A 112,880-nucleotide genomic window follows, 5' to 3' on the forward strand; every position below is an offset into this window, starting at 1 on the left:
GTTCCTTGTGGGCGTCGGGATCGCCCTTGGGAGCCGGGGCCCTACCGATTGGCGCCGGTTCTGGCGCCGCTGGGGGTTGTTGGTCCTGGGAGCGCTGGCGATTACGGTTGCGACCCTCATCGCCTTCCCCGACACCTTCGTTTACTTCGGCGTGCTGCACGCCATTGCGCTCTTTACCCTCCTGGCGCTGCCGCTGCGCCGGGCGCCGTCCTGGGTGATCGGGCTCATCGCGGTTGTGGTGCTGGCGCTGCCCGCGTTTTTCTCCAACGAACTCTTCAACGCGAAGGCCTGGTCCTGGCTGGGGTTCTGGACGGTGGCGCCACCCACCAATGATCTCGTGCCGGTGTTTCCCTCCTTTGGCGTGGTGCTGCTGGGGCTTCTGGCCGGGCGCTGGTTGATTGGCTCGCGCTGGAGCGCGCGCCTTGCCGCCATCGCTCCCACCAACGCCCTGGCGCGGGTGCTGCAAACCATGGGTCGCTGGAGCCTGCTGATCTATCTCGTGCATCAGCCACTGCTGCTCGCCGTGCTGTTTCCGCTGGCCGGCTGGCTGCAGCCCCAGATCGCCATGCGGCAAACCGACTTCCTCAATGCCTGCCAGCGCACCTGCGTCGAGGGCGGCACGACGCCTGGCCTCTGCACCACCTATTGCCAGTGCGGGCTCGAGACAGTGGAAGCCAATGATCTGTGGGATCCGGTGTTTTCCGGCACCATTTCGCCAGAACAGCAAGCCCTGCTCGATGCCGGCAACCGGCGCTGCTCGGCCGTAATCTATCCCGAGCTCAATCAACCTAAGTGACAGTTCCGTCACAAAGCGCCGGGCGTGGCGCTTTTTTGCGCAAATTGCCTCTTGAATGGTACGGACGATGGGCGTTGAATAATTCCACGAGTTGATTTGTCGCACCCGGTGGCTGCCCTGCGCCCCACCGGAGCACCCTTTTTGAAGTCTGGATCTGCTGTGACCACCCCCTCGGCTGGCCGCGTCCGTGGGCGCGCTGACCCCCGCGCTCACCTGGCCTCTGTCCATGCCGGTAAAGGCACCGGCGTCTTGTGGCGCATCACCAAGCTCACGCTGCGCCATCCCTGGCAGGTCACCATTGCCATCGGCTCGACGGTGATCGCGGCGGGCCTGCAGCTGACCATTCCGCGTCTGCTGGGCCGCGCAGTGGACGAGGCGCAGGGCATTCTGGTGGCGGGCGATGCCGGCGAGCGGGCGCTCTGGACCACGGCGCTGCTCCTGCTGGCCGTGTCTGTGGCCCGCGGGCTCTTTACCCTGGCGCAGAACTATTTCAGTGAATCGGTGGGCCACACCATCGGCTACGAACTGCGCCTGGCCTTCTATGAAAAGGTGCAGCGCCTGAGCTTTTCCTTCCACGACCGCATCCATACCGGCGATCTCATCACCATCGGGCTGCTCGACCTCGATGGCGTACGCATGTTCTTCTCGACGGGGCTCGTGCGCATGGTGCTGCTGTCCGTGCTGATCGGGCTGGGTGCGTATCTGCTGATCTCGACCGATCCGCTGCTGGGCGTGCTGAGCCTGAGCTTTGTGCCCTTTGTCGCCTGGCGCTCCTCGGTCGCGCAACTGACCCTGCGCAAGACCTGGCTGATGCTGCAGGATAAGTTGTCCGCCGTCACCCGTGTGATGGAAGAGAATTTGGGCGGCATTCGCGTCGTGCGCGCCTTTTCGGGCCAGAACTTCGAGCTCGCCAAGTTCGACCGCGCTTCGGCCGAAGCCCTGGAGCTCGCCCATACCCGCGTCGGCATTCGCGTGCGCAACACCAGCGCCATGACCTTTTCGTTCTTTGCCGCCATGGGGCTGGTGCTCTGGTTCGGGGGCAACAAGGTCATCGACGGCACCATGACCGTGGGCACGCTCGCTTCGTTTTTGACCTTCATGACCATCCTGCAGATGCCGGTGCGCCAGCTCGGCATGATGGTCAACAGCTTTGCCCGCGCCGCCACCTGTGGCGGGCGCCTGTTCGACTTTCTCGACCAGCCGCTCGAGATCGATGACAAGCCCGAGGCCAACCCGCTGAAGATAGGCCAAGGCGTGCTGCGCTTTGAGGATGTGCACTTCACCTATCCCGGCGCACTGTATCCCACGCTTGACGGGGTAAGCTTTGAAGCCAAGCGCGGCCAGACCATCGGCATTGTCGGTGCCCCCGGGAGCGGCAAGTCGACGCTCGCCCATCTGATCTCGCGCTTTTACGAAGTGACGGGCGGGGCTGTGACCATCGACGGGCAGAACGTCAACGACGTGACCCTCGCCTCGCTCCGGCGCGCCGTGGCCGTGGTGCAGCAGGACTCGTTCCTGTTCACCACCACGATCGAAAACAACATCGCCTATGGCGATCCCTGGGCCAAGGAGCGCTCCATTGCCGGGGCCGCCGAAAGCGCCCAGTTGCACAACTACATCATGGGCCTGCCGGCCCAATATGGCACAGTGGTGGGCGAACGGGGTGTCTCGCTTTCGGGTGGGCAGCGCCAGCGCCTGTCGATTGCCCGCAGCCTCGTGCTCAAGCCGGCGGTGATGGTGTTCGACGATTCCACCGCCGCCATCGATGCGGGCACCGAGCACCGCATCCGCAGCGCCATCAAGCGCTATGCGCAGGATCGCGTCACCCTCATCATCTCCCACCGCCTGAGTTCGCTGATGCATGCCGACCAGATCCTGTTTCTTGATGGCGGCAAGATCGTCGAGCGCGGCAGCCATGAGCAGTTGCTGGCCCAGAACGGTCGCTATCGCGCGCTCTACGACCTGCAGGTCAAGCCGGTCGACGCCGAGGACTTTGCCGTGGGGAGTGCGGCCCAATGAGCGTTATCGAGCATGACGACGACGTTCCGGTCGATCGCGGCCAGCGCCCGCCCCGCGCCACGGTGGGTTCGCACCGGATCGAGGAAGAAATCTTTGGCAAGGCCTATGATCCCAAGACCATCCGCCGGATCTGGGCCTTTGTGCATCCCTATCGCCGGCGCATGCTGCTGGCGGTGGCGGCGGTTATCGTTTTCACGCTGACCCAGCTGGCCATTCCGCTGATCATCGGCTTTGCCATTGACCGCGGCATGACCGCAGGCGGCGATCACGCCAACCTGATCGGGGCCGTCGTGGCCTTTGGCGTGGTGGTGCTGCTCAATTTCGGCGCCAGCTATGTGCAGGAAACCGTGGTCGGCGAAGTGGCCGAAAACGTGCTGTTCGATATGCGCCGCGCCATGTTCAGCCAGCTCCAGCGCGTGTCGCTGTCCTTCATGGACAAGACCGAAGTGGGTCGCCTGATGAGCCGCCTGCAGGGTGACGTCAATTCCATGCAGGAGTTTTTGGAAACCTCCGTGATCTCGGTGGGCGACATCGTGCTGCTGGTCGGCATTGTCGTCGTGCTGCTGACGCTTGATTTCCGACTTGGCCTGCTAACGCTCGCGACCATGCCGGTGCTGTTCGTCGTGCGCATTTTCTGGCTGCCGCGGGCGCGGGCCGCCTTCATGGCCGCGCACGAAACCAATTCCTCCACCGCGGGCGCCCTGGCCGAAGGCATTCATGGCGTGCGCACGGTGCAGAACCTCGATCGCCAGCGGGTCAATTTCGACCTCTATGACGACAAGGCCTTTGGTAACCTCAAGACCCAGCTGACCGCATCGAAATATGCCCAGGTCATGGTGCCCATCGTTGATAGCCTCACCGGCATCGCCATGGCTGTTGTGATCGTGGTGGGAGGCTCCATGGTGCTCAATGGCGGGCTGCAGGTGGGCGTGATCGTCACGTTCCTGTTCTATATCCAGCGCTTTTTCGATCCCATCCGCTCGCTCACCATGCAGTATTCGGTGATGCAGCGCGCCATGAGCTCGGGCCAGCGCATCACCGAAGTGCTCGACGTACCCGTCGACATCGCCGACAAGCCCGGCGCCGTGGCGCTGACCGGGGACATGGATGGGTCGGTTGAGTTCCGCAACGTCACCTTTGGCTATCGCGCCGATCATCCCGTGCTCAAAAATGTCAGCTTCCGCGTCAATCCGGGCGAAACCGTCGCCCTGGTCGGCCCCACCGGCTCGGGCAAGACCAGCGCCATGGCCCTTGTGCACCGCTTTTATGAAGTGCAGGGCGGCGCGGTGTTGGTGGGCGGCCATGATGTGCGCGATGTAACGCAGGAATCGCTGGGCGAGCAGGTGGCCATGGTGCTCCAGGAGCCCTTCCTCTTTACCGGCAGCGTTCTGGACAATATCCGCTACAACAAGGCCGATGCCACGCGCGAACAGGTGGTTGCCGCGGCCAAGGCGGTGGGCGCCCATGAGTTCATCGAGCGGCTGCCCAATGGCTATGACGCCATGCTCGAGCAGCGCGGCTCCAATCTGTCCCTGGGGCAGCGCCAGCTGCTGAGCTTTGCCCGGGCGCTGGTGGCCGATGCCAGGATCCTCGTGCTCGATGAGGCCACCGCCAATATCGACTCCTATACCGAGCGGCAGATCCAGAAGGCGCTGCTGACCGTGCTCGAAGGGCGCACCGGACTCGTGATCGCGCACCGGCTCGCCACTATTCGTGGGGCCGACCGCATCATCGTGCTGCAGAATGGCGAGTTGATCGAGAACGGCAATCACGACCAGCTCATGGCCAAGAACGGGCTGTATGCCCGGCTCTACAACATGAACTACGCCTCCTTTGACGACATCCCCGAAGAGGTGATCGCCGCCGGCCCCAAGGCCGCCTCCACCTGACGCGCCAGCTATGCCAGGAAAGCACCGGGCCATGCCCGATCCGTGCTGGCGCGCGGCTGCCCTGCCGGGCATGAACCCCGCTGAAGTGGGGGAGCCCTGATGCTGAGCCTTGGAGCGGTGCTTGCCCTGTTGGGGGCGGTGTTTTTGACCTCGACCCTGTCGGGCGTCTTCGGCATGGCGGGTGGGCTGATCCTCCTCGGCATATTGCTGGCGCTGCTGCCGGTGGGCACCGCCATTGCGGTGCAGGGCGCCATCCAGATCATCGCCAACGGGTCGCGGGCCTGGCTGTCCCGCGCCTTTATCGATTGGCGCATCATGGGCTGGATCACGCTGGGGCTGCTGGTGTCGGCCACCATCCTCTTCATCGTGCGCTATACGCCCGACCTCGCAGCCGTTTGCATCGCCATTGGCCTCTTGCCGATCCTTGTCTGGATTCCCGCCGATTGGCTGCGGCTCGATGCCAGCAAGCCCCATCATGCCGTGCTTTGCGGCATGCTCGGAGGCGGGCTCAACCTTGCGGTCGGGGTGTCGGGGCCGACCGTCGATATCTTTTTCATCCGCACCGCCATGGACCGGCGGCGGATCGTCGCGACCAAGGCGGCGGTGCAGGTGCTCTCGCATGGGGCAAAAGTGGTGTTCTACTGGAACGCCACCATGGTGCTGAGTGCCGGAGAATGGCTGGGCGTGGCGCTCGCCGCGCCTTTCGCGGTGGCCGGCACCAGCGCCGGCTACTGGATCTTGCAGCGCGTGACCGACGCCAATTTCCGCAGCTGGACGCGCTGGATCGTCTCGGCCATTGGCATTTTCTATCTTGCGCGCGGCCTTTCCCTGGTGCTCTGAACCCCCTATCAGTGGGCTCAGCCAGGGAGATGGGATGGCACCGTTCGACAGCGTCACCGCACGCCTGATTTTGCTGCTGGCCGATACCGGCTCGATTGGGCGCGCCGCCGAGCGCGAGGGCATTGCCTCCTCCGCCGTCAGCCGCCGCGTGTCCGATCTCGAGAACCGGTTGGGCACGGCCCTCTTTGACCGCTCCGCCCATGGCGTGCGCTTGACCGCTGCCGGCAGCGCCTATGCCGAGGGCTGCCGCACCGTGCTGCGTGCCATCGCCGATCTGGATGCCACCATGGTGGATTTTTCCTCCGGCCAGCGCGGCAGCCTGCGCCTGGCCTGCACCGGCTCGGCGCTGACCGGGCGGCTGCCCGAACTGCTGGCCCGCTACAGCCAGAACCATACCGGCATCGGGCTCGACATCATGGAAATGGGCGCCGCCCGGGCGCTGCTGGCGCTCGATGAAGGCCGGGCGGATGTCGCCATTGTATCGGATAATTACGATTTCGCGCGCTTTGAAACCCGCCCCTTCGAGGATGACCGCGTCTGGGTGCTGGCGCCGCCCGAGCATCCGCTGGCAGCTCGGCTCGAGCCGCGCAGCGGCATTGCCTTTGCCGAGGTCGCCGAGCACGCCATTGTGGGCATCCACCATGCCGGCGCGCTCGATCGCCTGCTCGCTGAAGCCGCCCGGCGCGACGGGCGCAAACTGACCGAAAGCCTGCGGGTGGAGAGTTTCCCTGCGCTGGTGCGCATGGTGGAAGCGGGCTTTGGCATCGGCTTTTTGCGCTCGACGAGCCTGCATCTGCTGGCGGGTACGGACCTCGCCTGCGCCCCGCTCGCCGAGAGCTGGGCGCTGCGCCAATTGCTGGTGGCGCGCCGCCGCTCCACGCCCCTTTCAGCGCCGGTGAAGGGCTTTTTGTCGCTGGTCAGCGAAACCTATGCACCTACGCCCTAGTGGCGCGTTATGCTGGCGCCCGTTCATCCGCTCACCCAGGATCACTCCGATGTTCCGCCGTTTCCGTGCCGCCGCCATCGTCTCTGCCCTGCTGCTCGTTGCGCCTGCTCTTGCTCATAACGGGGTGGTGCATCATGGCCCTCTCAACATCTCGGTGCCCTTTACCCGCGCGACCCTGCCCAATGCTCCCGTCGCGGGCGGGTATCTGACCATCGAGAACACGGGCGATGCGTCCGACCGGTTGGTTTCCGCCACTTCCCCCGCCGCAGGCACGGTGCAACTGCACCAGATGAAGATGGAAGGGGACGTCATGAAGATGAGCCCCCTGGCCGACGGCATCACCATCGAAGCCGGCCAGACCGTGGCGCTCGAGCCGGGCGGGCTGCACATCATGTTTCTGGGCCTGACCCAGCCTTTCGTTGAAGGCGAGACTGTGCCGGTGACCCTGGTGTTCGAGCATGCCGGCCCGGTCGAAATTGAGATCCCCGTGCAGGCCGCCGATGCGACCGAAGCCCATGGCGCGGGTGAGCACGCTCATGACGCCCCCGAAGGCGAGCACAGCCACTAGGGACTAAAACCCCGGCGCCACTCGCCCTGTATAGGTGAGTGGCAGCCTCAACTATCTTTTGACTCGGCGCTTCCGCCCGGATAGGTAACCCGACAAGCAACGTCAGCTTAAACTGGCAGTGCTGAGCTGTTTGCCCAAACCCTGGATTGGAAGTCTCGTGAACACCATCACCCGCACCCCCTCCTTGCTCGCCGCGCTCGTCGCTGGCGCGCTGGCCTTTACCAGCCTGGGCACCCAGGCTCAGGAAGTCACCGTCACCCATCCCCAGGGTGAAACCACCATCACCGGCGTACCCGAAAAAGTGCTGGTGTCCGATTGGGCAGCCTTTGACAACCTGACCGCGCTCGGCGTTCCGGTCGCTGGCATTCCCTCGTCCAATGTGCCCGCTTACCTCGCTGACTCCGTTCCCGCCGACGCGATCAAGATCGGCTCGCTCCAGGAGCCCGATTTCGAAGGCATCGCTGCCGCCGACGCTGATCTCTATATCGTCGCCGCCCGCTCGCGCACCGCGTACCCGACCGCCGCCGAAATCCTGCCCACCATCGACCTGACCGTTGACAATGCCGATTTGGTCGAGGGCGTGGAAGCCAACATCACCAAGCTCGGCGAAATCTTCGGGCTCGAAGAGAAGGCCGCCGAACTCAACGCCAATCTCGAAGCCAAGATCGCCGAAGTCAAAGCTGCGGCCGAAGGCAAGGGCACCGCGCTCGTGCTCGTGACCAATGCCGGCAATGTCGGCGTTTACGGCCCCGGCTCGCGCGTCGCCTGGATCTACAATGAACTCGGCATGCCCTCGGCCATGGCCGATGTTGAAGACGGCGATCACGGTGGCGACAGCGTTTCCTTCGAGTTCATCCTCGAAACCAACCCCGATTGGCTCTTCGTGGTCGACCGTGATGCCGGCGTTGGCGAAAACACCGGGGCTGCTGCCGCCCTGCTCGACAACGAATTGGTGAACCAGACCACCGCCGCCAAGGAGGGTCATATTGTTTACCTCGACCCCCAAGCTGCTTATGTCACCATGCATGGCTATAACGGCCTGATGCTGATGCTCGATCAGGTGCTGGAAGGCCTCAACAGCTAACACCGGCCCCTAGCGATCAATCATTCAGCCCGGCGGATCATTCCGCCGGGTTCTACCATTTTAGAACGAGGTGCCATGCGGGCCTTGCCGCTGCTGATTATCGCTGGTGTGGCCACGCTTCTGCTGGCGATTGCGAGCCTGTTTATCGGGGTCAGCGATGTGACGCTGGCGGGAGTGTTTTCGGGTGGCCCCGAAGGGCGGCCGATGCAGGTGCTGCTGATCAGCCGCGTGCCGCGTACCCTGTCGCTGCTGCTCGCCGGCTCCTCCATGGCCATTGCCGGCCTTGTGATGCAGATCGTCGTGCGCAACCGCTTTGTCGAGCCGGGAACGGTGGGCACCACGGAGTCCGCGCTGCTCGGCTTTTTGCTGGTGACGCTCCTCGCGCCGGGCTGGCCCATCATGGCCAAGATGATGGTGGCGGCGCTGTTTGCCCTCGCCGGCACTTTCCTGTTCTTGCGGGTGATCCGCAGCGTGCCGCCCCGCGATGTGCTGCTCGTGCCCCTGATCGGCATCATGCTGTCGGGCATTATCGGGGCGGTGACGAGCTTTTTCGCTTATCGCTTTGGCCTGCTGCCCTCGCTCCTCGCCTGGGAGCTTGGCGACTTTTCCGGCGTGCTGCGCGGCCGCTATGAACTGCTCTGGATTGGGCTGGTTTGTGCCGTCGCCGCTTATTGGGCCGCCGACCGTTTCACCGTCGCCGGGATGGGCGAGGATTTCACCACCAATCTGGGGCTCAACTACAACCAGACCATGACCCTGGGGCTCATCATCGTCTCGATCTCGAGCGCGGTGGTGCTGGTCTCCGTCGGCATCATCCCGTTCCTCGGTCTCGTCGTGCCCAATGTCATCAGCCTCTTGGTTGGCGACAATATGCGGCGCACCGTGCCCTGGGTGGCGGTGTCGGGCGCGGCCTTCGTGGTGGCCTGCGATATCCTGGGTCGGGTGATCCGCTACCCCTATGAGATCCCGATCGGGGTGGTTGTCGGCGTCATCGGCAGTGCCATTTTCCTTTATCTGTTGCTCAGGACCCGTCGCAGTGCCGCCTGATCTCTCCACGGCTCACGCCCCGTTCCTGGGCATTTCGCGCCGCACCTGGACCCGGCCGGTGCTGGTGATCGTCGTGTTGTCGCTGCTGGCACTGGTTTCCATCGTCTGCTTCATGACGCTGGGGGCCAAGGGCAGCTGGAGCTTTGTTATCCCGTTCCGCGGCCGCAAGCTCCTTGGGCTGATCCTCGTCGGCTATTCGGTGGCGCTGTCCACCGTGCTGTTCCAGACCGCCACCAATAACCGGATCCTCACGCCCTCGATCATGGGCTTTGATAGCCTCTACGTGCTGCTGCAAACCTCGCTGGTGTTCTTTTTCGGCATTGGCAGCCTTATCAGCCTCAATCCCGACCTGCATTTCCTCCTCGAAATGGTGGTGATGATCGGCTTTGCCAGCGCGCTGTTTTCCTGGCTCTTCGTGTGGCAGGAGCGCAGCCTGCACCTGCTGGTGCTGGTGGGCATTGTCTTTGGCATCATGTTCCGCAGCGTGATTTCCTTCATGCAGCGCTTGATGGATCCCAATGCCTTCAACGTCCTGCAGGACAGCTTCTTCGCCAGCTTTTCGCGCGTCGATACCGACCATCTCCTCTTCGCTTATGCCGTGCTGGCGGTGGTCACCATTGCCGTGATCCGGATGATCCCGGTCTTTGATGTGCTGACCCTTGGGCGCGCCAATGCGATCAATCTTGGGGTCAATTACAAGCGCACCATCACCGCCATGCTGATCATGGTGTCGGTGCTGGTGGCGGTCTCGACGGCACTCGTGGGCCCGGTGACCTTTTTCGGCCTTCTGGTGGCGAGCCTTGCCCATTCGCTGGTCGGCAACAGCAAGCATAAATATGTGCTGCCGACGGCCGTCCTGCTGGCTGTGATCTGCCTTGTGGGTGGGCAAACCGTGCTCGAGCGCATATTTGAGTTCGATACGGCGCTCTCGATCATCATCGAGTTTCTCGGTGGTATCGTCTTTATTTTCCTGGTTTTGCGGAGGGCGGGGCGATGATCATCACCACCAACGTCACCAAACATTATGGTGCCAGCTGCGTGGTGGATGGCGTGACGCTGTCCATTCCCGCTGGCGGCATCACCTCCATTATCGGGCCCAATGGGGCGGGCAAGTCCACCCTGCTGTCCATGGTCAGCCGCCTCATGAGCATGGACAAGGGCACCGTGACCGTCGACGGGCTCGATGTCAGCAAGACCGGCAGCGAATTGCTGGCCCGGCGCCTGTCCATCCTGCGCCAGGACAACCACATGACCGCGCGCCTGACCGTGCGCGACCTCGTTTCCTTTGGCCGCTTCCCCTATTCGCGCGGCCGGCTGACGCGGGACGACGAAAAGCGCATCGACGATGCCATTGGCTATCTCAATCTGGGCGAGCTGTCGGACCGGTTCCTCGACGAGCTTTCGGGTGGGCAGCGCCAGCGCGCTTTTGTGGCGATGGTGCTGTGCCAGGATACCGATTATGTGCTGCTCGACGAGCCGCTCAACAATCTCGACATGAAGCATGCCATGGGCATGATGAAGCTCTTGCGCAAGGCGGCCAATGAGCTGGGCAAGACGGTCGTGCTGGTGCTGCACGACATCAATTTTGCGTCCTGGTACTCCGATTTCATCATCGCTATGAAGCATGGCAAGGTCGCGGCTCAGGGCCCGGCCGACGAAATGATCCGCCCCGAAGTGCTGTCGGGCATTTACGAAATGGACATCAAGGTCCATGAGATCGGCGGCCAGCGCATCAGCGTGTACTACGAATAACGCCTACTGAGACCGCCCGAGGAGCGCGCCAGCCATGAAGCCAACCATCAGCATCATCACCATCGGCGTCGATGATCTGCCGCGCGCCTTTGCCTTTTACCGCGCGCTGTTCGAGCTGGGCGACGACCAGATCGGGGCAGGGGACGACCATGTGGCGTTTTTCCTCGATGAGCGGCTGAGCTTTGTGCTGTTCCCGCGCACCCAGATTGCCGAGACCGCGGGGCTCGAAGCCCCCGTAGCGGGCTCGCCGGGCTTTGTGCTCAGCCACCGTGCCGCCGATGCCGCCGAAGTCGATGCCATTCTCGACCAGGTGCTGGTGGCGGGTGGCTCGATCATTACCCCGGGCACATCGTCCGAATGGGGCTACTCGGCTTACTTCGCCGACAGCGAAGGCAATGTCTGGGAACTGATGGCGACCCCAACCGCCAATTAAGCCGCGCCATTACGTTCGGCAAAGGCCTTGCGGCTCGCCTCGATAGCCGCGTGATGCTCTTCCGCCCACAGCCAGACGCCGCAAAACGCGCCCCCGAGACTCCGGCCCATCGGGGTGAGGCTGTATTCCACATGGGGTGGGATCACCGGATGCACGGTTCGTTGCACGAGGCCATCGGCTTCCATCTGCCGCAGGGTCTTGGTCAGCATCTTCTGGCTGATCTCGCCGACCTTGCGTCCCACATCGGTGAAGCGCAGCGTGCCGTGATCATTGAGGGCTTCAAGGATCAGCATGGTCCATTTGTCGGCGACCTTGCCGATGATGTCGCGCACCAGGCGATCGAGTTCGGGATCGAGCGGCTTGCCGCCAGCGCGCTCGCTCCACTGGTAGATCGAGGGGGCCGAAACTTCTCGCGGCATCGACACTCTCCGTTGGGTGCGTATGGATCTTTTGGGTGCCTACTTCCCGATGGAGAGTATGCGGCTTAACTCTGGGCGACACAAGCCAAGGAGAGTTTTCATGCGCATGAGCGGCAATACCATTCTCATTACCGGCGGCGGCTCCGGCATCGGCCGCGGCTTGGCCGAAGCCTTTCACCGCGCGGGCAATCAGGTGATCATCAGCGGGCGGCGCCAGGACGCGCTCGATGCGGTCACCGCCGCCAATCCCGGCATGGCGGCATTCACCGTGGACATGACCGACCCCGAAGCGATCCGCGCCTTTGCCCAGCGGGTGATCGCGGCGTTTCCCGCGCTCAACGCCGTGATCAACAATGCCGGGATCATGGTCGATGAAGATTTGGTCGCGGGGGACTATCTGGCGATCGCCGAGGCGACTGTGGCGACCAATCTGCTGGGCCCGATCCGTCTTACGGCTGCCTTGCTGCCGCATCTGCTGGCGCAACCCCAGGCCGCGGTGCTGACTGTGTCATCGGGCCTCGCCTTTGTGCCCAAGGCCTCGACGCCGACCTACAGCGCCACCAAGGCGGCAATCCACAGCTATTCCCAATCGCTGCGCTACCAGCTGCGCCACACGGGTGTGGAGGTGATCGAGCTCGCCCCGCCCTATGTGCAAACCACGCTGCAGGGCGAAAAGCAGGCCAATGATCCCAATGCCATGCCGCTGGCTGACTATATCAGCGAAACCATGCAGCTGCTGGCGACAGGACCCGAGAATGGCGAGGTGCTGGTGCAGCGGGTGCATCGCCAGCGCTTTGCCGAGCAGAGCGGCAATGCCGCTGCGGTGTTCGGCTTCATCAACCCGGCCTGAGGCCGGAGATCGGGTGGCGGCGGCTAGAACCCGCCGCCCGTCTTGAACCCGCCATGCTTGCGGGTGCCGCTCGAGCCGGTGCGCGGGCGCGAAAAACCGCCGCCGCCTGCGGGCGGGCGCCCACCGCCGCCATCGCGCCTGCTGCCACCGCCAAAGCTGCCTTCGGGCCATTGGAAGCCGCCCCCCCCTTGCGGCCAGGGATTGGCGCTGCGCCCATTATTGGGCAGGCCCTCGCCGCCACCCCAATCACTGGTGCCGGGGTTCCAGTTCTGCGAGCGCCGCCAATGCTCCCAATAGGAGGCGGCGGAAATCCCACCGCGCAGGAAATCGTTGAGCATGTCGCCCACGAGCCGGTCTTCGCCAAAGCTCGAGCGGGGATCGTCAAAGCGCTGCTTTTTGAACTCCCACTGGATGTCCTCGAGCTCGCGCCGGCGGGCGGCGAGGGTCTTGAGGCGCGCCTTTTGCTCGCGCACCTCGGCGTCTTCTTCCTTCATGCGCGCCCGGGCATCGTCGATCTGGGCGACGATGGTGTCGTCGCGCCCGGTGCGGGTCAGCCGCGCTTCGGCCAGCAGCGTCTGGATATCCTCGCGCCCCAGCTCGGTCGCGAGCGTATCGAGCGCTTCGGCAAAGGAGGGATCGCGCCCCTGCGCCATGGCTCCGAGCGCCTGGGCGGCGCCGTCGCGGCGATCTTCGGCGGCGACGATCTCGGCGTCGATCGCCTCGATGCGGGCCTGCATGGCCGCGAGCGCTTCGCGCAAGGGGCGACCGCCCGCTTCGTCGATGGCGACCTGTTCGAGCCGGTCGAGCTCGGCCTGCGCCGCTTCCGCATTGGCGATCTGGCGCTCGGCATGTTCGCGCAGGCGCATCGGCAATTCGTTGAGCATGGCAAAATTGGGCCGCGCCTTGTTGAAGCCGACGATCCCCGCGACCCAGCCATCAAGGAAGCGCACCAGATTGTTGGCGCGATAGCGCGAGGTGCCGTAGCCGGCTTCCCACAAATACATGAACAGCGGATCGCTGCGATAGGGGCTGCCCTTTTGCGCCTGGTCGGCTTCCGCCTGCTCGGTCTTGCGCATGGATTGGGCGGCAATCTCGGCGAGTTCCTCGGCCTCCTGCCGCTTGGCGATCCAGGCGGGGTCGGTGCTGATCTGCGCCTGGAGGCGCGCGCCCAGTGCCTTGAGCTCGCTTTGCCTTGTTTCGAGTTCCGCCAGCGCCTGGGCGCGCTGCTCGGTCAGCCCCGCCAACTCCGCATCCGCGGCGGCGAGCCCTTCCTCGGCCTGGCTCAGATGGCGCGCATGGTCCTTGAGCATTTCGCGCGCCTTGCTTTCGGCCAGCGAAATGCGCCCGTCGAGTTCGCCCTGCACGCCCGGATCGAGGCGTAATTGCGCCAGCTGCCGGAACAGCTCCGCTTCGCTTTCGCGCATCTTGCTCAGCCGCTCGGCGGAGCGGGCAAGCCGGCGCGAGATTTCGTCCTCTTCGCGCCGGATGTCGCGCATGGCCTCGTCGAGGCTGGCCAGGGCCTGGGGTCCGCGGATGCTCATTGCTTTACCACCGCGTCAGTGCCCCGCCGAGAACCGGCATCAGATATTCGACCTGCATGAACCCGTCCGATTTGCGGCCCACTTCATTGGCTTCGATGATGCCGTTGTCGCGCTTGTCGGCGGCAACGGCGTTGTAGACCGCCTCGGGCACGCGGATGGCCCAGACCGAAACGGTCTCGGTTTCCATGGTTTCCTCGTTGAGCACCGGCAGCGACAACACGTCCCCATCGGGTCCTACCGCTTCCACCACGATGTAGTAATTGGTCGCGGCCGTGTTGATCTCGGGGAAGGTCCAGAAACCCGATTGCTGATCGGGCCGGTTGATCACGCGCAGGGTGTATTGCTGGCGCAGCAGGTCGCGCAGGTCGGTCAGCCGCTTGACCGCGTCTTCAGCGCCCGCGCGATTGCCTTCGGCGGCAAAGGCCTTGCCGCGTGAGCGCAGCACTTCGGCCTCCACCACGGCCTGCTGCACCTTGGTTTCCTCGAAAATGGTCTGGTAGAGCATGTCCATCTGCGCGGGCAGGCCTTCGCTGAGCTCGATGCGCGCTTGCTCAGCCTGGCTCGACTGATAAGGCCGCCAGGCGCCGAAATAGCCGACGGCACACACAAGCAGCACCAGCAGCAGCGCGCCCACCGGCTTGCCCCAGCTTTTGCGCCCGACATAAAGCCGCGCCAAAGTGGTGCGCCAGCCCGGAGTGGGCGGGTCATAAACGAACCGGCTTTCAGCCAGCGCCGCCACGCCTTCCCGCAGGATATGGTCGGGCACTTCGATGCCCTGGTGGCGATACACCTCGCGCAGCTTGTCGATCAGCTGCTGCTCGCGGGTCACCCCTTCGAGTTCACGCACGGCAAGGTCCTGCCGGTGACGGAGCGTGTCGACCACGTCCATCGCCAGCATGACCTCGTCGAGCGGGGCAGGGGCAGGGGCCTTCGCCTGAACATCGCTCATGGTCGGGCCTGCATCCGCGCTCGTCCTACTCAGCGGCCAGATTCAAGCAGCAAGGCATTGCCTTCGGTCGCGAGGGTCGCGAGGCGCCGCTTGCCGTCTTCAACTGCATCGCGGATCTCGGCCGAATTCTTGGTCGAGGCCACGCGCATCTCGTTGATGATGGTGCGCGACTTTTCCTGAAAGTTGATGACGCTGTCGACGAGCTTCTTGACTGCATCGGCACGCACGGTCGGGCCATACCCGGCGCGCACCGCTTCCTCGCCCACCCGGTCGCCGATTTCCGAGAGGGTCTCGAGGCTCTTGCTCATCCCCTCCTTCATCGCATTGAGCGTGGCGGTGGATTCGTTGAGCCCAAACATGCCGGTGAACGAGGCCGACAGGGCCGTCAAAACGGTTTCATTGGTGGAAAAGAACGAGATCGACTGCTGATACACCCGCTCCTTGGCATTGGTGGTCTGCATCAGCCGGGCCATCACCACTTCGGAGGTGTTGTAGGAGATGGTCAAATTGTCCGAAAGGTCCTTGGCGATCTGGTAGCGCTTTTCCTCGTTCTGCATTTCGCGCAGGCGCTCGTCGCGCGCCATTTCAAGGCGGGCGCGATCGGCCGGCACAGTGCCGGCATAGCCGGCCAGTTCCTCGGCCGCAGCCTGCAAGATATTCTTCTTTTCTTCCAGCCGCTGCTCGGCCGTGGCCAGCACTTCGAGCGCCATCACCTCGGCTTGCTTCAGCGCCCCGCGGAAATCGCGATAGGCCTCGAGAATGGTGTGCTCGCGCTCGATCTGGTCCTTGGTGTCGGCGGTGACCGCGAGATAGGTGTCGCGAATTGAATTGAAGCGCGTGGCTATGTCGCCGCGGCTGACCTTCATCCACACATTGCTGACGCGTTCCACCAGGTTGATCTTGTTGTCGGCCAACTGGTCGACCATCGCCTTGGCGTCGTCGCGGATGGAGTCAAAGCCCTTGGTGATGTCCTCGTAGCGCTCGCCGATCTTGACGGCCGCGACCTGCTCGCGCACCACCTCGTTGAAGGCGCTGGCTTGGGACAGCGTGCGCCCGATCAGGATCACCCGGGTTTCATCCAGGTCGGTGATCTGTTGCAAGAGGCCCGTGATGGGCTGTTCGCCCTGCTGTTCTGGCCAGATCCCCAGATTTCGGATCGCGTTGACGGCCTTGTCCAGATACTGCAGCGGCTGCTCGGCAACGGCGGAAGGCACCGAATTGGCGGTGGGCGTAGCAGTGGTGACTTGGCTGGCCATGTTCGCTCCTGATTCTGCGCGGCATCGGCGAGATCGCCTGGTTGCGCTATAGATTGCTGCTGGCCTAACGCGTGACAATTGCATCTGCGCCACAGGCCGACTATTTAGGCCATATTGGTGCGAAAAAGCCGCACGTAAAGGGCAGGGGCAAAAACAGTGCAAAGCATTTGCAAACCACGGTATTTTCGCCACAGCGCTGCCATTTTTCCGCCCGTCGCGCTGGGCATGCGCTGATGCAGTTCGGTGGCCGTTATCTCATTGCTGCGCCCCGTCCCGTGGTTTGGCTCGCCCTGAATGACGCCGCGGTGCTGCAAGCCGCCATTCCCGGCTGCCATCGCATCGAATGGTCGGGCCCGACAGCGCTCGACCTCGAGATCAAGGTCAATCTGGGCGTGGTGCATCCCGTGTTCAAAGGCGGGCTCAACCTGTCCAATATCGTTCCGGCCGAGCGCTATACGCTGACGGGCCGCGGCAAGGGCGGTCTGTTAGGGCTCGCCGAAGGGGCGGCCGATATCGTGCTGACCGACCGGGGCGAACAGACTGAACTCGTGTTCACCGCCACCGGCGGCGCCTCGGGCCAGCTCATGCGCCTGGGACAGGCGATTATTGGCAACTCCGCGCAAAAGATCATCGATGGCTTTTTCGCCCGCTTCGGCGATGCGATGGGCGCCGCGGTGACTCCGCTGCCACCGCCAGAGCAGGCGGGTTAGCCGCCGGCCGCGCCTACCGGAGCGGCGGCATGGTCAATCTTTGTTCAGATCATTGAAGGCGCTGCTTTTTTGCTTGCGGACAAGGGGATTGCACGATTGTATCCCCCCAGAGCGCAGGGAGAATTCACCGTTGGGCGTGGCGCCAACGCTCCATTGCGAGACAGGGAGACGACCTCATGAAGTTTGCAAGCTCCATCAAGGCACTGGCCGGCGGGATCGCGCTGAGCGCACTGCTTTCGGGTGCCGCCTTTGCTGATCCCGCACTGATCTATGATCTGGGCGGCAAGTTCGACAAGTCCTTCAACGAGGCCGCCTATAACGGCGCCGAGAAGTGGAAGGCAGACACCGGCGGCAACTATCTCGAACTGGAACTGCAAAACGACGCCCAGCGCGAACAGGCCCTGCGCCGCTTCGCCAGCCAAGGCGCCAACCCAATCGTCGTGATGAGCTTCATGTGGGAATCGGTGCTGGCCCCGCTCGCCGCCGAATTTCCCGACACCAATTTCGTCGTGATCGACGCCGTGGTGGATGCTCCCAATGTCCAGTCGATCCTGTTTGACGAGCATACCGGCTCGTTCCTTGTCGGTGCGCTCGCGGCGATGAAGTCCGAAACCGGCACGATCGGCTTTGTGGGTGGTATGGATGTGCCCCTGATCCACAAATTCTATTGCGGCTATGCCCAGGGCGCCAAGGCGGTGAACCCCGACATCAAGCTGATCGAAAACTATACCGGCACCACCCCGGCCGCCTGGAATGACCCGGTGACCGCCGGTGAACTGGCGACCGCCGCTTCCGACGCCGGCGCCGACGTGATCTTTGCCGCTGCCGGTGGCTCGGGTCTCGGCGTGCTGCAGACCATGGCCGACCAGGGCAAGTATTCGATCGGCGTCGACAGCAACCAGAACTATCTGCACCCCGGCTCGGTGCTGACCTCGATGCTCAAGCGCGTCGACAATGCCGTCGTGGAAGCCTTCACCAATGGCGGCGATGACGCCACCTTCAAGCCGGGCCTCACCATTCTGGGTCTGGAGGGCGATTTCGTCGATTACGCCGTCGACGAGAACAACCAGAGCCTCATCACCCCCGAAGACCAGGCCAAGCTCGATGAGCTCAAGGGCAAGATCGCTTCAGGCGAGATCGAAGTGCATGATTACACCACCGACAACAACTGCCCGCTGTAAAGCCCTGCGCTAATGAGCGGTATTGATCCCACCAATCCACAGCGGCCGGACCCGGCCGCTGTTCCCGTCCCGGCAGCGGGCTGGGCCATCGAGCTTGAGGGGATCAACAAGCGCTTCGGCCCGGTCCATGCCAACAAGGACATCGACCTCAAGGTCGCGCGCGGCACAATCCACGGCATTGTGGGGGAAAACGGCGCCGGCAAGTCGACGCTGATGTCCATCCTCTATGGCTTTTACACCGCCGACAGCGGCACGATCCGCGTCAACGGGCAGGTGCAGGCCGTCACCGATAGCCGCCATGCGCTCCAGCTCGGCATCGGCATGGTGCACCAGCACTTCATGCTGGTGGAAAACTTCACCGTGCTCGAAAATGTGGTGCTGGGCGCCGAGGATTCCGGGTTTTTGCGCCCAAGCCTGGCGCGGGCGCGCAAGGAACTGGCGCGGCTCGAAGCCGAATATGACCTTGAGGTCGACCCGGACGCGGTGATCGAGGATATCTCGGTTGGCCAGCAGCAGCGGGTGGAAATCCTCAAGGCGCTGTATCGCGGCGCCGAAACGCTCATTCTCGATGAACCCACCGGCGTTTTGACGCCCAAGGAAGCCGACGACCTGTTCCGGGTGCTGCAAACCCTGCGCGACCAAGGCAAGACGGTCATCATCATCACCCACAAGCTGCGCGAGATCATGGCCATCACCGACAATGTTTCGGTGATGCGCGGCGGCGAAATGGTGGCGACGCTCCCCACCAGGAACACCAATCCCGAACAGCTCGCTGAGCTGATGGTCGGGCGCCGCGTCTTGCTGCGCATCGAAAAGGGCCCCGCTCATCCCGGCAAGACCCTGCTTGAGGTGCGCAACCTCGTCGTTGCCGACGATCTGGGCATTGTGCGGGTTAAGGATGTCAGCTTTTCCGTACGGGCCGGCGAGATCGTCGGCATTGCCGGGGTGTCGGGCAATGGGCAGACCGAACTGCTCGAGGCCGTCACCGGCATGCGCGACCAGCGCGCAGGCGAGGTGATCCTCAATGGCAAGCCGCTGTCCCTGCGCGGCGATGATGGCGCGGCGCGCGCCCGGGCCGCGGGCCTCGCCCATGTGCCCGAGGACCGGCAGCGCATGGGTCTCGTCACGAGCTTTGCCGAATGGGAAAACGCCATTCTCGGCTACCAGGACGATCCCGCCTATGGGCGCGGACCCTTGCTCGATATTGCCGCCGCCAAGCGCGACGCGGCCGAGCGCATCGCCACTTTCGACGTGCGCCCACCCGACATCAACCTCAAGACGGCGCTGTTTTCGGGCGGCAACCAGCAAAAGATCGTGCTGGCGCGCGAAATGGAGCGCAATCCCGATGTGCTGGTGGTGGGCCAGCCCACGCGCGGCGTCGATATCGGCGCCATTGAATTCATCCACAACCAGATCATCAGGATGCGCGATGCCGGCAAGGCGATCCTCGTCGTTTCCGTGGAGCTCGACGAAATCCGCTCGCTGTCGGACCGCATCCTCGTGATGTTTGACGGCCAGATCGTGGGGGAAGCCGATCCCGCCACCGCCACCGAAGGCGAACTTGGATTGATGATGGCCGGCGTCACCGACAGAAAGGCCGCCCAATGAGTGCGCTTCGGCCATTGCCGCGCTGGGCCGATATTGCCCTGCTGCCGGTGCTCAATCTCGTGCTGGCTTTCATCGTGTCGGGCATCGTGCTGCTGCTGATCGGGCAGAACCCGTTCGTGGCGCTCTGGGCCATTGTGACCGGCGCCTTCGGCAATGGCTACAATATCGGCTATACGCTTTATTACACCACCAACTTCATCTTCACGGGGCTGGCCGTGGCGCTGGCGGCCCATGGCGGGCTCTTCAATATCGGCGCCAATGGGCAGGCCTATGTCGCCGGGCTCGGCGTGATCCTGGCCGCCACCGCGCTCGATACCACCCATTGGCTCATCGTGGCGCCCGTGGCGCTCTTGGCAGCAGCGCTGTTTGGCGGGGCCTGGGCGTTTATTCCGGGCTATCTGCAGGCCAAGCGCGGCAGCCATGTGGTGATCACCACCATCATGTTCAATTTCATCGCCTCGGCGCTGATGATCTACATGCTCAACCGCGTCCTCAAGCCCGCCAATGTATCGGGCCCGGAATCCCGCATGATCGCCGAAGCCGGGCGCATGCCCAAGCTGGGGCAGTTCTTTGAGCCCTTCAACTATACGCCGGTCAATCTCTCCATTGGCATCGCGCTGCTGGCGCTCGTCGCCGTTTACGTGCTGATCTGGCATACTCGTTTTGGCTATGCCCTGCGCACCATGGGGCAGAACCCCACCGCCGCGCGCTATGCCGGCATTTCCAACAGCAAGATGATCATTATCACCATGACCCTGTCGGGCGCGCTGGCGGGCATGGTGGCGTTCAACGAAGTGCTGGGCGTGCAGAACCGGCTGGTGCTCGATTTCGTCGCCGATGCCGGCTTTGTCGGCATTGCCGTGGCGCTGATGGGGCGCAACCATCCGCTGGGCATTGCGCTGGCCGCGCTCCTGTTCGGGGCGCTCTACCAGGGCGGCAACGAGCTGCAATATGTGATTTCGGGGCTCGATCGCACCGTGGTGGTGATCATCCAGGCCCTCGTGATCCTCTTTACCGGTGCCATGGAAGGCCTGTTTCGGCCCGCCCTGCAACGCAGCTTTCTCCTCATCAGCCCGGAATCGCGCGCCGAAGCGGCCGCGCGCTCCACCGTTTCGAGCGAGAGCTGAGCCATGGATATCTCGGCCGTTCTGTCCATTCTCGATGCGACGCTGCGCCTCTCGACCCCGCTGCTGCTGGCGTGCCTTGCCGGCCTCTATTCCGAGCGGGCCGGCATTTTCGATATCGGCCTGGAAGGCAAGATGCTGGCGGCCGCCTTTGCCGCCGCCGCCGTCGCGGCCGTCAGCGGCTCGGTCTGGCTGGGCTTGCTCGCCGGCACGCTGGTTTCGGTGTCGACCGCCCTGTTGCAGGGCGTCGCCGCCATTACCCTCAAGGGCAACCAGCTGATCGCGGGCGTCGCCATCAACATGCTGGCGGCGGGGCTGACCACCTTTCTCGGGCAGCAATGGTTCCGCCAGGGCGGCCGCACCCCGGCCTTGCCGCCGAGCGGGCGCTTCGGCACGATCGAGCTGCCTTTCGCGCGTGAATTGTCCGGGGTGCCAATCATCGGCCCCATCTATGCCGACCTGATCTCGGGCCACTACATCCTGGTTTATGTCGCCTTCGCCATGGTGGCCGTCACCGCCTATGTGCTGTATCGCACCCGCTTTGGCCTGCGCCTGCGGGCGGTCGGCGAAAACCCCAAGGCGGTCGATACCGCCGGCATTTCGGTCAACAAGCTGCGCTTCCAGGCCGTGCTGATCACCGGGGTGCTCTGCGGGCTCGCTGGCGCTTATTTCTCCATCGCCCAGGGCTCGGGTTTCGGCAACAACATGACGGCCGGCAAGGGCTATATCGCGCTCGCCGCGCTGATCTTTGCCAAGTGGAAGCCGGTGCCCGCCATGTTCACCTGCCTCCTGTTCGGCTTCCTCGACGCGCTGCAGATCCGCCTGCAGAACTTCGAGCTGCCGATCATCGGCGTCGTGCCGGTGCAGGCCATCCAGGCGCTGCCCTATGTGCTGACCGTGGTGCTGCTCGCGGGCTTTATCGGCAAGGCCGTGGGCCCCAAGGCGGGCGGCGTGGCCTATACCAAGGAGCGCTAGCTTTCTTGCCCCCGAAAGGACCCTTGCCATGCTGAGCGATGCCACCGACGAGGCGCTGTTCCAGGCCGCAGAAGCCATCCGCGCCAAGGCCTATGCGCCCTATTCCCGCTTTACGGTGGGCGCGGCAATCCTCGCCGATGACGGGCAGATCTATAGCGGCTGCAACATCGAAAACGCAGCTTACCCCGTCGGCAATTGCGCCGAAGCTTCGGCCATTGCCGCGATGATCGCCGGGGGCGGCAAGCGCATTGCCCGCATCTATGTGACGGGCCCTGGGGCCGCGCCGGTCACCCCTTGCGGCGGCTGTCGCCAGCGCATCCGCGAATTTGCCGATCTCGATGTCACGGTGATCTCGCATGGCGTCGAGGGCGAGCCGCTGCTGACGACGCTCGAACAATTGCTGCCGCACAGTTTCGGGCCAGAATACCTGCCGAAGTGAGTTTTTTGGGAAGGCGGGGTCTGGTTGCCTGCGTCCCCTCCCCCTTGAGGGGTGGGAGGGCAGGAGCCGCCCGCCTTGTGTTCCGCTTCGCTCAGCCAAGAATGTGTGTCCCTTCCCTTAAGTAGGGCCAGGAAGGGGTTTAGGTCCCGCACCAAACCCGCCACATATAAAAAACCAAAAACGAGACCAAAACCATGACCAAAGCCGCCAAGACCATTCGCCAGATCGCGGGCAAGGAACCCATCAGCGCCGCCATTGTGCTGGGCTCGGGGCTGTCCTCGATTGGCGAGCAGTTGGCGGACGCCATCGCCATCCCTTATAGCGAGCTCAAGGGCTTTCCGGGTGGCGGCGTTTCGGGCCATGGGCGTGACCTCTTGATCGGCACGATGGGCGGCAAGCGCATCGCGGTGCTGACCGGGCGCGAGCATTATTATGAGCATGGCAATGCCGCCGCCATGCGCCCGGCGCTTGAAACCATGGCGGAGCTCGGCGCGCACACCCTGCTGCTGACCAATTCGGCCGGCTCGATCGATGAGCGCCTGCGCCCGGGCGATCTGATGATGATCTCCGATCACATCAATTATGCCGGCATGAACCCGCTGATCGGGGAGGCCACCGACCGGCGCTTCACCAATATGGTGGATTGCTATGCCCCCGAGCTGCGCGCCAAGGCCATGGACATTGCGGAGCGGCGGGGGCTGCATTTGGGCGAGGGCATTTATCTCTGGTATTCCGGCCCGAGCTTTGAAACTGTAGCCGAAATCCAGATGGCAATCCGCCTGGGCGCCCAGGCCGTCGGCATGTCCACGGCACCAGAAGTGATCCTCGCGCGTTTCCTTGGGATGAAGGTGTGGGCCTGCTCCTCGATCACCAATATGGGCGCGGGCCTGTCGAGCGAGAACATCAGCCATGAGCACACCAAGACCATGGCCGTTGCGGGCGCGGACAAGCTCAAGCAGCTGATCCCCGCGCTGGTGGAGGAACTATGAGCCTGAGGGTCGTCAACCAGCAACCAACCGCCCCGGTGCATCGCCGCAATCCCGGCTTCACCCTCGATCTCGATTGGGTGGAAAGAACGGTGATGAACCGGTCCGCCCTCGAGCGCCGGGCCGGCACGATCGGCGCCCGCCGCACGGTGAAAAAGGATTATCAGCTCGCCTGGCTGCTCAAGGCGATCACGCTGCTCGATTTGACGACGCTCAATGCCGATGACACGCCCGCGCGGGTGGAGCGGCTTTGCGCCAAGGCGCGCCAGCCGGTGCGCCCCGAAATTCTCAAGCGCCTGGGCGCGGAAAAGCTGCGCATCGTGCCCGGCGCAGTCTGCGTCTACCATAGCTTTGTCGCCACGGCCGTGCACGCGCTCGAAGGCAGCGGCATTCCCGTGGCGGCAGTATCCACCGCCTTTCCGCATGGTCTTGCGCCCCTTGAAACCAAGCTGCGCGAAATCGAGCTTTCCGTTGCCGATGGGGCGCGGGAAATCGACATCGTCATCGAGCGCGGCACCGTGCTCAGGGGCGACTGGCAGGGGCTCTACGATCAGATCCGCGCCTATCGGCAGGCTTGTGGCGACGCCCATATCAAGACCATTCTGGGCACCGGGGAATTGGCAACCCTCACCAATATTGCCAAGGCGTCGCTCGTCTGCATGCTGGCTGGCGCTGATTTCATCAAGACCTCGACCGGCAAGGAAAAAACCAACGCCAATCTCGTGACTTCGCTGGCCATGATCCGCATGATCCGCTGGTTTGCCGAGGAAACCGGCATCGAGATCGGCTACAAGCCGGCCGGCGGCATTTCCCAGGCCAAGGACGCGCTGGCCTATATGGCGTTGATGAAAGAAGAGCTGGGCACCCATTGGCTGCAGCCGCATCTGTTCCGCTTCGGCGCTTCGAGCCTGCTCACCGATATCGAGCGCCAGCTCGAGCATGGCGTAACCGGGCACTACGCCGCGGATTATCGCCAGCCGATGGTGTGAGATGTTCCCGTTCCTTCCAAAGTTGGTATCGCTGTGGCCGCTGGTAGCTGCAAGCGTTCAACAGCCCATACTGCTTCCGGATGACGGTGCTTTCCATCCGGCACCAAACGCGGTGGCCAGCTTCCTGGGAGAGCAGTTCGAGGCCGTGCCTGCTCCCACCATCGCGGACAAGGTAGCAGTCACGACCTGTCGCCTTGAACTCATGGAAGAACAAGCCGGCTTTCAGTTCAAAGGCGCCTATTTTTGCTGGGTGGACTTTGGGTGTAGCAAAGTGGAAATGGTACCCGTTTGGTTCGATCAACACCAAATGTGGTTCGGCCCGGACAGTGCAGGGCGCCTCGTCGCAATGTTCTGTGCCGAAAGCATTTCTGATCCGGAACGACGCAAGGCACTTTCGCAAGACGTACAACGCGGCGGCTAGCCAGAAGGGGACGCCAGTTATGAACAAGATCGCGCAAATCTTCGAAACCCTCGACTACGGCCCTGCTCCCGAAGCCGCCGATGCCGCGATCACCTGGCTCGATAGGCACAACAGACGCTTTGGTCACTTCATCGCTGGGCAGTGGACCGCGCCGGGGACGACCTTCCCCACCCATAATCCGGCGACGGGCGAACCCCTTGCGCTGATCACCCCCGGCACCGCTCAAGATGTGGACGCCGCCGTGGGCGCCGCCCGCGCCGCTTTCCCCCGCTGGAGCGCGCTTTCAGGCTTTGAGCGCGCCAAATATCTCTATGCGCTGGCGCGCGCGGTGCAAAAGCATGCGCGCTTGTTTGCCGTGCTCGAAACCCTCGACAATGGCAAGCCGATCCGGGAATCGCGCGACATCGATATTCCCCTGGTGGCGCGCCATTTCTACCATCATGCCGGCTGGGCCCAGCATGCCGCGCGCAGCTTTCCAGGCCAGGTGCCCTATGGCGTTTGCGGGCAGATCATCCCGTGGAATTTTCCGCTGCTGATGCTGGCCTGGAAGATCGCGCCGGCTCTCGCCGCCGGCAATACTGTGGTGCTCAAGCCGGCCGAATTCACCTCGCTGACGGCCCTCTTGTTTGCCGAAATCTGCGAGAGGGTCGGCCTGCCACCGGGCGTGGTCAACATCGTCACTGGCGCCGGCGACACGGGCCAGGCGATCGTCGCCCATCCCGGCATCGACAAGATCGCCTTTACCGGCTCGACCGAAGTGGGCAAGGCCATCCGCGCCGCCACTGCCGGTTCGGGCAAGGGCCTTTCGCTCGAGCTGGGGGGCAAGAGCCCCTACCTCGTCTTTGACGATGCCGATCTCGACAGCGCCGCCGAAGGGCTCGTGGACGCGATCTGGTTCAACCAGGGCCAGGTCTGCTGTGCCGGCTCGCGGCTGCTCGTGCAGGAATCCATCGCCGAGCGCTTCATCAAGAAGCTCAAGACGCGCATGGCCACGCTGCGCCTCGGCGATCCGCTCGATAAATCCATCGATGTGGGCGCCATGATCGACCCGGTGCAGGTGGAGCGCGTCCGCAAGCTGATGGCCAAGGGCATCGCCCAGGGGGCCGAAGTCTTCGAGGCCGAGGGCGAACTGCCCGCCAAGGGCGCGTACCTCAAGCCCGCCTTGGTCACCAATGTTTCGCCCGCCAATACGCTGGTGGCCGAAGAAATCTTCGGGCCGGTGCTGGTGGCGATGAGCTTCCGGACGCCCGAGGAGGCAGTGGCGCTGGCCAACAACACCCAATTTGGCCTCGCTGCCACGATCTGGAGCGAGAACATCAATCTGGCGCTCGATATTGCCCCAAAACTTAAGGCGGGCGTGGTGTGGATCAACGGCACCAACCAGTTCGATGCGGCCGTGGGCTTTGGCGGCGTGCGCGAATCCGGCTTTGGTCGCGAAGGCGGGCGCGAAGGCATGGCAAGCTATCTGCGCCCCGCCTGGGAACACGAATTGCCGCTCGCCGCTGCCCCGGATGCCGAGCCGCTCGAAGCACCGGCGCGGCCATCCGCCAATCCGCTCGACAGCCTCGACCAGACGGCCAAGCTTTATATCGGCGGCAAGCAGGCCCGCCCCGATAGCGGCTATTCGCTGCCCGTTCATGGCACCGATGACAGCCTGATTGGCGAAGTGGGCGAAGGCAATCGCAAGGATATCCGCAACGCCGTGGAAGCAGCGCGCAAGGCGCTGGGCTGGAGCAATACGACCGCTCATAATCGCGCGCAGATCCTTTATTTCCTCGCTGAAAACCTCGACTACCGCCGCGCCGAATTTGCCCGCCGCATCGCGGCGCAAACCGGCGGGGATGGTGAAGCCGAAGTGGCCGCCAGCATCGAGCGGCTCTTCGCCTTTGCCGGCTGGGCCGACAAATATGATGGCGCCATCCACAATCCGCCCACACGGGCCGTCGCTGCCGCCATGGTCGAGCCCATCGGCGTATTGGGCATTGTCGCGCCGGCCGAGCAACCGCTGCTGGGGGCGGTGAGCTTGCTCGCCCCGGCCATTGCGATGGGCAACACTGTGGTGCTGGTGCCATCCGCCCCTGCGCCGCTCAGCGTCACCGACCTCTACCAGGTACTCGAAACCTCGGACGTTCCGGCAGGGGTCGTCAACATCGTCACCGGCAATGGCGAGAGCCTGGGCAAAACGCTGGCCGAACACCACGGCGTCGACGCCCTCTGGTTCTGCGGCTCGGCGGAAGCCTCTGCCCTCCTCGAAAAGGTTTCGGCCGGCAATCTCAAGCAAACCTGGACCACAAGCGGCCGCCGCTTCGACTTCACCGACGCACAAAAATTCGCCGGCGACTACTTCCTCGCCAAAGCCACCCAGATCAAAAATGTCTGGATCCCATACGGGGCGTGAGCGGGGAGGGTTCGTAGATGAGCTTTCTCCCCCAGGAAATCATCCTCGGCAAGCGCGACGGCCGGGCTCTGCCGCCCGCTGACATTGCCCGTTTCATTGCCGGCCTTGGCGATGGTTCGGTCAGCCATGCCCAGGCGGCGGCGTTGGCCATGGCGGTGTATTTCCGCGGCATGGACATGCCCGAGCGGGTAGCACTGACCCTGGCCATGCGCGACAGCGGCACCGTGCTCGATTGGTCCGATCTCGATGGGCCGGTAGCCGACAAGCATTCCACCGGCGGAGTGGGGGACAATGTGTCCCTGATGCTGGCGCCCATCCTGGCGGCCATGGGCATGTTCGTGCCGATGATTTCGGGGCGCGGGCTCGGCCATGCCGGGGGCACGCTCGACAAGTTCGATGCCATTCCCGGCTATTCCACCAGCCCCGACAATGCGCTTTTCCGCCGGGTGGTGCGCGAGGTGGGCTGCGCCGTGATCGGGCAGACCGCCGATCTCGCCCCTGCCGACAAGACGCTGTACGCCATTCGCGATGTCACCGGCACGGTGGAGTCGGTCCCCCTCATCACCGCCTCCATCCTTTCGAAAAAGCTGGCGGCCGGTTTGGGGGCCCTGATCCTTGACGTCAAGACCGGCTCGGGCGCCTTCATGCCGACGCTCGAACAATCGCGCGAACTGGCGCAAAGCCTCGTCGATGTCGCCAATGGGGCAGGGCTGCGCACATCAGCGCTGATCACCGACATGAACCAGCCCCTCGCCAGCGCGGCCGGCAATGGGCTCGAAATGCGCAATGCTGTCGATTTCCTCACCGGCAAGCACCAGGATGCTCGCCTGCGTGAGGTGACGCTCGCCCTTGCCGCCGCCCTTGCGGAACTGAGCGGCGTGGTGCCCGACCAGGCAGCGGGGCTCGAACTGGCCGAGGGAGCCCTCACCAGCGGGCGCGCCACCGAACGCTTCAGCCGCATGGTGGCGGCGCTGGGCGGACCGACGGACTTCGTCGAGCAAATGGACCGCCATCTCGCTCCGGCACCGCTGGTGCGCGACGTGTTTGCGCCGGAAGAGGGTGTTGTGGCCAGCATCGATACCCGAGGCGTCGGCATGGCCGTGGTGGCATTAGGCGGCGGGCGTACATCGCCGGGGGAAACGATCGATCATCGCGTCGGCTTTGACCACCTGCTGCCGCTTGGCGCCAGGGTGGATAACCGCACCCCCATCGCCCGCCTGCATGCCCGCGACGCCGCCAGTGCTGATGAGGCCGAACGCCGCCTTGTTGCTGCCTACCGCCTGGGCGAAACTGCGCCCGATCAGCCGCTGATCGCCGCCGTGCTGCCGCCGCCCGCTACCCCAAGGACCTGACGCCCATGCCCCGCGCCATTCTCTGCATTCTCGACAGCGTCGGCATCGGCGGCGCGCCCGATGCGGCGGCCTATGACGACGAGGGCGCCAATACGCTGGGCCATATCGCCGAATATGCCGCCGCTGGCAAAGCCGACCGCCCGGCCCTTCGCAGCGGCCCGCTGCGCCTGCCCAATCTCGACGCCATGGGCCTCGGCGCCGCCGTCCGGCTCTCCACCGGCACTGTGCCGCCCGGGTTGTCCGCGACACCGCGCGGCGGTCGTTTCGGCGTGGGCCGGGAAGTCTCCAAGGGCAAGGACACGCCATCCGGGCATTGGGAAATCGCCGGGGTGCCCGTGCCCTTCGACTGGGGCTATTTTCCCGCGACCGAGCCCTGCTTTCCGCCCGAGCTGACGGCTGCCCTTATCGAGCAGGCAGGCCTGCCCGGTATTTTGGGTAACAAGCACGCCTCGGGCACCGAGATCATTGCCGAACTGGGCGAAGAGTCGATCCGTACCGGCATGCCCATCTGCTACACCTCGGTGGATTCGGTGTTCCAGATCGCCGCGCACGAAACCCATTTCGGCCTCGATCGGCTCTACCAACTGTGCCAGACCGCCTTTGCGCTGACCGCGCCGCTCCAGATCGGCCGGGTGATCGCCCGCCCCTTTGTCGGGGAGGATCGCGGCAGCTTCAAGCGCACCGGCAACCGGCGCGACTTCGCCATCGCCCCGCCCGAACCGACCCTGCTCGACCGCAATGCCGAGGCCGGCAACGCGGTTTACGCCATCGGCAAGATTTCCGACATCTATGCCGGCCATGGGGTCACCCACAAGCTTAAGGGGACCGGGCTGCCCCAATTGTTCAACCGCACGCTCGAGGCAATGGAAATGGCGCCCGAGGGCGCGCTGGTCATCACCAATTTCGTTGACTTCGACAGCGAATACGGGCACCGCCGCGATGTCGCGGGCTATGCCGCAGCGCTCGAATATTTCGATGCGCGCCTGCCCGAGCTGATCGCGGCCCTGCGCCACGATGACCTCCTCGTCCTCACCGCCGATCACGGCAATGACCCGACCTGGCCGGGCACCGACCACACGCGCGAGCAAATCCCCATTCTGGTGTTTTCCCCAGCGCTCTCGCCAGGCGAGATTGGCATCCGACCCAGCTTCGCCGATATTGGCGAAAGCCTTGCCCAGTGGCTTTCCCTGCCGCCGGGGCGACACGGCAGCAGCTTTCTTTCCCCCAATTTCAGGTGATCCCATGACCGATGTCCTGCCCAGCAACGTCACCGTGGTTGATCACCCGCTGATCCAGCACAAGCTCACGATCATGCGCGACAAGGAAACCTCGACGGCCAGTTTCCGGCGGCTGCTGCGGGAGATTTCGCTGCTGCTTTGCTATGAGGTCACGCGCGATCTCGAGCTTGAAATGGTCTCGATCGAAACCCCGATGCAAAGGATCGATGCGCCCACCATCAAGGGCAAGAAGCTGGTTTTCGCCTCGATCCTTCGCGCCGGCAATGGCCTGCTCGAAGGCATGCTCGACCTGGTCCCAGCTGCTCGCGTCGCCCATATCGGGCTTTATCGCAACCATGAAACGCTAGAGCCCGTCGAATACTATTTTAAGGCGCCCTCGAACCTGGCCGATCGCCTGGTGATCGTGGTTGATCCCATGCTGGCCACCGCCAATTCGGCGACGGCCGCCATCGACAAGCTCAAGGAGCGCGGCGCCAACAATATCCGCTTTTTGTGCCTGCTCGCGGCGCCCGAGGGCATCAAGCGGTTCACCGCGGCCCATCCCGATGTGCCGGTGTTCACCGCCTCAATCGACAGCCATCTCGACGACAAGGGCTATATCGTGCCCGGCCTTGGCGACGCCGGCGATCGCATGTACGGGACCAAATAAATGGCCAAGCTCGTTCACACCATGATCCGCGTTCTCGACGAGGAGCGCTCGGTAGAGTTTTACCGCCGTGCCTTTGGGCTCGACATCGCCGAGCGGATCGATTTTCCCGATTTCACCCTGGTTTACCTGCGCGGCGATGATGTTGCCTTCGAGCTGGAACTGACCATCAACAAAGGGCGCACCGAGCCGTATCAGCTGGGCGATGGCTATGGTCATCTCGCCGTCGTGGTGGACGATCTCGATGCCGAGCACCAGCGCTTCCAGGCGGAGAGCATTACGGTCGGCAAGCTCGTCGATTTCAAGAACGGCGACACGCTCGTGGCGCGTTTCTTTTTTGCCACCGACCCTGATGGCTACAAGATCGAGGTGATCGAGCGGGGCCGCCGCTTCGGCTAGCCCCGCTTCGGGTCTGCCGCTCAGCGCTCGCGCAGCGGCAGGCCAAGCTGAATGAGTTCGCGGCGCGTGTCTTCGGCCGACTGGAAATGAATGGCCTGCATGCCGAACTTGCGCGCCGCCACCACATTGGGCTCGCTGTCATCGATAAAGACGCAGCTTTCCGGCGCCATTCCATAGCGTTCGCAGAACACGCGGTAAATGCGTGGATCGGGTTTTACGAGGCCTTCGAGCCCCGAAACAATCACCCCGTCGAACTTTTCGAGGAACGGCCATTCCCCCAGCCGCGTCATCCACTTTTCCCAGGAAAAGTTGGTGATGGCGAAGGTCGGGATCTCCTGCTCGATCAACTCGTCATGGATGTCGATCGTGCCCTGGATCATCGGCCCAAAGGTTTCGGTCCAGCGGTGATCGAACGCCTGGATCTCGCGCCAATAGCGGGGGAACCGGCTCACGAGCTTGGCGACGCCTTCGGAGTAAAGCGTGCCGGCATCGAATTCCAAGTTCCAGTCGGGCGTGCAGATATTCTGGTGAAACCACAATGCATCTTCCTCGCTCTCAAAGAGCTTGCGGAACAGATACATGGGGTTCCAGTCCACAAAGACCCCGCCAATGTCGAACACGGGGATGAGGGTATCAGTCATGGCAATTTCCGGCTGTGGACAGATGCCGGCTTGTGGCACGACGGCGGGGGTCGTGCAAGCGAGCTAGCAGCCCTGACACTGGATGCGATCGCCCTGGAACCGGGGCATGAAAAAGCTCTGGCGGTAAAGGGGAATATCCTGCTGGAAGACTAGGTCGAACATGGGCACAAACGGGGCAGATGCCTCGGCAACGATGATATATTTGTTGCGCACGATGTCCTTTATGGCGTTTGGCAACTCGATGCTGGCGTTGACGGCGTGCGGGGTTCCTCCGTTAAAACCGAGGGACCAATCTACCCGCGTCGTTCCGTCCGCCCGGATCTGCACCGAGGTTACTACCTGCTTGAGGTTAGCTGCTGAATATGGGGCAAGTATCCTCGAAGCAGCCTGAAAATAGTCGTTGATCTGAGTGGTGCTGATCACGTCATCTGAGCGGGCCACGAGGTCGCCAACGGCGCCGGCGGTCGACTGTACCTTGCGATCCATGGTGATGAGCGTACTGGCTTCGATCGAGCCAGCATATAGGACCAGCATGATTGGCAGGATGAGGGCAAATTCCACCACCGCAGCTCCGCGATTGTCCTGACGCCAGCGGATGATCAGTTGCGAGAGATTTTGCCAGGCCTTCATCAGAACGGCTCGTTCTTGAACACTGTCGTGCTACCCAGCAAGCGCTGGCTCTGCGGCAGGTTGGCGAGGCCCAGCCCACCAATGTCCACTAAGATTGGGTATTTGTAATAGACTTGCACCATCACCACATCGGATCGGTTGCCGCCATCGTAGCCGGAGGGGACAGTCCATTCGCAGTCGGTGGTACAGTTGGGGTCAACCGGGGACGTCGTTGTCGCCGATGTGAAATTTGTTACCGTTGACACGCGGATATGCAGCCCGGCGCAATCGGGGAACAGCCCGTACAGCCGGCTGCACACCTCGGTACGAAACCGCGCCGTGTCAAAACCGGCAGTCTTGGCTTGACCGGTGCGGATCAAACGGGACGCATCCTGCACCGCGCTTTCCAGCACCTGGGTGGACAGGAACACCAGCGAGGTCTGCAGAATGGCCGCGATGATTGCAAAAAAGGGTAGGGCCAGGAGGGCGAACTCCACCGCGACGGCGCCCCGGCTGTCGCCGGCAAAGCGACGGCCTGCGCGCAGGCGCCTGGCTCGTGCAATGGGCGCAAGAAGGGTTGGGATCATCGCGGTGCTCGCTTTAGCAACGAGACAATAAGCCTGTACCCCTAAGCCATGGTTAGGATCGAGGGTTCGGCAACGAAGCTTCGCCCGGATGGTTAAGCGGGGCTAAACTGGCTTAGTTGCCGGTACCGGTGCCGACCAGCTGCGAGGACGCCAGCGTATTGGCGGTATACTCATTCTGGTCGCCCAGCATTATGGTGGGCTGGCAGATCGGCGCGCAGGCAAGGCTCGTGCGCTGCAGGCCCTGATACACCGTCACCACGCCCGAGCTCATCTGCACCACATCGATCAGTGTGTCCGCGATCGGGTTGCCGACATTATCGAGGATGATCAGGTTGGTCTGGCCATAGCTCTTGCCGGTCAACACCAGCGTCTTGGAATCCTGAATGGTCACATCGGCAATGCCGGGATTACCCACGATCACCGTGGCCGCCGGCGCACTGATGCGCAGCACCCGGGCCATGTTGACGCTGACGCTGATCGGCCCCGTTTCCGCCGCCTGGAGAGCGGGCAGGGGGGCAAGGGCGAACAAGGCAGCCAGGCAGGCGGCGACACGGGAGCGCATGGGCAGGTCCGGACTCGGGTACAATGCCGCTAGAGTTACCGAGATTGGTAAATAAAGGGAGAACGAACCTGTTCTTGCGCCACTCGAGGCCCTGCGTTCTTGCACCTGACCCAACTTACTGCCGGCGGACCTGGGCAATAAAGCAAAATTCAAGCTCTACTTGCGACTTGCATTGCTTGCTTCAAATGCAAGTCTTTCCGTTAGGGTCTTGATCATCATAAGCAAACCCGCGACTTGGGTTCTCTTTCGTTTAACTCAATTTCAACAGCTGCCGAATAGTTTAGGGCCATGTTCGATGCGTGGCCTGTCACTCGATGGCGTCACCCCGATGACGAGAGCAAGGAGCTTGGGAATGAACATTTTCGCACGTTTCGCACAGGACGAGTCCGGCGCGACGGCTATTGAATACGGCCTGATCGCCGCACTGATCGCCGTGGCAATCATTGCTGCAGCTACCACGCTGGGTACCGATTTGGCCGCGTTATTTGGCAGAATCTCCGGACGCCTGACGACTGCTGCTCCAGCGGCGTAATTCCTGCTGCGAAATTGCCAGAGGGGAGGGAGCAAGTTGCCCCTCCCCTTCATCGTGGCTAGGCCTGGTTCTGCAGGCTATTCGCCTCGGCACCCGAGTGCCTTGCCGCTTTCCGTTAGCATTCCTTGTTGCAACAGTGTGTGCGCATGTCCGCTGGCCCGTGCTCGTCTAACCGCGCTCAGAGGAGTTAGTATGATCTGCGATGCTCGGTGTCGGCGGGCCTAGCCCGATTACTGGAGACAGGTTCCTTGTCCACGCTTGCCCTGCTGTTTTTCCCCTTTGCCATGGCATTTGCGGCTTCGTCCGACCTGTTGACCATGCGCATTTCTAACAAGCTGGTGCTCCTGCTGGTCGCGGGTTTTGCGCCGACGGCGTTCGCCATTGGCCTACCTCTTGAACTCGTGGCGATGCATATCGCCTGCGCCCTCGCCGTATTGGTGGTCGGCTTTGCCTTCTTTGCAATGCGCTGGATCGGTGGCGGAGACGCCAAGCTGGCGGCAGCGACCACGCTGTGGCTCGGCGTGGGGCTGACTCTGCCTTACCTGGTCTATGCCGCCCTGCTCGGGGGCGCCCTGACCCTTGCGATTCTGTCCCTGCGCCGACTGCCGCTCACGCCATTTCTGGCCCGTTTCGAGTGGCTCGAGCGGCTGCATGACAGCAAGTCAGGGGTGCCCTATGGCGTCGCATTGGCCATGGCGGGTCTCTTGGTTTATTCCAATTCCGCTATATTCGAGCGCCTCGCATCCTGAGTCTTCAGTTGAGCACGTCGCTCAACACTGCTCGTCTTTGCATTATGCAAGTCTTAGCAGCCCGTTAACTCCGATTGCCAAGCTTCCTTTAACCAAACTTTGACCCTTTGGCCTCATTGTTTGGTGGATCAAGGGACCAACCGTGTCCCTCCACCAAGCGGAGTAGGCAATGAGGCCGGCGCGTCTGATTCTGTTGCTGGTAGCGTTGATCGCCGGTGGTCTTGCAGCATTCCTGGTCATGCGGGGCGGCGAACAGCCCGGCCCCCAGGTGGTTACCCAGGCAGCGCCGGCTGAAACCAAAACGCAAATCCTGGTGGCGGCCGCTCCCATCGGTGTCGGCGAGCGCTTGTCCAGCGCGGCCGTGCAATGGCAGGACTGGCCCGAAAGCGCCATCCGGCCCGAATACGTCACCATTTCCGCCATGCCGCAGGCGCCCGAAGAGCTGACTGGCGCCGTCGCGCGGTTCGAGTTCTTCCCGGGTGAACCCATCCGCCAGGAAAAGTTGGTCACCACGGGGCAGGGCTATCTCTCGGCCGTTCTGGCATCCGGCAAGCGCGGCGTGTCGGTGCCGGTCGCACCCGCCACTGCCGCGGGGGGCTTCATTGTGCCCAATGACCATGTCGATGTGCTCCTGACCCGCTCCACCGAAATGGGGCAGGTCTCCGAAGTGGTGCTGCCCAATGTGCGCGTTCTCGCCATCGGCACGCGCCTTGGCGAAGTGGGCGTTACCGGCGCCGGCACCCAAAGCGATCCGGCCCAATCCGGCTCGGGATCGGGCACCCAGGGCCAGGCCTTCGAGAACGCCACCATCGCCACGCTGGAGCTTGATCCTTCCCAGGCCGAAACCCTCGTCAATTCCACCGGTCAGGGCGAGTTGTCGCTGACCTTGCGCTCGATGGCCGATTTCAACGAAGCCGCGACTTCGGTGGGCAGCAGCCAGACCGTTCGCCTGATCCGCTTCGGCCGCGAGCAAAGTGTTATGTCGGGCAACACTCAGGCGCAGCCCAGCGTCGCTGTTCCGGAATCCACTCAGCCCAATGCGGCTCTGCCGGCTGTTGTGCCGGCCGCCGTCAGCCAACCAGAGCCCGCAGCCTCCGCGCCCCCCGCGGTCGTGCTCCAGTAAGCGGTGAAAACCATGATCAGCCCCGCCGCCCGTTTTTCCCGCTCTGCCCTTCGCCGTTGCCTCTTGCCTACGCTTTGCGCGGCGCTGCTGATCCCCTCGGCCGCAACCGCTCCGGTGCAGGCCCAGGACGCTCAACTCAGCATCTCTGCAGCGGCTTATGGCGCGGTTCGCTCCACCACCGTGGCTCTCAACAAATCGCTGATCGTCGACCTGCCGGCCGGAGTCGCCGAAGTGATCGTCTCCCAGCCCACCGTGGCCGCGGCGATCATGCGCACCCGCACCCGCGCCATCGTCCAGGGCATCGGTGGTGGCGATACCAACATCTTCTTTCTCGATGACCAAGGCCGCACCATTAGCGTGCTCGACATCAAGGTGCTCGAAGAGCCCTCCCAGGTCGGCAACGCCCTGGAAGGCGCCCTGGCCCGCGTCATCCCAGGTTCCAATATCCAGGTTGAGTCCGTTACCCTCGGCCAACTCGGCGAAGAGGTCAATCGCGTCGTGCTGACCGGCACGGTGCAATCCGCCGAGGACCGAGATCGTGCCTTGGAAGTGGCAATTCAGTTCGCTGGTGATCCCAAGAACGTCGCCAACATCATCGATGTGGCGGGCGCCCAGCAGGTCATGCTGCAGGTCACCGTCTCCGAGATCAACCGCAACACCGCCAAGGAATTGGGGATCAATCTGGCCGGAACGGCGGTGATTGGCGGGGTCAATCTTGGCTTCAACAACACCACTGCTGGCACCAACTTCACCACCAATGGGGCGACGGGCAACTTCCCCATCGCCAATGTGAATATCGATGCCGAAATCCGTGCCCTTGAAACCCGCGGTGCCTTGCGGATTCTGGCTCAGCCAACCTTGACCGCCATATCGGGCCAAACTGCCAATTTCCTCGCCGGTGGCGAACTGCCCTATTACGATCTCGACGATGACGGCCGCCGCATCACCAACTACAAGCCTTATGGTGTCGAGCTTGATTTCACCCCGATCGTTAAGTCTAACGGTCAGATTGGCCTCAAGGTCGAAACCAGCGTGTCCGAGCCGCAGACCGACGGCTCGCTGAGCAAGCGCGGCGCCTCCACCTCCATTGAGCTGCCTGCCGGAACCACCCTCGCGATCGGCGGGCTACTGCAGGAGCGGGTCAGCCAAGGCATCAACCAGATGCCCGGTTTGGGAAATATCCCGATCCTCGGTGCGCTCTTCCGCTCGCGTCAGTACCAAAGCCAGGAAACCGAACTCGTGATCCTGGTCACGCCATACCTGGTGCAGCCCACCCACGGCACCATTGCCGTGCCCACCGATTTCAGCGAACCGGCCAGCGATGCCGAGGCGGTTTTCCTGGGCAAGATGGAAAAAATGTATGGCGTCGGCGGTCGCGCCGAAATGCGGGGCGGCTTCAGCGGCTCGGTCGGCTTCATGCTCGATTGATGCGGCAGCAGGCGCCAAAGGAGAATAGTGTTATGAGTTTTCTGACCCCCGAGCCCCGCAAGATCGAAGAAGGTGCGGCCGAGATCGCCTCGGGCGCTCGCCTCATTCCGCGCATCACCATCCAGGCCTTTTGCGAAAACAGCCAGACCGCCCAATTGGTGGAAAGCGCCATTCACGACCGGCGCATGTCCAAGGTGGCCCTTACCACTCACAATGGTGGGCTCGATGGGGCAGTGGAAACCTATAAATCCAACCCTACGCCCAATCTGGTCATCATCGAAACCACCCTCCAGCCCGCCGAGATTTCGCGCGAACTGGAGCGTCTGGCCGAAGTATGCGATGCCTCCACCCGGCTAGTCGTTCTGGGCCATGTCAATGACGTGATGCTTTATCGCGAGCTGATCCGCTCCGGCGTATCGGAATATATCGTCCTGCCCGCCACCTCCCAGACCATTGTCGGCGCCATCACCGAACTCTTTGCCTCCGATGGCGCCGCCCCGATCGGGCGCACTGTGGGCTTTGTGTCGGCCAAGGGTGGCGCCGGCGGATCTACCATCGCCCATAACGTCGCCTGGATGGTGTCCCAGACGCTGCGCCAGGATTCCTTGATCGTTGACATGGACCTGGCCTTTGGCACCGCCGGGCTCAACTTCAACCAGGATCCGCCCCATGGGCTCGCCGATGCGCTGCTGGCCAACCAGAAGGTCGACCAGACCATGCTGGATCGCCTGATGAGCAAGGCGGCCAACCACATCAACCTGCTGACCGCACCGGTCACCCTCGACCAGACCTATGATTTCGAAGAACGCGAGTTCGAAGGCATCATCGAGATGTGCCAGTCGTCCATGCCGGTGGTGGTGCTCGATATTCCCCATAGCTGGAGCGCCTGGGTGCGCCACACGCTCGCAACCATCGACGAGGTGGTGATCGTCGCCGAGCCCGATCTCGCCAACCTGCGCAACGCCAAGAACCTGTCCGACACCATCAAGGCGCTGCGCCCCACCGAAAGTGCCCCGAGCCTTGTGCTCAACAAGGTCGGCCTGCCGCGCCGGCCCGAGATCAGCGCCAGTGAATTCGCCGATTCCATCGAATGCCAGCTACTGGGCCAGGTGCCGTTTGATGCGGCTCTCTTCGGCACGGCAGCCAATAATGGGCAGATGATCGCCGAGGTCTCGGCCAACAACAAGATCAACGAAGTGTTCCGCGCCGTCGGCCTGCACGTCACTGGCCGGCAGGCACCGGGCGGGGCGGGCAAGTCCTCCGGCCTCAAAATGCCTTCATTCCTGAAAAAGCGAGCCTGAGGCGCTTTGGCAAGCGCTGGCTAGAACGGTACAACGAGCATGTTTGGTAAGCGTACATCCTTTGGCGGCAATACTCCCGGCGTCAATGTAGCCCCGCCGGCCCGGCCGCCCGAGCGTGCGCCCGTCCGTTCCGATCCGGTGCGCCGGGCCAGCGACGAGGCTGCCGCAATGCGCCTTCGCGGCGAGGAGGTGGTTGATGTGCGCACCCCGGTCGATGCGCAGCGCGACAAGGAATATTTCGCCACCAAGTCGGCCATCTTCAACGCCCTGATCGATTCCATCGACCTGTCGCAACTGGCCACCATGGACCAGGACGCGGCGCGAGAGGAAATTCGCGACATCGTCGCCGAGATCATCGCGCTGAAATCCATCATCATGTCGATCTCCGAGCAGGAAGACCTGCTCGAGGATATCTGCAACGACGTGTTGGGCTATGGCCCGCTCGAGCCCTTGCTGGCGCGCGACGACATCGCCGACATCATGGTGAACGGCTCCCAGAAATGCTATATCGAAGTGGGCGGCCGGGTGCGGCTCACCAATGTGCGCTTTCGCGACGACGCCCATCTGATGAATGTGTGCCAGCGCATCGTGAGCCAGGTCGGCCGGCGCGTTGATGAAAGCTCCCCCATCTGCGACGCCCGCTTGCCCGATGGCTCGCGCGTCAACGTCATTGCGCCCCCGCTCGCCATCGACGGGGCTGCGCTCACCATCCGTAAGTTCAAAAAGGACAAGCTGACCCTTCAGCAGCTGGTCAAATATGGCTCGATCTCACCCGAAGGCGCCGAAGTGCTGCGCATCCTGGGCCGCGTGCGCGCCAATGTGCTGATCTCGGGCGGTACCGGCTCGGGCAAGACCACTCTCCTCAATTGCCTCACCGCTTTCATCGAAAAGGACGAGCGGGTCATCACCTGCGAGGACTCCGCCGAACTGCAGCTGCAGCAGCCCCATGTGGTGCGCCTTGAAACCCGCCCGCCCAATCTCGAGGGGGAAGGAGAGATCACCATGCGCGATCTCATCAAGAACTGCCTGCGTATGCGGCCCGAACGCATCATCGTGGGCGAAGTGCGTGGCCCCGAAAGCTTCGATCTGCTCCAGGCCATGAACACCGGCCATGACGGCTCCATGGGCACGCTGCACGCCAACAGCCCTCGTGAAGCGCTGTCGCGTCTTGAATCCATGATCACCATGGGCGGCTATTCGCTGCCCAGCCGCACCATCCGCGAAATGATCGTGTCGTCCATCGACGTGATCGTGCAGGCCGCGCGCCTGCGCGATGGTTCGCGCCGCATCACCCATATTTCCGAAGTGCTGGGGATGGAAGGCGATGTGATCGTGACCCAGGACATCTTCCTTTACGACATCATGGGCGAAGATCAGAACGGCATGCTGCTGGGGCGCCACCGCTCCACCGGCATCACCAAGCCCCAGTTCAGCGAGCGCGCCCGCTATTTCAACGAAGAAGCCAATCTGATCGAGGCGCTGGAAAACGCCAATGTCGAGCAGAACGAGCTGTTGGGGGCATAGCCGGTGAACGCGCTCCTGCTTGCTCTTCTGGCTATGGTGGCGGTCGGCGCCGCAGGCTTTGCCTTGGTGCCTTCGGCACTGGGGAGTAGCCGCAGGGCCGCCAAGCGCCGCGCCGCATTCAAGGTCGACCGGGGTACGCGCCTTGCGACCGACAGCGCCCGCGTGCGGGACCAGCGCCGCAAAAGCGTGCAGGACGCGCTCAAGAGCCAGACCGATGCCCTCAACGCCAAAAAGCGCGTGCACCTGCCGCAGCTGCTGTTCCAGGCCGGCATGACCATCAAGCCAGCGACCTTTATCCGCAACAGCATCATCGCCGGCGTGATCATCTTCCTGCTGCTGGTTCTGGTGCAGGTGCCGTTTTATTTCGCCGCGATCTTTGCCGTGGCGGGCGCTTATCTCGGCCCGCGCATGTATGTCAGCCGCAAGCGCCGCAAATACCAGGACAAGTTCCTCGATGAACTGCCCAACGCGGTGGAAGCCATTGTGCGCGGCGTCAAGACCGGCCTGCCGCTCAACGATTCCATCCGCGTGGTTGCCAAGGACGCCAAGGAGCCGGTGAAGTCCGAATTCCAGCGCGTGCTCGACCAGCAAAGCTTTGGCATGTCGATGACCGACGCGGTGCAGGTGCTGCTCGAGCGCGTACCCCTGGCCGAGGTCAACTTCTTTGTGGTGGTGATCAGCGTCCAGCAACAGGCGGGCGGCAATCTGAGCGAAGCGCTGGGGAACCTCGCCCGCGTTTTGCGCAACCGCAAGAAGATGAAGCAAAAGGTCAAGGCGATGTCGTCCGAAGCCAAGGCTTCGGCGGGGATCATCGGCTCGCTCCCCTTCGTCGTGGCCACGCTGGTCAGCGTCGTGTCGCCCGCTTATCTGGCGCCGCTTTTCACCACGCCGCTCGGCAATATGTGGCTGGGCGTCGCCTTTGTGATGCTCTCATTCGGCGTCTTCGTGATGAACCGGATGATCCAGTTCGATTTCTAAACTCCTGGGCAAGGACGTGCTGTTGTGAACATTGTCGAGCTTTTGACCCAGCGCGAATTCCTGATTGCCGTGCTGGCCGCGGTTTCCGCGGCTGCGGTGGTGTTCACCTTTGGCTCGAGCCTGATCGTCAAGACGGAGATGAAGACCCGCATCAAGCGCGTGGCGCTGGAACGCGACAAGATGCGCGCCGAGGAGATGGCGCGGCTGCGCGGCAGCGCGCTGGGAAGCGATGGCCGCTCCTCCATTCGCCGCAATGCCGAAACCAAAACCTATATGAAAAAGGTGGTGGAGCGGTTCGACCTCAAAAAAGCGTTCCAGGACGATGCCACCGTCGACAAGCTCGCCATGGGCGGTTATCGCGGGCAGGGGCACCTGACCACCCATTTGTTCATGCGCTTTGCCACGCCGATCGGCATTTTCGTGCTGGTGGGTTTTTACTTCTTTGTCATGGCCCCCTCGCCCGAACGGCCGGTTTATCTCAGCCTGCTTTACAGCATCGGCGCGGGGCTGGCGGGCTCCTACCTGCCCAAGCTGCTGCTGCAGAACGCCATCTCCAAGCGCCAGGCCTCCATCCGCAAGGCCTGGCCCGATTGCCTCGATCTGCTGCTGCTGTGCGTGGAAGCGGGCATGTCGATGGAACATGCCTTCAAGCGCGTGGCCAAGGAAATCGGCCAGCAAAGCGTCGAGCTTGCTGAAGAGCTGACCCTCACCACCGCTGAATTGTCGTTTCTCGAAGATCGCGGCCGCGCCTATGAAAATCTGGGGCGCCGCACCGGGCTCGACAATGTGCGTTCGGTGATGACCGCGCTGATCCAAGCTGATCGCTACGGCACCTCCGTTGGCCAGGCCCTGCGCGTCATGGCCGAGGAAGGCCGCGAATCGCGCATGTCGGAAGCCGAGAAAAAGGCGGCATCGCTGCCCCCCAAGCTCACCGTGCCGCTGATCCTGTTTTTCCTGCCCGTGCTGTTCGTCGTCATCCTGGCCCCCGCCATGATCAAGGTTTTTGCCACCCCGATGAACACGGGGATGTAAGCGCAAGCACGGCTTATCGCTCCAGCGCGAGCGCAGCTCGTCGCTCCAGCGCGAGCGCAGCTCGTCGCTCCAGCGCGAGCGCAGCCCGTCGCTCCCGCTCGATCGCAGCTTGTAGCGCCCCGCAAGCGCCAGCTCGGCTCAAGCCTCAGCCCCGCCCGACCCGTTCCCAGCGATTCTGCTGGGTCAGCAGCGAGCGCACATAGGTCATGTTGCTTTCCACCTGCTCGGGCGGCAATTCGGCGGCATAAAGCGCACGCGCTTCGTCGAACCGGCCCTGCAGGCCCACAACCAGCGCCAGGTTCTGCCGCACGCGGGTATTGGCACCGCGCATGGTCACGGCGCGGCGCAGGTGCTGCTCGGCCCGGGGCAGTTCATTGGTCATGGCATAGGACAGGCCCAGATTGGCCTCGATCGGGGCTTCCCCGGGGGCGAGGGCCAGGGCTTGCGTATAAAGCCGCCGCGCCTCCTCATTGCGTCCCAGCTGGTCCAGCGTTGCGCCCTTGACCAGCAGTGCATTCCAGTCCGGCGCATCGGGGCGGATGGCCTTGTCGATCACTGCCAGCGACTGGGTAAAGCGCCCATCGGCCGTCAGCGCCTTGGCATAGGCGATGGTGATTTCGGTATCGGTGGGGTGATGCGTCATCCCCGCTTCCAGCACGGCCACGGCCTGCCCGCTTTGGCCCGCATCGCGCAGCGCGGCGGCATATTGGATGATGAGGTTCTTGTCCTTGGGCTGGCGCTTGTAGCGCTCGGTCAGTTCGCCCAGGCCCTGCTGACTCTGCACTGCGGGCACTCCCGCTCCGTCCGGCCCCGTGAGCGAGCGGTTCGACGCACAACCGGCCAGCAGCAGTGTCGTCATCCCCGCCAACACGGCACAGCGCAGCAATGGGGGTAGGCAGGGCAGGGCAAGCACGGCAAACACCTCGAACCAGGAAAGCCTGCGCTTTAGTAGAACATTAACCCTAACGCGCCGTTAAGTCGGGCTTTGGCGATTGCCGGTGCACCGCGACGCGCGCTAAGAAACTGCACGATCTCAGGGACCAAGCCATGACCACCACCCAGCCCATTGCCATCATCTGCCTTGCACCCGGCGGGCTCGATGGGGCCGGCCTCAATCCCACCATGCTGGCCTGGGCGCAGGCCAATGCGTTTGATGGCGAGCACGGCCGCTTGCTGCCGGTCCCAGGCGAAAACGGCGCGCTTGGCGCTTATCTGTTCGGGCTTGGCGAGGCGGGCGATCGTTCCCCCATGGTGCTGGGCCTGGCGGGCGCCAAGCTTGCGCCCGGCGATTACCGCCTGGCCGGAGCCTTTGGCGATCCGACGCTCGCGGCAGTGGCGTTCCGCCTCGGCGCCTATCGCTTCGCCCGCTACAAAAAAGGCAAGCCCGCCCCGCAGCTGGCACTGCCCGAAGGCGCCGATCCCGCCGAAGTCGAGCGCCTCGTGGAAGCGGCGACCCTGGCGCGTGACTGGATCAATACCCCGGCCAATGATTTTGGCCCCGAAGAATTCGAGCGTCAGATCCGCACCTTTGCCCAAGAGCGGGGCATGAGTGTTGCCGCCACTGTCGGCGAGGATCTGCTCGCCGCCGGCTTTCCCCTGATCCATGCCGTGGGGCGCGCCGGGCACCAGCCGCCGCGGCTGCTCGACCTTTCCTGGGGCGATCCCAGCCATCCCAAGGTGACGCTGGTGGGCAAAGGCGTGACCTTTGATACTGGCGGGCTCGACATCAAGAACGCGGCCGGCATGCTGTTGATGAAAAAGGACATGGGCGGCGCCGCCAATATTTTGGGCCTCACCCATGCCATCGTGTCGGCCAAGCTCGGCCTGCGCCTGCGCGTCCTCATCCCCATTGTGGAAAACGCCATCGCCAGCGCCGCCTTCCGGCCGGGCGACGTGCTCCCATCGCGCAAGGGCCTGACTGTCGAGATCGGCAACACCGATGCCGAGGGCCGGCTGATCCTGGCCGATGCGCTGGCGCTGGCCGATGAGGAGAGCCCCGAACTGCTGCTCGACATGGCAACGCTCACTGGTGCTGCCCGCGTTGCGCTCGGCCCGGAACTGCCCGCGCTGTTTTCCACCGATGATGCGCTGGCGCGCGAGCTTATGACCGCCGGCCTCGCCCTGGACGATCCGCTCTGGCAAATGCCGCTGTGGTCGCCCTACGATGCCATGATGAACAGCAAGATCGCCGATGTGAACAATGCCGGGCAGGGCGGCTTTGCCGGCTCCATCACCGCCGCCTTGTTCATGCGCCGCTTTGTCGCCAATGCCGGCGCCTGGGTGCATCTCGACATCATGGCCTGGGCCCCCGAAGCGCGCGCCGGCCGCCCCTTCGGCGCCACCGACCACGGCATCCGCGCCGTCTACGGTGTACTCAAGGCGCGGTACCCCCGCGCAGCCTCGTAGAGGCTGTCGCGCCCGCGCAGTCCGCCGCAACCCGCAAGGTTGTCGGCCCGCCGCAACCCGCAAGCTAATCGCCCCAGCGCAACCCGCAGGGTTGTCGCGTTCAGCCCCGCGCAGCCTCGTAGAGGCTGTCGCGCCCTCGCGGTCCCCCGCGCAGCCTCGTAGAGGCTGTCGCGCCCTCGCGGTCCCCCGCGCAGCCTCGTAGAGGCTGTCGCGCCCTCGCGGTCCCCCGCGCAGCCTCGTAGAGGCTGTCGCGCCCTCGCGGTCCCCCGCGCAGCCTCGTAGAGGCTGTCGCGCCCTCGCGGTCCCCCGCGCAGCCTCGTAGAGGCTGTCGCGCCCTCGCGGTCCCCCGCGCAGCCTCGTAGAGGCTGTCGCGCCCTCGCGGTCCCCCGCGCAGCCTCGTAGAGGCTGTCGCGTCCCGCTAAGCCCGCTCCTAATACCCTCGCCCGCGGTCCACCACATTGCGCAGCGGCTTGCCCGCCTCGTGATCGGCAATCACCTGCGCAAAATAGGTGGCCCCGGTTTGCGGGTTGGAGATCGCCGCGATGTGTGGCGTGAGGTAGCAGTTGGGAATGTCCCAAAGGGGGCTATCAACCGGCAGTGGCTCGGTTTCGAACACATCCAGGCTCGCGGCCCCCAGCGTACCGTCGCCTAGCGCCGTGACGATGTCAGCCTCGCGCTGGTGCCCGCCTCGCGCTGCATTGACAATCGCCGGCCCACCATCGAGCTTGCCGCGCCGCAGCTTGCGGAAGGTTTCCATATTGAGGATGCCCGCGGTTTCAGGCGTCAGCGGCAAGAGGTTCACCAGAATATCGGTGCCGGCAAGAAAATCGTCGAACTGCTCGGCGCCCACGAATGCCTCAACCCCGTCCACCGATTTGGGCGTGCGGCTCCAGGCGCGCACCGCAAAGCCCAGCGGCACCAGGCGCCGCGCCGCATCCTGCCCAAGCACGCCCAGCCCCATGATACCGACGCAGGTTTCGCTGGCGGCGGGCGGGTAAAGCTGGCTCCAGCGCCGCGCCTTCTGGTCGGCCTGGAAGCGGCTATGGAGTCGGTGATGCATGGTCACCTGCGCCACCACATAATCGGTCATGCGCTGCGTCAGATCCTCGTCCACGAACCGGATCAATGGCACATCGGGCAGGCCGGGATGCTTGAGCAGCGCATCAACGCCCGCTCCGATCGAAAGCACCAGTTCCAAATTGTCGAGCCCCTCGAATGCATCGGGCTTGGGCTTCCACACCAGCAGGTAGCGTATGGCGGCCGGATCGAACCGGTCGCCGCGCCGCACCACCGGGTAATCGCCCAGCGCTGCCCGCAGGCGCTCGGCCCAGCCGGCCTCGTCCAGATCGGAAAGGTGCAGCAGCAGCATGAGAAGGTCCTGGGTTTAGACAAAAAGAAAGCCGCGCTTTAGGGCGCGGCTTGATGAAGGCTTGAACCGCTTACTGTGCGGCTGGGGGCGTGCCCGGATCGTTCGGCAGCGCTGGCGAAGGGGCCTGGGTCGGCGCCATCGGATTGGCCGGGGCCTGGTTCGTTGCGGGGGTGCCGCTGCCCGTCGGGGTGCCCACCACCGGTGATTCGGTCATGGTTTCCTCGGGTGTTTCCACCGCCGCATCGGGCGCCACTGGCACGGTGATGTTTTCGGGCGCGGTGCTGGCCGGATTGCTGGGCGCAACCGGATCTGCCGGCGCAACATCGGCTTCTTCGCCGGCCGGCTCTTCAGCCTGGGGCTCGGCGCCTGCCTCGGTTTCGGTCGCGGGCACATCCGCTGCCGGGAACGGCACCGGATCGGGCGACAGGGTCTGCAGGTAAGCCAGGATATCGGCACGCTCTTCGGGGCTGCGCACGCCGGCAAACGCCATCTTGGTGCCCGGCGCATAATCGCGCGGGCTGGTCAGGAAGGCGTCGAGATTCTCGTAGCTCCACACATCGCCCGCGGCGTTGTGGGCGATCAGGGCGTCGGAATAAGCAAAGTCTTCCACCGCGCCTTCGGGGCGGCCGACAACGCCATAAAGATGGGGGCCCTGCTTGTTGCCTTCGCCCTCGCCGAAATTGTGGCAGGACTGGCACTTGCGAACGGCGGTTGCGCCACGCGCGGGATCGGCGCTCGCCAGCAGCACGCCCAGGGGCGCTGCGGCTTCCGCCGGCCCTGCATCGGCCACCAGTTCGGTCGCTTCGGGTTCGGGAAGCGCATAGCCGGGGCCACGCCCTTCAATGGGGTGGTAGATGGCTTCAGCCACAAAGCTGGCACCCATGACAAACACCAGGGTGCCGAGTACGGCGCCCATGATCTTGTTAATCTCAAACGAATCCATGTGAAACTCTCTACCAGTCCATCCCCGAACGAACGATAGTCCAAGCGGGTTCAACTTGCGACTGCCTAAAGAAGCTGCCCTCAACCACCCGGTTCGCCGCGCGCGGAAGATAGTCGCAAAGCCCATCAAGGCGCAACTGCCCAATCCGGTGGTGCGACATTTCCCCCGCCCGGGCTCATTGCCGGGGCCTTGGCCGAATTGACACCCGCCGGGCTCGGGTTCAAAAGCTGCACCCACAGCCGAGCGGAGTGTATCGATGAGCAGGAAGATTGCGTTTCAGGGCGAAAATGGCGCCTTCAGCCATGCGGCGGCACGCAATGTGTTTCCTCTCGACGAAGTCATGGGTTGCGTGACCTTCGAGGAAACCCTGGCCGCGGTGCAAAGCGGGCGCGCCGATTTCGCCGTCGTGCCGGTGGAAAACTCACTTTATGGCCGCATCACCGACATCCACCACCTGCTGCCCCAGAGCGGGCTCTTCATCATCGGGGAAACCTATCTCCGGGTGGAAATGAACCTGCTGGGCCTTCCCGGCACGCAACTGTCCGATATTCGCGCCGTCCAGTCCCTGTCGGTGGCGCTTGGACAATGCCGCAAATTCATCGCCGACAACGGCTTTCGCACCATCAATGCGGTCGACACCGCGGGCTCGGCCCGCGAAGTGGCGCAAAAAGGCGACCCGACGCTGGCGGCGATCGCATCGCGTTTTGCCGGCGAGATCTACGGCCTCGACGTTCTGGCCTCCAATATCGAGGACGCCGACCACAACACGACGCGTTTCCTCGTCCTCTCGCGTGAGGAACGCCGCGCCGCTCCGGGCAACACCAAGACCACTTTCGTGTTCCGCGTGCGCAACGTCCCCGCGGCGCTTTACAAGGCGCTTGGCGGCTTTGCCACCAACGGCGTCAACATGACCAAGCTGGAAAGCTACATGGTCGGGGGCGCCTTCACCGCCACCCAGTTCTATGCCGATATCGAGGGCCATCCCACCGACCGGTCGGTGCAACTGGCCTTTGAGGAGCTCGGCTTTTTCACCGACCAGTTCCGCATTCTGGGCGTTTATCCCGCCAGTGATCACGCCAGCGCCCCGGCCTGAGGGCCCCGCCTTTCCCTTCACACCCCCTATCTTTCGAGAGTTCCCCCATGTCCCATGCCGATCTTGCCCGCATCATCGACACCGCCTTTGACAACCGCGCCGAGATCAATCCCGGCACCACAGGCGAAGTGCGTGACGCCGTCGAAACGGCGCTGAACCTGCTCGATAGCGGCCAGGCCCGCGTGGCCGAAAAGATCGATGGTGAGTGGCAGGTCAATCAGTGGCTCAAGCGCGCCGTGCTCCTGTCCTTCCGTCTTAATGACAACAAGGCCATGACCGGTGGCGCTGAAGGCTCGACCTGGTGGGATAAGGTGCCGACCAAGTTCGAAGGCTGGGGTGACAATCAGTGGCGCGATGCCGGCTTCCGCGCCGTGCCCGGCGCCATCGCCCGCAAGTCGGCCTTTATCGCCAAGAACGTCATCCTGATGCCGAGCTTTGTCAATTTAGGTGCCTATGTCGATGAAGGCACAATGGTCGACACCTGGGTCACGGTCGGCTCCTGCGCGCAGATCGGCAAGAACGTCCACCTCTCCGGCGGCGTCGGCATTGGCGGCGTGCTCGAGCCCCTGCAGGCGGCTCCTACCATCATCGAGGACAATTGCTTCATTGGCGCCCGTTCGGAAATCGTTGAAGGCGTTGTCGTTGGCGAAGGCTCGGTGATCTCCATGGGCGTCTTCATCGGCGCTTCCACCAAGATCGTCGATCGCGCCACCGGCGAAATCCATATCGGCAAGGTGCCACCTTATTCCGTAGTGGTTTCGGGCTCGCTCCCGGGCAAGCCCCTGCCCAATGGCCAGCCCGGCCCCAACCTTTACTGCGCCGTGATCGTCAAGACCGTGGACGCCCAAACCCGCTCCAAGACTGGCATCAACGAGCTCCTCCGCGATTAAGTCGCCAGCGCAGGCTCCTCCTTCCCCTCCCCCTCAATGGAGGAGGCAGGGTGGGGTGGGCCACGCTCTCGGAACCATCCCGATATGACCGACCCCGTTGACCTCCTTACCCGCCTGATCGCCTGCCCCTCGGTCACCCCCGAAGAGGCCGGCGCGCTCGACCTGCTCGGCGCCGAGTTGCAAAGTCTGGGCTTTTCGGTCCAGCGCCTGCGCTTTGAGGGCGACGGCTCCTGCCCGGTGGACAATCTCTTCGCGATGCGGGGGCAGGGCGGGCGCCGGCTCCTGTTCGCCGGCCACACCGATGTGGTGCCCCCTGGCGATCCAGCCCTCTGGACCAGTGACCCCTTCACCGCCCGCCACAGCGAGGGCAAGCTATATGGCCGCGGCGCCGCCGACATGAAGTCGGGCATTGCAGCCTTTGTCGCCGCGGCCGCCGCCATTCCCGCTGACGCCGGCACGATCATGCTCGCCATCACCAATGACGAGGAAGCCGACGCGGTCAACGGCACCGGCAAGCTCATGGCCTGGGCCAATGAACAGGGTCACCGTTTCGACTTCGCCCTGGTGGGCGAGCCGAGTTCCGCCGCCACCCTGGGTGACAGCATCAAAATCGGCCGGCGCGGCTCGTTCTCGGGCGTTGTCACCGTCGAGGGCACCCAGGGCCATGTCGCCTATCCGGAAAAGGCCAACAACCCGCTCCCCGTACTGTCCCGCATTGCTCTCGCCCTGAGCGAAACGCGCCTCGACACCCCGACCGAGCATTTCCCCGCCAGCAATCTCGAGCTCACCTCGATCGATGTGGGCAATCCCACCGCCAATCTGATCCCCGCCGCCGGGACGCTGCGCTTCAATATCCGCTTCAACGATGGCTGGACCCCCGACACCCTGGCACAATGGGTGCGCGAGCGCATCGCCGAGGTGGATCCCTCCGGCACCACCGTGCGGTTCGAGGTCATCGGCCGCCCCTCGCTGTCCTTCCTGTCCCCCCTCGGCGAGCATGTTGCATTGCTGTCGGACACCATCGCGGACTGCACCGGGCAGCGCCCGCAATATTCCACCGGCGGCGGCACTTCGGACGCCCGCTTCATTGCCCCCTATGGTCCGGTGGTGGAATGTGGTCTTGTGGGCCCCAGCATGCACAAGATCGACGAGCACATCGCCATCTCCGATCTCACCGGGCTGACCGAGATCTACACGCAATTCATGCGCCGCTTTTTTGCCGGTGCGGTTCCGTGAAGCTTTGGGCGGCGCTCACCCGGGCCTGGCGCGGCTGGATGCTGCTGCTGCGCGGTGACCCCGCCTGGTCGCAGCACTTCACCCTGACCAATGCAGGCCTCGCGGCCGCGCTGTCCATCTTCCTGTTTTTCGCCTTTCTGTCCGTCGCCTTCGCCTCCATGGGCGTTGGCATGCCCAGCATGATGGGCATCGCTTCGGCGCTGGTGGTGCAGGCGCTGTCCATCCTGGCGCTGCTGCTGGCCATCCAGATCACCAAGCGCGTTCTGGCCAGCCCGGCCGCGCTGCGCACTTTGCTGGTCCCCGGCATTTATGCGCTGGTGGCCTATCTTGTTGCCGGGACGGTGGTTTCCCTCATCGGCGGCCCCGCGCTGCTGCTGGTCTGGCTCGCGCTGGGCTATTTGCTTTATCGCCTCGGCCGTGTTGCGGCCGGCTGGAGCCGAGGCGTTTCGGTCGCATTTGCAGTTTTAACGATCGCGCTGCTTGTCGGCATGCCGGTGAGCCTTTACATGCTCCTGAACCCCGCCGCGTCCCCCCTATGATTGCCGAGTAACCATTGGCCCAGCCGACCACGAGTTTTCGCGATGAACTGGCCAGTGCGGCACGCGGCTGCTTTGCGCTCCTGACCGGCAACCGGCAGGCAGCAAGCTTTTTCGATTTCAGCCAGCGCGGCCTGATCGGCTCCTTTATTGCCTTCCTCCTGGCCAACGCGATCTCGGCCTTCGTGCCGCAATTGTTCGGCCTTGGGCTTGAGCCGGGCCTAGCCACCCGTGGCCTGCTGATGAATGGCGTGTTGTTCCTGCTTCAGGCGGCTCTCGCCTATGTGGTGCTGCGCCAGCTCGGGCGCACCGATGGCTTCGTGCCCTTCCTGGTCGCCGATAACTGGACCACGTTCTTTACTGCCTTCCTGTCGCTGCTCCTGCTGCTGGTGGGCGATGGCGGCGGCATTGCCTTTTTCGGCGTGATCATCGTCGTGATCATCATCGACATCAACATTGCCCGCCTGATCGTGACGCTCTCGCCCATGCAGGTGGCGATGTTCATCGTCGCCCAGCTGGTGGGCGCCAGCATCGGGCTGCTGCTGTTCTACGGCATGCTGATGCCGGCAGTGCCGCCGCCGCCCGTCTAGTAGTCGACCCCGGTCAGATACAGCCCGGCTGACGGCGCCATCGCCCCGCATTGACGCCGGTCTCGCGCATCGAGCACCTGGCGCAAGCGTTCCGGCGCCCATTTGCCCTCACCCACGAGCTTGAGTGAGCCCACCAGCGAGCGCACCTGGTGATGCAAGAAGCTCCTCGCACTCGCCACCACGACAATATGCTCGCCCTCGCGCCGCACATCGAGCCGGTCGAGCGTGCGCAGCGGCGACTTGGCCTGGCACTCAGCCGCCCGGAACGTCGTGAAATCATGCAGGCCCAGAATGCCCTGCGCCGCTTCGTGCATCGGCTCGGCTTGGAGCGGCATGGGCAAGTGCCACACATGGTTGCGCTCGATCACCGCCGGCGCCCGTCGATTGAGGATACGGTATTCGTAATGGCGCGCGGTGGCGGAAAACCGCGCTTCAAAGCTCTCGTCCACCGCTGCGGCCGATATCACCGCCACCGGATGGGGCCGCAAGTGATAATTGAGCGCCTCGCGCACCCGGAACGGGTCCCATGCGCGCGAAAGGTCAAAATGCGCCACCTGGCCCAACGCATGCACCCCCGCATCGGTGCGCCCGGCCGCTTGCGTCACCACCCGCTCGCCCGAAAAGCGCTCGATGGCGTCTTCCAGCACGCCCTGCACGCTCAGCCGGGCCGGCTGCACCTGCCAGCCCGAAAACGGGGTGCCGTCATATTCCAGAACGAGCTTGAACCGCGCCATGGCTCAGCACCGGCCCAAGGTCTGGCCTCCCCGCCCCCTTGAGGGGAGGGGCCGGGGGAGGGGGTCCATCAGTGACCCACAAGGCCACCCTCCACCCCGGCCCTCCCCCTCAAGGGGGGAGGGAGCACAAATCTCGAAGTTCGCGATCAACTGAGCATCCTCGGCAGCGCACCGGCGCCGCGCAGAAACGTCGCCGCATCCATCGCGGTCTTGCCTTCGCGCTGCACCTGGACGAGCCGCACGGCGCCAGTCCCGCAGGCAATGGTCAGCTCCGGCAATACCGTGCCGGGCGCCCCTGATCCTGCCGCGAGGGTCGAGCGCAGCGCCTTGACGCGCACCGGCTTGCCCCCGAGCTCGATCTCGAACCAGGCGCCGGGAAAGGGCGAAAGGCCGCGAATATGGTTGTGCACCTCCGCGGCCGGCCGCGACCAGTCGATCCGGGTTTCCCCCTTTTCGATTTTTTTGGCATAGGTCACGCCAGCTTCGGGCTGCGGGGTGAAATCAAGGCTGCCGCGCTCGAGCGCCGCCAGCGCCCGGCCCATCAAATCGGCGCCAACCCGCATCATCGTATCGTGCAATTCGCCCGCCGTGGTGTCGGGGCCGATGGGGATCACTTCGCCCAGGGCGACAGGCCCGGTGTCGAGCCCTTCTTCCATGCGCATCACCATGACGCCGGTTTGCGTGTCCCCGGCCATGATCGCGCGCTGCATCGGCGCCGCGCCCCGCCAGCGCGGCAACAGCGAGCCATGCAGGTTAAGGCAGCCCTCACGCGGCGCTTCCAGAATGGGCTTGGGCAGAATGAGCCCATAGGCCACCACCACCGCGAGATCGGCATCATGGAGCGCAAATACGCCCTGCTCGTCGGGGCCCCTGAGTGAGCGCGGCGTCAGCACGGGAATGCCCATCGCTTCCGCCGCCAGATGCACCGGCGACTTGCGCTCGGCCTGCCCGCGCCCGGCTGGCTTTGGGGCGCGCGTATAAACTGCCACCACCTCATGCCCGCTCGAAACGATCTCGGACAGGGTCGGCACGGCAAATTCGGGCGTGCCCATGAAAACAACGCGCATCGGCAAACTCCTGGGCACGCCTACAGCTTCGGTAGACTTTTAGATGATCGGTCTGCTGCGCTCCTGCAGTAGACCTCATGGTGAGGTGCGCAGCGCAGCCTCGAACCACGTGGTCGTGGTGCGGCTACCCCGCGGCGCGCTTGGCGGCCTTGTCGAACTTCTTGATCACCCGGTCGCGCTTGAGGCGGCTGAGATAGTCGATGTAAAGCACGCCATCGAGATGATCGATCTCGTGCTGGATGCAAACGGCCAGCTTGCCATCGGCATCCCGAACCACTTCATTGCCATCCAGATCGGTGTACTTCACCGTCACCGCGTCAGGCCGCTCCACTTCATAGTAGAGCTCGGGGATCGACAGGCAGCCTTCTTCGGTCACCTGGATCTGGTCGGAAACCTTGGTGATCTCGGGATTGATCATCACCAGCGGATCGGGCGTTTCGCCTTCGCCCGCCAGGTCCATGACCACGATGCGCTTCATCACCCCGATCTGGGGGGCGGCAAGACCAATGCCGGGCGCGTCATACATGGTATCCAGCATGTCCTTGGCCAGCGTCTTGATCTCCTCGTCCACCTCGGGGATGGCGTCGGCGACGGCACGCAGCCGCTGGTCGGGCAACACAAGAATGGGGCGGATAGCCATGTTAATTCGTCCAGGCAAAATGGGAATTGTTCCCGATATGGTATTTTCGGCGCTTCCGGTCAACTGCGCTGGAACCCCGCCAAGGCCGTTCCGTTGCCGCAACAGGGAGGAATAACGCCATGCCAACAACCTATCAGGGTGGTTGCCGCTGTGGCGCGGTGCGCTACCAAGTGACGGGCGAACCGCTCAAAGTCGGCCTTTGCCATTGCACCGACTGCCGGCGCGAAACCGGCAGCACCTTTTTGTATTATGCCGACTGGCCGGTCGATCGCTTCTCGGTCACCGGCACTTACGCCACTTTTGAGGGGCGCAGCTTTTGCCCCCAATGCGGCGCGCCGCTCTTCCACCTCGACGAAACCGGCGCTGAAATCGTGCTGGGTTCGCTCGATCAGGTCCCGGCCGCCTTCGTGCCCACCCGCGAAGGCTGGATCAAGCGCCGCGAACCCTGGCTCACACCGGTGAAGGGCGCGGGTCAGTTCGAGCAAGACCCACCGCACGCCGCCTGAGCGCCACTTACTAACGCGCAACAGGTTTAGTTTGCCAAGTGGTGAACTGATGTCTATAGTTCACCACATGGAGAACTTTGACCCAGCCCTTGACGGAGCCTTTCACGCCCTTGCCGACCCGACCCGGCGGGCGGTGCTGCGCCAGCTGCTGGCTGGCCCCAAGCCGGTCAAGCAACTGGCCGAGCCCTTCGCCATGGGTCTGCCCGCCTTTCTCAAGCATTTGCGGGTGCTTGAGGAAACCGGTTTGATCGCGACGGAAAAAACCGGCCGTATTCGCACCTGCCGCATCGAGCCCGAGCGGCTGCTGCAAGCCGAAAGCTGGCTGGCCGAGCAACGCGCATTCTGGAGCGCCGGGGCGGATCGGCTCGCGGCTTATGTCGAAAACCATCTGGCCGAGGAGCCAAATCCATGACTGTTTGCGACAACGAACTCACCATTACTCGCTTCATCAACGCAGCGCCCGCCAAGGTCTGGACCGCTTGGAGCCGGCCGGAGCATCTCGCGCGCTGGTGGATCCCGGCGCCCATCGAATGCGAGGTGGTCAAGCTCGATCTGCGCCCCGGCGGCGGCTTTGAAACCCGGATGCGCGAAGGGGAGGGGCCATTCCAACCCCATGTGGAAGCCTGCTTTCTCGAGGTTTTGCCCGAGCAGCGCCTGGTCTGGACCACGGCCCTGGCCGAAGGCTGGCGTCCCACCGAGCCATGGCTGGCGCTGACGGCGATCATCACCTTTACGCCCGAAGGGCCGGGCACCCGCTATTCCGCTCGTGTCCTCCACGCCGCCGATAGCCACAAGCACGCCGAACTGGGCTTTGATGAAGGTTGGGGCACCACCATTGATCAGTTGGCCGCTTACGCCGGGGAGCTCGACTGAATTGCGCGAACTGGTCGGCAGCGCCCACGCCGCTATTTCAGGGGCCGGATGGCAAAGCTCAGCGCCAGTTGCAGGATCGGCTCACCTTCTTCATTGCGCACCCACATGGTGATGTTCTTTTGCGGGTAGGCCCCGGGAATATGGTCCTTGGCCAGTTCCGCCAGGGCGCTTGAGGCTTCGTCGCGCGCGGCGTGGTCACTAGCCAGGTCAGAGCCGATCTCGTCCCTGAACAAGACGTCACCATCATCGGTATCAAAGAAATATAGTGGCATGGCTCTCTCCTGGCTCCACCCGCAACGCGCCGGGGGGGTGGGAGTAGGCATTCCCTAAACCTGTGTTGTTGCCCCGTAAAATCCGGGTCACTCCCCCCGCAACTGGTCGCCAGTTGGCGCCGCGCCGCACAAGAACATAGGAGGAACGCCCGAATCGTCCTAAACCAGCAGCATGGACAGCCCGCTTCTTGTTTTCGGCCAATTCGCAGTCACTCCGCTCCAGGCGCTCGCGGCGGGTGGCGGGCTCATCGTCCTGCTGCTGCTGGTGCTCGTGCTGGCGGCGCTGCGCACCGGGCAAGCGCGAGCGGCGGAAACTGCGGCGGTGCTGGCGCGCTCGGAAGCCATGGAGCGCCATCTCGCCGGGCTTATGCAGGTGCAGTCGGAGATGACGGGCCGCATGCAAACCATGTCCGAGATCTTTGGCTCGCGCACCTCCCATCTGGCGCGTCTGGTCAACGAGCGGCTCGATTCCACCTCTCAACGCGTCGGCCAGGCCCTGCAGGAAACCCGCGCCAAGACCGATGAGGGCTTGTCAAAGCTCCATGAGCGCCTCGCGGTCATCGATCGCGCCCAATCCACCATGACCTCGCTCTCGAGCGAGATCGTGTCGCTGCAATCCATTCTGGCCAACAAGCAAACCCGCGGCGCTTTCGGGCAGGGGCGCATGGAAGCGATCATTGCCGATGGGCTGGCGCCCAACAGCTATTCCTTCCAGACTACGCTTTCCAACAACAGCCGCCCCGATTGCCTCGTGCTCATGCCCAATGGCGCACCGAGCCTCGTGATCGATGCCAAGTTTCCGCTCGAAAGCTGGCAGCGCCTCGGCATGGCTGACTCACCCGAAACCTTGCGCGCCGCACAAACCCAGTTTCGCGGTGATATCGGCGTGCATGTGAAGGCAATTGCGGAGAAATACCTCATCGCGGGGGAAACCCAGGACACCGCCTTCATGTTCGTGCCCTCCGAATCCATCTTTGCCGATATTCACGAGCATTTCCCCGATGTGGTGCAAAAGGCGGCGCGCGCCCGCGTCGTCATCGTCTCGCCCGCGCTCCTGATGCTCTCGGTGCAGGTGATCCAGGCCCTCTTGCGCGATGTGCGCATGCGCGAACAGGCCCATTTGATCCAGGGCGAGGTGCGCGAATTGCTGGCCGATCTCGGGCGCCTCGACGAGCGGGTCAATAAGCTGCAGACCCATTTCAACCAGGCCAGCCGGGATATCGGCGATATCCTCACCTCCACCGGCAAGATCAACAAGCGCGGCGAGCGCATCGACGCCATGGATTTCGAGGAACAACCCCGGCTGGCCGGCGAGTAAGCCCGCGGCTTACTTCGGTTCCAGCTCGCTGGCGCTTTTGAGCACCTCGTCGCCATCCTCCTGCCGGATCAAAAAGGCCGGTTCCTCCTGGCTGGCATTGCGCGTCACCTCGGCGCCTTTGATGGTGCGGGTGACCTTATCGGTGAACCGCTCCACGATCGTGCCTTGTGCCGTGCTGCCGGCCCAGTTCCACGTCACTTTCGTGCCCTTGTGCAATGCCTTGCTCATCAACCGCTCCTTGCGTTGATCCAGCAACGAGCCGGCCGGCGCCCCGTTGCAGTCCCCCCAAGCAGTTGATCGGTGCAGTGAACCCGCGCTCGCTCCGGCGCGTTGTGTGCTTCGAACACTCTCGCTCAAGGAAGCAAGCCATGCCCACAAACCATCCCGGCTCTATCCTGCCGCAGGACACCGCACCGGCCGATGCCGTCGACGAAGTCATTGTCGGCCAACCGATCAGCCAGGATGAGGTGGACGACCTGCTTTATGGCGAGGACCGCCCGGCGGGCGAACGCGTTGATCGCCTGCGCGAACTGGCCGACCAGATCCGCGCCCGCCAGGCCGGCGATCTTGCCACCAATCCCGATACCGATCCGCTGCTCGACGAAATCGATCGCGCCATTGCCGAACTCTCGGGCTCGCTGGCCGATGCCGACGACGAATTCGACTATGGCAATGCCACGGGCGTTCTGGCGCAGGATCCCGAGGACCACCTCGATGCCCTCTCGCCCGATGATGTGGATGGCCGCGCCGCCATCACCGGGGAAGCGGCCGACAGCGCTCCCTTCGATGATGACGAAGACGAGCCCGAGCCGCTCGATGAAACCGAATGGGAAGAAGGCGACGGCTTTGATCCCGACAAGGGCGTCCGCTAAACCAGCGTGCGCGCCTTGAGCGCCTGGCTCAACGTGCCTTCATCGAGATAATCGAGCTCCCCGCCCACGGGCACCCCGTGGGCGAGGCGCGTCACCTTGGTGGTGCCATGCCCCAGCCGGTCGGTGATGTAATGGGCGGTGGTCTGCCCCTCGACCGTCGCATTGATCGCGAGCACGATCTCGCTGAACTCGGGTGCCCGCGCCAGCAGGGCCTCGATCGAAAGATCATCGGGCCCGACGCCATCGAGCGGCGACAACACGCCCCCGAGCACATGGTACTTCACCGCGCCGACGCCGGCGCGCTCGAGCGCCCAAAGGTCGGCCACGTCTTCCACCACCAGCAGCATGCCGCTTTCGCCCCGCCGCGGATCGGCGCAGATGGCGCAGGGGCTTTGCGTATCGACATTGCCGCACACTTCGCAGGTGCGCACCGCCACGACGGCCCGGTCAAGCGCCGCCGAGAGCGGGATCATCAGCTGATCCTTTTTCTTGATCAGCTGCAGCACCGCCCGTCGCGCCGAACGCGGCCCCAGGCCCGGCAAGCGCGCCATCAGCTGGATCAGCTGTTCAATCTCGGGTCCGCCGCTCGCCATCAACATCATTCCTGCCCCGACGCCCGGTGGGCGAAGAGGTGGCGCCACGCGCCGCAACGGGATCGGCGCGGGAATGCCCCGCGCCTTCACATCAGTCCAACAAACCTAGAACGGCAGCTTCATGCCCGGAGGCAGCGGCAGGCCGGAGGTGACTTCGGCCATCTTGCGCTGCATTTCGGCTTCCGCCTTGCTCTTGGCATCGTTGTGCGCGGCCACGATCAAATCCTCAAGAACCTCGACATCGTCGTCCTTGAACAAGCTCGGATCGATGGTGACGCCGCGCATCTCGCCCTTGCCATTGAGCGAGACGGTGACCATGCCCGCGCCCGCCTGGCCTTCCACCACGAGGTCGCCGAGCTCGGCCTGCATGGCCTCCATCTTGCTCTTCATCTCGGTGGCGGCCTTCATCATGCCCATGATGTCTTTCATTCCTCGTCCTCTTCTGCTGGCGGGGGGGCCGCATCGGCCTCGGGCGCGACGGCATCGTCACGCAATTTCACATTCACGACCTTCGCACCCGGAAAGGTCTCAAGTATGGCCTGCACCAGCGGATCTTCATGCGCCGCCGCATGCGCCGCCTTTTGCCGCTCCTGCTGCTCCTGCCGGAACGTGAGGCCTTCGGGCGGCTTGCTCGATACGGTCACCAGCCACCGCGAACCCGTCCATTGCTGCAGCCGCGCCGACAACATGGCGATGACACCGGGATCGGCGCCTTCGGCCAGCGCCACCTCGATCTGTCCTTCGCTGAACGACACGGGCCGCATCTGCGATTCCAGCGCCAGCTTGAGCAGCACGTCCCGCTTGGCGCCCGCCAGCGCAATCAGTTCGCGATAACTGCCCACCTTGGCCATGGCCGGGGGCGGCGGGGGAGCGGGCTGCACGGTTTCGGGCGGCTGCGTCGCCACCAGCACCGGCTGCGCCAAAGCTTGGGGCGCATCCTCAGGGGAGGGCAGGGGCCGAGACACGGCCGGCTCGTTCTGGAAGGCTGGCGGCGCCTCAACGCGCATCGCCTGCCCGCCACCACCACCGCTCGGAGCACGCCCATAGGCGCCGCCCGGCGACAGCGCCGGCGCGGGGGCAGGCTGGTTGGCCAGCTTGGCAATCAACTCGTCGGGCGTCGGCAGATCGGCCGCATAAGCCAAGCGCACCAGCACCATTTCGGCGGCCTGCAGGGCATTGTTGGCCCGCCCCACTTCTTCGTGGCCCTTGAAGAGGATCTGCCAGGCCCGCGACAGCGCCCGCATCGGTAGCCGCCCGGCATATTCGGCCCCGCGCACGCGCTCGTCGGGGGTCAGCGACAAATCCTCGCCCGCCGCCGGCACCACTTTGATGCGCGTTACGAGATGGGTGAAATCGGCAAGATCGGCCATCAGCGTTTGCGGATCGGCCCCGAGGTCATAAAGCGAACGCAGCGTTTGCAGCGCGTCCCCGATCCGCCCGGCCATCACTTCTTCAAAGAGGTCGATGATCCGCGACCGGTCCCCCAGCCCCAGCATCGCCTTGACCGTCGCCGCCGTCACCGCCCCATCGCCATGGGCGATCGCTTGGTCGAGGAGCGAAAGATTGTCGCGCGCCGAGCCTTCACCGGCCCGCACGATCATGGCGAGCGCCTCGGGCTCGAACCCGATCCCTTCCTGCTCGAGGATCGATTGCAGATAGGCCGTCATCACCTCGGGAGTGATCCGCCTGAGGTCGAACCGCATGCAGCGGCTCAGGATGGTCACCGGCACCTTGCGGATCTCGGTGGTCGCGAAAATGAACTTCACATAGGGCGGCGGCTCTTCGAGCGTCTTGAGCAGCCCGTTAAAGGCCGCTGTCGAGAGCATATGCACTTCGTCGATCACATAGACTTTGAACGGCGCCGAAACCGGGCCGTACTTAACCGAGTCGATGATCTCGCGAATGTCGTTGATGCCGGTATTGGACGCGGCATCCATCTCCACCACATCGACATGGCGCCCCTCAATGATGGCGCGGCAATGCTCGCCCTCGACCGAGAGGTCAAGCGTGGGGTGCCGCCCGCTCGCATCCTCATAGTTGAAGGCGCGCGCGAGAATCCGTGCTGTCGTGGTCTTGCCCACGCCGCGCACGCCGGTCAGGATAAAGGCGTGGTGGATGCGGTTCTGCTTGAACGCATTGCCCAGCGTCTGCACCATCGCGTCCTGCCCCACGAGGGTCGAGAAGTCGCGCGGGCGATATTTGCGGGCCAGCACCAGATAAGGCGAGGTTTGAGCGTCCGCCATCCTGCCCTCCAATGCATGGTGAAAAAGGAAAAAACCGGGGAGCCGCTGGCTCAGCTCGGGAATAAATAGGAGGCTGGCAACGACCCGTGCAGGTCTCGTTGGGGCTGCTTCCTTCCGGACCTGACCCGGTTGGCGAGGAACACGTCCGCGCCAACCTCCCGAGGCGCTATATGCGAATAAATGGCCGTAAAGGCAAGGGGCAAGACCGGTGCAGCGCGCCCTTGATCCGCGCTCGCGCGCGGCTCGAAGGCGACCAATCTGCCCGCCGCTGCGGCCATCGTCTTCAAGATCGGGTCCAAATACCTATATGATAAGGGCGCAGCCCTTTGCGGGGTGCGACCCTTTACCCCGCGTTCCCCGCCCGCTTAACTCACCACAAAACCCAACTGCCCGTATCGGAGCTTTTCTTGGCCAGACGCCGTCCCACCCCGTTGCGTACCTCTCAGGAGGATATTGACGCTTCCCAGCGCGCTCCCAATACGCCCCAGACCCAGTCATCCGCATTCCGCCTGGCTTTCGCCGATGACGACTTTCTCACCTCCGAGGACATCCGCGGCGTCCGCTTCCAGCTGGAATATCTGAAACCCGAGTTCCGTCTGCGCGAAGCGGGGATCAATTCCACCGTGGTCCTGTTTGGTGGTGCGCGCATTCCCGAGCCCGGCAAGCCGGCCTGGGCCGCCAAGAACCAGACCCAGAAAACCAATCTGGAAGCCGCCTCGCGCTACTATGATGTGGCGCGCGATTTCGCGCGCCTTGCCTCGGAAACCTCGCGCAGCCTTGATTTCAAGGAATTTGTGGTGGTGACCGGGGGCGGCCCGGGCGTCATGGAAGCGGGCAATCGCGGTGCGGCCGATGTGGGCGCGCCCTCCATCGGGCTCAACATCGTTCTGCCCCATGAGCAGGCGCCCAATCTCTTCGTCACGCCGGAATTTTCGTTTAACTTTCATTATTTTGCCACGCGCAAGATCCATTTTCTCCTGCGCGCTAAGGCAGTCGCGGTGTTCCCCGGCGGCTTTGGCACGCTTGATGAATTCTTCGAGGCGCTGACCCTGATCCAGACCGGCCGCATGGCCCGGGTGCCGCTCTTGCTGTTTGGCGCGAGCTTTTGGAGCAAGGTCATCAATTTCGAGGCGCTGGCGGAAGCCGGAACCATCTCGCCCAATGATCTTGAACTGTTCAACGTGGTCGACACCGCCCAGGAGGGCTGGGACGTGGTGCAAAAGTTTTATGACCTGCCCGCCCCGGTTGCGGCGCTCTGACCGGAGCGCCGCCCGCCTAGCCCGCACTCTTAACGTTCTCGCGCCGCTTCGTCTTGCCCGTCCTGCCCTGGAAGGGTGAAATCGCCTCCCGTCACCGGCACCTCAAGGAGTCTTCATGGACCATTATGATATCGTGGTGATCGGCAGCGGCCCCGCCGGCCGCCGTGCCGCCGTGCAGGCAGCCAAGCTCGGCCGCTCGGTGCTGGTGGTGGAAAACCGGCTGCGCCTCGGTGGCGTTTCGGTCCATACCGGCACTATCCCTTCGAAAACCCTACGCGAAACCGTGCTCAACCTTTCGGGTTGGCGCGAGCGCGGCTTTTATGGTCTCGCCTATCGGGTGAAAAAGGAGATCGAGGGCAAGGATCTCGGCTCGCGCCTGCGCAAGACGCTCGATTACGAGATCGAAGTGCTCGAGCATCAGTTCGCCCGCAATGGCGTGCGCACCTTTGGCGGCATGGCGCGCTTCCTTGATACCAACCGGATCAGCGTCACCGACCCCGATGGCGAAGAGCACGTCTTTTCCTTTGATTACGCCGTGATCGCCGTAGGCACCACCCCTTATCGCCCCGCCAATATCCCCTTCAACGACCGCTCCGTAGTGGATAGCGATAGCCTCGTGTTTGAGCCGCGCGTACCCAAGAGCCTGACCGTGGTCGGGGCCGGCGTGATCGGCATCGAATACGCCACCATCTTTTCGGCGCTCGATGTGCCCGTCACCATCATCGAGCCCAAGGACACCATTCTCGATTTCATCGATCGCGAGATCATCGAGGAGTTCACCCACGAACTGCGCCAGCGCGGCGTCACCCTGCGTCTCGGAGCCAAGGTCGATCAGGTCGAGCTCGATTCCGTGGGCTGGCCGATCGCGATCCTCGCCGACGGGCGCCGCATTCGCTCCGACATGCTGCTTTATGCGGCCGGCCGCTCTGGCGCGACCGCCAATCTGGGGCTCGAAAACGCTGGCATCACCCCGCAGGATCGCGGCCGCCTCAAGGTCGACCCTGCCACCTTCCAAACCAATGTGCGCAACATCTATGCCGCCGGCGACGTAATCGGCTTTCCCTCGCTCGCCTCTACGTCCATGGAGCAGGGGCGGATTGCGGCCCTTCATGCCTGCGGCGCGGCCATGCACCCCGCTCCCGAGTTCTTCCCCTATGGCATCTATGCCGTGCCCGAGATTTCAACTGTTGGGCTCACCGAGCAGCAGGTGCGCACGCAAGGCATTCCTTATGAAAGCGGCGTGGCGCGCTTCCGCGAAACCTCGCGCGGCCACATCATGGGCTTGCAGTCGGGCATGATGAAAATGATGTTTTCGCTCGAGGACCGCAAATTGCTGGGCGTCCACATCGTGGGGGAGGGCGCGACCGAGCTCATTCATATCGGCCAGGCCGTGCTCAATCTGGGCGGCACGCTCGACTATTTCGTCGAGAATGCCTTCAATTACCCGACCTTGGCCGAAGCCTACAAGATCGCCGCGCTGGACGCCTGGAACCGCATGCCGCGCCAGACCACCCCGCTCGCGGCCGCCTTGCCCTAGACCTCTTCTTCGTGCTCGGACCAGCCGATCACGAAGTCCCGCTCATGGCGCAAGCCGTCCCATTCGCGCAGCACGTCATTGTCATAAATCAGGGTATAGGGGCCGCGGTAACCGGCATTTTCGGCCGCAACGATGCAGGCGGAGTAATCCGCCTCATCGAGAACCCCAATATCTGAGAAATGCGCCTTGGCATGGCAGAGCTCCGCCCGCCCCGCGATGGATGCCAGCGCCTCGTATTTGCCCGGCCCCGACCAATTGCCAAAATCCATCAGCAATCCAACGCGTCCGTCCAGTTGATCGAGCAGCCAATGCACCTGCTGCGGCGTCGGCAACAGGTCAAACCAGTTCTCGGTCACGAGCCGCACCGATGAGCCCGCATTGCGATCAGCGAGGATGCGCAGCGCAGCCACCGAGCGATCCAGCGCCGCCATGGTCGGCTTTTGCTTGCCGGCAATCACCCGGGCATTGTCTGCGCCCAGTGTATTGGCGACTTCGATCCAGCCGGCAATCCAGTCCCGGTCGCGATCGCCATGCACGGGATCGGTGATGTCGCCGGCATCGATCAACAGGGTCTGCAGCCGCACATCCGAGACCGCAAGGCTCGCCCGCAGTTCTTCCAGATAAATCGGATCGCGGCTGCGCAGGTGAAAGGACACCAATTCGAGCCGATGATAACCATGCCGCTTCAGCGCGGATGGCAGGTCGAGCAGGGTTTCGCTGCCCTCCCCATAGGTCAGCTCCTCCCTCCCCACTTCATTGCGGGTCAGATCATGGGGATAGGTGCTGCCCAGCAGCCGGTGCAGCGACCAGCTCGAAACGGCAATTCGCTCTTCGGGGGTCATGCAACAACACTCCTCTTGGGTCCCCGAACACTGGCCCGCGGGGACAACGGGTGCAAGCCGGATCGGGGTGACTGGCTATCGCCCGCTTAACCATGCCGGCCCGGGGGCTGGCGGCTCCGCCCATCCCGCACTAAGCTGATGGGCAGCAAGGGGGTTCCCATGGCCGAGCAGTTTGATGCCATCATCATCGGGGCCGGCCAGTCCGGACCGTTCCTGGCCGCGCGGCTCGCCGAGGCCGGGCACAAGACGGCCCTGGTCGAGCGCACCCATCTCGGTGGCACTTGCGTCAATGATGGCTGCACCCCGACCAAGACCCTCGTCGCCAGCGCCCGCGCCGCCTGGATGGCCCGCCATGCCGTCGATTATGGTGTCGTGCTCGACGGCCCGGTCCGCGTCGACATGCGGGCGGTCAAGGCGCGCAAGGACAAGGTCGTCAATGCTTCCGTGCAAAGCCTGACCGACTGGCTCGGCAACACGGAGGGGCTCGAACTCATCACCGGCTCCGCCCGCTTCGTCTCGCCCACTGAGATCGAGGTCAACAACCGCCGCCTCACCGCCCCGCGCCTTTTCATCAACACCGGCGCCCGGCCCAGCATCCCCGATTGGCCGGGGATCAAGGACGTGCCCTATCTCACCAACACCACCATCCTCGAGCTCGATACGCTCCCCGAGCATCTGGTGATTGCGGGCGCCAGCTATGTGGCGCTCGAGTTTGCCCAGATCTATGCGCGCTTTGGCGCCAAGGTCACGATCCTCGCCCGCGGCGACCGTCCCGCCAGCCGCGAAGACCCCGACATCTCCGCCGCCATCCGCCAGATCCTCGAGCGCGACGGCGTCCAGTTCCTCCTCGACACGGAAGTGCAGTCCGTCCGTCCTGACGGCCCCGGCATCGCCCTTTCCCTGCGCGGCCCCGATGGCGAGCACACGCTCTCGGGCAGTCATCTCCTCCTCGCGCTCGGCCGCACCCCCAACAGCGAAGACCTCGACCTCCCCGCCGCCGGCCTCCAAGCCGACAAGCACGGCTATATTCCCGTCGATGATCACCTGCGCACGGCGGTACCCGGCATCTGGGCCATGGGCGACATCAACGGCCGCGGCGCCTGGACCCATACCTCCTACAACGAGTTCGAGATCGTCGCCGACAACCTCCTCGATGGCGGCACCCGTTCCATTGCCGGCCGCACCACCGTCTACGGCCTCTTCATCGACCCGCCCCTGGGACGCATCGGCATCGGCGAAAGCGAAGCGCGCAAGCTCGGCCGCCCGGTGCTCAGTGCCACCATGCCCATGAGCAAGGTCGCCCGCGCCCGCGAGCGCGGCGAAACCGAGGGGCTGATGAAGGTCTTTGTCGATGCGCAAACCCAGCGCATCCTCGGCGCCGCGATCCTCGGCATCCGCGGCGACGAGGTGGTGCAATCGCTGCTGCAGCTGATGACCGGCGATCTGCCCTACACTTCGATGACGCAGACGATGCACATCCACCCCACCGTCACCGAACTCTTGCCGACCCTCCTTGCCGGCCTCAAGCCGCTGGATTAGCCCCGCTACATCCCCGTCACGAGATACTGCGCCATGAACCACACTTCCTTGGCCAAAAACGGCACCTGGGTTTGCCAGCTGCGATAGCGCGTCGTGGGCGTCGGCGAGGGTCTGGCGATAACGCCCAGCCGGTCCGCGATCATGATTGCGCGGCGCATATGGATGGGGTCCGACACGATCAACACGCTGCCGATCCCATGCGCTTCCAGCACCGCCTTGCCAAAGGCGAGGTTCTCGATCGTCGTGCGCGATTGATCCTCGAGCACAACATCGCCCTCGGGCACGCCGCGCGACACGAGCCAGCGCCGGCTGGCCTCTGCCTCGGTCAAATCATCCTCGGGGCTGAGGCCGCCCGTTACCACGATCTGTCTGACTTGCCCGCGCTGGTGCAGCTCCTGGGCATGGCGCAGCCGCTCCTCGAGCACCGGCGTCGGCCGCTCCCCGATCACCGCTGCCCCCAGCACCAAGGCGGCGTCAGCGGGCTCGGCCGAGCTCGCTTCGCCATAGCGCCAGATATCGAAAGCCATGCCGCCGCACACCAGCACCAGCAAGAGGCTTGCGGCGATGATGGCGCGGTAAACGCGCCGGGCTAGGCCCATTCGCCCCCGCGCATAACCGGCTCGCGCGAGCCATCGGCATGCACGCCATCGATGTCGATCTTGTCCGAGCCGATCATCCAGTCGATATGGATATTGGAGCTGTTGCCGCCCTGGGCATTGATCTGCTCCTGGCTCAAATCCTTGCCACCCACGAAACAATCCGAATAGCACTGGCCCTGCGCGATATGGCAGGAAGCGTTTTCGTCATAAAGCGTGTTGAAGAACAGGATCCCCGACGCCGAAATCGGCGAGGAATGGGGCACCAGCGCCACTTCACCCAAGCGACGAGCGCCCTCATCGGTGTCGAGCACCTTGTTGAAGATATCCTGCCCCTTGGATGCCTTGAGCTCCACCAGCCGCCCGCCTTCAAACCGGCCCTGCATCTCCTCGATCAGCGCGCCATTATGCGACAGCGGCTTGGTCGCCGCCACATAACCATCCACGCGCATGCGGTGCGGCGTCGTGAACACTTCTTCGGTGGGGATATTGGGGTTGCAGGTGATGCCGTTCTTGGCTTCCGAGGCGCCGCCCTTCCAGCGATGCCCATCGGCAAGGCCCACCGTCAAATCGGTGCCTGGCCCGGTATAATGCAGGGCCGAAAACGCCTTGCCATTGAGCCAGGTCCAGCGGCGCTTGAGATTGGCATTGTGCTCGGCCCAGGCGGCGATCGGATCGGGCTGGTCGACGCGGCTCGCGGCAAAGATGGCGTCGGCGAGCTTGCTCACCGCCACTTCCTCGCTGTCATGGGGGAACACCAGCTTGGCCCAGGCCGCGCCCGGATAGGACACGATGTTCCAGTTGATGTCGAAGCCGGTGATCAGCTGCAGCGCCGGCTTGTAGGCCGCCGAATTGGCGCGATTGGCCCGGCCCACCTTGTCGGGATCCTGGCCCGCCAGCATCATCGGATTGTCGCCTGAGATCGCCAGCCGCGCTGCGTTGTTCTTGAAGGCATCGGCCATGCCCTGGTAGAGCCAGCCCGCGGCGCGATCAAAGCTCGCCTCATTGCCGTATTTGTAGCGCGCGAGCGTTGCTTCCTCATCGGCATAGATCGTGGTCACGAGCCCGGCGCCTGCCTTATAGGCATGCTCGGTGATCCGGCGCACCAGCGGCACCGCGCTCAGCGGCGCCGTCATCACCAGGTCCTGGCCGGGCTGCAGCTGCAGGCCCACCTTGATGGCAACTTGCGCCAGTTTGTCGAGCTTGACGGGATCGATGGGGCCATTGGTGGTCATGGAATAAAACCGAAGCAGTGAACAACAGCGGCCAAACTACCCGCTCCCACCGCGCCCGGCCAGCCAAAACGCTACTCCGTTTGATCTAGATCAAGAAGCGCATCTCCCGCCGGGGCTAGAACCCTCTCCAGAAACAACGGAGAGCCGGAAATGACCATTCTCATCGTCGCTGCAATTGTTGCCATGTTCGCAGCCTTCATGGCAGCCCTGGCTTATGGCGAATACACCACCGACACGATCTGATTTTCTCGGCTGGGCACTCTGTATCGAGCCCCCGGCACTCCCACCCGACCAGCGGCGCGGCTTCCCTTCCCGGAAGCCGCGCCGTTGTTTTTTTGCCCCTCACCTTGCCACCCCTCACATTGGCGTGAGTTTTGGCTCTTGGCAAAACGCGGCTCTTCCTCTAAGAACCATCCCCTGTTCCGGGCCAGGGAGGCGTTGCATGACAGTATCGATCACCGTTTCCCCATCGGGTCGACGCTAGTTTAGGCGTTGCCCGGGCTGCCCCTCGCGGCGCCGCTTATTCCGCCACAACCTCATGTCTTGCCCCGGGGCCTTTAAGCCCTTCCGGTTGTGCGTTTTTCCCATTGCCATCGAGGACCGGTGCGCCAACGCCGCCGGAAACCCCCAATGTCGTCAAACAAGCTTCCTTTCCGCGCCGATGCCTTTCGCGACGTGCTCGGCTTCACCTTTGCCCACTGGCGGGGCCAGCCCTGGCGCATCGCCACCATCGCGACCCTCGTTCTGCTGGCAACGCTGGCCGAAGCGCTGACCCCCATTTTTGCCGGGCGCCTCGTTGATGCCGTGGCCTCGGGTTCGGGGCAGGACGAGAGCTTCTGGTGGACGGCGGTGATCGCCTTTTGGACCATGGTCGGGCTCTATCTGAGCTCGGTCGTGCTGCGCCAGCTCGTTTACTTCAACATCATTCCCTTCACCCTGCGCATCATGAGCAATGTGGTGAACACCGCTTTTCATCGGGTGCAGCGCTTCTCGACCGATTGGCACGCCAACAGCTTTGCCGGCTCCACCGTGCGCAAGATCACGCGGGGCAATGGCGCCATCGATCTGCTCAACGATACGCTGCTGGTCGCCCTTTGGCCCTCGCTGCTGATGCTGATTGGCGCCACCGTCATCTTGGGCCTGGCCTGGCCGGTCATGGGCCTTGTCGTCGGCATCGGCTCGATCATTTTTGTCACTGTTACCGTGCTGATGTCGGTCAATTTCGTGGCTCCCGCCGGCGCCCTTGCCAATGCCTGGGATACCCGTATGGGCGGCGCGCTGGCCGACGCGGTCAGCTGCAATTCGGTGGTCAAGGCGTTCGGCGCCGAGGAGCGCGAGGAGCGCCGGCTTGAAAGTGTCGTCGCCAAATGGCGCTCGCGCACCCGCCGGGTCTGGACGCGTGGCACGATCAATGGCGGCGTGCAGGGCGCCATGATGGCGCTGATGCAGGCCGCGGTCCTCGGCACGGCCCTGCTGCTCTGGCGCCAGGGCGCCGCTTCGCCGGGCGACATCACCTTTGTCCTCACCATGTTCTTTGTGCTGCAGGGGCATCTGCGCGATGTCGGCCAGCACATCCGCAACCTGCAGCGCTCGGTCAACGACATGGAAGAACTGGTGCGTCTCAATCACGAGCCGCTCGGTATCGACGACAAGCCGGGCGCCAGACCCATCCGCATCACTGCGGGTGCGATTGAGTTCGACCACATCACCTTCCAGTACGGTTCGCACCAGACTGCGCTCTACCGCGATTTCTCGGTCGAGATCGCGCCGGGCGAACGGGTGGGTCTCGTGGGTCATTCGGGCTCGGGCAAGACCACTTTCGTCAAGCTGATCCAGCGCCTTTATGACGTCAATTCGGGCGCCATTCGCATCGATGGGCAAAACATCGCCGACGTGCAGCAATCCTCGCTGCGCGGCCAGATCGCCATTGTGCAGCAGGAGCCGATCCTGTTTCACCGCACCCTGGCCGAAAACATCGCCTATGCCCGTCCCGGTGCCAGCCGCGCCCAGATCGAGCAGGCTGCCCGCCAGGCCAGCGCCCATGATTTCATCATGAACCTGCCCAAGGGCTACGAGACCATGGTGGGCGAGCGGGGCGTCAAGCTCTCGGGCGGCGAGCGCCAACGCGTGGCCATCGCTCGGGCATTCCTCGCCGATGCGCGCATCCTCATCCTCGATGAAGCGACCTCGAGCCTCGATAGCGAAAGCGAAGTGCTGATCCAGCAGGCCATGGAACGCCTGATGGTCGGCCGCACGACCCTTGTCATCGCGCACCGCCTCTCAACGGTACGCGCCCTCGATCGCCTCCTCGTCTTCGACAAGGGCCGCATCGTCGAGGAAGGCACCCACGACCAGCTGATCACCCTCAAAGCCGGCATCTACCGCCGTCTCTTCGAACGCCAGGCCCTCGAACTCACCAAAGGCCTCAAGATCGCCTGAGGAAAGCGCGGCAATCACCCAGCTCCAAGCGGTCGATCACCGCTGATCGGGAGCGTCACCCTCCCCTCGGGAGAGGGACGGGGTGGGGGGAACGAGAGGCCCAAACCTCATCGCCCCACACCCCTTCAAAACTCAAAACTACTCGACTTCGAGCGTTACCTCAAAACCCTTGCGCGACACTTCGCTATAAGGGCAGATCACATGGGCGCGCTGCACCACATCCTCGGCGGTGGCCTTGTCGAGCCCCGGCAGGTGCACTTTGAGCGCCGCCTGGATCCAGAAACCCTCACCGTCTTCGCGGTCCCGGAAGCTGACTTCCGCCGTCACCGTCGAATCCTCGCTGATCGGGGTCTTGGTCTTGCGCGCCGCACCCTTTATCGCGCCCAGAAAGCAGGCCGAATAGCCCAAGGCAAACAACTGCTCGGGATTGGTGCCACGCGCACCGTCGCCACCCAGTTCCTTGGGTGTGGTCAGCGTCACATCGAGCACGCCATCATCGGTCGCGCCGTGGCCGGAGCGGCCGCCGGTGGAAGTGGCGCGGGCGGTGTACATGATCTTCGTCATTGCTTTTGATCCTTTGCTGGGTCGAGCCCCAAGCTTAGTCTGTCCAGTGCTTGCCGTTGCAAGGCTTTTGACGGGCTTGGTTACGTCTCATTGAACGCCTCGATCGCTAATATGGTCGCATCGGCGGCAGGAAGGCCTCAACCGGCCGAAGCTACCTGCACCATTGCTGAGGCCTTGCCGTCCCTCCCCCTTGAGGGGAGGGACCGAGGGAGGGGGTCGTCGTGTCATCACACCGGAGCTTCCCGGAGCTGAGCCCCATTGCACCCGCTCCAGCGAACAATGCCTTCGCCTCGCGCCCGATGGTTGGAACAATGCGGGGGCTCTATATCAAGGGGGACAATCAGCCATCCCCGTCTCCGAAAGGCCCGACCATGATCGACGCCAGCGTTCAAACCGATATTCGCTCCCAGCCCCTCCTGCCGCTGACGACGCGGCTGGGTCCCGTCCATCTTGCGGTCACCGACCGCGCCAAGGCCCTCGCCATCTGGCGCGACGTTGTTGGCCTGCGCCTGCTGTCGGAAACCGGCAATGCGCTGGTGCTGGGGGCAGGGGACCAGCCCCTCATCGTGCTCGAAACCGGCGCCCTGCGGCCAGCCGTGGCGCGCACGATCGGGCTTTATCATGTGGCCATCCACGTCCCCAGCCGCGCCGACCTCGCGCAACTGGCCCTGCGCGCGCTCGCCCATAATGTGCGCATCGCGCCCACCGACCATCTGGTGTCCGAAGCCATTTATCTCTGGGACCTCGACGGCAATGGCATCGAGATCACCTTCGAGACGCCCTGGCGCGGCACGCTCGGCCATCCCGATCAGGGTCATTATGCCGTCACCGCCGATGGCCAGCCCCATTCGGGCCGCGACCCCATCGATCTGCGCGCTCTGCTGGCTGATGAACTCGGCCCCAACCCACTGCCGCAGCAGTCGATGCCGGCCGGCACCCGGATCGGCCATATCCATCTGCATGTCTCCGACCTCAACCTCGCCACCACCTTTTACCGCGACGTCATCGGCTTTGCCGGGTTCCTCTTGATCCATTCCTTTGGCATGGGCGATGTCGGGCTCGACTACATGCCCCATACCCTGGCCTACAACATCTGGTCGGGTCCCGATGCCGTGCTGCCGCCGCCCGGCTCGGCCGGCCTGCGCTGGTTCACCATCATCGTGCCGGATGCGGCGACCCTCGCGGCTGTTGAAGGGCGGCTGCAAAATTCGGGCGCTGCGATCGCCCCGATCGAGGGTGGCATCGAAACGCGTGACCCATTCGGCAACCGCGTGCATATTGTGGTTGGCTGAGCCCTGGTGAACAGGCGTTCAGAACCCGTTCATCAAGGTGGCAGAACCATGAAAAACGCCGATGACGTGCTGCAATTCTGGTTCGTCGACCATGGCCCGGACGACTGGTTTGGCGGCAAGCCCGAGTTCGATGCTGCCCTCAGCGAGAGCTTTGCCGACACCCACGCCCGGGTCGGCAAGGCAGAAGCCTGGACCTGGCGGCACAGCCCCGCCGGGCGCCTCGCCGAGATCATCGTGCTCGACCAGTTCTCGCGCCAGCTTCATCGCGGCACTGGCCAGGCTTTCGCCTGGGATTCCATGGCCTTAGCTCTGGCGCAAGAAGCCCTGGCGCTAGATGCCGACCATGCCGTGGAAGCCATCCGGCGGCCGTTTCTCTACCTGCCCTTCATGCATTCGGAGTCCATCATCATCCAGCATGAAGGGGTTCGCCTCTATCAGGCACTGGGCGATCCCGAGCAGCTGCAGTTCATGCTCGATCACCTGCACGCCATTGAGCGCTTCGGCCGCTTTCCCTTCCGCAACAAGGCCTTAGGCCGCACCAGCACCCCCGAGGAAGAGCACTACATGGCCGAAGCGGGTGATCGCAGGTTTTAGCGCAACCATGCTCTCCCTCGCTCCGTTGAGCGCAAAAGGAGATCGATAATGGAAGTTCAATCCGGCCCATCCATCTGGCTGATCCTGCTCACCATCGGCGTCATCGCCCTCGCGCTCGCCGTGGTGTTCGGCATCATGCGCAACCGCAATCGCAGCTCGGGCGAAAAGGCAGTCACGGAAGCTGCAACCCGCGCGACCTACCAGGCCGAAGACCGCGACCGCACCTAGCTGAGCAGCGCCGGGTCGACCAGCGCCCCCTTCTGCCCGATCACAATGCCAGCGACCCGGTGCGCCGCCTCTGCCGCCTCCTGCAGGCCCTTGCCGGCCAGCCGGGCGCTGAGATAAGCGCCGTTGAACGAATCCCCTGCGCCCGTCGCATCAACCACGCTCCCGGCCGGCGGTGGCGCGACCTTCACCCGCTCGCTGGCCGTCGCCACCAGGGCGGGGTTGCCACCATCCTTGACCACCACTTCTCCCACACCAAGCTCGAGATAGCGCTCTGCCGTTTCCTCGACGCTGGCATCACCGAACACCGGCGCTTCGTCGCCATGAGTGGGCAGGACGATGTCGCAAAGGCTTGCGGCCGCCGTCAGCATGGACGCCATCACGCGCTGGCTGGTCCACAGCGCCGGGCGCAGATTGGTGTCGAACACGACAGTCGCCCCCGCCTCACGTGCCGCCACTACAGCCCCCAGCAGGCGGCCCCGCGCCCGCGGCTGCAGGATGGCCAGCGTGATACCGGAGAAATACACCATGCTGGCGCCCTCGAGCGCGGCGTGGAGAGCACCCTTGTCCTCGGCCAATAGTCGCGCTGCCGATTGGTCGCGCCAATAGGTGAAGTGCCGGTCCCCGCCTTCCTGATGGATTAGATACAGCCCCGGGCGCCGGTTCTTGATCGTGCCGATATGCTGGGTGCCGATGCGGTGCTGCTCAAGGAACGCCCGGATATCGGCGGAATAGCGGTCTTCGCCGAGCGCCGTGAAGTAGTCCACCGACCACTCAGGCTCAAGGAGCGCACGCATATACCAGGCGGTGTTGAGCGTATCGCCGGCATAGCCGAGCCGGTATTGCCGGTCCTCGCCCCCGCTCATCTCGATCATGCATTCTCCGATGCTCACGAAGCGCTTGCTCAAGGCTGAACCCTCCTGTTGTGGCTTCGCTTATGGGCGAAAAGCCTGGCGCCCCGCAAGGGCGGCTGCGACAGCTTCACCGCTGGAAAGCGCTCAACTCCATCTTCCATACAAGCGCGAAGCTGCTTATGGTGCGCCCGCTTACAGGAGTTTACTTGCCGATGCCGCGTCTGAACGCTTCCTTGCTCGCCAATCCGCCACAAGGCGTCCGTGTGCCCGATTACGATCGAGGTGCGGTGACACCCGGGATTGTCCATCTCGGCATCGGCGCGTTCCACCGGGCCCACATGGCGGTCTATGTCGACGATCTGCTAGCTCAGGACCCGAGTTGGGGCATTGTGGGCGCGAGCCTGCGCCGCCCCGACACCAAGGATGCACTCGGGCCGCAGGATGGGCTTTATACGGTTGCCGTGCGCGACGTGGCGGGCACCAGCACACGCATCATCGGCTCGATCCTCAGCGTAATGGATGCCAACACCCAGCGCGAGGAATTGCTGACGCTCCTGGCCTCTCCTGCCATCCGCATCGTTTCGCTGACAGTGACCGAGAAAGGCTATTGCCACGACCCGGCCACCGGCGAGCTCGACGAAAATCATCCCGACATCACTTACGATCTGGCCCATCCCAGCGAACCCCGCTCGGCTCCCGGCATCATCGTGAAAGCCCTGGCCCGTCGCCGCTCGTCGCAGCTGCCCCCGTTCACGGTGATGAGCTGCGACAATCTCCCATCCAATGGCCACACCACCGCCCGCATCATCACCCGCTTTGCGGCGCTGCGCGACGCCGAACTGGCGCGCTGGATCGAGGACAATGTGCGCTTCCCCAGCACCATGGTCGACCGCATCGTGCCCGCGACGACTGACGCCGATCGCGCCATGATCGAGGCGGCGACCGGCGTTGCCGATGCCTGGCCGATCATGACCGAACCCTTCACCCAATGGGTGATCGAGGACAGCTTCTCGGCTGGCCGGCCCCAGTTTGAGCGGGCGAGTGCTACCATTGCCGAGGACGTCGAGCCCTTCGAGCGCATGAAGCTGCGCATGCTCAACGGCTCCCACTCTACCTTGGCTTATCTGGGCTTTCTGGCGGGCCACCAATATGTCGCAAACGCCGTCGGCGATCCGGCTTTCGCCGCGCTGATCCGTGGTTTGATGACCGAGGAAGTCATGCCTACGCTCCACATGCCGGGCGTGGATCTGGGCGCCTATCGCGACCAGTTGCTCGAGCGGTTCAGCAACCCGGCCTTGCAGCACCGGACCTGGCAGATTGCCATGGATGGCAGCCAGAAACTGCCCCAGCGCCTGCTTGGCACTATCCGCGACCGCTTGGCGGCCGACCAGCCATTCACCCGGCTCGCGCTCGGGGTTGCGGCTTGGATGCGCTATGTCACAGGTGTGGATGAAAGCGGCGAAAGCATCGATGTGCGCGATCCGCTCGCCATGCGAATGATGGCGATCGCGGCTGATGCCGGTGATGATCCCGAAGCGCTGTTCGATGGTCTGGTCGCTCTCAGCGAGGTGTTCGGCACCGACCTGCCGGACAATGCCGCGTTCCGTGCGGCAGTGCTCGCTCATCTCGACAGCCTCTACGAAATCGGCGCTGCCCAGACAGTCGCCGAGGTGGTACGAGGCTGAGCCGCTAGCCTAGCCGCGCACCGCACCTTTGCGCCGCTGGCGCGCTGCCACCAAGCAGCGGGCCAGCCGCTCTGACCAGAACTGCACGCCAGCCACTTCGAGGATCTCGTCGTGGCGGATTTCGATCATCGTGGACTCAAGCCCCCGGCCGTCGCCATGCTGTTCCAGCGTCAGGGTCACACCGCTCTGGGCGGCATAAGGCAGGTTCCAGCCGACATTGAGTTCGGGATCCTCGGCCTTGAGCGCGTCATAGAGCGCCCGGGTGAAGCGCTGGTCACTGCCATGGATCAACCCGATGGGCCAAGGTCGCGCTACCCCGTGGTAAACGGGGGTAAAGGAATGCACGCAAACCAGAACCGCTTCCCGTCCGGCATGGCGTCGCGCTTCCAGCAAGGTGTGGATGGAGGCGTGATAGGGCTGGTGGAAGTGGCTGATCCGGAATTGCCGCTCGGCTTCATCCAAATTCCCATTGGCCAGGATCGGCGTTGCTTCCGACAAGGTCCAGATCAAATCGGGTGCATCGAGCGCGCGATTGCAGTCGATCACCAGCCGCGACACCGTTGATTGCACGAGGGGCGCGTCGAGCGCGTCGGACAAGGCCCGGCTGACGGCAAGTGCCCCCGGATCCCAGGCGATATGGCTCAGCCGTTGGACCTGCGACAAACCAAGATCGCCATAGCGTTCGGGAATGCGGTTGGAAGCGTGGTCGCACACGATCACGAAGGGCGATGTGCCCCGCGCATTGGTGACCACCACGGCCTTATCGGACGATACCACTACTTTGCCCCCGAACAGGTCCGCTCGCGAGCCGCACTAACCCCAGCCTCGGGCAAGCTGTCAACGCAGCGACCGCCGAATTCCTCTGAACCATCAGTGCTGGTCCACCAGGGCCATGAAGGACTTGGTGTCCATCACGAGCAGGGGATCGATCGGCCCGATCGCATCGACATCCTTGCCGGCGTAGTCAAGCCGATGCAGCACCGTGCGGATGAGGTTGAGCCGTCCCCGGCGCTTGTCATTGGAGCGCACCACCATCCAGGGGGCGTGGGGCACATCGGTATGCTCGAACATGGCGTCTCGCGCCCCGCTATAGGCTTCCCAGCGTCCCAAAGCTTCGATGTCGATCGGCGAAAGCTTCCAGACCTTGAGCGGGTCGTGACGGCGGTCGTGAAAGCGCTTGAGCTGCATTTCCCGGCCGATCGAGAGCCAGAACTTGAACAGATGGATGCCGTCATCGGTGATGCGGCGCTCAAATTCGGGGGCTTCCTGGAGGAAGTGCTCCACTTGCTTGGGCGTGGCATAGCCCATTACCCGTTCGACCCCCGCCCGGTTGTACCAGGAGCGGTCGAACAGCACGGTTTCGCCACCCGCTGGCATCCATTCCACATAACGCTGGAAGTACCACTGCGTCCTTTCCCGATCATTGGGCTTGGGCAGTGCCGCAATCAGATTGTGTCGGGGGTTGAGATTGGAAAGATAAGTCTTGATCGTGCCGCCTTTGCCCGCCGCGTCGCGTCCCTCGAACACCAGCATGACGCGCTCGGCCGTCGTCAGCAGATGAGCCTGCAGCAGCACCAATTGCTTTTGGAGTTCATACATCTCCGCCTCGTAGATCTCGAGGTCGAGCTTGTCGGCATAGGGGTATCCACCCGAGCGCATCGCGTTCTTCTTGATCGCTTCTGGCAGTTTGGGATTGTCGATATCGAAGTCGTCGAATGGATCGCTCAATCTTGTCGCTCCGCTGTCACGTGGACCGTGTTATAGAGATTATTTAGCACGCAAGAGCCGCCAAACTTGGGCGGTCGGTACTCCAAAGCCAATGGACGACGCCAACATTCCTCAAACTGTTCTTTCAGCTGGCACAGTGGCCGCGCCGAAATTACCTGTGCCCGCTATTCTGCTGGTGGTTGTGGCGGGCGTGCTGCTGGCCCTGGTAACCTGGTGCGGGTTGACCTGGTGGGGCGCCTGTTTAGGTTTTGCCGTGCTGGCGGCAACCATTCTTTGTCTCCCCATCGCGGCGCGACCGACGGATTTGATAACAGCCCCAAGCGTTGCATTGGCTGCGCAAGCCGCGGAAGACGACGCTGCTGTAGCCGCCTTTGCCGATGCGCTGGTCGACCCCTGCCTGGTTCTCGATGCACGCGCGACCTTGGTTCACGCCAATGGCGCTGCGCAGCGCCGCTTTCCAGCGATTTCCGTGGGCAAGCGATTGACCCTGGCCCTGCGTAACCCCGAACTGGTGCAAGCGGTTGAAGCGGCGCAACGGACCGGCCGTGCTCAAACCATCGAGATTCACGAGACGTTGCCCTCCGAGACCTGGGACAAAGTGGTGATTGCGCCCCTGCTGCGCGCCGGCGAGCACTCCCAGCAACTGATCATGACGGTGCAGAGCCTGACTGAACTTAAGCGCGTCGATGCCATGCGCAGCGACTTCATCGCCAATGCCAGCCATGAATTGCGCACGCCCTTGGCATCGCTGCTGGGCTTCATCGACACCCTGCTTGGCCCGGCAGCCAATGATCCGGCTGCGCGCGAGCGGTTCCTTGGCATCATGCGCGGCCAGGCCGATCGCATGAGCAAGCTTGTCGATGACCTCCTTTCGCTTTCACGCATTGAGATGCACCAGCATATCAGGCCAACAGGGACCATCGAACTCGCCGGCTTGTTGCGCGAGGTCCGCGACGGGCTGCAAACCCAGGCCGAAGCGGCCGGGCTCGACATCGTCCTCAGCCTGCCCGAAGGACCGGCCCGAACCATTGGCGATCGCGGTCAGCTCTACGAGGTGTTCGAGAACCTCATCGATAATGCGCTGAAATACGGCTCGGGCGGTAAAACGGTGGAGGTCGTCCTGCTGCCCGCCAACAAGCTTGGCTTTGCCCATATGGTCAGCGTTGTGGATCATGGGCCCGGCGTGCCGCCCGAGCATGTGCCGCGCCTGACCGAGCGCTTTTATCGCATCGATGCCGAAACCAGCCGCAAGCGGAAGGGCACCGGGCTTGGCCTAGCGATCGTCAAGCACATCGTCAGCCGCCATCGCGGACAACTCAGCATCCGCAGCGAATTGGGCCAAGGCATGCGGGTAGACGTGCTGCTGCCCTGACACCTGGCGTGATGTGAGGTCTGTCCGCCTGAAATCGGGGCAGGGACTAGGTTCTGGCAAAGAGGGATTGAGGCGTTGGCCTCTGGAAAACTGCGGTTACCAGGCAGCCTCAACCGCGCGCCCAGGCCTTATCACCGGGCGCGGGCGCCGTTGCGCCCGCCGTCGCGACGCTGTTCAGCGGCGCTTCTTGTCGATCTGGTGGTAGGCCCGGCGCGAATGGAACTCGCAATAGGGGCCGCTTTCCTGGGCGTGGCCGCCGCAGAAGTAGAAATCCTTGGCCAGTGGGTCGCCGATTGGCCACTTGCAGGTCTGCTCGCTCAACTGCAGCAGGCTGAGGCGCTTGTCTTCGGGGATGAAGATTTCAGCCGCCGCGGGCGCCACATAAAGCTGGCTTTCCATTTCCGGGCTCACCGCCAGTGCGGTAGCGCCGATGGACTGGGGCCGGCTCGCCATCTGGCGCGGCTTGGAGGAAGCTGCCGCGGCCGTCATCGGGCTCGACGATCCAGTGGAAGGGGAAGACATCCGGCGCGGTGCCGGGCGGGGGGCTGGCCGTGAGCGGGCCGCCGTGTTGGTGGGCTTGGCGCGGGCCGACAGCTTGAGCCGGTGCACCTTACCGATCACCGCATTGCGGGTGACCCCTTCACCCAGTTCGCCAGCGATCTGGCTGGCGCTCAAACCTTCCATCCAAAGCTTCTTCAAGAGCTCCACGCGGTCGTCTGTCCAGCCTTGTGGCTGTGTCTCCGAAACCATTGTCAAAGCAGAATCCTTCATTGTCCCGCCAGAAGCTCCGGCAGTCGTGGTCGTCTACACTTCGTATGTCTAGCGGGTCCGCCACACGAGATATCGTGCTCCCGATAGGTCAGAGAGTACGCTATCGGCGGAATCGGGATCAAGAGTCCCCAGCCACTTTCCCCGGAAAATGAATGGTTAAGAAGGGGTAAAGAAAGCTTGAGTCAAATCAGGCACTTGCCGGCGGCCACATTGACTTTGGTGCGCGAAACGGCTCAATTGGCCGCGCGACGCGCTGCAGATTATGGCGCGTTTTTGATTTTTTCGGGGACGTAGTTGCAGAATTGCTGCGCTCCCGCCCATTGCTCGCCGACCAAGAAGGATTGCACCACCATGTCTGCGCTCTACGGCACCTATGCCCGCTCCGGTCTCGCCTTTGAGCGAGGCGAAGGCATGCGCCTGTATGACCAGAACGGCGTGGCCTATCTTGATTTCCATTCCGGCATCGCGGTCAATGCGCTGGGCCATGGCGATCCCCATCTGGTGGAAACGCTCAAGTCAGCGGCCGAGAAGGTGTGGCACACCTCCAATGTGTTCACTATTCCCGAGCAGGAGCGGCTGGGTCAACGGCTGGTTGAGGCCACATTCGCGGACTCTGTGTTCTTCACCAATTCGGGCGCCGAGGCCCTCGAATGCGCGATCAAGACCGCGCGGCATTACTTCTGGGCCAAGGGCGAAACCGATCGCTATGAGATCATCGCCTTTACCGGCTCTTTCCACGGCCGGACCCTGGGCACCATCGCCGCTGGCGGCAATCCCAACTATCTCGAAGGCTTCGGCCCGCCGGTCCCTGGCTTCAAGCACACCGCTCCCGGTGATCTGGCTGCGGTGGAGGCGCTGATCACGCCGCAGACCTGCGCCATTCTCATCGAGACGGTTCAAGGCGAAGGCGGCGTTTCTGCCATGACCCCTGAATTCATGCAGGGCTTGCGCCGGCTGTGCGATGAGCACGGCATGCTGCTCGTGCTCGACGAAGTGCAGTGCGGCTATGGCCGCACTGGCCGGTTCTTTGCCTTTGAGTGGAGCAACATTACGCCCGACATCGTCGCCGTAGCCAAGGCAATTGGCGGCGGCTTTCCGCTCGGCGCTTGTCTTGCCAAGGGTGATGTCGCGGCTTCCATGGTGCCTGGCACCCATGGCTCCACCTATGGTGGCAATCCCCTCGCCACGGCGGTGGGCAATGCCGTGCTCGACCGTATCCTTGAGCCCGGCTTCATCGAGCATGTCGACCAGATGGGCCAGCGCCTCGCCTGGCATCTGCAGCAACTGGCACAACGCTTTCCCGACCAGGTCCTGGAACTCCGCGGCAAGGGCCTCCTCGCTGGCATCAAGATCACCCCCCCGGTGCGCGACTTCGTCGAGCGCCTCCGGAGCGATCACCAGTTGCTAGCCATCGGCGCCGGCGAGAATGTGCTGCGCCTCCTGCCCCCTCTGATCGTGACCGAGGCTGATATCGAAGAAGCGGTGGGCAAGATCGCTGCCGCCCTCGAGGCCATCCAGACAGAAACGAACTAATCGCTGCATCGCAGCCAAGAACAACCGGACCCAGCTAACATGACCGGCGACACTAGACACTTTCTCAATATCGACGACTTCACCTATGGCGAGCTGCGGGGCATGCTCAACGCCGCTGTTTCCCTTAAGGACCGACTCAAGCAGGGCGATCGCCCCCAGCTCCTCAAGGACAAGGTGCTGGCCATGATCTTCGAGCGCCAATCTACCCGCACCCGCGTGTCCTTTGATGTCGGCATGCGCCAACTCGGGGGTGAAACCCTGATGCTCTCGGGCCAGGAAATGCAGCTGTCGCGCGAAGAAACGCTGCAGGACACTGCGCGGGTGATGAGCCGCTATGTCGATGCCATCATGATCCGCATCCTGTCCCATGCCGACCTCGTGGAACTGGCCGAAGGCTCGAGCGTACCCGTGATCAACGGTCTGACGCGCCGCGCTCACCCCTGTCAGATCATGGCTGACCTCATGACCTTTGAAGAGCATCGCGGTCCCATCAAGGGCGCCAAGATCGCCTGGGTGGGCGACAGCAACAATGTGCTCCATTCATGGGTCAACGCCGCCGAACTGTTTGAATGCGAGCTGACCATCGCGGTGCCCGACGAGTATTGGCCCGAAAAAGACTTGATGGAAGACATCAAGAAGGCCGGTTCCTGGGTCAATCTCATCGAGGATCCCCGCGAGGCCGTAGCAGGCGCCGATCTGGTGATCACCGATACCTGGGTTTCCATGGGCGATACCGATGCTGCCGAGCGCCGCCGGGTCTTGAAACCTTACCGCGTGGACACCAATTTGATGGCGCAGGCAGACAAGAACGCCTTGTTCATGCACTGCCTGCCTGCCCACCGCGGCGACGAAGTGACCGACGACGTGATCGACGGTCCGCAGTCAGTTGTGTGGGACGAGGCTGAAAATCGCCTCCACGCGCAAAAAGCCATTCTGTGCTGGGCCTTCGGGGTCGAAACGAACTGAAATCGTGCTGCCGGCCGGGCCGGATTATGCGCAAAGCACTGTTCCGGTTCTCCATTGAGAACTGAGTTGCCGACCCGGAGGGTTGGTGGCGGTGACAACAGTGACCGGTTCGGGTTGACTGTCCTGGGTTTCCAGCCATGCGAAAGTTTAAGCCAATGACGGACACTGCTGCCACTGAGAACCTGATGTCATCCCTGGGGCTGGACCGGCCCGAAACCGGGGACGACGCCGTGGTGCCATTTACGCTCGACAAGCTCGACACCCGTGGTCGATCCGTGCGCCTGGGGGATGCTCTCGACACTATCTTGTCGCGCCACGCCTATCCGGCCCCGGTCGCCCGCCTCCTGGGTGAAGCGGTGGTGCTGGCAGCACTGATTGGCTCCTCGCTGAAGTTCGAGGGTCGCTTCATCATGCAGACCCAAACCGATGGCCCGGTGAACCTGATCGTTGTCGATTTCGATGCGCCTGACGGCCTGCGTGGCTATGCGCGCTTTGACCGCGAAGCGCTCACCAAGGCTGCCGAAGAAGGCAAGCTCCAGCCCGGCCAGTTGCTGGGTCATGGCCATCTTGCCATGACCATCGACCAGGGCCCGCATACCGAGCGCTATCAGGGCATTGTTGCACTCGACGGGAACTCGCTCGAGGAAGTGGCGCATACCTACTTCATGCAGTCCGAGCAGATCCCCACCATGGTGCGCCTAGCGGTTGCCGAGTTCACCCGCAAGGGCGATCACCGCCCTCATTGGCGTGCCGGCGGCATGCTGATCCAGCATCTGCCCGAAACCGGCATGTCGGTGATGGCTGACCTGCCGGGCGATGGCAATTGGGACAATCCAGAGACTGCCGATCCTGACTTCGAGGAGCCGGACGGCTGGAACGAAGCCAAGACGTTGCTGACGACCCTTGAAGACGTGGAGCTGGCTGATCCTGATCTTTCGCCCGAGCGGCTGCTGTTCCGACTTTACCATGAAACCGGAGTGCGGGTGTTCTCCCCGCTGCCCATGGTCGAGCGCTGCACCTGTTCTGCCGATCGCATCGAGGACATGCTGGCCAATAGTTTCTCCTCCGAGGAGCGTCAGGAGATGGCAGTAGACGGTGAGATCGAAGTGGTTTGTGAGTTCTGCTCGACCGCCTATCGCTTCAATCCGCACCAGTTTGACGCCAAGCACTAAGTATCCTTGAAGTATTTGGCTATTGCCGTTGCCCCTCAAGGGGTGGCGGCATTTTGCTGCGTAAACCTTTTTACGCAGATGCAGCTTGCGTTGCTTTGCTCCTGTGCCAGTATAAACCCCTAGGGGCTGGGGCGGCGACCGAGATGTCCGATGCTGTGGAACTGATCGGGCAGGTGCTCGGCAATGCCTGTTTAGATGCGAGCATGGCCCGGGCCATTCTCGAAACGGCGCTGGAGCGAGAGGTTGATCCGCTGCATTATTGCGCCACGGTGCTGGGCGTCAGCGACGCCGCGCTTATGGAGCGTGCCGCCGCGTGGATAGGGCTGGCCTTTTACCCCAAGGTGCCAAGCCATCTTGAAGGTCAGTTGCAACCGTTGCGCCTGGAGGCTCTCCGGGACGTCCGGCTGGTACGCCTCAAGGTGCTGGACCGAGATGTGGCGTTCTGCGCCCCCGATTTCCTGGGGCTTTTACGCCTCAAAGCCGCGCTGCGGCAGCATCCCGAACTGGCCCGTTATTTATGTCTCGTCCCTGAGCGTAGCTTGCGCAGCTACCTCGTGCGTGGTGCGGGCAGGGCGCTGATCGACAGCGCGCGGCAGAACCTGAGCCGGCGCTGGCCGCGTGCGGCAGCCCAGCTGGAGCTGACCGCCGGTGCGCGCTCTGCCTTCGTGCTGGGTGTCGTGATGCTGGTGGCCTTAGTGCTGATGGCGCCCTATGTCAGTCAGCTCTACTTGTTGCCGTTCGCCATCCTGATGCTGGTGGTTCCCGCCCTGGTGCGGATCGCTGCCCTTGCAGTAACGCCCCACGAGGCACCCCAATCAAGCGAACGAGGCAATGACGCCGATCTGCCGGTTTATTCCGTGCTGATCCCGCTCCGCGATGAAGCCGCGATGGTGCCGCAACTTGCCGAGGCGATGACTGCGCTCAACTATCCACCCGACAAGCTCGATATCATCTTCGTCGTGGAGGCCAGTTCGACCACAACTGTGGAGGCAGTGCAGGCCCAACTGCACCACCCCCAGTTTTCCCTCGTTGCCGTGCCTGACGCGGCGCCGCGGACCAAGCCAAAGGCGCTCGATTTCGCCCTAATGTCACGGAGGATGCCGATCTCGGCATGCGGCTGGCGCGACTGCATCACGCGGTGGAAACCATCGATATCGGCACCGTTGAAGAAGCTCCCACACAGTTGGGCACCTGGATGGCTCAGCGCTCGCGTTGGATGAAAGGCTGGATGCAGACCTTCATCGTCCACAATCGCGATCCGAGACTCTTGCTGCGCCATGCCGGCCTTGGCCGAACGCTCGCCTTCGAGCTCATGATCCTGAGCATGATCATCGCGCCCCTCCTGCATGTGGGCCTGCTCGCAACCCTCCTCGCGCGTTGGCTGCTGGGGGTTTCGCCTTGGGCGAGCGGCTGGGATTTTTGGTCCCTGCTTTATCTGGGGATCTTCGCGCTCGGTTATGGCAGTGCGGTCGCGACCACTTGGGCGGGCTTGCGTCGCCTCGAGCGCGACGACCTGCTGCTGGTCCAACTCTTGTTGCCGTTCTATTGGCTCTTGTCGGCCGCAGCGACCTTGCGCGCTCTGCACGAACTCACCAATAGGCCATTCCATTGGAGCAAGACCAGGCACCGGCCGGTGTCCCGTAACCGATTGCGTCTCCCCGCACCGGCACGAACCGGTTGGCAGTTGTTCGCGGGTCGGTAATGGAGCAATGCGCCTGGCGCATGTCTCGGCTTGAAGGGGTGCCAAATACGGCGGTTTAGCTGGGAGAGAGCTGGCAGGGCTGATCCCCGCGCATGGCTGGAATGCCCCTTTGGCTCTGGTACATCGGGTCCCTCGGGACCATCTTGAGGTCATGAAAGCGGCCCGGCGATGTGTCGGGCTTGAACGAGGACCCGATCATGAGCACCCTGCGCAGCAAGAATTTGTTTGCGACCCTTGGCACCATCGCCGACGTCTTTGGCAGCGCTGCTGCCGCAGCGGCGGCAGTCGAGGCAGGACGTCAGCCCAAGGCCCGGCACCTTCGTACGCTCGGCATCGATGAGGCCGCTTTCCGTTCTGTCGGCAAGTTCTAACCCGCAAGGGTCAGGGGCGCGCCTCCCTCCCGCGACCCGATGAATTGCCTGAGAACGTTGAAAAGCCCGGACGACCTTTGGTTGTCCGGGCTTTTTTGTTTGGCACTCTGTGCCGGTTAGTCCTCGTCGCTCGCTAGCTGGCTCAGCATCTGCCCGCGCCCGCGCCAGCGCAGATAAAAGGGCAGGGCGACTGCCAACAAGGCCACGACATAAAGCGTTATCGCGATGGGGGAGTGGAACAGCACCAGGGGATCCCCTTGGCTGATTGCCAATGCGCGCCGCAATTGCTGTTCCGCCATCGGCCCCAAGATGAGCCCGACCACCACGGGTGCGATCGGATAGCCAAAACGCCGCAGCAGATAGCCGAGGATCCCGAACGCCAATAACAGCAGCAACTCGAATGAATAGCTGATTGGCCCTAGCCGCCCGGATATGCCGCCATTGGCGCCGAGCGTTCCGAGCGTCGCAAATACCAAAATTCCACCATAGAGCCAGGGCTTGGGAATGGTCAGCAGCCGCACCCACACGCCGATCAGCGGCAGGTTCAGCACGATCAACATGAAATTGGCGACGAGGAGGCTCGCGATCAGCGCCCACACCAGCGACGCGTTGCTGGTGAACAGGAGCGGCCCTGGCTGCAGCCCGAACTGCTGAAAACCGGCCAGCATGATCGCGGCCGTCGCGGTGGTCGGCAAGCCGAGCGTCAACAGGGGAACGAGCGTGCCCGCCGCCGAGGCGTTGTTCGCAGCTTCCGGCCCGGCGACGCCTTCGATCGCGCCTTGGCCGAACTCTTCAGGCCGCTTGGCAAAGCTCTTTTCCGCGCTATAGGACAAAAAGCTTGCGACATCCGCCCCGCCTGCCGGCATGGCGCCTATGGGAAAGCCGATTGCGGTGCCGCGCAGCCACGGGATCCAACTGCGCTTCCAGTCCTCCTTGGTCATCCAGACTGAACCTTTGACCGCGAGCACTTCTTCGTTCACCTGCGAGCGATCCGATGCGATCTTGAGGGTTTCGCCGATGGCGAACAAAGCCACGGCCAGCGTGGTCACCTCAATGCCGTCCAGGAGGTCGGGGATGCCGAAGGCGAGACGCGATTGCCCGGTCTGCAGGTCAATGCCGATCACCCCGAGGCCCAGCCCGATAAACAGCGCCGTCAGCCCCCGCAGCGCGCTGTCGCCAAAGGCCGCTGAGACAGTGATGAAGGCCAGCACCATCAGCGCGAAATACTCCGCTGGGCCGAAAGCCAGCGCAAATTTCACCACCCAGGGGGCGACAAAGGCCAGCGCCAATGTCGCGATCAGCCCCGCCACGAACGAGCCGATGGCGGCCGTTGCGAGCGCGGGCCCGCCGCGGCCCTTGCGCGCCATCTTGTTGCCCTCGAGCGCGGTGACGATCGAGGCACTTTCGCCAGGGGTGTTGAGGAGGATCGACGTGGTCGAGCCGCCATACATGCCGCCATAATAAATGCCGGCAAACATGATCAGCGATCCCGCAGGATCGAGCTTGTAGGTCACCGGCAGCAGCAGTGCGACGGTCAGCGCGGGGCCAATACCTGGCAACACGCCCACAGCGGTGCCCAAGGTCACGCCTATCAGCGCATAAAGCAGGTTCTGCCACTGCAATGCAGCCAGCAGGCCCTCACCCAAAAGACCAAAAGTATCCATTACATCAGCTCTCGATCAGGGGATAAGGCGTTCCAGCGGACCCGCAGGCAGCGACAACTGCAAGCCTTTGGCAAAGATGAACCAGACGATAAAGGCAAAGACGATGCCGATCGGGATGGTCTTCCAGAGTGGGCCGCGCCCGAATGCCTGGGCGGTGAAGGCAAACAGCACGCCGGTGGCGATGGAGAAACCCACAGTGGTCAGCAACAGCAGCTGCGCCACAAGGCCGCCAACGATCCAAAGGATCGGCACGTAATTATCGCGGTCGCGCGCAGGAAACTTGCCCCGCATGGCCTCAACCAGTGTCCCGGCCGAAAGCAGCAGTAGTCCACCGGCAATTACATAAGGGAACACGGTCGGTCCGACCTTGGCCTGAATGGGCGGGACGCGCATCTGGCTGGTCTGCCAGATGATCACCCCCGCAATCGCCGCAAGGACCGCCGCTATGACAAGCGCCGCCCCATCGGGGCGGCGCGAGAGATTGGGTTCGCCAGAGGTCATTGCACCAGGCCGATGTCTTTCAGGATGGCCTCGGTCGCTGCCGTATCGGCGGCAAGCTGGGCTGCGAACTCGTCACCGGCGAGATAGGTGTCGACCCAGCCCTTGGTTTCAAGCGTGGTCTTCCAGCTCTGCGAGTTCACCATCTTTTCGATGTCGGCGGTGATGGAAGCCTTCTGCTCGTCGGTGATACCGGGAGCGGCGGCAACCATGCGCCAGTTCTGCAGCGCCATGTCGATACCGGCTTCGCGCAGGGTTGGCGCATCGACGCCGGGGATGCGTTCGTCGCTCGATACAGCCAGCAGCCGCAATTCGCCAGCCGCGATCTGCGAAGCAAATTCGCTGTAGCCCGAAATGCCGACGGTGACCTGTCCGCCGAGGAGGGCTGCGAGAGCCTCGCCACCGCCGGAATAAGCGATATAGTTGACAGCAGTGGGATCCACGCCCACGGTCTTGGCGATCAGCCCTGCCGTGATGTGATCGGCACCGCCCGCCGAGCCGCCGGCCCAAGACACCGAGCCCGGATCGGCCTTGAGCTTGGCAACCAGGTCATCCATGGTTTGCAAGTCCGATGCTGCCGGCACCACCACCACGACGGCCTCGCCGGTAAGGCGGGCAATGGGCGTCACCTGTTCCAAGGTCACAGGAGATGCATTGGTGAGAATGGCGCCGACCATCACATAGCCGCCCACGATCAGGGCGTTGGGATTGCCGGTCGACTGGTTGACAAACTGCGCCAGCCCGATCGTGCCACCGGCGCCGGGAACATTGGTGACCTGCACATTGCCCGAAATCCCGTCGGACTGCAGCGCTTCCTGCATGGCGCGCGCGGTCTGGTCCCAGCCACCGCCTGGGGCCGCGGGCGCCATGATGGTGTAATCGGCAGCAAAAGCTGGCACCGCAAGTGCGCCGGTGATCAGCGCAGCAAAAACCAGTTTGTTCATAAGTCCTCCAAAACAGAAAATCGGAACGTCCTTGCCTCATGCCTGCATGATGCCGCGTTCCGGTGCCGGACAGTTGCCGGCGTGCCTCCAATAGCGCATTTTCGGGCCTCGCGCGCAATTGCCATTCTGAGCGAGAAGGCCGCTTCCAACCCGCGCTAGCGTGCGTCTCCATAAAATGCCGACGGTCCGGCAAAATCGTGGTTGCGCACGATCTGTGCCGTGGTCAACGCAATCTTGCCGGCGCCCGCCGCCGAGGGCTCGATGGCATTGGCATAATCGCCGCGAGCATCGAAGAGCACACGCAGGTCGATCACGGGCCAGCGGCGTCGAACCGCTTCGCGCGTGATGACGTCGTTGAGGAGGCCCAGCGCCAGATTGGACATGCGACGCTGCACGGGGTCATCAAACTGAACATCGTAGATGGTACACAGCGCGATCGGCAGCTTCAGGCCGGCCGCGGTGTCGAGCATTGCTCGATAGCCCTTCGCAAAGCCATCCCGCACCGGCTCGATCTTGCTCAAGGCCTGTGCAACCGATGTGGCCCGCTCCAGCAGCACGCCCGTATGGCGCAGCGCATCATTGCCGCCCGCGCTGACCACCAGATGCGTGGCACCACGGGGAACGCGGGCAAGTTGCTCAATGGTGCCCGCGATCAGTGCGCCATCGCGGGCCAGAAGACTGACTTGCGCGCTCGAGCCCACTTCCTGTTGCAACTGCTCCAGCACGGAGCCCGCGGGTTCCACATAAGCGCCGTTGTCAAGGATTGAGTCGCCGAGCAAGACCAGGTGCATGGTGGTTTTTATGCCGCGTGAGGTTGATCTATCCTCACCGACGCCATAGAGCGCCTTCCGTTCCCCGCGGTAAATGCGTATCAAGAGCATGTTCGCGACCAAGGACAACTCGGCTCAACGCTCCGCTGATCGCGGGGAATTGATTCCGGTTATAGCCGGGAGCCAATGTGGCTCTGGCGAGTTGAGTCTGCGCCAAAATGGAGGTTACTTGTGAACAGGAACGTAATAATCGGCATCATCGTCGTAGTCGTGGTGGTTATCATCGCGCTCTTCCTGATGAATAATTCCGGCACCAATACCGGAACGACGACCACTCCGGCCGAAACCACGGCACCTGCCGCACCGGCAACGACCACTACCCCTGCAGCACCCACGACCACGACCCCAGCTGCACCAGCAACTACCCCTGCCGCTCCCGCCACGCCATAATGGCACGCGGCTGACTCAAGCAAGGACCGCTTCGGGCTTGTGCCCTGAAGCGGTTCGTTCGCGTCGGTATATCTATTCGGGTTAGGATTATGCAGGTGTTCCGTTGATCCCGGTGCAGGCGCGCACGTCCACCGCGTTTCCCTACCGTCTGCTGGCCTTGGCAGCGGCACTATGTTTGGTCGCGTTTTCCTTGTGGGCGATCTCGGGCGAACTTCGCCGCGTGCTTCCGCCCCACGGGCTCTGGGATTTCGGGGCCTTTGTTGCGTCCGGACGCGCGGCAGCCCAGGGCCTCAATCCCTATGGCGTTTATCCGCCGCTGACCCCTCATGTGGTTTTTCCGGGCTTTGAAGCCTGGAACCCGAACTTGAATCCCCCCATTTCCGCGCTGCTGTTCCAGCTGTTCGATCTGGCCCCGCCCGAGCACTCGCTCTGGGTCTGGTCCTGGATCTCAGTTGCGCTTTATGCCGCCGCCGTGTTGCTGCTGGCGCAACGCTATGCGCCGGACTGGCGCGCTATCGTCCTCGTCGCCTGGGCCTTCGGGCTCGCTGGATTTTGGGACACGCTTTACCTTGGGCAGATCTATGTGCCGCTGGTCCTGGCTGCGGTTGGCGCCTGGCTGCTGCTGGATCGTGACCAACCCATCTGGGCCGGTGTGTTGATCGGGCTCGTAATTGCCATGAAGCCCAACTTCCTCGTTTGGCCGGTGCTGCTGTTCCTGTCGGGGCAGCGCCTGCCCAGCCTGGTATCGGTCTTTACCGCCGCTGTTATCAGCGCCATTCCTCTCGCCATCTATGGGCCTGAAATTTACCGCCAATGGCTAGAGTTGGTGGTTTCTGATGGGGAACGGGCGTTTTTCCTCACCAATGCTTCGATCTCCGGGCTTACCGCCCGTGCCGGCGTGCCCTTCCTGGGAACAGCGCTCAGCGCCGCACTGCTGCTCGCGCTCGCAGCCTGGGCGTGGTTCCGTCGGCCCGGCATCATGCAGGTCAGCGCCCTAGGGCTCCTCGCCGCAGTTCTGGCCTCGCCTTTGGGTTGGATCCACTACACCCTGTTCTTGCTGCCCGTGATCGTTGCACATCGCCAGCATTGGGCGATGTGGATCGTGGCCGCGCTCCTGGTCGTCCCGGTTCCCAAGATCCTTGGCTATTTCGGCGCCGAGCCATGGCTGCAATTCACGCTGGGCTCGGCCTATGGCTGGGCACTGGTGCTTTGCTTGATAGTGCTGCTGTTTTCGGATGGCAGCACAGAAACCAAGTCTGCTCCGCGCCGCACATAAACGCGCCAGTGGCGGGTCTCGCTCGCCAGTTCGAAGTTCTGCGCGATATAGTCGGCATAGATCTCGCGCATGCCGTCCGCGGTCCAGTGCTCGATCGGCGTCTTTGGATCCATGATGATCTCGACGTCCGCCATGATCTCCGCCGCCGGTGGAAAATGGTCATGGTCAAGCGTTCGGCCCCAGTGGAACCAGGGGCTGTCGCCTTGGCTCACCGGTAGATCCAGTCCCGCTGCAAACGGGCTGACGAAGTCAAACGCCAGGACATTCTGCAGCGGCCGGTCGAGGCTCTCCAACGCCAAGGCCCCATCCAGCAGAGTTTCATGGTAACGCACGAAGTTGCGGTAGGCGCCATCCGACCAGAGGCGAACCAGCCGGACGCCGCCAAATTGGGGCAGGGGGGAAGGCTCGCCGGCACGACTGCTCGCCATGGCGGCATGGACGCCAAGCGAAAAGACATTTTGCACCGCCACCGGAAGCAGCAGCGTCGCCAGCAGCAGCGGTACGCCGGCGCCGCTCAGTGCGACGGGGTAGCGCTGGGAATTGGGCTCGCGCATCAGCAGTTCGGCAATCACCGCCGCACCGGCCCCGAGCGTCAGAATGCCGACGATCTGGAAGTTTTGCTCGATGATCAAAATGCCCGTCGAGGCGCAAAAGCCAACAAACAGCAGGTCGCGAAAACGGCGGCGCGCCAACAGCAGCAGGGCGGCGAACAGCGCAAACACCACCAGATCTGCCAGGTTGACCATCATGGTTTCGGCCAGCCGCTGTAGCTCAGGCAATCCACCACTGACCTCCTGGGCGAGCTGCAGATCAGCGACATGATTGAGAGTGCCGCCCCAGAGCAGCGCGATCGCGCCGATAGAGATGGCGCAAAGCCCCAGGGCGAGCGCCATGCGTCCTCGTTGTTGCCGATCGAGCAACATGAACACCAAAAAGGCGAAGCCCACGAGCCCGTAGCTCGCCTTGGTGTAAAGCATCAGCAACACCAGCAGTGCGGCACAAACGGCATCCACCAGCGCCTGCTGCCGGCTATCATTGAATGGTCGCAGATACATCACCAGCAACAATCCGAGCGCCGACCAGCCGATCCGGTTGTAGAACATGGCAAAGGACAGGTCCGAGACTGCTTCACCCGGATTGACCGGGACGGCAGCTACGGCGAGCAGGAAGACGGCGGCGGCCATGCCGGTGATGGGGTGCATGCGGCTGGCGATCAGCGGTGCGCCGATGCAGGCCAATATCAGCACGACCAGCGCCATGCCCACCGGCATGGCTGCCCCCAAACTGCCGCTCAGCGCCAGTCCTGCCGCCGGCAGATAAAAGGCCAGCGGCCCAAGAGAGGTGTGGAAGTCCACATTGGGCACTTGCCCCAAGACAATCCGATGCGCGCCATCAAGGAAAATGTAGAGGTCGTTGACGTATTTATTCGTCGCCGTTTGCCCCGGCACGGCGAGCATGGCCGCAAACAACACGCCCAGGGCGAGCACTGCCCAGCCCAGCCGGCGCGCCGTTGTCATGGTGCCGGGCCACCGCGAAAGTGCTTGGGTGCTGGGGGACGCAAGCGTCATGCGGGTGCTCCTGGCTGGGGCGGGCGGACATAAACTCGCCAAAGCTCGGTTTGCCCGGCCAGGACGAAATTTTGGGCGATATAAGCACCGTAGAGCCCCTCAAGTTGCCCCACATTAATGCCGACTGTAGGCACCATCACCACCATCACATCGGCGAAGAGTTGTTCAGGCGGCACAAAGACCGCCGCGTTGATATTGCGCCCCCAATGCATCCAGGAAAGATCGCCCTTAGGCGGCGCCAGGTTGAGCCCGGCCGAGAACGGATTGGCGAAATCCAGCACCAGCACGCGTTCGGGCACAACGCCTGCTTGCGCCAGCGCATCTGCTCCTGCGCCAAAGGTGCCGATATATTTTTCGGTGAAGCCCTGATCGCCGCGCGACCACAAGCGACCGAACCGCACCTGTTCCAGACCGGGCAGGCCCAGCGGTTGTCCCCACCCGGAAACGGCCATGGTGAAGTGAGACATCAAGGCGACTGTGTGGCTGCCAAGCCCCGGCAGCACCATGAACAGGAAAAGCAGCGGTGCGCCTGGGCTCAGTGCCAGCCTGCGGCCCCGCTGCTCGAGGCCGCGCAACAGGGTTTCGGCGGCCACCGCCGCGCCGGCGAACAAGGTGATGATGCCCCAGTTATGCGCATTCTGCATCAGGATCAGCAGCCCGGCGACCGAGCAGAAGATGTAAAACAGCAGGTCGCGCCAGCTGCGCGTCTGAGTGAGGGCTAACCCGGCTAAAATCCCAAACACCAGCAGGTCGGACAAATTGCGCAGCAGCGCATAAACATAGCCCATGGGATCGCGCTGGCCGCTCACCCGGGCGGTTTCCAGCAGGTCCTGGAGGTAAAGCCAGCTGCCCCGCCAGAACAGCTCCACCACCGCCATGGCCACTGCAATCAGCAGCAGTGCTAGCGCCGCCCAGCGCCATTGCTGGCGGTCAAGCAGCATGAAAATCACGAAGGCGAGAGCTACGGGGGCATAGGTGATCTTGAGATAGATCAGCAGCACGACAAGGATCGCGGCCGTGGCGGCATCGAGCCAGATGCCGAGACGGGTTTGCGGTCGCGGCCGCAGATACATCACCGCCAGCAGCGCCAGGGCAACCCAGCCGATGCGGTTGTAATACATCGCAAAGGTGATCGAGGAGAGCGAGTCCCCCAGATTGATTGGCGCCGCCAGCACGAGGACAAGGAAGGCGCCAAGCGCTAGGGCCAGCACCGGACGCAAGCGGCCAACCAGCACATGCACCAGCAGCGGCACAAACAGCACGATCAGCAGCGCCATCCCTACGGGGAGGGCGCCGCCCATTTGCCCCGAAACCCACAGCCCTGCCGCCGGGATATAATAGGCCAGCAGCCCAAGCGCAGTGTGAAAATCGCGATTGGGCACTTGCCCCCAGGCGACCCGATGTGCCCCATCAAGAAACAGAAGCAGGTCGTTCACATAGGCCGATGTGACCGTGCGGGCGGGCAGCGCCAGCAACAGCGCGCAAACCAGCGACAAGCCGGCAAGCACAGCCGCAGTGGCCCGGGCGCTCATCACGGCGCGAGCGGGGCAGGGTCGGCGGAAGCTGCTGGCATGCCGGTATCCGCCGGGTTGCGGCGGAACAGGCGCCAGTTCGGCGTTTGCGCCACCTGGGAATAGTTTTCAGTCACATAGGGCAGGTAGAGCTGGCCGACAGGTCCGCTCCCGCCCGCGCTGATCCGCTCCATCACCACGGCCGCATCGGCAAAGAGGTCTTGCGGGGCCGGATGGAAGGTTTCGTTCAGCGTTGCATTCCAGCGCAGATCGAGCTTGTCGCCCGCCGGCGGTGGCAAGTTCAGCGCCAGCGAGAAGGGGTTGGGTGTGTTGAGGACCTGAACGGTTTGCGTTGGCTCCGGAAGGTTCTCCAGCGCGGCCAGCCCATCGGTGATGGTGCCGAGATACCAGGTGCTGCCATTGAAATCGCCATTGGTCCAGAGATTGGCCAGCCGCACGCCTTCGAGGCGCGGAATGGCCAGGGCCTGCCCGCCATTGACCAAGGCCGTGCCGGCATGCAGCAGCAGGGCGGTCGAGCAATGCACGATGGTGGGCAGCAGCAAGGCCGCAAAGTAGAGCGTGACCCCGGGCGGGTTCACCACGGCCCCGGCCGGGCGACCAGCGCGCGCGGCCATGTTGCGCAACAGATATTCGGCCGCCACCGCTGCCCCCGCATGGAGGGTGAGGATGCCCCAGCGCTGCTCGCTCTGGTTGATGAGCCAGTAGCCGGCGACGGCGCAGAACAAAAAGAACAACAGGTCGCGCCAGTTGAACCGCCGCCAGAACAACAGGGCCACCAGCAGCCCAAACAGCAGATAATCGGCGAAATTGCCGAGCAGCAGATCAATGATGCTACCCTGCGTTCCGCGCCACCAGCCCCCGGTCTGCAACGCCATCAGCACGTCGCCGGCATAGCTGGCCGAGCCGTGCCACACCAACTCGATTCCGCCAGCAACCAACAGCGTACCGAGCAGCGCCCCACCCGCCCAGCGCCAACGGCCGGTGATCAGCATCAGCAGCAGGAACGCACCACCGACCATTCCATAGGTGGCGCGGGTATAAACCATCACCAAGACGAGGATCGTGGCGCAGGCAATATCGAGCGCCACGCCACGACCAACGGCTTTCTTGGGCTCGACATACATCACCAGCAGCAGCGCCAGGCACACCCAGCCGATGCGGTTATGAAAGAACAGGAACGACAGCGCGGTAACGCCTTCGCCCAAATGCATGGGCACGGCCAGGACCAGGAACAGAAAAGCGGCAAAGGGCAGGGCCAGCGCCAGATGCAGCCGCGAGCTCAGTACATGCGCCGCGATCGCAGCGACCACCACCAGCAGCAACCCCATGCCGATTGGCAGGGCAGCGCCATAGCTTCCGCTCAGGCCAAGCCCAAAAGCGGGCAGGTAATAAACGAGCGGCCCCAAAGCGGAATGGAAATCCCGGTTCGGCACCTGGCCCCAGGCAATGCGATGAGCGCCGTCGAGGATCGAAAACAGGTCCTCCAGCCCCCTCGTCGCGATCGTTTCCCCCGGCAAGGCGAGAACAAGCGCCAGCACAACGCCCAGCCCGAAAATCAGCAGCGCCGGCGCACGCCAGCGGCTGCGCTCTTGTTCGAGCACACCCCGCGAATGGCTTGCCGCCGACACCATGCTAGAGCCGGAGCTTCTTGAATACCGGCTCGGGAATGGCGGTGATGATCATCATCACGTAGCGCCACATCCAGCGCACATAGATCACGTCGCGGGGCCGGGCGCCGTCGGCCGCAGCCAGGATGGCGTCGCCCACCTCTTTGGGCTCGGCGGTCAGCGCCGGCGGCAGCTTCATCCCCGCCGTCATCCGTGTGCGCACGAAGCCCGGCTTGACCGTCACGACGCGCACCCCGGTTTGCGACAGCCGGTTGCGCAGGCCCGAAAGAAAGGCGCTGAACCCGGCCTTAGCCGCCCCATAAACATAGTTGGAGCCACGACCGCGGTCGCCCGCTACCGAGCTCACGCCCACAATCGTGCCCGAGCCGCGCGCCTCGAACTTTTGCGCCAGCAGACCCAACAGCAGTGCGGGGCCCTCGAAATTGGTCCGCAACACTACGGCGGCATGATCAAGATCGCTCTGGGCGCGCTCCTGCTCACCCATTTCGCCGACCACGCACACCACGGTGTCGGGCAGGGCCGGCAGGCCGGTGATGAAGCTCTCAAAGCTAGAACTGTCGGTCACATCCAGCATATGGAGCGAAACCGCGCCGCCGCTTCGTGCCGCGAGGTCGGCGCGGTTGCGCTCGGCGCTGGCCACATTGCGGGCGGTCAGCAGCACGGTCCAGCCCTGCGCGGCATAGGCGCCCGCCGTAGCATGGCCGATATCGGAAGTTGCGCCGATCAAAAGAAGCGTCTTGGACATTCGCCTATATACCTAGCCTGCTGGAAAGACGGGATTGCAACCGGCCCTTGGCTCCCACCGCGCGCCGCACCTGCCGGAACTCGTCCAGGCGCGGATAACCCGCCTCGAAGGTATCCCGTGACTGGCGCGCGTCCTTGGTGAGATAAAGCCGACCGCCGGCGCGCACCACGATAGCATCGATCTCATCAAGAAGCGCGAAGATCTCGTCGGTGACCCGCACATCCAGCGCCAGCGTATAGCCTGGCATTGGGAAGGACAGCGGGCCGGTGCCATCCCCGAGCTTTTTGAGCACGGCAAGGAACGATGCCTTGCCCGAACGCGAAAACCGCTCGAGAATTTCGCTCAGCACGGCATGGGCATTGTCGGGCGGCACCACGCATTGATGCTGCAGGAAGCCGCGCCGCCCATAGATGCGGTTCCACTGGTCCACGCCGTCCAGCGGAAAGAAATACGGATTGAAGTGCACCAAAGCCTGCTCGGTGCGGGACCCCGCGCGGAAGTAAACCTCGTTAAAGGCCCGGACCGAAGCCCGGTTCAGCGTCCAGCTGGGCAATTCCAGCGGCACGCCCAGTTTTGCCCGAGGGGCTGGGGCCAGCACACCACGTTCGGATTGCGCGGCGGCAAGTTGATCCCGGGTAGCATGTTCACCCACATAAACCAGCGAGCGGCCCAGCGCTGCGCCGCCAGCAATGCAGTCGATCCAGGCTACCGAGTATGTCGCCTCGCTCGAGTCATCGAGGGCCTGCAGCGCGGCGCCAAGATCAGGGGCAACCACGGTGCGCTGGTCGATCCAGGCTGTTTCGATGGTGCGCAGTGTCATTGTCGCTTGCGCAATGATGCCCGTAAGCCCCATGCCGCCGATCGTAGCGAAGAACAGCTCACTATTGTTCTCGCGCGAACAATGAACGGTTTCGCCGCCTGGCACCACGAGATCAAGGCTCTGCAAATAAGCGCCAAAGCCACCATCGCGATGATGGTTCTTGCCGTGAATATCGGAGGCAATCATGCCGCCCACGGTCACGAGCTTGGTGCCCGGCACTACCGGTGGGAAAAACCCGCGTGGCACAAAGGTGTCGAGAATATCGGATAGCAGCACTCCGGCCTCGACCGTAAGATTGCCGCTGACCGGATCAAATTCTTTCATGCGATTGAGACTGCGGCCGAGCACCGTCAGGGCTTCGCCCATGGCGGCGTCGCCATAGGCGCGGCCATTGCCCCGAGCCACCAGACCGGAGCCATCGCGCATGAGCCGCGCGAGGTCGTCCGGGCTCGCGGCAGCGACAACCCGGCCATCCAGGCTTGGATAGCGTCCCCAGCCGTCCAGGCGCATCAAGATGCCTCCGTCCGGAACACAAAGCGCCGGTCGAGCCAGTATTTGGCGACATAGCCGATAGCAAGGCCGAGCGCGCCGCCGGAGTATTTGGCCACGTCGGTCTGCCAGATGGACCAGGCGGCGATTTCAAAGCTCCAGAAAACGATAGTGGTGAAGACGCTGAACAGGCCGTAAAGGCCCACCTTGCGCGCCTCCTCCCCGTGGGAGCTTGAGCTGTCAAAAAAGATCCAGTTCTTGTCCAGCACATATTTGGCGGCAAAGCCCGCCGCAGTTCCGGCCAGAATGGATAGCATCAGCGGCGCCCAGGGCAGCCCGGTGACGACCAGTTCCTGGACGCCAAAATTGATCAAGCTCGAAAGAATGGCGAACAGGACATAGCGAAAGGCAATGCTCATGCGGGCCTTGCCTCACGCGAACGCGGATAGGGAACAGGGTAGCAAATGGTTCAGGTCCTGCTTGTTCTAGAAGGCTGCCACGAAAAGAACGCCGGCGGTCGCCAGCGTTGCCACGCTGAGTCGATCCTTGAGAGCGAACACCACCGGGTCATCATGCATTTCCCCACGGCGCGCAACCAGCAAGGCCCGGCCAATCCAATAAGCCAGAATGGGCGCCACGAACCACAAGATTTCCGGGCGGCTGAAGGTGGTGACCACGCTTTCGCTCGAGGCATAAAGCAGGAACAGTGTGATGGCGTTGAGCGAAGCCGCTGCGGCGAGCGCCCCAACCATGTGGATGTCGTCGTTGCGATAGTCGCGGCTGGTGGCGTCGGGCAGGTTCGCTTCGCGCCGGGCCTGAAGTTCTACATAGCGCTTGATCAGTGCGAGCGACAGGAACCAGGACATGGTGAACGCCAGCAACCAGGGCGAGAGCACCACGGACAAAGCCACGGCACCGCCGACGACGCGCACGGAATAAAGGCCAGCGAGCGTGATCACATCGGCAATCATCTTGCGCTTGAGCAGGAAAGTATAAGCGCTGGTGAGAGCAAAATAGCCCAGCAGGACCCCAAGGAAGGGCAGGGAAACCCAGGCGCCCAGCGCCAGCGAGATGCCGAGCAGAACCGGGATAGCCAGCATGGCTTCCGAAAGCGGAACGGAGCCATTGGCGAGCGGGCGATGCCGCTTGCTGCGGTGGCCGCGGTCGTCCTGCAGGTCGATCAGGTCGTTGAGGATGTAAACGCTGGAGGCGCAAAGCGAAAAGGCAATTGCTGCCACGAGGACGTGCATGAATGCCGCCAGCTCAAACATCTGGCTGGTGATCAGAGGCACAAAGACGAGGCCGTTCTTGGCATATTGATGCACCCGCATCAGCTTGGCCCAGGCTTTCCAGCCCGCCCGCTCATGGGTCAAGTGCTCAACATCGTCGCTGGAACTTGCCAGCGCCCGCCCAACCCGCGCTGGGGCCCGGATCGCCAGGGCCTTGGCGGCGTGTGGCCAGACATGCAGGTCGGCCGCATCATTGCCGATGTAATCGAAGCCCTTCTCCCCAAAAGCCTCCACCAGCTTGTGCGCCTTCACCTTGCCCGCGCAATTGGTCAACTCATCGGTTGCGAACCAGCCATCGAACAGCTCGAGGTGATCTGCCACGGCGCCAACCAGCACTTCATGGCTGGCTGAGGCCAGATAAACCGGACGCCCTTCGGCCCGCGCCTGGCGAATGCAACGCAGCACTTCCTCGTCATAGGGCAAAACGGCCGGGTCAAATACGGCCGTCGCCGCCAGGCGATGCTTCAGCGCCGCCTTGCCCTGCTTGAGCGCGGCGATCAGTTCCAGCAGCGCGAGGGGGCGCCGGGACAGTTCGGCGAACGCCGTCTCAATCAACAGGTCAGAGCGCAACAGGGTGCCATCGAGATCCACGACCAAAGGCCGAAGATGCTCGCTTTGCTTGAGAACGGCGATATTCCCATCGGAATCCACCGTTGCGTCCCGCAGATAGGCTGGCCGCTTGGGCCGGGCATTGCGTGCCGAGAACTTCAAGACTTCTGTTGCATGCTGTTCAAGTTCACTCACGTATCACCTGCTTGGGAAGAAGGGCCGAACCCCACCCGAAACCAGAGAAAGCCCGTGCGCGTTCCCTTCATTGGTCATCGATAATGTGAAGCAATGAAAGCGCGCCTTCGCCCCCCGAAAGCTGCATGGGAGCTATGTTCTTGTAAAAGGGCTGAAAAATGGCCGCAACAAGCGGCTTCAAGCATGATGAATCGCGGCTGAGTCATGTTCTCGGGCCCCGGCAAACAAACAAGCTGAATGGAAAAGTTGGAGCGGGTGAAGGGAATCGAACCCTCGTCGTAAGCTTGGGAAGCTTCTGCTCTACCATTGAGCTACACCCGCACGGGTTTCTAGATGCGCGAAACCTCCCGAGCCGTCAAGCGATTCCGCCCGCCTAACCGTCAAACCTCCTGGCGGGGGAACCGCGCGGCAGTGGCGGCGTTGCTTGAGCACCATCTCTTTGGAGCACAGCGTCATGGGTATTATCTGGACCATCATCATCGGTTTCGTCGCCGGCATCATCGCCAAGTTTATCATGCCGGGCAACAATGAGCCTTCGGGCTTTATCCTCACCACTATCCTCGGCATTGTTGGTGCCTTTGTCGCGACCTTCCTTGGTCAGGCGCTCGGCTGGTACAGCGCCGATGAAGGTGCAGGCTTTATTGGCGCAATCGTCGGCGCAGTAATCGTGCTGGCAATCTGGGGCTTTATCGCCCGTCGCCGCTAAGCGGCACCTGAAGGAGAAGCAAAATGAAACGTGGCCCTTCCATGATGGCCCTGTTGGGCTTGCTGGCGGTAGCCGGCTATCAAAACCGCGATAAACTCGGCGAACTGCTCGGCAACGCCGGTCGGCAGGGAGGGCTAGGGGGCCAGGGCGGTCAGGGTGGTCTTGGCGAACCCGGCCAAACCGGCGCCCAAGGCGGCGGCCTGGGCAATTTGGGCGGCATGCTCGGTGGCCTCCTGGGCGGGGGCGCCGCAGCAGGCGGTCTGGGCGGCATGCTGAGCGGCGGTCTCGGCGATCTGATGGATAGCTTCAATCAGTCGGGACGCGGCAACAAGGCTCAAAGCTGGGTTGGACCCGGCAACAACGAGCCGCTCGACACCAGCGATCTGGAAGAAACGCTGGGCGAGGACACAATCACCTCGCTCACCCAGCAAACCGGGCTTTCCCGCACCGAATTGCTGCAGCGCCTGAGCCAGACCCTGCCTGAAGCCGTCAACCACTTCACGCCTGACGGCCACATTCCCACCGAGGAAGAGGCTGCGCGCCTGATCACTTGAGGCGAACCTCAGCTATTGGTCTGCACTTCAAGCCCTTTCCGGTTACGGATAGGGCTTGAAGTGTTTCGACAGCTTGAGCGTCTGCGCCTGGTAGTTCGAGTTGAGCTCGGTGCCGTATAGGCGCTCCGGGCGCTCCGCCAGGCGTTCATAAACCAGCCGGCCAATGGTCTGCCGATGGCCCAAGAGAAATGGCACCTCCCGGCTGCGCACTTCGAGCACCGCCCGGCTACCCGTGCCCCCGGCGGGCGAATGGCCAAAGCCGGGGTCGAAGAACCCGGCGTAATGCACGCGAAATTCCCCCACCAGCGGATCAAACGGCACCATTTCGGCTGCATGGGTGGGCGGCACATGCACGGCTTCGTCGCTGACCAGGATATAGAATTCGTCGGGATCAAGGATCAGCTCATCGCTGCCGCGATTGTAGAGCGGGTCCCAGAAATCGAGCACATCGAGCGCGCCCTTGCGATCCACATCCACCACTGCCGTATGCCGTTTGGACCGGAACCCAACCAGCCCGTTGCGCCCCTCGCCCTTGAGGTCGATGGACAACGCCACCCCGTCACCCACCGGATGATCGCCGCCAAACACCAACTTTTCAAGGCCGTGCAGCTGCACATGCTCGGCCTGGGACAGCCGCGAGTCACCCACCCGAAAGCGCATCTGCGACAACCGCGAGCCGCTGCGCACCAGAATGGGAAAGGTGCGCGGGCTGACTTCGAGATAAAGCGGGCCGTGGTACCCCGCCGGCATCTGGTCAAAGCCGCGCGCGCGGTCCCCAATCACCCGGGTAAAAACATCGAGCCGTCCGGTCGAGCTCTTGGGGTTGGTTGAAGCGCTTACGCTTGGCGGCAAGGCCAGGCTTTCCTGCAGCGGCACGAGATAAACGCAGCCGCGCTCCAGCACCGCCCCGCCCGAAAGGTCAATCTCATGCAGCTTGAGCGCATCGATCCGCTCGGCCACCGAATGATCCGGGCCCGGCAAAAAGCTTGAGCGCACCCGATAAGCCACCGCTCCCAACCGCAGATCAAGGCTTGCCGGCTGCACCTGGTCGGCATCGAATGCCCGCTCGGTCCTGATGGCGCCTTGCGCATGCAAGGCCTCGATCAGCCGGGCTGGGAACACCCCCGATGGCCAGTCGCCCTGCTTGTCCATGCGCTTCTCCAAGTTCGCCGCAACCCCTAGCAACAATTGACGGCGGCGAGCAATTGCCTTTAGATGCGCGAAGTGGTGATTTGGCCGGCCGATTGCAGCCACTTAAAATAAGTCGCTAAAGGACCGTTTCACACCGGCCGCTTTCCTGCGCGCCGGTTTTTTGTTGAGATCACCATGTCCAAGACCGAAAATCCGCTATTCGATCCTGCGCGTAGGGCCCCCGAAACGCAGCTGGTCCATGGTGGCACTGAACGCTCGCCGGCGGGCGAAACCTCCGAGGCCCTGTATTTGAACTCGGGCTATGTTTATCCCAGTTCGGGCGCAGCCGAAGCGCGCTTCAAGGGTGACGATCCCGGCTATATCTATTCGCGCTTTTCCAATCCCACCGTCGAAATGTTCCAGAACCGTATCGCGCTGCTGGAAGGGGCCGAGGCGGCGCGCGGCACGGCAACGGGCATGGCTGCCGTGACCTTGGCGCTAATGAGCCAGCTGCGCGCGGGCGATCACGTCGTATCGGCGCGCGCCCTGTTCGGCTCCTGCCGCTATGTCGTGGAAGACTATTTGCCGCGCTGGGGCGTCAGCTCCACCTTGGTTGATGGCCGCGACCCCAACAATTTTGCCGCCGCCATGCAGCCCAATACCAAAGCGGTGTTTCTCGAAACGCCCACCAACCCCACGCTCGAGCTGGTCGACATTGCCGCCGTTGCCGATATTGCGCACGCCCATGGCGCCGTGCTGATCGTCGACAATGTCTTTGCCACCCCCATCAACCAGTCGCCCCTGGCCCTGGGTGCCGACCTCGTCGTTTATTCCGCCACCAAGCATATCGATGGCCAGGGCCGCGTTATGGGTGGCGCCATTCTAGGCAGCCAAGAGCGGATCGGGGGCGATATCCATACTTTTATCCGCCAGACCGGCCCATCCATGAGCCCGTTCAACGCCTGGACGCTGCTTAAAGGACTGGAAACCCTGCCGATCCGGTTGCGCCAGTCCAATGCCTCGGCTGCGGCCATTGCCAATGCGCTGAGCGATCACCCCAAGATCAGCCGGGTGCTTTATCCGCACCATCCCGATCATCCCCAATACGAACTCGGCATGCGTCAGATGCGCGCTGGCTCCACCCTTGTCGCCTTCGAAGTCGAGGGCGGCCAGGAAGCGGCATTCCGCATGGCCGATGCATTGGCGGTGATCCTGATTTCCAACAATCTGGGTGACGCCAAGTCGATCATTACCCATCCGCGCACCACCACTCACCAGCGCTTGTCCGAAGAGGTCAAGCTTGAATCGGGGATCACCCCCGGCCTGCTGCGTCTTTCCGTGGGGCTAGAAGCAACTGAGGATCTGCTGGCCGATCTGCTTTACGGACTGGATCAGGTCTAGATGCGCGCCCCCGCGTTTCTGCGCCTGATCGTCCTGTTGGCGAGTGCGCTGGGTGGCGTAGCGTTGGCACAGGCGCAGCCCTTGCCTTATCACGCCGATCCCAGCGCACGGGAAATCGCGCCTAGCCTCGCGCAGGTGCCGGCAATCCGCTTTCTCACCACGGCGGACTTCCCGCCGTTCAACTTCCGTGACGCCAGCGGCGAACTGATCGGCTTCAACATCGATCTGGCTCGGCGCATCTGCACTCAGGTCGATACCGCCTGCACCATCCAGGCCTGGCCCTGGGATCAGGCTGCCAATGCCTTGGCGGACAATCAGGGCGACGCCTTGATCGCAGGCCTCGCGCTTTCGCCCGAGAACGGCCAGCGTTTTGATTATTCCACCACTTACTTGGCCCTGCCAGGGCGCTTTGTGACCCGAGCCGCCGATATCGAGCAGTTCGATCCGGCCCAGCTTGCGGGCAAGACGGTGGCGGTGCGCCGCGGCAGCGCCCACGAAACCTTCATGACCCGCTACCTGCCGGGCGCCACCATCCAGGGCTTTGACAGCGAAGCGGCTGCCCTTGCCGCGGTAGCCGAGGGCACGGTCGACGCTTATTTCGGTGACGGCATGCGCGCATCCTTCTGGCTCAACGATAATCTGAGCTGCTGCGGTTTTGCCGGGCCCGCCTATTTCCGTCCGGCCCTGTTTGGGGAAGGCTTGGCCATCGCCGTTCCCGCCGGCAACGACGCCATCCGTCACGCCATTGATTGGGCGCTGGTGGAGCTCAAGGAAAGCGGTGCGCTGGACGAGCTTTATCTGCGCTGGTTCCCGGTCGGATTTTACTGAACAGGCGCCGCCAGCCGCCATCCCAGTATTTGAGGTCGATGAGCACGCGCCGGCTGACCGGCGCGCTCAGCACATGCAGGCGCAACACGAACGGCACCTCGCCCATGAACAGGGCCGTCGCGCGATGATTGCCGTCCAGCAGCAGCAAGCGCCCCGCACCCAGATCATAAGCCGGTGCGTCAACGGTGATCGGACCCGCCTCTTGGGCAAAGCGATCGCGATAGGCGATAAAGGCTTGCCGGTTAGCCACCGGGAACTCACCCAGCCGCGCCGCAATATCGCCGATGCGCATTGGCCGCGCGAATAGGTTCTTCATCGACACCTCCACCTGCCGCTCCGTGCCGCGGTAGGCGGTGAACACGTCGCCAAGAGCCGCGCGGTCGGTGATCTCCTGCACCCCGACTGTCGCTGTTCCCGGCGCAATCCGCTCATAATGCAGGCGCAGTTGAATGCCGGGAAACCGCTCGGCAAAGCCGGCAAGAGCATCGGGCCGCGTTGCTGCCTCTTCAGAAATCATTAACGAAACGGCCTTTTTCCTTGTCTCTGCGCGGGCGACCCTAGGCAGTTGGCGGGCGGGCGGCAAGCGCCAGCACAATTGACGCAAGGGGCAGGGGATGCAACACACGCTCAAACCTCCTCCGAAAGGCTTGTTGCATTGTCGCCCGCTCCGCTGCCCGAACTCGATCCTGCGTTTTTTGACGCTGCCCAAACCGCCCGCGCCTGGCCGTTTGAGGAAGCCCGCAAGCTCGTCGCGCGGCTCGAAAAAACCGGGAAAAAGGAAGCCCTGTTCGAAACCGGCTATGGTCCCTCGGGCCTGCCCCATATCGGCACGTTCGGCGAAGTGGCCCGTACCACCATGGTGCGCACGGCCTTTCGCTTGCTCACCCGCGACCAGGTACCCACGCGGCTCCTCTGCTTCTCCGATGACATGGACGGCATGCGCAAGATCCCGGAAACCGTGCCCTCCAAGGAGGCGATGGAGCCGCATCTGCAAAAGCCGCTGACCTCCGTGCCGGACCCGTGGACCAACGAGCACAACAGCTTCGGCGACCACAACAACGCCATGCTCCGGCGTTTCCTCGACACGTTCGGCTTCGACTACGAGTTCGCCAGCGCTACCGACTACTACAAGTCCGGCCGCTTCGACACGGTGCTGCGCCTCGCCGCCGAACGCTACGACGACATCATGGCGGTGATGCTGCCGACCCTGGGTGCCGAGCGGCAGGCAACCTACTCGCCCTTTTTGCCCATCTCCCCTATCTCCGGCCGCGTGCTCTACGTGCCGATGAAGGAGGTCAATGCCAAGGACGGCACTGTCACCTTCACCGACGAAGATGGACGCGACACCACCGTCCCGGTCACCGGCGGCCACGTAAAGCTGCAGTGGAAGCCCGATTTCGGCATGCGCTGGGCTGCCCTGGGCGTCGATTTCGAGATGTTCGGCAAGGATCATCAAACCAACCAGCACATCTACGACAAGATCTGCGCCATTCTCGGCGGCACCCCGCCCGAGCACTATGTCTACGAGCTCTTTCTGGATTCCGAGGGCCAGAAGATCTCCAAGTCCAAGGGCAACGGGCTAACCATCGATGAATGGCTGACCTATGCCTCGACCGAGAGTCTGGGGCTCTACATGTTCCTCAAGCCGCGCGTCGCCAAGCGCCTGCACTTCGACGTCATCCCGCGCCAGGTGGACGACTATTATTCCCATGTCGCCGCTTATCAGGAGCAGGACGCGGCTGCCCGGCTCGAGAACCCTGCGTTCCACGTCCACTACGGCGACGTGCCGAACCCCGACGTGCCGCTCAGCTTTGCGCTGCTGCTCAACCTGGTCGCTACTGCCAATGCCCAGGATACCAAGGTGATGTGGGGCTTTATCTCGCGCTACATCCCCGGCGCGAGCCCCGTGACCCATCCCGAGCTCGACAAGCTCGCCGGCTATGCGGTGCGCTACTTCAACGACCGCGTTAAGCCGTTCAAGATCTACCGCGCGCCAACCGACCACGAGCGCGCCGCGCTTGAGGACCTGCGCACCCAGCTCGAGGCCTATGCCGGCTCGACCGATGCCGAGGCGCTGCAGAACCTGGTCTACGAAATCGGCAAGGCCCACAAGTTCGAGCCGCTGCGCGACTGGTTCAAGGCTATCTACCAGGTGCTGCTCGGCGAGGATCAAGGCCCGCGCTTCGGCTCCTTCATCGCCCTTTACGGCGTGGGGGAAACGCGCAGGCTCATCGAGGACGCCCTCGAAGGCAAGCTGCTGAACTCATCCGCCGCCTGACCTGACTGGACGAGATTCGTCCGCCACATCCGGCTGTCACCCCGGCTCTGAGCCGGGGGCCATCACCATCGGGGCCGCCTTATTGGCTGGCCCAGATGATCCGCGCGATCCATTCAATATCGGCGGTGTTGATCAAGCGCGGCTCATAGGCGGGATTGACTGAATGCAGCTCGATCTGCTTGGCCGTTTGCCGCGCGAGGATCTTGGCCATCACTTCGCCATCGCGCGTCTTGACCACGACCCGGTCGCCCCGCCGCACCTGCTCGGTAGGCGACACCACGATCCGGTCGCCTTCGCGATACAGCGGCTCCATGGAGTCGCCCTGCACCTCAAGCGCATAGATCCCGGCTTCTCCAGGGGTGGGCAGGGCAATCTCCTCCCAGCCCTGACCGGCCGGGAAACCCGCGCTGTCGAAAAACCCGCCTGAACCGGCCTGCGCCAAGCCCAGCAGTGGCACAGTAGGGGCTGATCCACGCTCGGGCATCTGCATGAAGGCCCCGGTGCCGGCCAGGAACGTATCGAAACCCTCGCCCGTCGCTTCGAGGATCTTGGCGAGGCTTTCCGTGGATGGCCAGCGCTCCCGCCCATCCTTGCTCACGCGCTTGGACACATTGAACGCCGTGGCATCGAGCCCCGCAAGCTTGGCCAGCGCTGAAACGGACAGGCGCTGCCGGCGCGCTAGGGCGTCGATCCCATCCCAAACGGCTCGGTGTGACAACATGGGTGGCAACTCACTGCGGCAGGAAACTTGTCTCTCTTAGGCAATAAGTCCTATTTTCTACACATCTTCCCACCGCCTGTAAAGTCAGAGCCGCTTGCCCCTTTGCCGAAGTGGTGATTAGGGTCGCGCCATGACCACGCCCGTTCTGATCTACAAGATTGCCACCGAGGCCGCATTCGCGCCTTACCGGAATGCGCCGGCTTTTCCCGGCATGCCGGTTGATGCTGCCGATGGCTACATGCATTTTTCTACGGCTGCGCAACTGCCCGAAACCCTGCGCCTCCACTTCGCCGGTCAGTCCGACCTGGTGCTGCTGGCGGTGCGCACGGCCGATCTGGCGCAACTGCTCGTCTGGGAGCCCTCGCGCGGCGACCAGCTCTTCCCCCATCTTTATGCTGATCTACCCACAACGGCCATTGTCTGGGAAGCGCCGCTTGCTGTTGCGGCTGACGGCACCTGCATCTTGCCCGAGGCCGTGCAATGATCTTTTCGGCTCTTTCACCATTGCTGCGTCTCGCCCCGGTTCAGGAGCTGACGCGCGACGCCTTGCTCAAGCTCGATGCGGAAACCGCCCACCTCGCCACGATCAAGGCGCTGCGACTGGGTCTCGGTCCCGAACAGACCCAGGCTGATCCGCCCGAGCTGCGCACTACTTTATGCGGGCTGGGGCTGAGCAATCCCGTGGGCATGGCCGCCGGCTTCGACAAGAATGCCGAAGTGGCACGGCCCCTGGCCCTGATGGGCTTTGGCATGGTCGAGATCGGCACCGTCACCCCGCGTCCGCAAGCGGGCAATCCCAAGCCACGTCTGTTCCGCCTGCCCGAGGGCGAGGGCGTTATCAACCGCATGGGCTTCAACAATGAAGGCCACCAAGCGGTTTTTGCCCGCCTCAAGGACGCCCGCGTTCCTGCCGCCCTTGGCATCAATATCGGCGCCAACAAGGACAGCCCCGATTTCGTCGCCGATTACGTCTTGGGTGTGCAGCGCTTTGCCGATCTCGCCGATTACCTGACCGTCAATATCTCCTCGCCCAACACGCCCGGCCTGCGTGATCTACAAAGCGATGAGGCCCTGCGTCGTCTCCTGGGTGAAGTGCTGCAGGCCCGCGCCAAGAGCCGCGTCCGGGTTCCGGTTTTCCTCAAGATCGCCCCCGATCTCGACGAAGCTGCGCTCGATGCCATCGCCAAAGTGGTGCTGGCCACCGATCTTGATGGCCTCATTGTCTCCAACACCACGCTCAGCCGCGACACTGTGCAGGGCCAATCCAACGCCTCCGAGGCGGGCGGGCTTTCGGGCAAGCCCTTGTTCAACCGCGCTACGCAACGCCTGGCCCAAACGCGCCAGCGTGTCGGCGATTTGCCCATCATCGGGGTCGGTGGCATTCATTCGCCGCAAACGGCTCTCGCCAAGTTCGAAGCGGGTGCCAATGCCGTCCAGCTTTATTCCGCGCTGGTGTTTGGCGGTCTGGACCTGCTCGACCGCATCAAGCAGGGCCTTGCCGCTGCCGTGCGCGCCCAGGGCAAAACCAATATAAGCGAGCTCGTCGGCACCCGTGTCGAGCACTGGGCTGGCGACGCCACCACCCCCTAGGCGGCGAACAAGCCGGCCTTGCGCCGCTCCAACGCCCACCAATAAATCGCGCCGCGCGCCAAAAACCAGCAATGGAGCGCGGCCCACAGGCCCCAATTACCCCACAGCGGCTGCAGCACGGCGACGGCGGCCAAGAACACCACCAGCGACGCCACCATGCCATTGCGCATCAGCACATTGAGCGTCGTGCCCACCAGAATGCCGTCAAACACCACGGCCGGCATGAAGGTGACGGCACAGAGCGCCGCCACGGGCAGGTAGAGCAGGGCATGCTGCTGCACTTCCGCATTGGTCGTCATGAGGCCAATGATCCAGGGCCCGCCGGCGAACCAGGCCAGGCCCAGCCCCGCCGCCAACATGAAACCCCAGGCAAAGCTGAGCCGATAAGCCTGATCAAAGGCTGGCCGCCAATTGGCGCCGAGTGCTTTGCCGCTCAATTGCTCGGCCGCCTGCGCGATGCCATCCAGAAAATACCCGGCCACCATGAGGAGGTTCAGCAACAAGGCATTGCCCGATAGCGCCACCTCGCCCATGCGCGTGCCCTGCGCGGCAAACCACGCATAGGCGCCCATCAGCGCCATGGACCGGATCATCAGATCCCGGCTCAGGCCGAACATGCGCTTGAGGCCCTTCGGATCGAGCAGCTCGGTCAGTGGCACAAGGTGAGCGATCCGGCCCAAGCCGCCGAAATGGCGCACCAGCAGCCCCAGCCCAAGCAGGGCCGCGACCGCTTGGCCGATCACCGTGGCCCAGGCCGCGCCCGGCACGCCCCAGCCCAGGCCATGCACGAACCAGATGCTGAGTACGATATCGATGCCATGGAGCAGCATTTGCAGCATCATGCCGGTGGTGGCCTGCGCCCGGCCGTAAAACCACCCCAGCAGCGCATAGTTCAACAGCGCAAAGGGCGCCGCCCAGATGCGAACGGCAAAATACTCGCCCATTGCAGCGGATACTCCCGCTTCGGGGGCAAGCAAGCGATTGCTCAACCACAGGATCGGCCCGGCCAGCGCGATCATCGCCAGCCCGATCAGCACCGCGAGCACGATGGCCCGGCTGGCATGCACCAGCCCACCATTGGCCTCACGCGCGCCAACCGCCTGGGCGGTCAGCCCGGCCGTGCCGATGCGCAGGAAATAAGCCAAGGAAAACAGCACATCGAACAGCAGTGCGGCCAGTACCAGCCCGCCCAGCAGGCTCGCATCGCCCAGCCGCCCGATTACCGTGATATCAACCAGCCCCACAATGGGCTCGGTGATAAAGGCCAGGCTCGCGGGCAGGGCGATTTTCCACACATCACCATGCCGCACCACGAATGGATATTGCGGCCGCAGCGGCGTGGTCGTGGTCATCGATCAACTCGGGGGAAAAGCAGGGGAGGGGCAACAGCTCCCAGCTTATAACGGCATTTCGCCGTGCTGCCAGTGGCTGTTCAGCACAGTTTCAGCTTTCGGTATCGAGTTCGATGATCACATCGGCGCGGTCGCGCGATTCCCAAACCAGGTCATAATTGGGCAGGTCATTGCGCGCGATGTGGGCGCGATTGCGCTCCTCGGTGAACAGCCCTTCGGCTGCGTGGCGCCGCAGCAATCGTTGCTCCACCCGTTCACGCGGCACGTTGATGAAGACGCAATAGTCGAGCAGCGACTTGACGCCGGCCCATGGCCCCTGCGTCAGCAGCAGGTAGTTACCCTCGACAATCAGCACCCGCACTTCCGGACCAATTGCAAAGGCATCCTCCACCACATCCTCGATCTTGCGCGAATAGCCCGGGCCGCTGATGGTTTCCGTTGCCCGCTTCAGCTGGTGCAGGAAGTCGACGAAGGCTTCGCCCTCGAAGGTGTGGGGCGCGCCCTTGCGGTCGGTCTGCCCCAGCGCTTCGAGCTTGGCATGGCGCATGTGAAACCCGTCCATGGGCACAAGGGCCGCAATCCCGGGATGGGTCGCGTTGATCATGGTCACGAGTTCTGCCGCCAGCGTCGATTTGCCCACGCCCGGACCCCCGGCGATCCCCACCCCGATGCGGCCATGCTTCTGGCTCATCAGCTCCAGAATATGGGGCACCAACCGCCCCAGCGCCTCGCCCGGGGTGAGATGGAGCGTCGCGGTCATCGGCGCTTGCCCGTCAAGCGCAGCAGCAGCCAGATTGGGATCACCAGTGCTGCGCCCGTCAGCACATAATTGAGCGTGGTCCGCGCCACCCCGGCACTGTCGCGCAGCGTTTCGCGCACCAGTTCAACGGCACCCCGGAAGATCTCGGTGGCATCAACCCCGAATACCGACATGAAAAAGCCTGCCACCAGCGATAACAGGATCAACCGCAGGATCACGCCACCGGGACGGCCGCCCATGAAGCGCTCCAGCCAGGAGCGGTGATCAACCAATTCATCGCGATCCTCGATCATGCCGCCAACCTCGCTTCTGTGCCGCCTCGTCACCATATAGGCTGTTTGCATCTTGCCCAAGACCTTGGCGTGTCTGTGACCGAACTCCTCCCGCAACTGCCCCCTGTGATCACCGATTGGTTCGCCAGCAAAGGATGGGCGCCGCGCGCCCATCAGCTGGCGGTGCTCGAGAGCTGGAATGCCAGTGCCTCGGCGCTGCTGATTGCGCCGACCGGAGCCGGCAAGACGCTGGCCGGTTTTCTCCCCACGCTTGCCGACCTGATTGCCGAGCCTCGCCCGGGCTTGCACACGCTCTATATTTCCCCGCTCAAGGCCCTCGCGGTGGACGTCGCTCGCAATCTTGAAACCCCGATTGCGGAAATGGGCCTGCCGATCAGGGTTGAGACCCGGACCGGCGACACGCCCGCGTCGCGCCGCGCCCGCCAGCGCACCAATCCGCCCCAAATCCTGCTCACCACCCCCGAACAGATCGCCTTGCTGCTCAGCCACCCTCAGGCCGAGCTGCTGTTCGGCTCGGTGCGCCGCATCGTGCTCGATGAACTCCATGCGCTGGTCACCTCCAAGCGCGGCGAATTGCTGTCGCTGGCCATTGCCCGGCTGGCGCGGATGGCGCCCGATATGCGCATCACCGCGCTCAGCGCCACGGTTGCGCGACCCGATCTATTGCGCGACTGGATCGCCCAGCCACTCCCAGAAGCGCCTACGCATCTGCTGACGGCTGGCGGTGGCGCCCCGCCCGAGCTGGCGATCCTTCAGACCGAAGAACGGCTGCCTTGGGCAGGGCACTCAGCGGCCTATGCCCATCGTGAACTCTACGAGACCATCAAACAGCACCGCACTACGCTCCTTTTCGTCAATACCCGCTCCCAGGCCGAGGCCTTATTCCAAGGCCTCTGGGCGCAGAACGAGGACCTGCTGCCCATCGCCCTCCACCACGGCTCGCTTTCGGTCGAGCAGCGCCGCAAGGTGGAAGCGGCTATGTCTGCAGGTGTCCTTAAGGCCGTGGTCTGCACCTCGACGCTTGATCTCGGCATCGACTGGGGCGATGTGGATCTCGTCGTGCAGGTTGGCGCGCCCAAAGGCTCGTCGCGCATGCTCCAGCGCATCGGCCGCGCCAATCACCGGCTCGATGACCCGTCCAAGGCTCTGCTGGTCCCCTCCAACCGCTTTGAAGTGCTGGAATGCGAAGCGGCGGTGGAAGCTGTCTCGGAGAACCATCAGGATAGTGAGGACCCGACCTCGGGCGCCTATGATGTTCTCGCCCAGCACATCCTGGGCATGGCCTGTGCCGAGCCCTTCCACCCCGATGAGCTCTTTGCCGAGATTTGTCGCGCTTGGCCTTATCGCGATCTGGCGCGCTCTCAGTTCGATCGCATTCTCGACTTTGTCGCCACCGGTGGCTATGCGCTGCGCGCCTATGAGCGCTATGCCCGGTTGAAGCTCATGCCCGACGGGCGCTGGCGCATCGCCCATCCCCAGGTCGCCCAGCAATATCGGCTCAATATCGGCACCATTGTTGAAGAGCCCATGGTCAAGGTGCGCCTCGTTCGGGGCCGCGGCTTTAAGCGCGGCGCCACAACTGGCCCAATCGGCTATGGTGGCCGCGTGCTGGGGGAAATGGAGGAATACTTTTTTGGCACCCTGCTGCTGGGAGACACCTTCATGTTCGGCGGTGAAATCGTCGCCTTCGAGGGCATGAAGGACAACGAGGCCTATGTGAGCCGGGCCCAGTCCACCGATCCCAAGATCCCCTCCTATATGGGCGGCCGCTTTCCCCTCTCTACCTACCTCGCCGATCGGGTGCGCCGCTTGCTCGATGATCCCCATGAATGGTCCAAGCTCCCCGATCAGGTCAGCGACTGGCTGCGCCTGCAGGAGGAAGTCTCGGTGCTGCCCCGCTCGGATAGTCTCTTGGTTGAAACCTTCGCGCGCGGCAGCCAGAACTTCATGGTCTGCTACCCCTTTGAAGGCCGGCTCGCCCACCAGACCTTGGGCATGCTGCTGACGCGCCGGCTGGAACGCGCCCGCGCGCGACCGCTTGGTTTCGTCGCCTCCGAATATGCGCTGGCGATCTGGGGTCTCGGTGATCTCTCCGCTCTGATCCGCACCGACCGGCTTTCGCTCGACGAACTCTTTGCCGAAGACATGCTGGGCGAAGACCTCGAGGATTGGCTCGATGAATCCGCTTTGATGAAGCGCACCTTCCGCAACTGCGCCATCATTGCCGGGCTGATCGAACGCCGCCATCCCGGCAAGGAGAAAACCGGGCGGCAGCTCACCATGTCCTCCGATCTCATCTATGACGTGCTTTACCAGCACGAGCCAGACCACATCCTGATCCAGGCCACCCGCCGCGATGCCGCCCGCGGCCTCCTTGATATCGAGCGCCTTGGCCAGATGCTGCGCCGCATCCGCCAGCACATCGTCCACAAGCCGCTCCATCGCGTTTCCCCGCTCGCCGTTCCAATTCT

At 63.5% G+C, this 112,880-nt stretch carries 114 protein-coding genes, 1 tRNA gene, 1 other RNA gene and 1 riboswitch (2 of these 117 cut by a window edge); of the genes, 70 read left to right on the top strand and 46 right to left on the bottom strand.

All coding sequences use genetic code 11. From position 1 onward, the window contains the following. The 11 genes from HRU92_RS17560 to HRU92_RS17610 all read left to right on the top strand — a co-directional run. A protein-coding gene (locus HRU92_RS17560; protein ID WP_172122377.1) for a heparan-alpha-glucosaminide N-acetyltransferase crosses the window boundary here: on the top strand, positions 1–796 show its 3' portion. 191 nt of this gene lie to the left of the window's left edge; 796 of the gene's 987 nt are visible here — the last part of the coding sequence; its start codon lies beyond the left edge, outside the window; its stop codon occupies positions 794–796. Between the two features lie 159 nt (positions 797–955). Continuing rightward, positions 956–2,815 (top strand): ABC transporter ATP-binding protein, encoded by a 1,860-nt coding sequence (locus HRU92_RS17565; RefSeq protein ID WP_172122378.1) that lies wholly within the window; start codon positions 956–958, stop codon positions 2,813–2,815. Further along, the gene (locus HRU92_RS17570; RefSeq protein WP_172122379.1) at positions 2,812–4,704 is read left to right on the top strand and encodes an ABC transporter ATP-binding protein; all 1,893 of its coding nucleotides are present in this window, start codon (positions 2,812–2,814) and stop codon (positions 4,702–4,704) included. The genes HRU92_RS17565 and HRU92_RS17570 overlap by 4 nt, the downstream gene beginning before the upstream one ends. A gap of 99 nt (positions 4,705–4,803) precedes the next feature. Then, on the top strand, positions 4,804–5,544 hold the full coding sequence (locus tag HRU92_RS17575; RefSeq protein WP_173088794.1) for a TSUP family transporter: 741 nt from the start codon (positions 4,804–4,806) through the stop codon (positions 5,542–5,544). A gap of 34 nt (positions 5,545–5,578) precedes the next feature. Continuing rightward, positions 5,579–6,490: a LysR family transcriptional regulator gene (locus HRU92_RS17580; RefSeq protein WP_173088796.1), complete on the top strand. Its 912-nt coding sequence runs from the start codon at positions 5,579–5,581 to the stop codon at positions 6,488–6,490. Between the two features lie 49 nt (positions 6,491–6,539). Further along, positions 6,540–7,058: a copper chaperone PCu(A)C gene (locus HRU92_RS17585; protein ID WP_248307216.1), complete on the top strand. Its 519-nt coding sequence runs from the start codon at positions 6,540–6,542 to the stop codon at positions 7,056–7,058. A 157-nt stretch (positions 7,059–7,215) separates the two neighbouring features. Beyond that, complete coding sequence (locus HRU92_RS17590) at positions 7,216–8,142, top strand: ABC transporter substrate-binding protein (protein WP_210259535.1); 927 nt, start codon at positions 7,216–7,218, stop codon at positions 8,140–8,142. A gap of 75 nt (positions 8,143–8,217) precedes the next feature. Next, complete coding sequence (locus HRU92_RS17595; protein ID WP_173088800.1) at positions 8,218–9,189, top strand: ABC transporter permease; 972 nt, start codon at positions 8,218–8,220, stop codon at positions 9,187–9,189. 31 nt (positions 9,190–9,220) lie between these two features. Next, a complete protein-coding gene (locus HRU92_RS17600) occupies positions 9,221–10,186 on the top strand; it encodes an iron chelate uptake ABC transporter family permease subunit (RefSeq protein WP_349236878.1) in 966 nt (321 codons plus the stop codon). Continuing rightward, positions 10,183–10,941 carry an ABC transporter ATP-binding protein gene (locus HRU92_RS17605; RefSeq protein ID WP_173088804.1) on the top strand — a complete coding sequence of 253 codons (759 nt, stop codon included), beginning with the start codon at positions 10,183–10,185 and terminating at the stop codon, positions 10,939–10,941. Before HRU92_RS17600 ends, HRU92_RS17605 begins: the two co-directional genes overlap by 4 nt. 34 nt (positions 10,942–10,975) lie before the next feature. Further along, complete coding sequence (locus tag HRU92_RS17610; protein ID WP_172122387.1) at positions 10,976–11,374, top strand: VOC family protein; 399 nt, start codon at positions 10,976–10,978, stop codon at positions 11,372–11,374. Here the strand turns inward: HRU92_RS17610 and HRU92_RS17615 are convergent. Continuing rightward, positions 11,371–11,793 carry a helix-turn-helix domain-containing protein gene (locus HRU92_RS17615; RefSeq protein ID WP_127751957.1) on the bottom strand — a complete coding sequence of 141 codons (423 nt, stop codon included), beginning with the start codon at positions 11,791–11,793 and terminating at the stop codon, positions 11,371–11,373. The two genes, HRU92_RS17610 and HRU92_RS17615, sit on opposite strands and share 4 nt — an antisense overlap. Before the next feature lie 100 nt (positions 11,794–11,893). Here HRU92_RS17615 and HRU92_RS17620 point away from each other — a divergent pair, with 100 nt between their 5' ends. After that, entirely contained in the window at positions 11,894–12,643 is a 750-nt protein-coding gene (locus HRU92_RS17620; protein ID WP_172122388.1) for an SDR family oxidoreductase, read from the top strand. Between the two features lie 23 nt (positions 12,644–12,666). On the opposite strand, the gene HRU92_RS17625 is transcribed toward HRU92_RS17620, so the two are convergent. The 3 genes from HRU92_RS17625 to HRU92_RS17635 are packed head-to-tail and all read right to left on the bottom strand — an operon-like array spanning position 12,667 to position 16,389. Beyond that, entirely contained in the window at positions 12,667–14,184 is a 1,518-nt protein-coding gene (locus tag HRU92_RS17625) for a hypothetical protein (protein WP_172122389.1), read from the bottom strand. 4 nt (positions 14,185–14,188) lie between these two features. Continuing rightward, entirely contained in the window at positions 14,189–15,133 is a 945-nt protein-coding gene (locus HRU92_RS17630) for a DUF6384 family protein (RefSeq protein WP_127751960.1), read from the bottom strand. A gap of 29 nt (positions 15,134–15,162) precedes the next feature. Continuing rightward, positions 15,163–16,389 carry a cell surface protein gene (locus tag HRU92_RS17635; RefSeq protein WP_206524685.1) on the bottom strand — a complete coding sequence of 409 codons (1,227 nt, stop codon included), beginning with the start codon at positions 16,387–16,389 and terminating at the stop codon, positions 15,163–15,165. A 233-nt stretch (positions 16,390–16,622) separates the two neighbouring features. On the opposite strand from HRU92_RS17635, the gene HRU92_RS17640 reads away from it, so the two are divergent. The 14 genes from HRU92_RS17640 to HRU92_RS17705 all read left to right on the top strand — a co-directional run bounded on the left by HRU92_RS17640 (position 16,623) and on the right by HRU92_RS17705 (position 30,855). After that, positions 16,623–17,099 carry an SRPBCC domain-containing protein gene (locus HRU92_RS17640; RefSeq protein ID WP_172122390.1) on the top strand — a complete coding sequence of 159 codons (477 nt, stop codon included), beginning with the start codon at positions 16,623–16,625 and terminating at the stop codon, positions 17,097–17,099. A gap of 176 nt (positions 17,100–17,275) precedes the next feature. Further along, a complete protein-coding gene (locus HRU92_RS17645) occupies positions 17,276–18,280 on the top strand; it encodes a BMP family ABC transporter substrate-binding protein (protein ID WP_172122391.1) in 1,005 nt (334 codons plus the stop codon). 12 nt (positions 18,281–18,292) lie between these two features. Then, the gene (locus HRU92_RS17650; RefSeq protein ID WP_172122392.1) at positions 18,293–19,888 is read left to right on the top strand and encodes an ABC transporter ATP-binding protein; all 1,596 of its coding nucleotides are present in this window, start codon (positions 18,293–18,295) and stop codon (positions 19,886–19,888) included. Further along, the gene (locus HRU92_RS17655; protein ID WP_127751964.1) at positions 19,885–21,015 is read left to right on the top strand and encodes an ABC transporter permease; all 1,131 of its coding nucleotides are present in this window, start codon (positions 19,885–19,887) and stop codon (positions 21,013–21,015) included. Before HRU92_RS17650 ends, HRU92_RS17655 begins: the two co-directional genes overlap by 4 nt. Before the next feature lie 3 nt (positions 21,016–21,018). After that, complete coding sequence (locus HRU92_RS17660) at positions 21,019–21,987, top strand: ABC transporter permease (protein ID WP_172122393.1); 969 nt, start codon at positions 21,019–21,021, stop codon at positions 21,985–21,987. Positions 21,988–22,015: 28 nt separating this feature from the next. After that, positions 22,016–22,426, top strand: a complete 411-nt coding sequence (locus HRU92_RS17665) for a cytidine deaminase (protein ID WP_127751966.1) — start codon at positions 22,016–22,018, stop codon at positions 22,424–22,426. A gap of 194 nt (positions 22,427–22,620) precedes the next feature. Next, positions 22,621–23,415, top strand: coding sequence for a purine-nucleoside phosphorylase (locus HRU92_RS17670; protein WP_172122394.1), 795 nt, complete (start codon positions 22,621–22,623; stop codon positions 23,413–23,415). Next, entirely contained in the window at positions 23,412–24,401 is a 990-nt protein-coding gene (gene deoC / locus HRU92_RS17675) for a deoxyribose-phosphate aldolase (RefSeq protein WP_172122395.1), read from the top strand. Before HRU92_RS17670 ends, deoC begins: the two co-directional genes overlap by 4 nt. 1 nt (position 24,402) lies before the next feature. Then, entirely contained in the window at positions 24,403–24,822 is a 420-nt protein-coding gene (locus tag HRU92_RS17680; protein WP_172122396.1) for a hypothetical protein, read from the top strand. A 19-nt stretch (positions 24,823–24,841) separates the two neighbouring features. After that, complete coding sequence (locus HRU92_RS17685; RefSeq protein WP_172122397.1) at positions 24,842–27,220, top strand: aldehyde dehydrogenase family protein; 2,379 nt, start codon at positions 24,842–24,844, stop codon at positions 27,218–27,220. Positions 27,221–27,237: 17 nt separating this feature from the next. Next, entirely contained in the window at positions 27,238–28,572 is a 1,335-nt protein-coding gene (deoA, locus tag HRU92_RS17690; RefSeq protein WP_173088806.1) for a thymidine phosphorylase, read from the top strand. Between the two features lie 5 nt (positions 28,573–28,577). Beyond that, positions 28,578–29,810 carry a phosphopentomutase gene (locus tag HRU92_RS17695; protein ID WP_172122399.1) on the top strand — a complete coding sequence of 411 codons (1,233 nt, stop codon included), beginning with the start codon at positions 28,578–28,580 and terminating at the stop codon, positions 29,808–29,810. Positions 29,811–29,814: 4 nt separating this feature from the next. Continuing rightward, positions 29,815–30,459 carry a uracil phosphoribosyltransferase gene (gene upp, locus HRU92_RS17700; protein ID WP_127751972.1) on the top strand — a complete coding sequence of 215 codons (645 nt, stop codon included), beginning with the start codon at positions 29,815–29,817 and terminating at the stop codon, positions 30,457–30,459. Next, a complete protein-coding gene (locus HRU92_RS17705) occupies positions 30,460–30,855 on the top strand; it encodes a VOC family protein (protein ID WP_172122400.1) in 396 nt (131 codons plus the stop codon). A 20-nt stretch (positions 30,856–30,875) separates the two neighbouring features. Here HRU92_RS17705 and HRU92_RS17710 read toward each other — a convergent pair whose 3' ends face one another. The 4 genes from HRU92_RS17710 to HRU92_RS17725 form a co-directional block, all read right to left on the bottom strand. Further along, positions 30,876–31,496, bottom strand: coding sequence for an HAD family phosphatase (locus tag HRU92_RS17710; protein ID WP_127751974.1), 621 nt, complete (start codon positions 31,494–31,496; stop codon positions 30,876–30,878). A gap of 63 nt (positions 31,497–31,559) precedes the next feature. Further along, positions 31,560–32,126, bottom strand: coding sequence for a TadE/TadG family type IV pilus assembly protein (locus HRU92_RS17715; RefSeq protein WP_172122401.1), 567 nt, complete (start codon positions 32,124–32,126; stop codon positions 31,560–31,562). Beyond that, positions 32,126–32,692 (bottom strand): TadE/TadG family type IV pilus assembly protein, encoded by a 567-nt coding sequence (locus HRU92_RS17720; RefSeq protein ID WP_172122402.1) that lies wholly within the window; start codon positions 32,690–32,692, stop codon positions 32,126–32,128. The genes HRU92_RS17715 and HRU92_RS17720 overlap by 1 nt, the downstream gene beginning before the upstream one ends. 112 nt (positions 32,693–32,804) lie before the next feature. After that, on the bottom strand, positions 32,805–33,254 hold the full coding sequence (locus tag HRU92_RS17725) for a pilus assembly protein N-terminal domain-containing protein (protein WP_127751977.1): 450 nt from the start codon (positions 33,252–33,254) through the stop codon (positions 32,805–32,807). Between the two features lie 352 nt (positions 33,255–33,606). Here HRU92_RS17725 and HRU92_RS17730 point away from each other — a divergent pair, with 352 nt between their 5' ends. The 8 genes from HRU92_RS17730 to HRU92_RS17765 all read left to right on the top strand — a co-directional run bounded on the left by HRU92_RS17730 (position 33,607) and on the right by HRU92_RS17765 (position 41,921). Beyond that, on the top strand, positions 33,607–33,786 hold the full coding sequence (locus tag HRU92_RS17730; RefSeq protein WP_127751978.1) for a Flp family type IVb pilin: 180 nt from the start codon (positions 33,607–33,609) through the stop codon (positions 33,784–33,786). A gap of 248 nt (positions 33,787–34,034) precedes the next feature. Beyond that, positions 34,035–34,535, top strand: coding sequence for a prepilin peptidase (locus HRU92_RS17735; RefSeq protein WP_248305223.1), 501 nt, complete (start codon positions 34,035–34,037; stop codon positions 34,533–34,535). 169 nt (positions 34,536–34,704) lie between these two features. Beyond that, a complete protein-coding gene (gene cpaB / locus HRU92_RS17740; protein WP_172122403.1) occupies positions 34,705–35,658 on the top strand; it encodes a Flp pilus assembly protein CpaB in 954 nt (317 codons plus the stop codon). 12 nt (positions 35,659–35,670) lie between these two features. Next, the gene (locus HRU92_RS17745; RefSeq protein WP_172122404.1) at positions 35,671–37,086 is read left to right on the top strand and encodes a type II and III secretion system protein family protein; all 1,416 of its coding nucleotides are present in this window, start codon (positions 35,671–35,673) and stop codon (positions 37,084–37,086) included. A gap of 32 nt (positions 37,087–37,118) precedes the next feature. Beyond that, positions 37,119–38,387, top strand: coding sequence for an AAA family ATPase (locus HRU92_RS17750; RefSeq protein ID WP_173088808.1), 1,269 nt, complete (start codon positions 37,119–37,121; stop codon positions 38,385–38,387). A gap of 39 nt (positions 38,388–38,426) precedes the next feature. After that, a complete protein-coding gene (locus tag HRU92_RS17755; protein WP_172122406.1) occupies positions 38,427–39,911 on the top strand; it encodes a CpaF family protein in 1,485 nt (494 codons plus the stop codon). 3 nt (positions 39,912–39,914) lie between these two features. Then, positions 39,915–40,889 carry a type II secretion system F family protein gene (locus HRU92_RS20900; RefSeq protein WP_127751983.1) on the top strand — a complete coding sequence of 325 codons (975 nt, stop codon included), beginning with the start codon at positions 39,915–39,917 and terminating at the stop codon, positions 40,887–40,889. 24 nt (positions 40,890–40,913) lie between these two features. Then, positions 40,914–41,921, top strand: coding sequence for a type II secretion system F family protein (locus HRU92_RS17765; protein ID WP_127751984.1), 1,008 nt, complete (start codon positions 40,914–40,916; stop codon positions 41,919–41,921). Positions 41,922–42,066: 145 nt separating this feature from the next. Here the strand turns inward: HRU92_RS17765 and HRU92_RS17770 are convergent, their stop codons facing one another. Continuing rightward, positions 42,067–42,705, bottom strand: coding sequence for a tetratricopeptide repeat protein (locus tag HRU92_RS17770; RefSeq protein WP_172122407.1), 639 nt, complete (start codon positions 42,703–42,705; stop codon positions 42,067–42,069). Positions 42,706–42,968: 263 nt separating this feature from the next. On the opposite strand from HRU92_RS17770, the gene HRU92_RS17775 reads away from it, so the two are divergent. Next, entirely contained in the window at positions 42,969–44,327 is a 1,359-nt protein-coding gene (locus tag HRU92_RS17775; protein ID WP_172122408.1) for a leucyl aminopeptidase family protein, read from the top strand. Positions 44,328–44,757: 430 nt separating this feature from the next. Here HRU92_RS17775 and HRU92_RS17780 read toward each other — a convergent pair whose 3' ends face one another. Both HRU92_RS17780 and HRU92_RS17785 read right to left on the bottom strand, forming a co-directional pair. Next, complete coding sequence (locus HRU92_RS17780) at positions 44,758–45,696, bottom strand: glyoxylate/hydroxypyruvate reductase A (RefSeq protein WP_172122409.1); 939 nt, start codon at positions 45,694–45,696, stop codon at positions 44,758–44,760. 70 nt (positions 45,697–45,766) lie between these two features. Then, positions 45,767–46,639 carry a cytochrome c family protein gene (locus HRU92_RS17785; RefSeq protein ID WP_127751988.1) on the bottom strand — a complete coding sequence of 291 codons (873 nt, stop codon included), beginning with the start codon at positions 46,637–46,639 and terminating at the stop codon, positions 45,767–45,769. 256 nt (positions 46,640–46,895) lie between these two features. Between HRU92_RS17785 and HRU92_RS17790 the strand changes: the two genes are divergently transcribed. From HRU92_RS17790 to HRU92_RS17810, 5 genes are all read left to right on the top strand, one after another. After that, on the top strand, positions 46,896–47,732 hold the full coding sequence (locus HRU92_RS17790; protein WP_172122410.1) for a prephenate dehydratase: 837 nt from the start codon (positions 46,896–46,898) through the stop codon (positions 47,730–47,732). Between the two features lie 47 nt (positions 47,733–47,779). Continuing rightward, a complete protein-coding gene (gene dapD, locus HRU92_RS17795; RefSeq protein ID WP_172122411.1) occupies positions 47,780–48,622 on the top strand; it encodes a 2,3,4,5-tetrahydropyridine-2,6-dicarboxylate N-succinyltransferase in 843 nt (280 codons plus the stop codon). Positions 48,623–48,706: 84 nt separating this feature from the next. Then, the gene (gene dapE / locus HRU92_RS17800; RefSeq protein WP_172122412.1) at positions 48,707–49,858 is read left to right on the top strand and encodes a succinyl-diaminopimelate desuccinylase; all 1,152 of its coding nucleotides are present in this window, start codon (positions 48,707–48,709) and stop codon (positions 49,856–49,858) included. Beyond that, a complete protein-coding gene (locus HRU92_RS17805; protein WP_172122413.1) occupies positions 49,855–50,397 on the top strand; it encodes a hypothetical protein in 543 nt (180 codons plus the stop codon). Before dapE ends, HRU92_RS17805 begins: the two co-directional genes overlap by 4 nt. Positions 50,398–50,411: 14 nt before the next feature. Next, positions 50,412–50,984, top strand: a complete 573-nt coding sequence (locus HRU92_RS17810) for a hypothetical protein (RefSeq protein ID WP_172122414.1) — start codon at positions 50,412–50,414, stop codon at positions 50,982–50,984. On the opposite strand, the gene truA is transcribed toward HRU92_RS17810, so the two are convergent. The 3 genes from truA to def form a co-directional block, all read right to left on the bottom strand. Then, complete coding sequence (truA, locus tag HRU92_RS17815) at positions 50,981–51,718, bottom strand: tRNA pseudouridine(38-40) synthase TruA (RefSeq protein WP_172122415.1); 738 nt, start codon at positions 51,716–51,718, stop codon at positions 50,981–50,983. The genes HRU92_RS17810 and truA overlap by 4 nt on opposite strands. 146 nt (positions 51,719–51,864) lie before the next feature. Further along, positions 51,865–52,785: a methionyl-tRNA formyltransferase gene (gene fmt, locus HRU92_RS17820; protein WP_172122416.1), complete on the bottom strand. Its 921-nt coding sequence runs from the start codon at positions 52,783–52,785 to the stop codon at positions 51,865–51,867. Between the two features lie 124 nt (positions 52,786–52,909). Next, positions 52,910–53,425, bottom strand: a complete 516-nt coding sequence (gene def, locus HRU92_RS17825; RefSeq protein WP_127751996.1) for a peptide deformylase — start codon at positions 53,423–53,425, stop codon at positions 52,910–52,912. Between the two features lie 119 nt (positions 53,426–53,544). Between def and HRU92_RS17830 the strand changes: the two genes are divergently transcribed. Genes HRU92_RS17830 through HRU92_RS17840 form a run of 3 tightly spaced genes read left to right on the top strand, consistent with a single transcriptional unit; the run spans position 53,545 to position 54,804 of the window. Continuing rightward, positions 53,545–53,931, top strand: coding sequence for a GFA family protein (locus HRU92_RS17830; protein ID WP_173088810.1), 387 nt, complete (start codon positions 53,545–53,547; stop codon positions 53,929–53,931). Between the two features lie 49 nt (positions 53,932–53,980). Then, the gene (locus HRU92_RS17835; RefSeq protein WP_248307217.1) at positions 53,981–54,343 is read left to right on the top strand and encodes a metalloregulator ArsR/SmtB family transcription factor; all 363 of its coding nucleotides are present in this window, start codon (positions 53,981–53,983) and stop codon (positions 54,341–54,343) included. Next, positions 54,340–54,804: an SRPBCC domain-containing protein gene (locus HRU92_RS17840; RefSeq protein WP_172122418.1), complete on the top strand. Its 465-nt coding sequence runs from the start codon at positions 54,340–54,342 to the stop codon at positions 54,802–54,804. The genes HRU92_RS17835 and HRU92_RS17840 overlap by 4 nt, the downstream gene beginning before the upstream one ends. A 32-nt stretch (positions 54,805–54,836) precedes the next feature. Here the strand turns inward: HRU92_RS17840 and HRU92_RS17845 are convergent, their stop codons facing one another. After that, positions 54,837–55,076: a hypothetical protein gene (locus HRU92_RS17845; RefSeq protein ID WP_172122419.1), complete on the bottom strand. Its 240-nt coding sequence runs from the start codon at positions 55,074–55,076 to the stop codon at positions 54,837–54,839. A gap of 172 nt (positions 55,077–55,248) precedes the next feature. Here HRU92_RS17845 and rmuC point away from each other — a divergent pair, with 172 nt between their 5' ends. Then, a complete protein-coding gene (gene rmuC, locus HRU92_RS17850; protein ID WP_173088812.1) occupies positions 55,249–56,394 on the top strand; it encodes a DNA recombination protein RmuC in 1,146 nt (381 codons plus the stop codon). A gap of 9 nt (positions 56,395–56,403) precedes the next feature. Here rmuC and HRU92_RS17855 read toward each other — a convergent pair whose 3' ends face one another. Beyond that, complete coding sequence (locus tag HRU92_RS17855) at positions 56,404–56,622, bottom strand: DUF2945 domain-containing protein (protein ID WP_172122421.1); 219 nt, start codon at positions 56,620–56,622, stop codon at positions 56,404–56,406. A 140-nt stretch (positions 56,623–56,762) separates the two neighbouring features. Between HRU92_RS17855 and HRU92_RS17860 the strand changes: the two genes are divergently transcribed. Continuing rightward, the gene (locus tag HRU92_RS17860) at positions 56,763–57,266 is read left to right on the top strand and encodes a hypothetical protein (protein ID WP_172122422.1); all 504 of its coding nucleotides are present in this window, start codon (positions 56,763–56,765) and stop codon (positions 57,264–57,266) included. Here HRU92_RS17860 and recR read toward each other — a convergent pair. The 4 genes from recR to ffs form a co-directional block, all read right to left on the bottom strand. After that, positions 57,263–57,859, bottom strand: a complete 597-nt coding sequence (gene recR / locus HRU92_RS17865) for a recombination mediator RecR (RefSeq protein WP_172122423.1) — start codon at positions 57,857–57,859, stop codon at positions 57,263–57,265. The two genes, HRU92_RS17860 and recR, sit on opposite strands and share 4 nt — an antisense overlap. A gap of 105 nt (positions 57,860–57,964) precedes the next feature. Next, positions 57,965–58,288 carry a YbaB/EbfC family nucleoid-associated protein gene (locus HRU92_RS17870; protein ID WP_172122424.1) on the bottom strand — a complete coding sequence of 108 codons (324 nt, stop codon included), beginning with the start codon at positions 58,286–58,288 and terminating at the stop codon, positions 57,965–57,967. Beyond that, positions 58,285–60,102: a DNA polymerase III subunit gamma/tau gene (locus HRU92_RS17875; protein ID WP_172122425.1), complete on the bottom strand. Its 1,818-nt coding sequence runs from the start codon at positions 60,100–60,102 to the stop codon at positions 58,285–58,287. Before HRU92_RS17875 ends, HRU92_RS17870 begins: the two co-directional genes overlap by 4 nt. 64 nt (positions 60,103–60,166) lie before the next feature. Next, an RNA gene (ffs, locus tag HRU92_RS17880) (signal recognition particle sRNA small type) lies at positions 60,167–60,262 on the bottom strand. A 247-nt stretch (positions 60,263–60,509) separates the two neighbouring features. On the opposite strand from ffs, the gene HRU92_RS17885 reads away from it, so the two are divergent. Continuing rightward, positions 60,510–61,361: an LOG family protein gene (locus HRU92_RS17885; protein ID WP_248307218.1), complete on the top strand. Its 852-nt coding sequence runs from the start codon at positions 60,510–60,512 to the stop codon at positions 61,359–61,361. Positions 61,362–61,476: 115 nt separating this feature from the next. Further along, a complete protein-coding gene (gene sthA, locus HRU92_RS17890) occupies positions 61,477–62,898 on the top strand; it encodes a Si-specific NAD(P)(+) transhydrogenase (RefSeq protein WP_173088814.1) in 1,422 nt (473 codons plus the stop codon). Here sthA and HRU92_RS17895 read toward each other — a convergent pair. After that, positions 62,895–63,740, bottom strand: coding sequence for a TIM barrel protein (locus HRU92_RS17895; protein WP_172122427.1), 846 nt, complete (start codon positions 63,738–63,740; stop codon positions 62,895–62,897). The two genes, sthA and HRU92_RS17895, sit on opposite strands and share 4 nt — an antisense overlap. Before the next feature lie 159 nt (positions 63,741–63,899). Here HRU92_RS17895 and HRU92_RS17900 point away from each other — a divergent pair, with 159 nt between their 5' ends. Continuing rightward, positions 63,900–65,279 carry an FAD-containing oxidoreductase gene (locus HRU92_RS17900; protein ID WP_172122428.1) on the top strand — a complete coding sequence of 460 codons (1,380 nt, stop codon included), beginning with the start codon at positions 63,900–63,902 and terminating at the stop codon, positions 65,277–65,279. A gap of 5 nt (positions 65,280–65,284) precedes the next feature. Here the strand turns inward: HRU92_RS17900 and HRU92_RS17905 are convergent, their stop codons facing one another. Together HRU92_RS17905 and HRU92_RS17910 are read right to left on the bottom strand one after the other, a co-directional pair. Further along, complete coding sequence (locus HRU92_RS17905; RefSeq protein WP_172122429.1) at positions 65,285–65,878, bottom strand: YdcF family protein; 594 nt, start codon at positions 65,876–65,878, stop codon at positions 65,285–65,287. Beyond that, positions 65,869–67,110, bottom strand: a complete 1,242-nt coding sequence (locus HRU92_RS17910) for an aminopeptidase (protein WP_172122430.1) — start codon at positions 67,108–67,110, stop codon at positions 65,869–65,871. The genes HRU92_RS17905 and HRU92_RS17910 overlap by 10 nt, the downstream gene beginning before the upstream one ends. A 630-nt stretch (positions 67,111–67,740) precedes the next feature. Between HRU92_RS17910 and HRU92_RS17915 the strand changes: the two genes are divergently transcribed. Beyond that, positions 67,741–69,549, top strand: a complete 1,809-nt coding sequence (locus tag HRU92_RS17915) for an ABC transporter ATP-binding protein (RefSeq protein WP_172122431.1) — start codon at positions 67,741–67,743, stop codon at positions 69,547–69,549. Between the two features lie 138 nt (positions 69,550–69,687). On the opposite strand, the gene HRU92_RS17920 is transcribed toward HRU92_RS17915, so the two are convergent. After that, positions 69,688–70,113 carry an organic hydroperoxide resistance protein gene (locus HRU92_RS17920; RefSeq protein ID WP_127752012.1) on the bottom strand — a complete coding sequence of 142 codons (426 nt, stop codon included), beginning with the start codon at positions 70,111–70,113 and terminating at the stop codon, positions 69,688–69,690. Between the two features lie 371 nt (positions 70,114–70,484). On the opposite strand from HRU92_RS17920, the gene HRU92_RS17925 reads away from it, so the two are divergent. From HRU92_RS17925 to HRU92_RS17935, 3 genes are read left to right on the top strand one after another with little or no spacing between them, the layout of a single operon-like run. Continuing rightward, a complete protein-coding gene (locus tag HRU92_RS17925; RefSeq protein WP_172122432.1) occupies positions 70,485–71,405 on the top strand; it encodes a VOC family protein in 921 nt (306 codons plus the stop codon). Positions 71,406–71,453: 48 nt separating this feature from the next. Continuing rightward, positions 71,454–71,999 (top strand): DUF924 family protein, encoded by a 546-nt coding sequence (locus HRU92_RS17930; protein ID WP_172122433.1) that lies wholly within the window; start codon positions 71,454–71,456, stop codon positions 71,997–71,999. Between the two features lie 48 nt (positions 72,000–72,047). Then, a complete protein-coding gene (locus HRU92_RS17935; RefSeq protein ID WP_172122434.1) occupies positions 72,048–72,227 on the top strand; it encodes a hypothetical protein in 180 nt (59 codons plus the stop codon). Here the strand turns inward: HRU92_RS17935 and HRU92_RS17940 are convergent. Then, a complete protein-coding gene (locus tag HRU92_RS17940; protein ID WP_172122435.1) occupies positions 72,224–73,132 on the bottom strand; it encodes a sugar kinase in 909 nt (302 codons plus the stop codon). The two genes, HRU92_RS17935 and HRU92_RS17940, sit on opposite strands and share 4 nt — an antisense overlap. A 158-nt stretch (positions 73,133–73,290) precedes the next feature. Here HRU92_RS17940 and HRU92_RS17945 point away from each other — a divergent pair, with 158 nt between their 5' ends. Continuing rightward, a complete protein-coding gene (locus HRU92_RS17945) occupies positions 73,291–74,763 on the top strand; it encodes a mannitol dehydrogenase family protein (protein WP_172122436.1) in 1,473 nt (490 codons plus the stop codon). 9 nt (positions 74,764–74,772) lie between these two features. On the opposite strand, the gene HRU92_RS17950 is transcribed toward HRU92_RS17945, so the two are convergent. Together HRU92_RS17950 and ppk2 are read right to left on the bottom strand one after the other, a co-directional pair. After that, positions 74,773–75,540, bottom strand: coding sequence for an N-formylglutamate amidohydrolase (locus tag HRU92_RS17950; RefSeq protein ID WP_349236670.1), 768 nt, complete (start codon positions 75,538–75,540; stop codon positions 74,773–74,775). A 93-nt stretch (positions 75,541–75,633) separates the two neighbouring features. Then, a complete protein-coding gene (gene ppk2 / locus HRU92_RS17955; protein WP_348983126.1) occupies positions 75,634–76,491 on the bottom strand; it encodes a polyphosphate kinase 2 in 858 nt (285 codons plus the stop codon). Positions 76,492–76,648: 157 nt separating this feature from the next. Between ppk2 and HRU92_RS20905 the strand changes: the two genes are divergently transcribed. Further along, a complete protein-coding gene (locus tag HRU92_RS20905) occupies positions 76,649–77,863 on the top strand; it encodes an ATP-binding protein (RefSeq protein WP_172122437.1) in 1,215 nt (404 codons plus the stop codon). Positions 77,864–78,037: 174 nt separating this feature from the next. On the opposite strand, the gene HRU92_RS17965 is transcribed toward HRU92_RS20905, so the two are convergent. Next, a complete protein-coding gene (locus HRU92_RS17965) occupies positions 78,038–78,613 on the bottom strand; it encodes a GcrA family cell cycle regulator (RefSeq protein ID WP_282567795.1) in 576 nt (191 codons plus the stop codon). Positions 78,614–78,985: 372 nt separating this feature from the next. Between HRU92_RS17965 and HRU92_RS17970 the strand changes: the two genes are divergently transcribed. From HRU92_RS17970 to HRU92_RS17995, 6 genes are all read left to right on the top strand, one after another. Next, entirely contained in the window at positions 78,986–80,167 is a 1,182-nt protein-coding gene (locus tag HRU92_RS17970; protein WP_172122439.1) for an aspartate aminotransferase family protein, read from the top strand. A gap of 39 nt (positions 80,168–80,206) precedes the next feature. Continuing rightward, complete coding sequence (gene argF, locus HRU92_RS17975; RefSeq protein WP_172122440.1) at positions 80,207–81,133, top strand: ornithine carbamoyltransferase; 927 nt, start codon at positions 80,207–80,209, stop codon at positions 81,131–81,133. A gap of 185 nt (positions 81,134–81,318) precedes the next feature. Further along, positions 81,319–82,305, top strand: coding sequence for an Hsp33 family molecular chaperone (locus HRU92_RS17980; protein ID WP_248305311.1), 987 nt, complete (start codon positions 81,319–81,321; stop codon positions 82,303–82,305). 143 nt (positions 82,306–82,448) lie between these two features. Then, positions 82,449–83,525 carry a hypothetical protein gene (locus tag HRU92_RS17985; protein WP_173088816.1) on the top strand — a complete coding sequence of 359 codons (1,077 nt, stop codon included), beginning with the start codon at positions 82,449–82,451 and terminating at the stop codon, positions 83,523–83,525. Continuing rightward, entirely contained in the window at positions 83,417–84,007 is a 591-nt protein-coding gene (locus HRU92_RS17990) for a hypothetical protein (protein WP_173088818.1), read from the top strand. Before HRU92_RS17985 ends, HRU92_RS17990 begins: the two co-directional genes overlap by 109 nt. Before the next feature lie 197 nt (positions 84,008–84,204). Further along, the gene (locus HRU92_RS17995; protein WP_164854717.1) at positions 84,205–84,378 is read left to right on the top strand and encodes a hypothetical protein; all 174 of its coding nucleotides are present in this window, start codon (positions 84,205–84,207) and stop codon (positions 84,376–84,378) included. A 116-nt stretch (positions 84,379–84,494) separates the two neighbouring features. On the opposite strand, the gene HRU92_RS18000 is transcribed toward HRU92_RS17995, so the two are convergent. The 4 genes from HRU92_RS18000 to HRU92_RS18015 all read right to left on the bottom strand — a co-directional run bounded on the left by HRU92_RS18000 (position 84,495) and on the right by HRU92_RS18015 (position 88,377). After that, positions 84,495–86,042, bottom strand: a complete 1,548-nt coding sequence (locus HRU92_RS18000; RefSeq protein WP_172122442.1) for a tripartite tricarboxylate transporter permease — start codon at positions 86,040–86,042, stop codon at positions 84,495–84,497. 15 nt (positions 86,043–86,057) lie between these two features. Continuing rightward, a complete protein-coding gene (locus HRU92_RS18005; RefSeq protein ID WP_172122443.1) occupies positions 86,058–86,543 on the bottom strand; it encodes a tripartite tricarboxylate transporter TctB family protein in 486 nt (161 codons plus the stop codon). Then, positions 86,540–87,484, bottom strand: a complete 945-nt coding sequence (locus HRU92_RS18010; RefSeq protein ID WP_172122444.1) for a tripartite tricarboxylate transporter substrate-binding protein — start codon at positions 87,482–87,484, stop codon at positions 86,540–86,542. The genes HRU92_RS18005 and HRU92_RS18010 overlap by 4 nt, the downstream gene beginning before the upstream one ends. Positions 87,485–87,639: 155 nt before the next feature. Beyond that, positions 87,640–88,377 carry an SGNH/GDSL hydrolase family protein gene (locus HRU92_RS18015; protein WP_172122445.1) on the bottom strand — a complete coding sequence of 246 codons (738 nt, stop codon included), beginning with the start codon at positions 88,375–88,377 and terminating at the stop codon, positions 87,640–87,642. A 108-nt stretch (positions 88,378–88,485) separates the two neighbouring features. On the opposite strand from HRU92_RS18015, the gene HRU92_RS18020 reads away from it, so the two are divergent. After that, positions 88,486–88,704, top strand: coding sequence for a hypothetical protein (locus HRU92_RS18020; protein ID WP_127752029.1), 219 nt, complete (start codon positions 88,486–88,488; stop codon positions 88,702–88,704). A 112-nt stretch (positions 88,705–88,816) separates the two neighbouring features. Continuing rightward, positions 88,817–89,980 carry a glycosyltransferase family 87 protein gene (locus HRU92_RS18025; RefSeq protein ID WP_349236732.1) on the top strand — a complete coding sequence of 388 codons (1,164 nt, stop codon included), beginning with the start codon at positions 88,817–88,819 and terminating at the stop codon, positions 89,978–89,980. On the opposite strand, the gene HRU92_RS18030 is transcribed toward HRU92_RS18025, so the two are convergent. The 8 genes from HRU92_RS18030 to HRU92_RS18065 form a co-directional block, all read right to left on the bottom strand. Then, positions 89,893–91,548 carry a hypothetical protein gene (locus HRU92_RS18030; RefSeq protein ID WP_210259536.1) on the bottom strand — a complete coding sequence of 552 codons (1,656 nt, stop codon included), beginning with the start codon at positions 91,546–91,548 and terminating at the stop codon, positions 89,893–89,895. The two genes, HRU92_RS18025 and HRU92_RS18030, sit on opposite strands and share 88 nt — an antisense overlap. Beyond that, positions 91,545–93,080 carry a hypothetical protein gene (locus HRU92_RS18035; protein WP_172122447.1) on the bottom strand — a complete coding sequence of 512 codons (1,536 nt, stop codon included), beginning with the start codon at positions 93,078–93,080 and terminating at the stop codon, positions 91,545–91,547. Before HRU92_RS18035 ends, HRU92_RS18030 begins: the two co-directional genes overlap by 4 nt. Beyond that, entirely contained in the window at positions 93,080–94,711 is a 1,632-nt protein-coding gene (locus tag HRU92_RS18040; RefSeq protein WP_172122448.1) for a hypothetical protein, read from the bottom strand. The genes HRU92_RS18035 and HRU92_RS18040 overlap by 1 nt, the downstream gene beginning before the upstream one ends. Before the next feature lies 1 nt (position 94,712). Next, positions 94,713–95,453 (bottom strand): SDR family oxidoreductase, encoded by a 741-nt coding sequence (locus HRU92_RS18045; RefSeq protein ID WP_172122449.1) that lies wholly within the window; start codon positions 95,451–95,453, stop codon positions 94,713–94,715. Positions 95,454–95,457: 4 nt separating this feature from the next. Beyond that, a complete protein-coding gene (locus HRU92_RS18050; protein WP_248307219.1) occupies positions 95,458–96,786 on the bottom strand; it encodes an FAD-binding oxidoreductase in 1,329 nt (442 codons plus the stop codon). Continuing rightward, on the bottom strand, positions 96,783–97,181 hold the full coding sequence (locus HRU92_RS18055; protein WP_172122451.1) for a GtrA family protein: 399 nt from the start codon (positions 97,179–97,181) through the stop codon (positions 96,783–96,785). The genes HRU92_RS18050 and HRU92_RS18055 overlap by 4 nt, the downstream gene beginning before the upstream one ends. A 66-nt stretch (positions 97,182–97,247) precedes the next feature. Next, positions 97,248–98,795, bottom strand: coding sequence for a UbiA family prenyltransferase (locus tag HRU92_RS18060; protein WP_349236671.1), 1,548 nt, complete (start codon positions 98,793–98,795; stop codon positions 97,248–97,250). A 247-nt stretch (positions 98,796–99,042) separates the two neighbouring features. Then, positions 99,043–99,116 (bottom strand) — tRNA-Gly (locus tag HRU92_RS18065). A gap of 133 nt (positions 99,117–99,249) precedes the next feature. On the opposite strand from HRU92_RS18065, the gene HRU92_RS18070 reads away from it, so the two are divergent. Together HRU92_RS18070 and HRU92_RS18075 are read left to right on the top strand one after the other, a co-directional pair. Further along, positions 99,250–99,501: a GlsB/YeaQ/YmgE family stress response membrane protein gene (locus HRU92_RS18070; protein ID WP_172122452.1), complete on the top strand. Its 252-nt coding sequence runs from the start codon at positions 99,250–99,252 to the stop codon at positions 99,499–99,501. A 23-nt stretch (positions 99,502–99,524) separates the two neighbouring features. Further along, positions 99,525–100,055 (top strand): YidB family protein, encoded by a 531-nt coding sequence (locus HRU92_RS18075; protein WP_127752037.1) that lies wholly within the window; start codon positions 99,525–99,527, stop codon positions 100,053–100,055. 42 nt (positions 100,056–100,097) lie between these two features. On the opposite strand, the gene HRU92_RS18080 is transcribed toward HRU92_RS18075, so the two are convergent. Next, positions 100,098–101,207 carry a 2'-deoxycytidine 5'-triphosphate deaminase gene (locus HRU92_RS18080; RefSeq protein ID WP_127752038.1) on the bottom strand — a complete coding sequence of 370 codons (1,110 nt, stop codon included), beginning with the start codon at positions 101,205–101,207 and terminating at the stop codon, positions 100,098–100,100. A 62-nt stretch (positions 101,208–101,269) separates the two neighbouring features. Beyond that, a riboswitch (SAM riboswitch) is annotated at positions 101,270–101,346 on the top strand. A gap of 35 nt (positions 101,347–101,381) precedes the next feature. Here HRU92_RS18080 and metZ point away from each other — a divergent pair. After that, on the top strand, positions 101,382–102,587 hold the full coding sequence (metZ, locus tag HRU92_RS18085; protein ID WP_172122453.1) for an O-succinylhomoserine sulfhydrylase: 1,206 nt from the start codon (positions 101,382–101,384) through the stop codon (positions 102,585–102,587). Further along, complete coding sequence (locus HRU92_RS18090; protein ID WP_172122454.1) at positions 102,588–103,415, top strand: transporter substrate-binding domain-containing protein; 828 nt, start codon at positions 102,588–102,590, stop codon at positions 103,413–103,415. It abuts the gene before it with no gap. Here HRU92_RS18090 and HRU92_RS18095 read toward each other — a convergent pair. Beyond that, the gene (locus HRU92_RS18095) at positions 103,354–103,932 is read right to left on the bottom strand and encodes a hypothetical protein (RefSeq protein ID WP_172122455.1); all 579 of its coding nucleotides are present in this window, start codon (positions 103,930–103,932) and stop codon (positions 103,354–103,356) included. The two genes, HRU92_RS18090 and HRU92_RS18095, sit on opposite strands and share 62 nt — an antisense overlap. A gap of 138 nt (positions 103,933–104,070) precedes the next feature. Between HRU92_RS18095 and HRU92_RS18100 the strand changes: the two genes are divergently transcribed. Then, positions 104,071–105,693 (top strand): lysine--tRNA ligase, encoded by a 1,623-nt coding sequence (locus tag HRU92_RS18100; RefSeq protein ID WP_172122456.1) that lies wholly within the window; start codon positions 104,071–104,073, stop codon positions 105,691–105,693. A gap of 79 nt (positions 105,694–105,772) precedes the next feature. Here the strand turns inward: HRU92_RS18100 and HRU92_RS18105 are convergent, their stop codons facing one another. Then, positions 105,773–106,414, bottom strand: a complete 642-nt coding sequence (locus tag HRU92_RS18105) for a helix-turn-helix transcriptional regulator (protein ID WP_127752043.1) — start codon at positions 106,412–106,414, stop codon at positions 105,773–105,775. Between the two features lie 130 nt (positions 106,415–106,544). Here HRU92_RS18105 and HRU92_RS18110 point away from each other — a divergent pair, with 130 nt between their 5' ends. Both HRU92_RS18110 and HRU92_RS18115 read left to right on the top strand, forming a co-directional pair. Next, positions 106,545–106,898, top strand: coding sequence for a DUF952 domain-containing protein (locus HRU92_RS18110; protein WP_172122457.1), 354 nt, complete (start codon positions 106,545–106,547; stop codon positions 106,896–106,898). Beyond that, the gene (locus HRU92_RS18115) at positions 106,895–108,004 is read left to right on the top strand and encodes a quinone-dependent dihydroorotate dehydrogenase (protein ID WP_173088820.1); all 1,110 of its coding nucleotides are present in this window, start codon (positions 106,895–106,897) and stop codon (positions 108,002–108,004) included. The genes HRU92_RS18110 and HRU92_RS18115 overlap by 4 nt, the downstream gene beginning before the upstream one ends. Here the strand turns inward: HRU92_RS18115 and HRU92_RS18120 are convergent. The 3 genes from HRU92_RS18120 to HRU92_RS18130 form a co-directional block, all read right to left on the bottom strand. After that, positions 108,001–109,356 carry an MATE family efflux transporter gene (locus tag HRU92_RS18120; protein ID WP_173088822.1) on the bottom strand — a complete coding sequence of 452 codons (1,356 nt, stop codon included), beginning with the start codon at positions 109,354–109,356 and terminating at the stop codon, positions 108,001–108,003. The genes HRU92_RS18115 and HRU92_RS18120 overlap by 4 nt on opposite strands. 91 nt (positions 109,357–109,447) lie before the next feature. Further along, entirely contained in the window at positions 109,448–110,116 is a 669-nt protein-coding gene (locus HRU92_RS18125; RefSeq protein WP_172122460.1) for a nucleoside/nucleotide kinase family protein, read from the bottom strand. Continuing rightward, a complete protein-coding gene (locus tag HRU92_RS18130; RefSeq protein ID WP_164854675.1) occupies positions 110,113–110,460 on the bottom strand; it encodes a DUF6460 domain-containing protein in 348 nt (115 codons plus the stop codon). The genes HRU92_RS18125 and HRU92_RS18130 overlap by 4 nt, the downstream gene beginning before the upstream one ends. A 24-nt stretch (positions 110,461–110,484) precedes the next feature. Here HRU92_RS18130 and HRU92_RS18135 point away from each other — a divergent pair, with 24 nt between their 5' ends. Then, positions 110,485–112,880, top strand: the 5' portion of a protein-coding gene (locus tag HRU92_RS18135) for a ligase-associated DNA damage response DEXH box helicase (protein ID WP_248305228.1). It continues 130 nt past the right edge of the window; the window shows 2,396 of its 2,526 coding nt (coding positions 1–2,396); it begins with the start codon at positions 110,485–110,487; the stop codon falls past the right edge of the window.

It is taken from the genome of Devosia sp. 1635, from assembly GCF_013185955.1.
GTDB lineage: Bacteria > Pseudomonadota > Alphaproteobacteria > Rhizobiales > Devosiaceae > Devosia.

Coding starts and splice junctions, on each gene's coding strand:
- HRU92_RS17905 (WP_172122429.1), bottom strand. CDS start 65,878: ATGGGCCTAGCCCGGCGCGTTTACCGCGCCATCATCGCCGCAAGCCTC.
- HRU92_RS17910 (WP_172122430.1), bottom strand. CDS start 67,110: ATGACCACCAATGGCCCCATCGATCCCGTCAAGCTCGACAAACTGGCG.
- HRU92_RS17580 (WP_173088796.1), top strand. CDS start 5,579: ATGGCACCGTTCGACAGCGTCACCGCACGCCTGATTTTGCTGCTGGCC.
- HRU92_RS17570 (WP_172122379.1), top strand. CDS start 2,812: ATGAGCGTTATCGAGCATGACGACGACGTTCCGGTCGATCGCGGCCAG.
- HRU92_RS17980 (WP_248305311.1), top strand. CDS start 81,319: ATGTCATCCCTGGGGCTGGACCGGCCCGAAACCGGGGACGACGCCGTG.
- HRU92_RS17755 (WP_172122406.1), top strand. CDS start 38,427: ATGTTTGGTAAGCGTACATCCTTTGGCGGCAATACTCCCGGCGTCAAT.
- HRU92_RS18075 (WP_127752037.1), top strand. CDS start 99,525: ATGAAACGTGGCCCTTCCATGATGGCCCTGTTGGGCTTGCTGGCGGTA.
- dapE (WP_172122412.1), top strand. CDS start 48,707: ATGACCGACCCCGTTGACCTCCTTACCCGCCTGATCGCCTGCCCCTCG.
- HRU92_RS17715 (WP_172122401.1), bottom strand. CDS start 32,126: ATGAAGGCCTGGCAAAATCTCTCGCAACTGATCATCCGCTGGCGTCAG.
- HRU92_RS17785 (WP_127751988.1), bottom strand. CDS start 46,639: ATGGATTCGTTTGAGATTAACAAGATCATGGGCGCCGTACTCGGCACC.
- HRU92_RS17990 (WP_173088818.1), top strand. CDS start 83,417: ATGCGGCTGGCGCGACTGCATCACGCGGTGGAAACCATCGATATCGGC.
- deoA (WP_173088806.1), top strand. CDS start 27,238: ATGAGCTTTCTCCCCCAGGAAATCATCCTCGGCAAGCGCGACGGCCGG.
- recR (WP_172122423.1), bottom strand. CDS start 57,859: ATGGCGAGCGGCGGACCCGAGATTGAACAGCTGATCCAGCTGATGGCG.
- def (WP_127751996.1), bottom strand. CDS start 53,425: ATGGCTATCCGCCCCATTCTTGTGTTGCCCGACCAGCGGCTGCGTGCC.
- HRU92_RS17945 (WP_172122436.1), top strand. CDS start 73,291: ATGCCGCGTCTGAACGCTTCCTTGCTCGCCAATCCGCCACAAGGCGTC.
- HRU92_RS17875 (WP_172122425.1), bottom strand. CDS start 60,102: ATGGCGGACGCTCAAACCTCGCCTTATCTGGTGCTGGCCCGCAAATAT.
- cpaB (WP_172122403.1), top strand. CDS start 34,705: ATGAGGCCGGCGCGTCTGATTCTGTTGCTGGTAGCGTTGATCGCCGGT.
- HRU92_RS17710 (WP_127751974.1), bottom strand. CDS start 31,496: ATGACTGATACCCTCATCCCCGTGTTCGACATTGGCGGGGTCTTTGTG.
- HRU92_RS18035 (WP_172122447.1), bottom strand. CDS start 93,080: ATGAGCGCCCGGGCCACTGCGGCTGTGCTTGCCGGCTTGTCGCTGGTT.
- HRU92_RS17935 (WP_172122434.1), top strand. CDS start 72,048: ATGGAAGTTCAATCCGGCCCATCCATCTGGCTGATCCTGCTCACCATC.
- HRU92_RS17725 (WP_127751977.1), bottom strand. CDS start 33,254: ATGCGCTCCCGTGTCGCCGCCTGCCTGGCTGCCTTGTTCGCCCTTGCC.
- rmuC (WP_173088812.1), top strand. CDS start 55,249: ATGGACAGCCCGCTTCTTGTTTTCGGCCAATTCGCAGTCACTCCGCTC.
- HRU92_RS17635 (WP_206524685.1), bottom strand. CDS start 16,389: ATGGCCAGCCAAGTCACCACTGCTACGCCCACCGCCAATTCGGTGCCT.
- HRU92_RS17575 (WP_173088794.1), top strand. CDS start 4,804: ATGCTGAGCCTTGGAGCGGTGCTTGCCCTGTTGGGGGCGGTGTTTTTG.
- HRU92_RS18040 (WP_172122448.1), bottom strand. CDS start 94,711: ATGGTGTCGGCGGCAAGCCATTCGCGGGGTGTGCTCGAACAAGAGCGC.
- HRU92_RS18045 (WP_172122449.1), bottom strand. CDS start 95,453: ATGTCCAAGACGCTTCTTTTGATCGGCGCAACTTCCGATATCGGCCAT.
- HRU92_RS17650 (WP_172122392.1), top strand. CDS start 18,293: ATGAGCGGTATTGATCCCACCAATCCACAGCGGCCGGACCCGGCCGCT.
- HRU92_RS18000 (WP_172122442.1), bottom strand. CDS start 86,042: ATGGATACTTTTGGTCTTTTGGGTGAGGGCCTGCTGGCTGCATTGCAG.
- HRU92_RS18080 (WP_127752038.1), bottom strand. CDS start 101,207: ATGGACAAGCAGGGCGACTGGCCATCGGGGGTGTTCCCAGCCCGGCTG.
- HRU92_RS18110 (WP_172122457.1), top strand. CDS start 106,545: ATGACCACGCCCGTTCTGATCTACAAGATTGCCACCGAGGCCGCATTC.
- metZ (WP_172122453.1), top strand. CDS start 101,382: ATGTCCAAGACCGAAAATCCGCTATTCGATCCTGCGCGTAGGGCCCCC.
- HRU92_RS17640 (WP_172122390.1), top strand. CDS start 16,623: ATGCAGTTCGGTGGCCGTTATCTCATTGCTGCGCCCCGTCCCGTGGTT.
- truA (WP_172122415.1), bottom strand. CDS start 51,718: ATGGCGCGGTTCAAGCTCGTTCTGGAATATGACGGCACCCCGTTTTCG.
- HRU92_RS17620 (WP_172122388.1), top strand. CDS start 11,894: ATGCGCATGAGCGGCAATACCATTCTCATTACCGGCGGCGGCTCCGGC.
- HRU92_RS17900 (WP_172122428.1), top strand. CDS start 63,900: ATGGCCGAGCAGTTTGATGCCATCATCATCGGGGCCGGCCAGTCCGGA.
- HRU92_RS17670 (WP_172122394.1), top strand. CDS start 22,621: ATGACCAAAGCCGCCAAGACCATTCGCCAGATCGCGGGCAAGGAACCC.
- HRU92_RS17970 (WP_172122439.1), top strand. CDS start 78,986: ATGTCTGCGCTCTACGGCACCTATGCCCGCTCCGGTCTCGCCTTTGAG.
- HRU92_RS17915 (WP_172122431.1), top strand. CDS start 67,741: ATGTCGTCAAACAAGCTTCCTTTCCGCGCCGATGCCTTTCGCGACGTG.
- HRU92_RS18095 (WP_172122455.1), bottom strand. CDS start 103,932: ATGATTTCTGAAGAGGCAGCAACGCGGCCCGATGCTCTTGCCGGCTTT.
- HRU92_RS17840 (WP_172122418.1), top strand. CDS start 54,340: ATGACTGTTTGCGACAACGAACTCACCATTACTCGCTTCATCAACGCA.
- HRU92_RS17830 (WP_173088810.1), top strand. CDS start 53,545: ATGCCAACAACCTATCAGGGTGGTTGCCGCTGTGGCGCGGTGCGCTAC.
- upp (WP_127751972.1), top strand. CDS start 29,815: ATGACCGATGTCCTGCCCAGCAACGTCACCGTGGTTGATCACCCGCTG.
- HRU92_RS18125 (WP_172122460.1), bottom strand. CDS start 110,116: ATGACCGCGACGCTCCATCTCACCCCGGGCGAGGCGCTGGGGCGGTTG.
- HRU92_RS17610 (WP_172122387.1), top strand. CDS start 10,976: ATGAAGCCAACCATCAGCATCATCACCATCGGCGTCGATGATCTGCCG.
- HRU92_RS17895 (WP_172122427.1), bottom strand. CDS start 63,740: ATGACCCCCGAAGAGCGAATTGCCGTTTCGAGCTGGTCGCTGCACCGG.
- HRU92_RS17920 (WP_127752012.1), bottom strand. CDS start 70,113: ATGACGAAGATCATGTACACCGCCCGCGCCACTTCCACCGGCGGCCGC.
- dapD (WP_172122411.1), top strand. CDS start 47,780: ATGTCCCATGCCGATCTTGCCCGCATCATCGACACCGCCTTTGACAAC.
- argF (WP_172122440.1), top strand. CDS start 80,207: ATGACCGGCGACACTAGACACTTTCTCAATATCGACGACTTCACCTAT.
- HRU92_RS17705 (WP_172122400.1), top strand. CDS start 30,460: ATGGCCAAGCTCGTTCACACCATGATCCGCGTTCTCGACGAGGAGCGC.
- HRU92_RS17685 (WP_172122397.1), top strand. CDS start 24,842: ATGAACAAGATCGCGCAAATCTTCGAAACCCTCGACTACGGCCCTGCT.
- HRU92_RS17660 (WP_172122393.1), top strand. CDS start 21,019: ATGGATATCTCGGCCGTTCTGTCCATTCTCGATGCGACGCTGCGCCTC.
- HRU92_RS17750 (WP_173088808.1), top strand. CDS start 37,119: ATGAGTTTTCTGACCCCCGAGCCCCGCAAGATCGAAGAAGGTGCGGCC.
- HRU92_RS17860 (WP_172122422.1), top strand. CDS start 56,763: ATGCCCACAAACCATCCCGGCTCTATCCTGCCGCAGGACACCGCACCG.
- HRU92_RS17995 (WP_164854717.1), top strand. CDS start 84,205: ATGAGCACCCTGCGCAGCAAGAATTTGTTTGCGACCCTTGGCACCATC.
- HRU92_RS17720 (WP_172122402.1), bottom strand. CDS start 32,692: ATGATCCCAACCCTTCTTGCGCCCATTGCACGAGCCAGGCGCCTGCGC.
- HRU92_RS17835 (WP_248307217.1), top strand. CDS start 53,981: ATGTCTATAGTTCACCACATGGAGAACTTTGACCCAGCCCTTGACGGA.
- HRU92_RS17930 (WP_172122433.1), top strand. CDS start 71,454: ATGAAAAACGCCGATGACGTGCTGCAATTCTGGTTCGTCGACCATGGC.
- HRU92_RS17605 (WP_173088804.1), top strand. CDS start 10,183: ATGATCATCACCACCAACGTCACCAAACATTATGGTGCCAGCTGCGTG.
- HRU92_RS17680 (WP_172122396.1), top strand. CDS start 24,403: ATGTTCCCGTTCCTTCCAAAGTTGGTATCGCTGTGGCCGCTGGTAGCT.
- HRU92_RS18010 (WP_172122444.1), bottom strand. CDS start 87,484: ATGAACAAACTGGTTTTTGCTGCGCTGATCACCGGCGCACTTGCGGTG.
- HRU92_RS17655 (WP_127751964.1), top strand. CDS start 19,885: ATGAGTGCGCTTCGGCCATTGCCGCGCTGGGCCGATATTGCCCTGCTG.
- HRU92_RS17645 (WP_172122391.1), top strand. CDS start 17,276: ATGAAGTTTGCAAGCTCCATCAAGGCACTGGCCGGCGGGATCGCGCTG.
- fmt (WP_172122416.1), bottom strand. CDS start 52,785: ATGCGCGTTGTTTTCATGGGCACGCCCGAATTTGCCGTGCCGACCCTG.
- HRU92_RS17615 (WP_127751957.1), bottom strand. CDS start 11,793: ATGCCGCGAGAAGTTTCGGCCCCCTCGATCTACCAGTGGAGCGAGCGC.
- HRU92_RS17855 (WP_172122421.1), bottom strand. CDS start 56,622: ATGAGCAAGGCATTGCACAAGGGCACGAAAGTGACGTGGAACTGGGCC.
- HRU92_RS17585 (WP_248307216.1), top strand. CDS start 6,540: ATGTTCCGCCGTTTCCGTGCCGCCGCCATCGTCTCTGCCCTGCTGCTC.
- HRU92_RS18055 (WP_172122451.1), bottom strand. CDS start 97,181: ATGAGCATTGCCTTTCGCTATGTCCTGTTCGCCATTCTTTCGAGCTTG.
- HRU92_RS17845 (WP_172122419.1), bottom strand. CDS start 55,076: ATGCCACTATATTTCTTTGATACCGATGATGGTGACGTCTTGTTCAGG.
- HRU92_RS17790 (WP_172122410.1), top strand. CDS start 46,896: ATGAGCAGGAAGATTGCGTTTCAGGGCGAAAATGGCGCCTTCAGCCAT.
- HRU92_RS18105 (WP_127752043.1), bottom strand. CDS start 106,414: ATGTTGTCACACCGAGCCGTTTGGGATGGGATCGACGCCCTAGCGCGC.
- HRU92_RS17665 (WP_127751966.1), top strand. CDS start 22,016: ATGCTGAGCGATGCCACCGACGAGGCGCTGTTCCAGGCCGCAGAAGCC.
- HRU92_RS18120 (WP_173088822.1), bottom strand. CDS start 109,356: ATGACCACGACCACGCCGCTGCGGCCGCAATATCCATTCGTGGTGCGG.
- HRU92_RS18115 (WP_173088820.1), top strand. CDS start 106,895: ATGATCTTTTCGGCTCTTTCACCATTGCTGCGTCTCGCCCCGGTTCAG.
- HRU92_RS17625 (WP_172122389.1), bottom strand. CDS start 14,184: ATGAGCATCCGCGGACCCCAGGCCCTGGCCAGCCTCGACGAGGCCATG.
- HRU92_RS18130 (WP_164854675.1), bottom strand. CDS start 110,460: ATGCAAACAGCCTATATGGTGACGAGGCGGCACAGAAGCGAGGTTGGC.
- HRU92_RS17695 (WP_172122399.1), top strand. CDS start 28,578: ATGCCCCGCGCCATTCTCTGCATTCTCGACAGCGTCGGCATCGGCGGC.
- HRU92_RS17745 (WP_172122404.1), top strand. CDS start 35,671: ATGATCAGCCCCGCCGCCCGTTTTTCCCGCTCTGCCCTTCGCCGTTGC.
- HRU92_RS18090 (WP_172122454.1), top strand. CDS start 102,588: ATGCGCGCCCCCGCGTTTCTGCGCCTGATCGTCCTGTTGGCGAGTGCG.
- HRU92_RS17595 (WP_173088800.1), top strand. CDS start 8,218: ATGCGGGCCTTGCCGCTGCTGATTATCGCTGGTGTGGCCACGCTTCTG.
- HRU92_RS17775 (WP_172122408.1), top strand. CDS start 42,969: ATGACCACCACCCAGCCCATTGCCATCATCTGCCTTGCACCCGGCGGG.
- HRU92_RS17870 (WP_172122424.1), bottom strand. CDS start 58,288: ATGAAAGACATCATGGGCATGATGAAGGCCGCCACCGAGATGAAGAGC.
- HRU92_RS18070 (WP_172122452.1), top strand. CDS start 99,250: ATGGGTATTATCTGGACCATCATCATCGGTTTCGTCGCCGGCATCATC.
- deoC (WP_172122395.1), top strand. CDS start 23,412: ATGAGCCTGAGGGTCGTCAACCAGCAACCAACCGCCCCGGTGCATCGC.
- sthA (WP_173088814.1), top strand. CDS start 61,477: ATGGACCATTATGATATCGTGGTGATCGGCAGCGGCCCCGCCGGCCGC.
- HRU92_RS17965 (WP_282567795.1), bottom strand. CDS start 78,613: ATGGTTTCGGAGACACAGCCACAAGGCTGGACAGACGACCGCGTGGAG.
- HRU92_RS17730 (WP_127751978.1), top strand. CDS start 33,607: ATGAACATTTTCGCACGTTTCGCACAGGACGAGTCCGGCGCGACGGCT.
- HRU92_RS18030 (WP_210259536.1), bottom strand. CDS start 91,548: ATGACGCTTGCGTCCCCCAGCACCCAAGCACTTTCGCGGTGGCCCGGC.
- HRU92_RS18005 (WP_172122443.1), bottom strand. CDS start 86,543: ATGACCTCTGGCGAACCCAATCTCTCGCGCCGCCCCGATGGGGCGGCG.
- HRU92_RS17925 (WP_172122432.1), top strand. CDS start 70,485: ATGATCGACGCCAGCGTTCAAACCGATATTCGCTCCCAGCCCCTCCTG.
- HRU92_RS17985 (WP_173088816.1), top strand. CDS start 82,449: ATGTCCGATGCTGTGGAACTGATCGGGCAGGTGCTCGGCAATGCCTGT.
- HRU92_RS17780 (WP_172122409.1), bottom strand. CDS start 45,696: ATGCTGCTGCTGCACCTTTCCGATCTGGACGAGGCCGGCTGGGCCGAG.
- HRU92_RS17630 (WP_127751960.1), bottom strand. CDS start 15,133: ATGAGCGATGTTCAGGCGAAGGCCCCTGCCCCTGCCCCGCTCGACGAG.